Origin of the sequence: Brucella sp. NBRC 12950 (assembly GCF_030268145.1) — a bacterium.
GTDB lineage: Bacteria > Pseudomonadota > Alphaproteobacteria > Rhizobiales > Rhizobiaceae > Brucella.
The window spans coordinates 1-96,132 of the sequence record NZ_BSQC01000020.1 but is presented as its reverse complement, the minus strand read 5'-3'; the positions used below and the strand labels follow the sequence as shown (position 1 = coordinate 96,132).

Sequence of the window (96,132 nt, the reverse complement as noted above, 5' to 3'; positions counted from 1 at the left end):
CATCTCCAGGCAGCATCGCGGTTGCAAAGAAGATCGTAAACGCAACAATCAAAAGCGTAACGACCGCAACAACAAGGCGCTTGGCAACAAGGTTCAACAATGGTGACTTTATGGTCATGCGCGGCCCAATTCTCGGGTGAAACAGCCAGTTTGGGCAAAACAAATGTTCTGCCCAAACCACAAAAGCAGGATTACATGACCAAAGGTCAGGCTTCCAGCCAAGCGTGCTCGGCAAAGGTATACCCCATCATGCCGCCAAGCGGATTTGGCTCAAGACCATTCAGTTTCGGCGAAATCACGTCAACATTAGACATGAATACCGGAATGACCGTACCAGCCTCGTTGGATACCATGGCCTGCATTTCGCCATAGATCTCCTTGCGCTTTGCTTCGTCCAGCGAACCCCGTGCCTCAAGCAACATGGCGTCGAACTTGCTCGATTTATACTGGCTTTCATTCCAAGGGGCGTCAGTCTTATAGAGCAGCGAGAACAAGATATCAGGTGTCGGACGCGCATTAATGTTGCCGTAATGGACTGGATCCTTCAGCCAGTGGTTCGACCAATAACCATCAGACGGAACCCTATCAATGGTAATCTTCTGCCCGATAGTCGATGCAGCCTGCTGAAGAACCATCGCATAATCGAGCGACGAAGATGCTGCTTCCGCGGCAGTGATGCGAATTTCCTGATTGAGCATCCCGGCCTTTTCAAGCAGTGACTTTGCCCGCTCAGGATCAAATTCCCTCTGCTTGAGTTCTGCGTTGTGATATTTACTTGTCGTAGGAACCGGATGATCGTTTGCGATTTCCGCAAGACCACGAAGAACCGATTTCTGAATAACCTCACGATTGGTAAGATATTTTAGCGCCTCGGCAACACCAGCCTTATCACCCGGTGTGAGATCAAGACGAACATTGAGGTTCGTGTAAGTGCCAAGCTTTGAAATGAAAAGTTTTGCCGCTGGGTTATTTTCTAGAACGCGCAACGAGCGCGGATTGAGATTGGCACCAAGATGAATATCGCCCGATAAGACGGCGTTCATACGCGCGCTTTCATCGGAGATTGCAAAGAACTCAAAGGAGTCGAGGTGTGGGCCGCTGTTCTTCCAGTAGCTCTCGTTGCGAGCAGCGATCGAGCGGACACCCGGCTGGAACTCCTTGCAAACGAATGGTCCCGTACCATTGCCCTTGGAAAAATCCGTAGTTCCATTCGCGACGATCATGAAATGATGCATCGCGAGAATCGTTGGCAGATCGGCATTTGGATTTTCGAGCGTAATCTCAGCCGTCGTGTCATCGATTTTCTTGACACCGGTAATCTGCTTGGCAATCGCATTTACCTTCGAACCAACGGCTGGATCAAGATGACGGTTCAGCGAAAAAACGATGTCGTCTGCCGTTAGGGATTTGCCATCATGAAACGTCACACCTTTGCGTAGCTTGACGATCCAGACCTTCGCATCAGAGCTTTCGACGCTCTCAGCCAATTCCATTTCGGTCTCACCCTGACCATTCAGGAAGGTCAAACGGTTATAGAATGCGCAGCAACGCACATAGTCGGTAGCGTTGGAGGCTTTGGCAGGATCAAGTGTATCAGCGGTGGACGCACTAAAACCAGCCGCCTTGATGAAACCGCCCTTAACTGGGGTAGCAGCATATGCAGCTGTCGCGCGGCCAAGAACCGTCGCGCCGGCTGCGGCAGCCACGCCGCCCATAAGCATCATCTGCAACAATTCGCGTCGGGTTGCCCCACGGCGAATTGCATTTTCAATCATCCGATCGTCGGAAGAAGTCCAGTTGGTTATCTTCTCGCTCATGGCAGTTCCCCTTGTAAAATTACGTCAGGTGCGTCGGTTTATAGTCACCGATTTCACCGTGGTTTCAGAAATTCAGTCGTAAACAACACCTCGTTGCAATGTGAGCCGAGCCAGGCGTAGAGAAAGCGATTGAACCCAATGGGTGCAGGGTATTTAATTCGATATCCCAATTAATCCGATGGATTTGCCTTTAGTCCTCACCTTTGGCAGCTTTGATAGTGTGTTACGGAGAAGCACGTAAATTGCGCTGAATTGATGAAGAGCAGCAGCATAATATTGCGAATCTCATAGCTTTACGAAATTCCGAAGCGCAACAGGGCTGCTGCTCGTCAAATTCATCCTTTCATAGCGATACGGACATCCTCATCAGCCAACGTTTGATCGAGGGTCTTGCGCGTGCGCTCGATGATCGCGTCTATATCTTCATCAGTGCAACAAAGAGGTGGCGCATAGCCAAGAACACCATTTGCAAACGCCCGGATTACCAGACCATTATCCCAGGCGCGGTCGAAAATACGGCGCGCAGGATCAGCAGCGGCTGGAAGCGGCGTCTTGTTTTCCTTGTCAACGACCAGCTCAATCGCCGCCAACATACCGCGTCCACGTACATCACCAACCAATGGATGGTCAGCCAGCGACTGCAGTCCCGCCATAAGACGCTTTCCAGCCTTGCGGCCATTTTCGAGCAGCCCATTTTCATAAAGCCGCAGGCATTCTAGGCCAACTGCCGCACTAACGGGATGTGCAGAATAGGTATAGCCGTGGCCAACCGCCGACTTGCCTGCGCCATCGGCAATCGTGTTGTAGACATGGTCAGACATAAACACAGCACCCATCGGCACATAGCCCGATGTCAGACCTTTGGCAGTCGTGATGAAATCCGGTACAACATCATCCTCAGCACAAGCAAACAGAGGGCCCGTGCGTCCGAAGCCGGTGATCACTTCATCGGCGATGAACAGTACGTCATACTCCTTACAGAGCGCATGCATTGCCTTGAGCCAACCCGCCGGCGGAACAAGCACCCCGCCAGAACCCTGAATAGGTTCGACGTAGAATGCAGCGACACGTTCTGCCCCGAGTTCTTCAATCTTCCCGCGAAGCGCTGCAACCGACGCATCGATGATTAATTGCGGATCCGAGCCCACCGGATTGCGATAAGCATAATGTGATGGAATTTTATGCTGCCAGTCATAAGGCACACCAAAGCCCGCATGAAATGCCGGTAGTGCTGTCAAACCGGAACCTGCGGTCGAAGAGCCATGATAGCCATATTCGACCGAAATGAACTGATCCTTCTGTGGTGTACCTTTGGCATGATAATAATAGCGAATGAACCGGATTGTACTGTCAATCGCATCGGAGCCGCCCAGCGTGAAATAAACGTGATTAAGGTCGCCTGGGGCGCGGTCTGCGAGTTCGGCGGCGAGGCGGATGGCGGGCTCTGAACCCAAGCCGAAATACCCAGTCGCGTATGGGAGCTCCTGCAATTGCTTGGTAGCCGCCTCAACGATACTGTTCTGACCGTAGCCTACGTTTACACACCAAAGACCTGCAAACCCGTCAAGTAGTTTATGGCCGCTTGCGTCAGTTACAGTCGCGCCTTTGCCCGACTTTAACACTCGAACCCCCGCCGCTTCGTGACTGCGGAACGATGAAACCGGATGCACCAGATGGGCGCGATCAAGTTCGATCAGCGAATTGCTCAGCATTTTATTCTCCAGATCAACCTAAAGCCTGATTTACAAGCGCATATGTGCGATACTCGCTATCGCGTCGTTCTACTTTAAGATGCAGGTCGCGGCGCATTGTGATCCCGCCCCCAACATGGACGAGCCCACGTTCTGTGAGCCAGTTGCCCAAATTCGTTGTGACGTTTGAATCAACACGAATAAACTTGCCGGCATTCTGCGCGAGCAGAAAATCAATCAATGAGCGTGCATCATTATCGGTTTTTGCGACGACCGGACCAATGACTTGTCCCCGACCAAACTCACGAATACCCGCAAATGCCATAATCTGTTCGCCATTCCGAATAACAGCAAAAGACGCAGCCTCATTAAGAAGCTGCATAAGCGCGCCCCTATCATGGCCAGTGGCATGATGATCCAGCGAAACCAACTGGGGCAAATCGCAAGCACTCGCCCAATCCACATTTTGTGGAGCTTCAACCTCTGCAACCACGCCCTGATGCTGTATTATTTCACCATTTGCGACAAAACCAAGCTTTTCATAAAGAGGCAGACCATCCTGCGTTGCAACAAGCAGGCAGGTGCGGCCGGTAGCAGCATCAAGTGCCGCCTGCATTAATTTGCGACCAACGCCACGCCCGCGCATGGTTTCGTCAACAATTACCATGTTGATGGTTGCAATATCATCACCCAATGGCGTCGCCATAGCGGTACCAACAACAGCCCCGTCCTCAAGAGCAACGACGCCTTTACTTAACGCGAGCACCAATGCCCAATCATCTCGCCGATGAGGCCAACCTGCCTGTTTCGACAATACAATGGCGCCATCAAGATGATCCGGCGTCATCGTTTCAAATGTGATTTGCGAAGTGGTCATCCTGTCTCTATCCGGCAAGGTTCTTCTTGTCTTCAAATTAGATTGACGCGCACAGCAGTTCCTCCCGACCAACATACAAATGCGACGCGTTTACACTTTCCTGCCGCGCTTTAGCCGCATCTTATGCCGCGGGACACTCCTGACCGACCCCAAATAATCATATAACGGGTCGTGAAAGCGCGCCAAACATCACGGTTCGCGCAACTCTCTGCCAAAGCTCTGGCCAGATACGAAACAATCTGCTTCGCACGTATATGAATGCAGTGATTAGTCTATTCTGCGCTCATTATGATGTAAGGCAATGGCACAGCAGTGCCTGCAAGCCTCAGAAGGAACAATTCATGGCCCAGTTCAGACCAAAATACATCACCTTCGATTGCTACGGAACACTGACCAACTTTCAGATGGCAGAAGCTGCATGCGATCTTTATAGCGAACAGCTTAATGATGAGCAGATGCAACAGTTTATCAACAATTTTGCAGCCTATCGTCTGGATGAAATTCTCGGAGACTGGAAGCCATATAATGAAGTCGTTCACAACGCGATCGAACGCACCTGCAAGAAGAACAATGTAGCCTTCAGGCCCGAAGACGCGCGCACAGTATATGAACGCGTGCCAAGTTGGGGTCCCCATGCGGATGTGCCGGCGGGTCTCGCTAAGGTGGCCAAAGAAATTCCGCTTGTTATTCTCTCGAACGCTATGAACGAGCAAATTCACCACAATGTTGATAAGCTGGGCGCACCATTCCACGCTGTTTACACAGCTCAGCAGGCGCATGCTTATAAGCCTCGTTTCAAGGCATTCGAGTATATGCTCGATCAGCTCAACGCCAATCCGGAAGACATTCTGCACGTCTCATCGTCGTTCCGCTACGATCTGATGTCGGCGCATGATCTCGGGATCAAGAACAAAGTATGGGTTAATCGAGGTCACGAGCCTGCAAATCCCTATTACGGCTATACCGAAATCAAAGATATTTCCGGTCTGGCCGGTGTCGTTGGACTGTAGTTCGTCGTTTGACGTGCATCCCGAAAAACGTTCTACGACTTTCGGGATGCACCTTTTCAGGACCAATCAAGATGCAATTCAAGCCTTATTGGCACGATACAACGCCCCCTTTCACCGCTTCGATAAAGAACCAGCCGGAAGGGCATTATGATGTCGTCATCATCGGCGGTGGTTTTACGGGGCTCTCAGCAGCATTGCATCTTGCCAAAGCGGGCAGCAATGTTGCGGTTTTTGAAACGGGGCTTGTTGGATCAGGCGCATCAGGCCGCAACGGGGGGCATCTCAACAACGGTCTTGCCCACAGTTTCGTCGCAGCAAAACAGCACCTTGGTCCGGAAAGGGCTAAAGCGCTCTATAAAGCCTTCGACAGTTCTGTTGATACAATCGAACGTATAGTCACTGAAGAAAATATTGACTGTTCTTTCAGGCGCGCGGGCAAGCTAAAGTTAGCTTCAAAACCTTCACATTTCGAAGGGTTGAAGCGCAACTTTGAAGCAATCCATGCCGAAGTTGATCCCGACACGGCCTTACTGCGCCGTGATCAACTTTCAGGGGAAGTCGGATCAGATCATTTTCATGGTGCGATGCTTTCCAAGAAAAGCGCCATGATGCATATGGGTCGCTACGTGACTGGTTTGGCTGCAGCTGCAGCGCGGCACGGTGCCAGCATATTTGAGAATACAACAGTTCACGAACGAACAAAAATCGGCACCATCCATCAGATCGTTACCTCGCGCGGGAAAGTTACCGCCGACACTGTCATTTTGGCAACAGGTGCATATACGACAAACAGTTTCTCCTATTTTCGCAAGCGTATCATCCCGGTAGGCAGTTTCATCATTGCCACCCGACCACTGACACACAACGAGATCGCTGCCACAATGCCTGGCAATCGCACCTATGTGACGTCGATGAATATCGGAAATTATTTCCGCCTTGCCCCCGACGACCGCATGATTTTTGGCGGCCGCGCGCGTTTTTCAACCACATCGGATCAGCGATCCGATAACAAAAGCGGTTCCATTTTACGCGAAAGTCTCGTTAAGATTTTTCCCCATATGGCCAATGTCGAGATCGATTATTGTTGGGGTGGACTGGTCGACATGACACAGGATCGCTATCCCCGCGCAGGGTTCGCGGACGGCATCTGGTACGCAATGGGCTATTCGGGACACGGCGCTCAAATGTCAACGCAGATGGGAATCTATCTAGCAGATGCAATTCTGGGACGCGGGGACAAAAACCCATTTTCCGGCTTGGAATGGCCAACTATTCCGGGCTACTCCGGTAAACCATGGTTTTTGCCGCTTGTCGGATTTTATTACAAAATGCTCGATAAGTTCCAGTAAATTGAGATACAAAAAAGGGCGGCCCGACCGCCCTTTTGATTTTGCTCAAAGTCCACCGACATGCAGAGCTTTCACTTCCAGATATTCATCTATGCCCATTTTGGAGCCTTCGCGGCCAAGCCCCGACTGCTTGACACCGCCAAACGGTGCAACCTCCGTCGAGATGAGGCCGGTATTAAGGCCGATCATGCCGAATTCCAGTGCCTCCGCAACACGCCATGACCGCTTCAGATTCTCCGTAAAGAAATATGCAGCGAGACCATATGGTGTTGCATTGGCTATGTCGATCGCTTCCTCTTCGGTCTCAAATCGGAACAGCGGCGCAACAGGTCCGAACGTTTCTTCCGTTGCAAGCAACATGTCAGTTGTAGCGTCACCTAAAACAATGGGACGGGCATATTGGCGGCCTTCGGGCATGCTTTCGCTTTGTGCAAGGATCTTTGCACCGCGCCCAAGCGCATCGCTCACATGGCGTTCAATCTTTTCAATCGCCGCATGATTGATCATAGGACCAATTGCCACCCCTTCATCAGTTCCAACACCCACTTTCATCTTCGCAACACGGGCTGAAAGTTTAAGAGCAAATGCTTCGTAAATTCCAGACTGAACCAGAATACGGTTCGAGCAGACGCAGGTCTGGCCGCCGTTACGGAATTTTGACGCTATAGCACCTTCCACTGCCTGGTCGACGTCAGCATCGTCAAACACAATGAACGGCGCATTGCCCCCGAGCTCAAGGCTCAAGCGCTTGATGCTGTCAGCGGCACCTTTCATAAGTAGCGAACCAACACGCGTTGATCCGGTAAAGGAAATCTTGCGAACAGTTTCATTCGCCATCAGTTCATTACCGATTTCTGTGGGCATGCCAGTGACAATATTTATCACGCCAGCCGGTATGCCTGCTCTCTCGGCCAGAACGCCGAGCGCCAGTGCCGAAAACGGCGTAAACTCTGAAGGTTTAATGACAACCGTGCATCCTGCAGCCAAGGCCGGAGCAACCTTGCGAGTGATCATCGCGTTGGGGAAATTCCACGGCGTAATAATCGCGCATACACCGACCGCCTCCTTGAGAACCAGAATACGACGGTCTGGCGTTGGCGAAGGAATGCTGCCCCCGTCGATGCGGCGTGCTTCTTCAGCAAACCATTTCACGAATGAAGCGCCATAACGGATCTCGCCTAATGCCTCATTGAGGGGTTTGCCCTGTTCCAATGTCAGTAGAAGGGCAAGATCTTGCTCGTGCTCTACCATCAGTGCAAACCAGCGTTCCAACAGCGCGGCGCGTTCGGCGTTGGGCTTCTTTACCCATAAGTTGAAAGCGTTTGCGGCGGCATCGATTGCCGCGCGAGTCTCTTTTCCGCCCATGTCAGGGATTGTCCCCAAACTGCCAAGGCTTGCTGGGTTGGTAACATCGACTGTTGCACCAGACGTTGCATCCTGCCAGACACCACCAATTAGACCCTGTTGGCGAAAAAGCGCCTGATCGTTCAACCTGTACATGAATACCTCTTTATGTCAGGGCCGTAAGCACGACTTGCGTAATCGCGTCCGTCTTGTCTTTACCAGCAACAGTTCCAATACCCTGAGCCGTTGCAGCTTCAATTGCCGTCATCACATCTTTTGCAGCTTGATGCTCACCAAGGTGATCAAGCATCATCGCACCAGACCAGATCGCAGCGATCGGATTGGCTATTCCAAGATGAGCGATGTCAGGTGCAGAGCCATGAACCGGCTCAAACATCGAAGGTGCTGTGCGATCTGGATTAATGTTGGCTGATGCCGCATATCCAAGTCCACCCTGAATAGCAGCTCCAAGATCGGTTAGAATGTCACCAAAGAGGTTTGATGCCACAATCACATCAAGGCTATCGGGTGCCATAACCATGCGCGCGGCCATAGCGTCGATATGATAATGCGAAACTTCTACGTCAGGATAATCCTGGGCGACTTGTTTGGTCACCTCGTCCCAGAAAACCATAGAATATTTCTGAGCGTTGGACTTGGTTACCGATGCCAGTTTCTTGCGGCGCGAACGGGCCTGCTCAAAACCAAAACGGATAATGCGCTCGACACCCGTACGGGTGAAAATCGCAGTTTCAACGGCCACTTCATCTTTTGTACCTGAGTGAACCCTTCCGCCAGCACCAGAATACTCGCCTTCCGTATTTTCACGGATGCAAAGGATGTCAAACCCGTCGGAGCGCAGTGGGCCCGTGACCCCAGGGAGCAAACGATGTGGGCGAATATTGGCATATTGCACAAACGCCTTGCGGATCGGTAGCAAAAGCCCGTGCAGCGACACCGAATCCGGTACTTCTGCAGGCCAGCCAACAGCACCAAGATAAATTGCATCAAACTGACGCAACGTTTCGATCCCGTCTGCGGGCATCATTGACCCGGTTTCATGATAGTACTCGCAGGACCACGGGAAGTTCGTCCCTTCCAGCGCAAAGCCATTACTCTTTGCGGCTTGTTGCAAAACCTCCCAGGTTGCGCTGGTCACATTTTTCCCGATGCCATCCCCCGGGATCAGGGCAATTGAATAGGTTGTCATTTTTCGTTCCCCTAAGAGCGCAACTCTTAAAAACTGAAGTTTTCGGAGTAAATGCGCGTTGAGACAAATATTTATAGGTCAATAAGCACGCTTTTGAATTTGCGATTTGCAAGATACGCATCACGACCAAGATCTTTGCCGATACCCGAACTTTTATATCCGCCGGTCGGTAAAATATGATCACGGGATCGACCATAGCGGTTTACCCAGATAGTGCCGGCCTGCAATGCTTTCGTAACGCGAATGGCTCGAGATAGATCGCGCGTAAATAAGCCTGCCGCCAATCCGTAAGTCGGATGATCCGCAAGCGCTAACGCCTCGCTCTCTTCTTTGAACGTCTGAATAGTCAGCACAGGCCCAAAAATTTCTTCGGTAACCGCCGGAGAACTCTCACTAACACCGCGAAGGAGAGTAGGTTCGTAGAAATATCCTTCACGATCCATCCGTTTCCCACCGACAACGCTTTCTGCTCCAAGGCCAACAGCTTTTTGCACTATCTCGTCAATACGACAAATCTGCCGCTCCGAAATAATCGGTGAGTATTGCGTGTTCTCGTCCCAAGTCGGACCAGGTTTAATATTGGCCATACGACGGGCGATTGCTTCGCTCAATGCATCGGCAATTTCCTCCGCAACAATCAGCCGCGAACCAGCAACGCATGCTTGTCCGGCGTTACTGAGAATGCCACGTGTGATTGCCGCGGCGGTCAACTCCAAGTCAGCATCCGCAAAGACCACCTGTGGGCTTTTTCCGCCGAGCTCCAGTGTCATCGGTTTAATACCGGAACGAGCAATATTCTCCATAATTGCCGCGCCCGCAGCTGTTGATCCGGTGAAACTGACCTTAGAAATATCAGGATGACCGGTAATCGCATTACCCGTGGTTGGGCCATCACCGAGCACAATGTTAATTAGACCTGCAGGGATCCCCGCTTTTACAGCAAGCTCCGCCATATAGAGCGTAGAAAATGGGGTAATCTCCGACGGCTTCAGGACGACGGCGTTACCCGCAGCCAATGCAGGCCCGAGCTTCCATCCAGACATAGATATTGGAAAATTCCAAGGTGTTATAGCACCGATTACGCCGTAAGGTTCACTCAGCGTCATTCCGAAGGTCGACGCGCTGGTTGGCACGACATCACTGCCTTCCTTGTCTGCAAACTCGGCAAAAAAGCGAATTTGCTCGGCGGTGACGGCTATATCGCCTTCAATAAGCTGCGCGATAGGACGAGTTGAGGAAACAGCCTCAAGACGCGCCAACCTCACAGCTTCTTGTTCCATCAGATCGGCCCAGCGATGCATAGCAGTCAAGCGCTCGCGCGGGCGGGCATCGGCCCATCCGCTGGATCGAAGGGCTGCTTTGGCCGTCTGTACTGCACGATCAACGAGATCGACGTTTGCGATTGGGCAATCACCATAGTTTTCGCCATCAGAAGGCCTCCGCATTTCAAGACCGCCTACCGCGTCAACACGCTCGCCACCGATATAGTGATAAAATGGAAGTTCAAGGGTTTCCGGATTGAAACTCAAAGTCATGGCGCACCTCGTATTTTTGTTGAGACGACTATAGAGCTGCACCCGCCGCATTTTTGATCGGGGATAGCTCATCTGGCGGTTTTCAATCCCGCCAGACAGACTTCGCCCAGTCAATTATTGCGGGATGCCAATTCTACTCGTAAACACAAACGTAGATTTTGCGGACTGTTTCGATCGTACGCCACACACCCACAAAACCTGGCTTCATCACAAAACTATCGCCAGCGCGATAAGTCTTGGTTTCTCCGTCTTTTTCCTCGATTTCGACAAGCCCGGAGAGTATGTGGCAGAATTCAAGCATTGTGCCCTTAATCGAATGGGTTTCACCCGGCGTCGCTTCCCACACACCAGTCAAGACCTTGTCGCCCTTCGAGGCATCCTGTGCCCAGGTCTTGAAAGACGGAGTTCCCGAGATGAGGCGATCCGGTGTTGGAAGCGCTTCTTTGGGTGCAAAATCTGGGTTCGGATCGATTGTGATCAGAAGTGTCATAACATTCCCTTTGAGTTAATAGCCCAGTGTTCGATCGATAAGACCGATCGGTTCTTCTCCAGCGCAGTGGCGCAGGATATTCTCGATGACGGATTTCGCTGCCGTGTGCGGTTGAGTGACCGATGCAATATGTGGTGTGATGAGCACCTTGGGGTGGGACCAGAGTGGATGACCTTGGGGAAGTGGCTCAGGATCAGTTACATCCAGCATGGCTGCAAAAAGCTGCCCACTATCGAGCGCTTCAATCAGCGCTTGGTGATCAAGCTGCGGTCCGCGGCCACAATGCAGCAGACGAGCCCCCTTGGGCAGCGCAGAAAAAAGCCTCGAATTTAACATTCCACGGGTTTGTTCTGTTAACGGCAAGAGCGTGACGAGGATATCCGTCTGCTCCAAGAAGCTTGTAAATTGCGCCTCGGAGTGGAAACATGTAACGCCTTCGATAGCCTTCTGACTGCGGCTCCATCCTGAAAGCGGAAACTGAAATGGCTTCAGACGTTCGATTGCGGCTTCAGCCAACATGCCGAGACCAAGAAAGCCTACGCTGCGTTCAGATGCCTGAGGTGTCGCAATCGCTGCCCAATGCCCGGTATTTTGCTGCTGGCGGTAGGCTATAGCTTCTCGATGCAGAGTAAGAACGCCAAGTGTGACATATTCCTGCATCATTCGAATGATGCCATCTTCCACCATGCGAACAAGTTTTACGCCTTCCGGCACAGTTCCCGGCTTGAACTGATCGACACCTGCACCAATCGAGAATAAGACTTCGAGATTGCGATAACGCGCAATATCGTCAGGAGCGACCCAGCTAATCAGGTAACGTATTTTGTCAGGATCGATATCATCGCCTGACATATAGAATTCGAGGTCAGGAAGCGATTTCGAAAAAGCTTCGCGGAATACAGCACCTCGCGCGGGATCGGAATTGAAAAGAAAGGCCATTAGGTCCAGTCGTCCATTCAGTTTGATGCGGTAAGTCGGGTACCGAGTTTTTCGATCATCGTTTGACAGGCATGCAACTCTGCAATCTCGATATATTCGTTCGGACGATGTGCCCGTCCTATTTCACCAGGACCGCAGATAATCGCATCTATGCCTGCTTGCTGATAAAGCCCGGCTTCGGTTCCATAGCTCACCGCGCCCTTGCACTCCTGCCCTGTCAACTCCACGAGTAACCCCGCAAGGTCGCTCGTCTCTGGGAGAGAAAGGGCGGGATATGCACTCAACTCATGCCAGTGAACTTCAAAGCCCTGGGCACGCAGTGATAACAATTCCTCCCGAACCGGTTCAAGCAATGCTACGGGCGAGCAACCTGATATAGCCCTCACTTCAACATCCGCGATGCACCGATCCGGAATAATATTGACGGCCTGCCCACCTGAAACAATGCCAAACTGTAACGACGAGTAAGGCGGTTCAAAACTGCTATCGAAGGGTCCAGATTCAAGCGTTCGAGCATAGATCGTCGCTTGTGCTATAACATTTGCCATCGCGTGGACAGCATTTAACCCCAGATCAGGGCGCGACGAATGGCCAGACCGACCAATGACTTCAAGGCGCGCTGCAGCTTTTCCTTTGTGCGCGCGCACCGCGCGCATTCCGCTCGGTTCGCCAATTATGGCACCAAGCGGCTTTGCACAAAGACCGGGAAGCGCTTCGAGTAAATGCGGCACTCCACGACAGCCTGCCTCTTCGTCATAGGAGAAAGCGAGATGCACCGGACGTTGCAATTCGCTGGATGCAAGCTTGGGAAGTGCGGCAAGCGCTGCAGCCAGGAAACCTTTCATGTCGGTGGTACCTCGCCCGTAAAGCTTAGTACCGCTCTTATGAAGTTTGAAAGGATCACTAAGCCAATCAGCCTCTCCAGCCGGCACAACATCCATATGCCCAGAGAGAATATAGCCCGGGACATTTTCGCGCGGGCCAACAGTTATGAATAGATTTGCCCTGTCACCTTCTGGGCCAGGCAACACGTCGACCCTTCCCCCATGAGCTTTTGCATAATCGCTGATCCAATCGACGATAGCGCTATTGGGCGTCCCTACAATTGAGGGAAAAGCGATCAAAGCAGTGAGAATATCTTCGACGTTCATTGTAACCACGCAAAACTGATCGTTGGCCTTTCGACAAGAATAAAAAATCCGAAAAGTGTTCCGTGCCGAATAATGCGGAGGTTCAGCCAAAGATTGCGAATTGGTCTGCCCATCAAGCAAATCGTGCTGGCTCGAACGTGAGATGATGCGACAAAATACGTTGCTCGGTGAAGATTGTTTTCGCTGACAGCTCGACGAGAACCGAATATTTTGCTGATGGGCTTGGGTAGGAAACGGATATGCAGAATTCAGTGCGATTGAAATCGTTCGAACTTGTTGCGCAAGACATCACCACTGTTCAAATCGATCTGCTTCATGGACTTTCAATGGGCGTTCGCTGGCCGCATCGCCCAAAAGACTGGGAACTGTTGTTGAAAAGCGGACAAGGTTTGGTTGCGGTTGATGGAATTGGTCGCGTGTTCGGGAGTGCGATGTGGTTCCCGTACGGCGATGATTTTGCCACGATTGGTATGGTAATCACATCGCCACGCAACCAGGCACAGGGAAACGGCCGTTGGCTTATGGATCAAGTCCTCGAGCGCTGTGCGGGCCGCCATCTTAGCCTTAATGCGACCCCTGCCGCCCATAGCCTCTATATTTCTATGGGTTTCGCAGACGAAGCGACCGTTTATCAATGCCAAGGTGAAGTCGCATTGACACTCCCGCAACTGCCCCCTCTTGAAGGAGAAATTGTTAATCTTTCAATGGATGACTTTGATGAGATCAATCAACTGGATAGCAGTGCATTCGGTGTTGATCGCCGTGCTTTACTAAGGCTGATCGCCGATACTGCTGCGATAAGCGGTTTAATGCGCAATGGCCGACTGGTCGGCTTTTCGTTTTGCCGGGAATTTGGGCGCGGGAAAGTCATCGGCCCAATCGTTGCAAATGGAGATGAGGATGCAATTCATTTGACCGCGAGCCATCTTGAAGAACTAAAAGGGGAGTTTGCGCGTGTCGATACACGCGAGAAAGACGGCCCGTTCCCGCAATTTATCGCACAATGTCGGCTGAAAATCTTCGGAACAGTAACCACTATGTCGAAGGGGAAGCCCTTTCTGAGCAAAAAAGCAGGCGAGCCATGGATTTATGGTCTCTCTGCTCATGGTTGGGGATAAAGCCACATCAGCTACTGCTCGGACGCCAGTGCATCCTCGAGCCCTAAAGCTGGATACATCCCTACAATTGCATCAATATCGTCCATTAACTCAGCAATAAGCCAATCGCGAACCTCAGACACTATCGGACGCAATGGCCGGTCTCGTAAACGTACGAGATGGCACTTACGATGCGTGGACAAAAACCGATTATGCGCTGGGACCAAGGCTTGCGTACGCAGCCAGTGGGCCACGACATTTAGCCACCCGATCGCTACACCTTGTCCCAGCAATGCCGCCTGCACGACAATTGCGTAATCCGAGAACAGCATTTCATCGTGAGTGCCTCGACCTCGCGCAGGCAAGAAAAAGTCGGGCCAGTTTGGTTGCGCCTCACTAAGATTAATCAAGGTTGTTGCCGGTTGATCAAGTACCGAATCTTCATCCCTTTGTTCTCTTTGATAACTCGGACTGCAAATCGGCATTAAAATCTCCGGCATGACAAAGGTCGCTTCATGATTGTCATCGCTGCCGTTCACAAAACGCATTCCGAGATCAACATCGTTCACAGGTCCGGCCAGCGGCCCCATGATCAACTCAAATCTCAGATCAATCCCCGGAAACGCCGTCTTGAAAGATGCCATCCTCGGCATGACCCAATGCGTCGTGAAACCGGTCGATAAGGATAACGTAACTGTCTGTACGCCCTGCTTTCGGTCACTGATTTCTCGAAGAGCCTGTTCGATACCGGCGAATCCTCGTTGGATCGATTCATTTAGAATTTTCCCATACTCGGTCAGTGTGACCCCGTTCGTCGTGCGCACAAAGAGTTGCACATCCAAATGCTCTTCCAACCTCGCAATCATTCTGCTGATTGCTGCTGGTGTGACGTTGAGCTCTTGAGCCGCTTTGGAGAAGTTTCCATGCCGCGCGGCAGACTCCAACGTGAAAAGTCCGTTCATAGAGGGCAGAATGCGTCGCAGTGTAGTCATTACATTTTGTAACACCCCGTCAAGCTTTTTTCAATTGCACCAATCCCAGATATTTGTTCTCATCTCAAACCAAGAGAGGAAAATATCCTCCATCTTCGTCAGGGGAACAAAACATTTAGTACCGGTAAACGCTTCAGAGAATGCGCTTCCGCTCCTTGTTTCGCTTTTCCATTGCATGCAACAGAGCGCGACCACTTCAGCGTGGAGACGTCGGGATTTAGTCAGTGAAATCAGATGACTGAAACGAAGAATTCTATCAGTGTGGGAGTTTCAATCCGATCCGCTACGAAAACCTATGGTGCTTTTTGCGCACTGGATTCCGTCAGTTTGGATGTCGCACCAGGCGAGTTCATTTCTATTCTTGGGCCCTCCGGTTCAGGAAAAACAACGTTTTTGGGGATCCTGGGAGGTTTTGTGCAGCCCACATCAGGATCAATCTGGTTGGGCGACCGCGATATTACATTGGAGCCACCTCACAAGCGAGACATTGGCATCGTTTTTCAGAACTATGCATTGTTTCCGCATATGAATGTGTCCGATAATATCACATTTCCTTTGCGGGCGCGCCGTGTTCCGAAAGCCTATTGGCCCGAGAAGTTGCGCGAAGCTTTGGCCATGGTCGAACTGACAGGGCTCGAAAATCGTCAGATCCATGAACTATCCGGCGGACAAAGACAGCGCGTCGCCCTCGCCCGTGCAATGATTTTCGAACCTCGCCTCATTTTGATGGACGAACCCCTATCGGCGCTCGACAAGCAGCTCCGGGAAAACATGCAGATCGAACTCAAACAGCTCCATCGTAAACTCAAAGCGACAATCGTCTATGTCACTCATGATCAGCGTGAAGCGCTGACAATGAGCGATCGCGTTGCCATCATGAACAAAGGCAAGATTGTCCAAATCGATACACCGGAGATGTTGCACGATCGACCGGTTGACGCTTTCGTTGCAAGCTTTATTGGCGAAGCCACCCTTATGCCAGTATCGCGTGAGGGCGATCATTCGGTTCGCTTCGCGGGAACGGTGCTGCGATCAGCATACCCGATACCAACAGGCGATAAGCTGTTTCTTGCCCTCCACTCTGAAAAGCTGGTCGTGAGCGGATCGCCGACGCAACCGGAAGGTCTTAATCGCCTACACGGCAAAGTCGTCGAGGCACTTTATCAAGGCGAGAGTATTCGCGTTTTTATCCAACTTGCTTCAGGCGAGACTATCAGTTTCCGCCTTCCAACAAACCACGCTGGGCGGGCGCAACTTCGTGCGCCTGGCGAAGCTATCGAAATCGCACTTCATCCCGAAGACACGGTAATTGTGCCTGAAGTGAACTAATCACCATGCAAAGCACTATGAGGAAAAGAACATGAAGATCACTGACTTTAAAGTGATGACCTTTGACGTTGTGGGAACGTTGATTGATTTCGAAACCGGCGTGCTGAATGCAACGCGAAAAGTCGGCGGCGAAAAAGCAGCAAAACTAACCGACGACGAAATTTTCGGCCCTTATATTCGCGGCCGCGACAAGTTTTACGGTCGCTCCTCCTCTGCAATGAAGGATGTCTATCTTCATATGGCGTCTGAGCTAAATCTCGCTGACGATCAAGCGGCTGCAGAGCTGTTCCAATTTGCAATCCTCCAACACCCTGCGTTCGACGACTCTGTTGCTGCACTCAAGAGATTGCGCAAAAATTTCCGTCTAGTTGCCATGACCAACGCCGATCGCACCACATTCTCAGCCTATTCGGAGACTTTGGAGAATCCTTTCCACGATAGCGTAACCTGTGATGAAACTGGCTATGCCAAACCAAATCCCAATTTCTTTGCATTTAACAAAGGGCGTCAGTCGGCCTTCGGATTCAAACCTTCGGAAATCCTGCATGTCGCGCAGAGCCAGTATCACGACATCGGTATTGCAAAAGAACTTGGCTATACGACTTGCTGGATCGAACGCCGACAGGGACAAAAGGGCTTTGGTGGCACACCTACACCAAAAGATGTGACAAAGCCCGACTTCCATTTTTCGACGCTCAAGCAGCTTGCAGATGCCGTTGACACGGAAGTTTACGACGCTTCAGTTGCGAACGCAGCCTAACAGCGGAGTGTCACCTCATCATGGCGACCCAACCTCCCTTTGACGATATCAGATCACTCTGGCAGTCCACGGCCGCAGAACGTCCGCAGTTTTCAGCAGTCGCGGGCGCTGCTCAATATGATGTCGCAATCGTTGGCGGTGGATATACTGGCTTGTCGACGGCTCGCTACCTGGCGCGTCAGGGGCTTTCAACAATCATTTTGGAAGCAAGTCGCATCGGATGGGGTGCAAGCGGGCGCAATGGTGGCGTCGTTTCCGCAAAATTCCGGCTGGCTTATCGCGATATTGCCAGCCGGTTTGGAATTGATGTTGCACGTCGTATGCACGATGTCGCAATTGAAGCCGTCGAACATGTGGCAGAGCTTGCCCGCGATTATGACATAGAAGGCGCCAATTATAGGCCTACCGGCTCCTTACGTTGTGCGCATAACCAACTCTCATTCGACATGCTCAAAGCCGAGTGCGCCTGGCTAAATGATGCGTTAGGCGACAACGCTTGCTCGATACAGTCTGCAGACGAAGTCGCAAAGGAGACCGGATCGAAAGACTTTGTCGGTGCTATGCTCAACACGCATGGAGGCGTCATTCATCCTCTCAACTTCGCCTTTGGACTGGCGCGCGGCGTTGCAAATGAAGGTGTGACTATCTGTGAAAACACACCAGTCTTAGGCTTCAGGAACGAAACAGACGCGGTGATTGTTGAAACAGCAACAGCCACGCTACGCGTAAAAAAGGTGGTTATCGCAACCAATTCTTATTCCGATCTCACATCGGCAACGGCTCACGTTAAAAAATCAATTATTCCTTTTCGCTCCGCAATGATCGCGACAGAGCCCCTCACCAACACGGAAGCGGCGACTTTGCTTACAAACGGTCGCAGCTATACTGAAACACGACGTATGATGCGCTGGTTTAGAAAATCCGAAGAACGTCTCATTTACGGCGGACGCGGAGCATTTGGAAAATCCGATTCAGAATCTGCCTTCGCCGCTTTGCAAAAAGCCATGATCAAACAGTTTCCAGAGTTGGAAGCTGTCAAAGTAACTCATCGATGGTCTGGCTTGGTCGCAATGACTCTCGATAGCCTGCCCCATGTCGGACGGCTCGACAACAAAATCTTCTATGCGCTTGGTTACAATGGCACCGGTGTGGCGATGTCGTCCTATATTGGCAAACATGTCGCGCAATTGGTCGCGGGTCATAAGGTCGATCTGGGATTACTGACGGAGCTGCCACTTAAATCAATTCCATTTTATGGTCTGCGCGCGCCAGCAGTACGCTTAGTCGCAGGCTGGTATCAGTTCCTCGACGCCATTGGGCGATGAGGCAGTAAAACGCTGCGCGCCGGAGCAGTAATCCAACCGAGCCGGCAAATATAAAAAGGGCCTTGCGCCCATTAGAGGAGAACAAAAATGCGCATGACCGTTTCAGCATTCCTCCTGTGTTCAGCTGCCCTTTCTTTTGGGGCAGGCTACGCTTCGGCCGATCAGATCACTTTCGTTTCACAAGGCGGCGCTTATCAAGAAGCGCAGACCAAAGCCATCCTCGACCCCGTCGCAGAAAAGCTTGGCATAACGATCAATCAAGATAGCTCCCCCGATGCATGGCCGGTGATAAAAACGCAAACCGAAACCGGAAAACCAGTTTGGGACGTCATCGACACGCCGGCAAAAGATTGTATCCGCGGCGGAGAGCAGGGTATGATTGAGAAACTGGATTTTTCTCAACTTCCCAACGTCAAGGACATGCCGGTCGAGTACAAATCGCCTTATTCGGTGGCGTACGAGTTTTATTCGAGTGTACTCGCCTACAACAAAGAGAAATTTGGCGACACACCTCCGCAAACCTGGGTCGATTTCTGGGATGTCGAGAAGTTTCCCGGCACACGCGCTTTGCGTAACCATCCATTGGCAACGCTAGAAGCTGCATTGATCGCCGACGGCGTCCCTGTCGATAAACTTTATCCTCTTGACGTTGATCGTGCGTTCAAGAAACTCGAGAAAATTAAGCCCTTTGTCACAGTCTGGTGGACATCAGGCGCACAATCCGCTCAACTCCTTGCAGATGGCGAAGTGGATATGACAATGGCATGGAACGGTCGTGTTTCCGCTGTGGTCAAAGAAGGGTTGCCCATTGGTTACACATTCAATCAGGGCTTTTTGCAATATACATCGCTCTGTATCTTGAAGGGCGCTCCGAATTTGGAGACCAGTGTAAAGTTTATAAATGCGGCACTGGACCCTGAGATTCAAGCAAACTTCCCGGCCTATATTGATTACGGCCCAGCCAATCCTGCAGCTTATACGACCGGCAAAATTAGCTCTGAACGGGCAGCTGAAATGCCAAGTTCACCAGACAATGCAAAAAAGCAAGTTCTGATTTCAGATCAATGGTGGAGCTCGAAAGCCGGCGAAGAAGCTCAGAAGCGGTGGGCCGAATTTATCCAGAAATAATCAGACCATGCTCGCGCGTCCAGGCATCGCGCGAGCACTATTATTTTTTCTTGGCATTCATTGGATGTCGTAAATTTCGGCGGTGAAATCGATGCGCAACGCGACACTCAATCCAAGTGAAATCCATCGACGCAAAGAAACGCGGTTGATGGTCTTTCTTCTGGCACCAGCCCTTACGGTCGTTACTGTGTTGCTGATCCTACCGCTTCTCTGGCTTGCCTGGCAGTCGGTATGGCAAGACGGAGGATTTACTGTTGTCCACTATCAGCGCTTTCTGACTGATAACGTCTACTGGATGACATTTCTTCAAACCTTCAAGATCGCATTCATTGTCACAATCGTATCAGTCTTGCTCGGTTATCCGATAGCCTATCTTGCAGCGACCGTAAGCCAGAAATGGAGCATCATCATTCTGGCAATGGTTATTCTGCCATTCTGGACTAGCGTTCTAGTCCGCGCTTATGCGTGGTTGATCCTGTTGCAACGCACCGGATTGGTCAATTCCGCAATGAAGTCGCTCGGCCTCATCGATGCTCCGCTGCTCCTGGTGAATAATGAATTTGGCACGGTCGTTGCCACGATCCACATCCTGCTCCCATTCATGGTGCTACCGCTTTATGCGACAATGCAGAAAATTCCGCACGAACTCTCAATGGCTGGTTCAAGCCTTGGTGGAACACCCTACTATGTATTCACGCGTGTCTTCTTACCCTTGTCGTTACCAGGCATGATCGCCGGCATGGTGCTGGTCTTCGTGCTGACGCTTGGGTTCTATATCACGCCGGAATTACTCGGTGGTGGCCGAACTTACATGGTCTCAATGCTCGTTTCGCGAAATATCGAAGTTTATCACGAGTGGGGCGCAGCGTCCTCAATCAGCGTGGTGCTACTTATTTGCGTGTTTCTGATCTTCCGACTAGCCAGTCTTTTGATCCCCTTTGAACGCATTATGGGAACGAGGTAAGGCCATGTCAGTCCCGCGTATCATCCTCATCTCGGTCGTCTTGATGGTTCTGGTATGGCTCGTCCTACCTATCCTCATCATTGTTCCAATGTCTTTTTCTGGTACGAGATTTTTGGCGTTTCCACCACCAAGCTGGTCACTTCGATGGTATGAAAGCTATTTGACGAGCACCGCCTGGATGCAGGCCACGAAAGTGAGCTTAATCGTCGCCCTCGGCAGCGCCCTTTTATCCACAATCATCGGAACGGCTGCAGCATATGCCCTGAACCTTACGTCTTCAAAGCTTGTGCGGAGCGTCCAGGTGGTCTTATTGCTGCCCCTCGTCGTTCCCATCGTCATCACCGCCGTGGGCGTGTTCTTTGTCTATGCAAAGATCGGAATGCTCGCGACGCTATCGGGCCTCATTCTCGCCAATCTGATGCTTGGGCTGCCCTATGTTGTAACATCGGTGTTGGTAGGCTTGCGGAAATTCGACCCGACACAGGAGATGGTTGCCCGAAGCCTGGGGATGAACCGCTTCCGTGCATTCTTTGCAGTGACCCTCCCACAGATCAAAGCAAGCGTCATAACAGGCATGCTTTTCGCGTTCATCTCTGCCCTTGATGAAACCGTCGTATCGCTCTTCATTTCTGGTGGACAATACCAAACGCTTACCAAACGCATGTTCACAGCACTACGTGACGAGATCGACCCAACGATCGCATCGATCAGTTCGCTGCTCACTGCCGTTTCGTTCATCGTCGTGATGCTTGCAGCCCTGAGCGGCGGACGGCAACGCCGCAAGCAGGCCTCGATATGATGACGGATTATCTTATTCTTGGTGGAGGTTCGGCAGGCTGCGTTCTCGCTGCCCGCTTGTCTGAAAATCCGAAAAAACGTGTCGTGTTAATCGAACCAGGACGCGACATCACCCATGCCGATATGCCGGACGCCATTCGTAGCCGCTATCCAGGGCGGGCCTATCTCGACACCCGCAACATCTGGAGTGGCTTGCAGGCTCGTATGGGCACGTTCTTCCCACAAGGCGACCGTCGTGGCTTACGCCGCTACGAACAAGCGAAAATTCTCGGCGGCGGATCTGCGATCAATGCGCTGATGGCCAATCGTGGTGCACCTGAAGATTACAATGAGTGGCACGAACTAGGTGCGCAGGGTTGGAGCTGGGACGAGTGTGTTCCCTATTTTCGTAAGATAGAATCTGATCGCGACTTTTTTGATGAGAACCACGGTCAAGAAGGCCCAATTTCCATCCGACGCATTGACGATATGCATATTTCGCCATTCGTGAAACGTGTGATGCAAACGCTCGACAAAAAGGGTTGGCCAATCGGGGCCGATCAAAACGGCGAATGGCGGGATGGAACCTTTCGAGGAGCGGTTGCCGTCAGCGATCAGGGCGAACGATTGCCAACATCGATCGCATATCTCGACAGCAACGTCCGAAGACGCCCGAATTTGAAAATTATGACCGGCTTCACAGCGTCCCGGATATTGTTTGACAATAGAACCGCGACAGGCGCTGTTATCAAATCAAACGATGAGGAAAGCCCCGACTTCGTCATTACGGCAAGGCAAGTGATCATTGCCTCAGGAGCAATTCATTCGCCTGCATTGCTGATGCGCTCAGGTGTGGGGCCCAGCACTGATCTGATGGGGTTGGGCATCCCGATCGTTCATGCACTTGAAGGTGTTGGGCAAAACCTGATGGAGCATCCATCTATTGCGGTTGCAGCTTACTTGCACAGAGCTGGGCGAAATAAATATCCTGAAGAACATCACGAACAAGCAATCTGGCGATACTCTTCCGGATTGCCTGCCACACCCAAGGGTGACATGCATGCAGCGATACTTTCGCGTTCGGGCTGGCATTGTGTCGGCCACCGCATTGGAAGCTTGTTCTTCTGGGTGAATAAATCCTACTCACGAGGTAGCGTCAAACTTTCGTCCAAAGACGAGACCATTGAACCTGACGTCGATTTCCGGATGTTAAGCGATGAACGAGACCTTCTAAGATTGAAAGATGCAGTCAGAAAAGGGGCTGCTATCTTTGCCGACGAATACATGCGCGATTTTGCATGTAACGTCTTTCCATCGAGCTATACGCCGCGCGTCGCGCGTGTTGCCGTGCCAAGCCTGTGGAATGCGGTACAACGAGGAGCCCTTGCTGCACTCTTAGACATCGCTGGCCCCGCACGTGGAGCTGTCATACAGTCATTGGTCACACCAGGAATAAAAATTCTATCGTTGCTTCATGACGATAAGGCGCTCACAGACTTCGTACGCCGGCACGTAGGAGGGACATGGCATGCATCTGGTACGTGTCGGATGGGGGCCGTCACCGACGCCCACGCTGTCACAGATTCAACCGGCAAAGTTCATGGCGTCGAAGGACTTCGCGTTTGTGACGCCTCTCTCATGCCTTCTATACCTTGTGCGAACACGAATCTCCCGACAATCATGATTGCTGAGAGAATTTCTACTTTCATAAAGAATGAACGCACATGATCTGGGTTAAGCCATCTGCGCCTCGCAAATGTTTGGCCCACCAGATTGTCGGCAATATGAGATGTGAAAAATCAGCCTTAAACGCGCTGCCCGACCCAGGGCAGCGAATGTCGTTTTTGCTGCTAAGAGACGTTAATGACGGCTAATATATCGCGTGGAAACTATATCAGGGTCCGTTCTGTCTCCGACCCATAAATCAGTAATTCGCAATGCGATATAATCGACAGAGCGATTTGCAGTTCATCCCAACCTGCCTTTTTTGCCTCGATAACCAGGCGAGAGAAGGAAGGTTCGAGTGCGAACTCACATTCGGCACTATAACCATTCTCCTCGACAGCTTTCGTGGGAACATTGATCATCAATGCGCTCATTGCTCTTTGACTCCCAAAAAATGGAGAGACTGTGGACGCGATTATACGCGTAATTTATGTCCGCAGTCCCCCTATTGCGCTCTGAACTTAATTGAAGTGATACGAAGCCTTCAGGAAAACACTGTGAAAACTCACATTGTCCTTAAACACTTCGTTGTTCGACTTTTTGCCAAGGTCCGTGAATAGATATTCCGCACCAATGCTCACATTCTCAAAGGCCTTGTAGTCTAAGCCGGCACCGATACTATAACCGAACCGCACATTGCGTTTGGTTTCCACAGATGATCCGTCTATTGAGAATTCATTCTCGACGCCACCATATGCCAGGCCGCCTGTTCCGAAAACCAGAAGCCGATCAACAGCGTAACCAAATTTTGCCCGTATAGTCCCGATATAGTCGAGTGACTGGCGCATTTCCAAGCTATGGGCCTGATATCTCGCATCAACGAAACGATCCCACTTTAGGAAGTTGATATCAGCGACTGCTCCCAGCACAAGTTTGTTTTCGAATTGATGGTTATAGCCGATATGTACACCCCCGATGAAGGTGTCGCGGCGACCACCCGAACTATAGGTGATCACGTCTGCTTGCGTGCTTTCACCTGCAGCTGCCATGCTTCGCGCATTAAAACTGTCGGAACTAAGCGAGGGCGGCTGATCGGCGGAGAGCGTCTCAACTGTGTCCTGCGTCACGCTAACACCAGCACTGGTGTTTGGCGTTGAGCCTGTTGCCCAGGCTTCGCAGGGATCGGCAAAAGCAACTGCTTTAGTGTTTTTTGTTGAAGCCGTGGCCCAGGCAAAATCACCGAGGCTACAGGACGGGTTAACCGGTATTTCTGGTTCTATCGGGGTTGATGGATCAACCGGCGTGGGCGTCGAACGTACGGGCACATGAGGCGCAGACTGCCCGCGTGCCCAGCCAATTTGTCCGCCGATGTAAAGGCCCGTCCAAATTGGCGGCGCCTGATAGACAGGTGGAGCAGAAATTGGGTCAGGAACAACAGGATCAGCTGCAAACACTGGTACAGCGGAACTCAACAGCATTCCAATTGTCAGGGCTTTCTTCATGGTCTGTACTTTCTGAGAAGGAGACTGCGACCCTCACCTCGCCTGGCAGGACGGCCAGTCTGAAACATTGGTCGCAGTCTTTTTAGCGGTGCGAGGGGCTAACTCAGTTTCCACCGCCGTTAAGAGCACTATTGAGGGCTGCGCCATCAAAGCCGAGCGATATCGTTCCGGTATTCACAGCACCTGCTGCGACAGTAGAGATACCTGCAAGGTCGGTGCCATTGCTCAGGATATTGACCGAACCATTAATGTCCGCATTATTGAAGGCTTCATTGACGGCATAGACGCCCAGCGCGGGACCAGAGGTCGAGCTTGCGACCGTGTTGTTGATACCGAGACTGAGATTGCCCAGAGACGCGAATGTACCATCCGCAGCAAGCGCTTCTGCGGCAGTGCTTGAAGTTGAGGCGGATGCCTGAGATACTTCACCGTCGAGATACTTCAGATCCGTCAGCGATACTTCCATGGAAGTTGTGGTCGAAGTGTTTGCAGCAGACACCGCGGTCGCAATATGACCCGTATTGACTGCACCGGCTGCTACCGTCTTGATGACTTCTGTCGACTTGACAATGGCGCCACCAATTTTAACTGTTTCTTCAAGAGAAACATTTGCCTTCAAATGGGCATCCACATCGACACCGAGTTCAATGCCGCTTGCGAGCGGATTGGTAATATCAACCGAAACGGCTTCAAGATCCACCCCAGCTGACAGTCCGGTGTCGATCGAGCCGCTGATCTCACGGGTCGCCTCGAAGTTCGGAACTCCGATAATATTGACCGAGCCGTCGATTTCGCCGGTGTTAACCGCACGATTAATCCAGTTGCCGTTCTCGAACTGGCGCATCTGATCAATGACTGGCTGTCCGATTGTGTCAGAGAGTGTTTGAGCGTTGGATGCGGTGCCAACGCCCAAAAGTAGCATTGCAGTCGATGTCGATACTAGAAATTTCTTCATCTGTCGTCTCCCGATGGCAGCCCCCAGACCTGCCGGTTTCGTTCAATGTCATGTGCTGGGGTGCACACGGTTTTCCCGCCTCGCAGGAACAAGTGCTCAAGAACCAGAGGCTTCCGCGCCGCTGTCTCCGGGAACCCACCCACCTTTGGCAGCATCCCATTTCATCAGGCTCTTCTGCTGCAGATTGTTCGGAACGTCCTTCTCAGGCGTCGGCGGATTGGCGGTTGGGGTTACTGTTGGAACCGTTGGGGCAACTGGCAAATCGTTTGCCGATTGCGGCGCCTGCGCCTTTCTCTCCGCCAGTGCTGCAACAGCTTTGCCGGTGGAGGTACCTTCTATATCGCCATGCATTTTCTCAATGTATGCCCGACAGTCGGCATAGTTCTGCGCTGCCATGACCTGGGTGAGAAGTTCAAATGTGCCAAGATAAAGCATCTGACGCAGCGCAAAATGCAGCGCCTCGCGTTCACGACCACCTATCTGTGCGTTCACCAATGTATCGCCAAAGAAGCGTCCGGCAGTGGCGCCGTACTCACTGGCGTAAATCTGCTTATGGATCGGGACGTTCGCAACAATACGCCCGCTTGCCGCATCGGTGAGAGCCAGATCGATACCAACCAACATTCTGTTCTGGCGATACTTCGCACCAACGCCTGCCACTTCCGCCTCGACACCTCCTCCTGGAATAAAATCGAGGCTGTTGATACTGCCCGTGACATAATAGCTTGTCGGAATAATTCGCCGGTTGTCGCGGATCTTCCATTCCATTTCCGTCGTGGTCACGCGCGGGTCGCGACGATTTACAATCGTCGTTCCTGCTTTGAAAAGCGCTGATTGAACCATGTCACCAGCACCCTGCGTCACAAACTTGCCCACGCCACCATCTGTGAAGCTTTCCTTCCCAGTTTGATCCAGGATCGCGCCAACGGAAAAAATTACATTTTTGGAGATGCGTCCGTTCAAGCACGTCAAAGCTCTGTCAAACGGAGTAACAATGTCAGATATCGGTGGCCCGTCCAGCAACTTCGCATTCATTTTTGGTGGAGTGATGGCGGTCGCTGTACATGCTGAAAGTGACAGAGCAAAACCAATCGCCGTCATCGTGCGCGTGAATATCATAATATCACCCGCTCCTATCGACAGCCCGAAGTCGATGACATCGTGCCGGACTCGCCGATATTAACACTTCCATCCTGGCAACCATTGGACGTGGAATTGCTATCGATGTTTATGCTATTGTTGTTTCCTGTGAGATCGATATTGGTCGTCGTGTTGTTGACCGACCCGATCGCATTGGTATTCTGGCCAATATTGTTATTTGTCGTCGTATGATTTGTAATTGTCTGGTTGAGCGTCGTTTTCCCGAGCGACTCATAATAGCCCTGCTCTCTCTTTTCGATCATATCGGCCTGCAAAAGCCGCAGGTTTCGATCTGTCGAAGACGAAAAACTATAATTACCCGTCCAGTCTGTAGCCGGCGACATTGTATTTTGAGCAAACGATTCCGTTGCAGAAAACAAGGTGGCAGTTGCTCCAATCGCAACCGCAAATTTTAACGCAGTAATACACCGCACAGGAATAGCCCCTCCTGAATAGATGAAGTATCTATTTTGTGACTATTGCCTATCATCGCGGTATTGTTGATGAAATCCCACGATCAGGGGGTATGTTACGAATTAGAAATCTTCGAAGTGTTTTTCCGACCATAATTAACGGAGATATAACCATAAGACATTGCAGCATGAACTGCTTGTGTTCGCGTCGTCACTTCCAATTTTCGAAATATAGACTTCGCGTGGTCACCGACCGTATATTCTGACAGTCCAAGATTCTCTGCGACCTTGGCATTCGTGTGCCCGAGCGCAAATTGGGACAAGACCTCAACTTCACGTTTCGTAAGCTTGAGAGAAGGGGCGACCACGAGCTTCTTGGGTGCGTTTCTAGCTCTTTCAACGAGGTTGAGATTCCGCATAATTTTTGCTTCAAGCACTTCGAAATCAATCGGCTTCGTCAGATAGTCATCCGCACCGAGTTTCAATCCGTCAAGAATATGCGTGCGGTCACCAAGAGCTGAGAGAAATAGAAATGGCGTTGATGCAAGGTGTGCAAGCTGCTCACGCACCCGCTTCAGCAGCTCGAGCCCGCCAAATCCCGGCATCAGTATATCGCAAAGGATAAGATCGGGATGAATTGTTCTTAGTGAGTTGAGCGCCTCTTCACCGCTCGACGCAGATAACACGTTGAATCTGTATTTCTTGAGGGCGAAGATAAGTTCGGCACGAATGTCAGCTTCATCTTCGACGCAAAAAATCGTGTATTGATTATCCATTGCCTAATCCGCCCATTGGAAGCTTTAATTCAAAAGTGGTCTCTCTTTTCGATGTTCTGCAATGAATCGTGCCGCCGTGGAGGCGTGCAAGCGTGTGGGAAAGACTTAAACCCAAACCGCTTCCTTCTAAATGGGAAACATTGCTGGCGCGAAAGAAACGGTCGTAGATTTTTGGGAGATCCCACTCCGGAATTCCAATACCAAAATCTGTCACTGAACAGACAATCTGTTCTCCGCTGATCCGTACCCAAACATCCACGGGAGTTGATGCGGAAGAATACTTCTCCGCATTAGACAGCAGATTGACTACTATCTGCTCAAGAAGCGTCGCATCGCCTTCAATATACATGGGGCCTGAACCAAGTGTCACATTTAACAATCGGCTCGGGTAAATATCACTATGGTAAGAACAGGCATTCTGAACAATTTCGACGAAGTTCACGCGTGTTACCAATAGCTCCAGTCCGCCTTCCGTCATACGGTCATTGTTGATCGTACTTTCGATGATCAGCCCCAGTCTTTTTACGGCCGTTCGTATGCGTTGGGAGCGCTCGACTAGAACAGCGCGCGTGACGTCTTCAGGCCACTTCACAAACCGTTGCGCAATCATGTCAATAACCGCTATTGGCGTACGAAACTGATGCGAAACTGTTGTCAGAAAATTCTTGTAGATTGCAATTGTCTGGCGCTCGTTATCGAGTGCCACCCGAAGCGCCGTCGTTCGCACTGAAACCGTATCTTCAAGTTGCTCCTTATGGACCATCAACTCGGACTGCGTCTTATTAAGGTTTCTTATGTTCGCTACGAGAAGCCAGGATAACGCGCCTCCAGAGGCAAGAAGCCCGAGAATAGCGGTCATGACCAATGAAATTGTCTCGAGCTGCCTATCGATTTTCTTTCCTGATTGCCTGGGTAGTTCAATCACTGTTTTATTACTGAGACGATCGAGCTCATCGAATATCGGCGAAATAAGTCCATACAAAACGTTCGCATCAAGCGGCACGCGCTCAAACGCCTGCTGGGCCGTTGCGAGAATTCGGTCGATCTGTTCGAGATGCTTCTGACCATCAATCCCCACGTAAAATGAGTATTGTGGGTTGTCATTTAGGAGATGAACACGGCTAAAGAGGATGTCAAATTGCAGAGATAGTAGAGCTTCATCTGGTTTTCCCGGCGCCGTGAGAAGAACCTCTGTTAACTTGCGAGCAGCTCTGTCAGCCTGCGCAACGTTCCACAGCATGTTCTCACCTGTGGTCGATGAAAGCGTGCGGTGAACGGCATAGAGCTGCAGGAACGCGTAGACCAACATCACTGCGAAAATCGCGATGGCAAAAGTGGCAACGATAAAGCCCCTGTTGCGGATCATCGTGATTTCATTCTCAGCTCTTTGAGCTGCCATGCCCAGCGGTTATCGAACCGAGGATCTCTCAGTTCTTCAAACTGATCCCTGGGATACACCAGCCAGTGCGGCCCCTTGTCACGAACTGTAAGGGGTTGCCCATCCATCGATGTCGCCACAAGCACATCGTACTTTGCTACATCCTCAAACGGTATATCTATGACGTAATCATTAAGTGCCGATGCGATCACATGCGAGTAGTCCTTTGCTTTGGGCTCGATACCCGAAGCCTTCAGGAGATCGGCCAGGCGCACGCCCGCAAATTCATGCGAACCTGAAGTCCATGCGGTGTGCGTGGTGAGCGTATGTTGCGGGAGCTTCGCAAGGTCATGTGATGAATACGTAACTATCTTCCCGTCTGAACCGACGACACGCAATTCACCGATCTTGCTTGCTAATACTGTCGACTGAAACGCTAATAGGATTACGCAAGCAGCAAATGCGATAGAAATTATTCCAGTAGTAACTCGCTGATTTAACATCAATACCTGCCCCGTTCTTTAATTGGAGGCGGTAATTATTCACACAAAAGCAAAATCACCGAACCCATCCGGTAATTTCACAATATTTCCAAGCCGCCCCGACGCAGTTTACTCAAAATATCATTTCAAGCAACCCGCTCCCGCAACGGAATTTAAGCAATCGCTAACAGCATGCATATCCCTAATTTCAGGGATATTCCTACGAAAACTAGAATAAACCGCTCTGGGTGATCGGATTGGAAGCTCAGCGCAACACGGCGCGGATCGCAGTGGTCACGATTGTGGTGGCGCTTGAAGTTCTACTTTTTCACCCATGCGGTTCCAAGCGTCTAACCCAGCTATTTTATAGGCTTCGGCCAATGTAGGAAAATTGAAGGTATTTTCAACAAAATATTCGACCGTGCCTTTGAGATTGAGAACAGCCTGACCGATGTGGACGAGTTCAGTTGCGCCTTCGCCAACAATGTGGACACCAAGCAAACGACGCGTTTTTAACGAGAATATGAGTTTGAGCAGACCTGCTTCCAATCCCATAATATGACCGCGCGAAGTCTCGCGAAAACGCGCAACGCCGCATTCATAAGGAATGCCCCGCTCCTTCACCTCTTCTTCTGTCAGACCACATGTTGAAATCTCCGGCACAGCATAAATGCCGTATGGAAAGTATTTTTGTGGCTCCTTTGCAATTGCTCCTACTGCGACACGGGCTGCAATACGCCCCTGTTCCATGGAAGTTGAAGCTAGGCTTGGAAAGCCGATCACATCACCAGCTGCGAATATTCCGGGCACATCTGTCTCGAATGTTTCTGGATTCACCTTCAATCTGCCTCGGTCGTCAGCGTGAAGACCAGCGGCGGCAAGGTTTAGTGAGCCCGTCGCCCCCGTGCGACCGGCCGCAAACAGAACCATGTCGGCATTGATCGTGCGGCCCGTGTCAACGACAACTGAGGCCTTACCGGATGCAAGTCGCTCAACCTTATTCACCCTTTGGCCGAGCAGAAGCTTCATGTTACGGTCGCGTAGCTGATAGGTAAAATCGTCGACGATTTCTCGATCAATAAAATCTAGAATTGTACTTTTAGGATCGATTAGCGTAACCGCGGTATCCAGGGCGGAAAAAAATGTGGCGTATTCAATACCAATCACCCCAGCGCCTATAACGACGATAGAACGCGGAAGCTCTTTCACATCGAGTAATTCATCGCTGTCTAAAACCACCTCGGCATCGAATGGAATGTGATCTGGTCTGAACGGCTTCGTGCCAACGGCTAGAATAATCGATTTTGCTGAGACGACTGTCGTTTCACCATCTTCCTTAACCACCTCCATCGTATCGGATGTGATAAAGTGCGCGCGGCCGTATATGAGTGCGACACGGTTTCTGGCAAACTGGTGTTCCAGCACTTCAACTTCATGGTTTAACGTGATCAACAAACGACGGCGTAGGTCGTCGGCAAGGATTTCCTGCTTTACTCGATATGCCTGGCCATAAAATCCTCGTTCCCGCCATCCGGATAAATTCAACGCAGTCTCGCGAAGAGTCTTTGAGGGAATCGTGCCAGTATGCACTGAAACGCCGCCAACGCGCCTACCTTGCTCGATCACAAGCACACTTTTGTCGAGTTTAGCCGCCTGTATCGCGGCCCGCCGCCCTGCCGGCCCGCTACCAACCACAATCAGATCATACAGGTTCATTCAAAACTCCACTCAATGAATTCAGGCGCCGTCCGTCCACGGTGCAAACCGCTGCGCTAAAACTTTTAATGGGATAGTTTGAAGTTTCAATAACAGAATCTTAGAAACAATTGCCTCCACCTTCAAAGTCACCTAGCAAAAACAAGCACGTCAGTCTGTCATTACGCTTGATGCCAAACATAATGTAAGTCCATCTGGCATGGCCGATTTTTGGCAACAGTGGCGGAACGGAAAAGCGCCAAGCATTCAGCCAGTTGCATCGACGTCGAAAGAAAATGTCTTTGTCTCTCATCCAAACGTTTCCAGAGGTCGGCAACTACGCCGACTGACGATTGGAATGGCGACTTATGATGATTTTGACGGCGTCTACTTCACACTTCAGGCTTTAAGGATGTATCATCCAGAAACGGTTGACGAGGTAGAGTATCTCATCGTTGACAACAATCCCGATGGCGTGTGTGGCGAGCCCATTCGACAACTTGAAGCTAAGGCTCCGAATCTACGTTATATTCCAGTGCGTGAGCGAAGTGGTACAGCAGTCCGCGACTATATAATGAGCGAGGCCAGTAGCGATTATGTCTTAAGTCTCGACTGTCACGTCCTCCTTGTCCCTGGCGCTGTTTCACGCCTAATCAAATATTTCCAAATGCACCCGCACACAAACGACCTTCTTCAAGGGCCTTTGGTCTGGGATGAGTTGAACCGTGTCGCTACTCATATGGAACCCTCTTGGCGCGCGGGATTCTACGGCAATTGGGGTGAAGACGAGAGAGGCCTCGATCCTGATGGCGCCCCATTTGAAATCCCAATGCATGGACTGGGCCTCTACGCTTGTAGGCGCCAGGCGTGGCCTGGTTACAACAAGCAGTTCCGCGGGTTTGGTGGTGAAGAGGGTTATATTCATGAGAAATTCCGGCAGGCGGGTGGACAAACTCTCTGTCTCCCCTTCCTTCGATGGCTTCACCGTTTTCAGCGGCCCCTAGGCGTGCCATATAAAATCAGCTGGGAAGACCGTGTACGAAATTATCTCCACGGGCTGACTGAGTTAGGTTTGCCAGCCGAGGATGCGCTTGAGCATTTTCGTCAGCATTTGGGCCCAGCAGGCGATCATCTCATCGAAAAGGCGTGAAACGAGATCGCGCAGTTGAGCTTGGCATCTTAGGCGCTTAGACAAACGAACGATGAGCAGTTTGACGGCAGCATTCAATTCAATATTTGCGCGGACCATGCAGAACAATGCGATCTTGAGATGTCGTATCGGAAAATGGTTCGCCCGAAGGTATTGCGATGTGGAGGGTCAGTCCTATTGAAAGGCACTAAAATCGTGGCATACAAAGCCTTTGAAGATGGCCGCGCCACGGAACCTCAGCGGACGGAAACCCTCATATGTTACTGCTATTGAACGTAGTCCGCTACAATCCGATACCCGTCGAAGCTTCACATAACGAACCCGCAACACGGCAAGCGACCACAAAAGCTTCCAAAGCTCAACACTGGTTGATTTCGGCGCGATATTTTCGTTCGAAGTCAACTGTAGGAATACCTGGCCTGATAAGGATGCATATAGACGCCTGATCCCGGCAACGCTCTTGAGCGACGCGATCGCAACTAAACGGGGCACAAGTCGCATTCCGATCAGTTTGAGCTTAAGCTGCTTCGATCGCATCTCAGCACGGACAGGTTGAGCTTTCTTATTTATGACAAGCTTTACCGTCATCCTTTCGATAGCGATCAGACAAAGTCGAACGCGGTCCAAATTCCTCCCAGTGCTTCGCATTTATTTCCTCGGCCTCATTTAGAGTAAGGCGACGGACGGTTCCTGGCCAATGCGCCAGCACTCACGTTTAACCTGAATAAGGTCATTCAATGCCGAGTAAACGAAAGATTGCTTGCGGTTTAACGGCTTTGCACCGTTAAATCTCTGAACGGGAGAGTCAAATGCCTTTTACGAGCGAGCTCTACAAAGCTATCCTCACTTCAAATGAACGCGAGAACGTGCAACGAGCATATTATCGTTGCTGCGAGCTACTCGAATTCCAACCAGTTTCACACGAGCAAGAGACTCTTCTGGCCCAATTCGTGTTGCGGGCCTTTGAAGATTCCTTGCAAGATCCAGAACTCGCGGCACAACGCGCTTTCGAAATGGTTCGAAAGCTCCACTAAAGAAAACCCATTCGAACCCATTCTCCCATCGGACCATGCGAACGACTTTAAAATAAAATCAAGTGCAGCGTTTCGTCAATGTCTGCGGAGTCCTCATGCGTCTGACTGCTTGATGCACATTGACAGTACCAGATAGCCGCAGGTCGTCCGTGGCTTCAATAAAGGTGAACCTAGTTTCCAATTATACCTCAATTCGTTGTAGAGCGAATAATCATCCCCTTTGGATTAAAATCGCTAGTTCATTATAAGAATATCAAACCTGAACCACTGATCTTCCGCTCTTCAAATATTTTATAATGTATAGAGAGAAATATAATATTCGATTGGCAAACAATTAGATTCATGTTGTACTGCGTGCGAAGTTGTGGTCATATTAGCATATGATCTTTAAAGTTTTATAAAATAAGCTTTGAAACCGCCAGAAAGGGTAATGCATGGATTTGCTTAATCCCCTTGTTGATCCGGATAAAACGTTCATTTCTACGGGAAGTTTGCCCCCCTCTGACAGGGTTGAAAAACTTATTATCGAAGCACATGAGCGTTTCCGAACCGTGAAGTTGGGACAAAACTCTCAAGTTTATCCGGCTTTGGCGAGTGTTTCGGAAGATCTGTATGGGATTTGTGTTGTTAGCGTCAGCGGAGATACATTTTCTGTAGGTGATGCTGATCATGAATTCACTATTATGAGCGTTTCCAAGCCATTTATCTTTGCCCTTATCTGCGATCTCATTGGTGCGACGGGCGCTCGTGAACGTCTGGGCGTAAATGCGACCGGCTATGCCTTCAATTCTCTGGCTGGTATCGAGCGTAACCCCGACGGTCGTACAAATCCGATGGTCAATGCAGGGGCTATCGCAACGACCAGTCTTGTTCCAGGCAAAAATGGAGAAGAAAAATGGCGCTTTATTCACGAGGGCTTGTCCCGTTTCGCCGGGCGTGATCTTTCCATTAGTGAGGAAGTATATGCCTCAGCCAAGGAAACAAATTTTCGCAATCGCAGTATCGCTTGGATGCTTGAAAGCACCGGGCGCATCTTCAGCGACCCAACTGAGGCGGTCGAACTCTACACACGGCAATGTTCATTGAATGTCAGTGCAAGGGACCTTGCGGTCATGGGAGCAACGTTGGCACATGGTGGTGTTAACCCATTGACACGCGAGCAGGTCGTCAAGCCAGATGTCTGTCATTACGCACTTGCAGTCATGCTAACTGCGGGCCTTTATGAAACCTCCGGAGATTGGCTTTATGAGATCGGCCTGCCTGGCAAAAGTGGTATCGGCGGCGGGATAGCGACAGTTTCACCCGGCAAGGGTGGTCTCGGGACCTTCGCTCCACCCCTTGACGACGCAGGAAATAGTGTTCGGGGACAATTGGCCGCGCAATTCCTATCGCAGCGTCTCGGGCTCGATCTGCTTATGTCTTCCCCTAGCGGGGTTTAACACTTCCCAAAATGTCGAGAACTTCGATCGATCTATCACATTGCGAGAGGGAATTATCGGCGATGGCAGCTTCAACAGGTGGACTACACTCTGAGGATCGCAACTCGTGGCTTCCTATGGTCGCTATCGCATTTGGTCAGGCGATCATGTCCTTTAACGTCGCCTCATTGCCTGTCGCACTCGGGGGCATGGTCGAGAGTTTCGGTGTTGCGCCGACTGTCGTAGCTACAGGTATCGTAGCATATTCAATGATTGTCGCCGGTTTCGTTATGCTCGGCGCCAAGCTCGTCCAACGATTTGGAGCATTGCGGGTCTTTCGGTTGGCGGTCATTGTTTTTGGTGGTGCACAAATTCTTATGACTCTGAGCCCCAACGCGAGTGCGATGATAACGGCCCAGGCCCTTTGCGGCGCGGCTGGCGCAGTAATCGTACCTGCACTGGTCGCATTGATAGCACAGAATTACCAGGGAAGTCAGCAAGCGACCGCCCTCGGGGCATTGGGGTCTGCCCGCGCAGGTGCCGGAGTTCTCGCGTTTCTTATAGGCGGCGTGCTCGGGACTTATATTGGGTGGCGGCCCGTTTTCGGCATTCTGATTGCGGTATCCGCGCTCGTTTTTGTTTTGAGTTTTCGTTTGCGACCCGATCATGGGCGTCCAGAGGTAAAAATTGATGCCATCGGCGTCATCCTGGCCGCTGCTGCTATAATCTCTATCAGTTTCGGGTTTAATAATCTCAACGGCTGGGGACTAATGCTTGCGAGACCTTCTGCCCCATTCAACATTCTCGGCCTATCGCCAGCACCGGTTCTCATTTTAATTGGAATCGTTTTAGGGCAAGCATTCTTTCTTTGGACGCGTAGGCGCGAGGCTAGCAATAAGACCCCACTTCTGCCACTTCAGGTTCTTGATTCCCCACAAGAACGTGCTGCAGTCTTTGCAATGTTCGCGGTCGTGGCACTGGAGGCAGCGCTCAATTTCTCCGTACCGCTCTATATCCAAATCGTCCAAGGGCGCTCGCCTCTTGCAACCGCGGTTGCAATGCTACCATTCAATCTAACGGTCTTTTTCGCCGCAATGCTCATTGTTCGGTTTTACGACAAGCTATCGCCCAGACAAATTGGCCGCTGTGGTTTTGGTCTGTGTGCGGTAGCACTCATTTGGCTGGCTTTTGTGGTCCGGAATGACTGGAGCTCGATCCCGGTTCTGGCTGGCCTGATCCTTTTTGGCATCGGACAGGGTTCGTTGGTTACACTTCTTTTCAACGTGTTGGTAACCGCGTCTCCAAAAGAACTCGCCGGGGATGTTGGCTCATTGCGTGGAACGACCAATAATCTTGCCGCAGCCGTCGGAACTGCCGTCGCCGGTGCCTTGCTGGTCGGTTTGCTCAGTAGCGCAGTTATGCGACAACTTGCTCAAAACCCAACATTGCCAATTGAAATTCAGTCTGAAGTCAACTTGGACAGCATTACATTCGTGAGCAATGAGCAGCTAGAAAGCGTCATTGCGACGACCACCGCAACCCCCGAGCAAAAGCAGGAAGCATTACGTATCAACACCGAGTCGAGACTATTAGCGCTAAAAATCGGCTTCCTGATAATGGCAGGGCTTGCACTTGTATCCATCCTGCCGGCTGGAAGACTACCCAATTACAAACCCGGCGAAATTCCCGAACAGTAAAGGAAGATTACAAGCATAGAGCGCAAGTCGAGCTGCTGTTTTTACGGAATTGCGCTCATAACGTTAAAGACGACCGCTGCAGCTTGGATTACCAGATCGAGAGTTCCGCATCAAGGAGCGTAGCTGTACCTCCGTAACACTGGTCGTCGAGCCAACTTAGCGTTCTGCGATCGGCATAGCACTCGATCTTTCAGGGCTTAGCAGATGTGACGGACACAAAGCCGCCGGGACAGCTCCAGTCCATTCTTGATGGGAAATCGAATACTTCGGCAGCGCGCCTGCCAAATATGGATAGTAATTTGGTGCTTCCAAAGGCATGCCTCGGCTTCGCGCCAGATTGTTTGCATTTCTTGACAACGTCTCATCTCGTAGCAGGACCGCAGACTCCCGAAGCAATAAAAAAGGTCAGGCAATATGCCTGACCTTCTTGGTTTTGTGCCGAAAATAGCGCCAGAGCATTTCTGAACACCAAAGTGCGGATAGTCGTTTGGTTTATGCAGCCTGGAGATTACCGGCCGACATCTTGCCCGACTTGTTGTCACGCTCAAGGTCGTAAGCGATCTTCTGGCCTTCCACGAGCTCGCGCATCCCGGCGCGTTCGACGGCAGAGATGTGAACAAACGCATCCGCACCGCCATTGTCAGGCTGAATAAAGCCGAAGCCCTTAGTAGAATTGAACCATTTTACTGTGCCGGTGGTCATAATGAACCCTTTCAAAGCATAGAATGAGGGACTGCATAGCAAACGCAATGCAGGTGAAAACCGAATAATTTTGAAAGAGAAGTTCGCTTAGAGCGCGGTGCCAATCGCGCGATAGACAAAGCTCGGCAAGCAAAAGATCGATATATTTTATTTAAACGACTCCTGGTCGGAAGTCAACGATTGGTTTCTGTTTTTATAGTATGCCATTTTTAGTTGCATAAATAGAACAAGACCTGGGTTTGACCATTACAACCACGGTTCAGGAATTACCTCAATTTTTCAGTTCGACTTAAGTTCGCTCAGAAGGCGATGCCCGCATTGGCATCTCGCACAAATTAATTGCGCTTACGATGATGCATCGAACAGGCCGAAGCATGTTTAGATCGAAATATTCTCTTGTCTTCCGGGCCGCCGAGGATCGCCTCAACGACGAAAGCCGAGAGTTATTCAAAAGCTATCATCAACACCCAACCTGATCGAACATAGGTGGGTTTAAGGGGCTGAGACAGGGCGGCTCAACAAGGCTCGCCAAGGTTGAAAAGGCCCGAGTATCCATATAACGCTGATCATAAGCTTCATATTGGCAACCAGGGGATGAGTGACCGTCAAATTTTACTGATAGATGCGCTCAAGCAGCGATCTCATGGATGAAAACAACACGCCCCGGTGTCGGCCGAGAGTCAAACGCCCCCATCGGCCACCGGATAATAATGGAAGGATCTAAAACGCACGAAGGCAGATCCTCGTAATGCATCGATGATAAAGCTATGTCCTGCATGCGGGGCCAGTTTAACGATCAAGAAAAACGCTCAGTTCTTGGCGAGCTCTTGTTTTGTCAATCTTGATTTCGTGTAGCAGGCAGTTTCATCGCGAACCTGATTCAGCGAGGCGACATGAAATGACTTCGAACGGCAAATTGCCTTCTATTGGCACAGATCAGTCAAGCTCGTTTCGCAGATTTTATTTGGCATCTCCCCGCATAATCAGACCTATTACTGCGTTTTTGGACTATCCGCATTGCGAACTGGACTGTATGTGTCTCTTGTCGATGACTTTTTGACCTGCTGTGAAGTCTATGGCTTAGTTCCCTTTTTGCTTGAACCGGCTACAGTTCATGCTGCTTCTTAACGGCGGACTTTATTTCCTTCGTGTTAAATCTGAACCGCTTCAGCGAATGTGCAAGGCCATGCTTGTGCTGACGCAACGCGTGTTTTCCCCGACTTCTCGTCTCCTCGCGGCCGCTACGCTGCAAAACACGCTCAACCAAACCTTGGCGCATCCGCTTTATCAGCTGTTCGACCGATCTCTTACGAAGGGAATAGTCCCTTCGGTTAAGGAGTAAGACAATGTCTGCAATCGGTTACGTCACCTACAAAGAAAACGGCACCTACGAAGGTTACTTGCGCACTCTAACCATCGACGCTCCCATCAAGCTGGTGCCCATCACAAAGACCAGCGAGAAGTCGCCTGACTATCGTATCCTGTCAAACCGTGCCGAAGTAGGTGCTGCCTGGATCCGAACAGTCAAATCAACAGGTAACACCTATATCGCGCTGATGATCGATACACCTGAGCTCGCCCGCCGCATCCACGCCAATCTTGGACCGACTACAGGCCAGGATGATCCCAATACCTTCACCATCATCTGGAACCGCCCAGGAACCATACGGTAAACACTTAAGCCCGCCGAAAGGCGGGCTTAAGTCCCGGATGAATGGGCCTTCGTCATATCGAAAGCACGTGCTGAGCATAGCGATACTCGGAGTGAGGTTTCTCGAAATCGACCGGCATAGCTCGTCCATAATGTGGCCCCGCGACTAGTTGATATCAAGAATGGGTCCCCTTTACGGAGCTGCTCAAAGACAGGGATCTGAGCCTTTCGCGCAGCGGGCGATCAGTATCCTGACGTTTCTTTCGCGTTGGAGCGACAAATACGCGCTCATCGCGCTGAACCGTACTCCAATTCGTTCGGACAGTCGGCATAATTGCTCAAGCAGAGAACTGACCATAGGGTTATGTCCAACGATCTTCAGACATGTCGAACTGCTGACCAGGGATGTTTACCGAAGGGCTGGACACGCGAGCAGAAACTGCCGGGAAAATTGTGGCGTCTGAGTTTGGAAGTGGAGTTAATCCCCATCCCGATGAGTACGTAAATCTCGAATTTGACAGGCGAAAAGTTACCGCGGACCGCCATAGAAGTTGAGTGGATATGGTGCCTGATACAGTCCTCGCGGGACTTGGGTCAGGCGGTAGGTAAGCCGTTACCATATTGGTAACGGCTTAACCCGCCATTCCGAGATACGGTGCAGTCTTCACTAAGTATCATCCCGCGTAGAAAAGCCGGACCAGCTGGACAGTGACACTCCGGGTATTTCCTTGCTAAGGAAGCGAAAGATAGGTGTGTGCCTTTCTTCCACTCCCGACAATATTTAGCATCTATACGCATTCTTAAAAACTCCCGTTTATTGCCCCTGATTGCTAGGGAGGGCGTGCTCGCGAGAGCGAGGTAGTTTCTAGAAATCACAATGTGAGAACTTGATACGTCCTTGCCCTACCGGAAAAACAGGCACTTTTTGTTCGGAGATTTAGAGGGCAACTCAGCGGTGAGACTGGCGCAACGGGCAGCCCGCTCCTGTAAAGTCGATTTTAAGCTACGGCCAAACTATTAGAAATTATAGCCTTCGGAAATGTCTTTCTGCAGCGCCTCGTTTGCAGCCAGAATATCACGCGCGAGAATTGCGTCATAAACTTGCTTGTGGTTCAACGCTGAACTGTGGAAGAGATCCTCATTCGGCACGGAACGACGGACCGAGGGACCAAGATGCATCCAAAGTGTCTCAAGAAATTGACAAATGAAAGAGATGCGGCTCATCTCGGCAATATGCATGTGGAAATGATGGTTGGCCACCAGGAATAGATCGAGATTATTTGCTTCGGCTGACCGGAAGATGTCGTCCACATATCCTTTCAAGGTTTCAATTTCGTCATCCGTACCATTTCTTATTGCACTCTCAAGTGCCGTACTTTCGAGGACAAGACGCAGTGTACGAATATCTGCTAATTCTTTACTCGTGAACAACGGCACCATCATCGTTCGAGTTGGCGTGGACACCACGCTACCAATACTTTCCAGCCGCTGTAACGCGTCGCGAACAGGCATCAGACTGGTGCCGAGGCTCTTCGCCAATCCCCGCAAGGGAAGTTTCTGCCCTGGCGTGAAACGTCCCATCATTAGATTGCGCTTTAGCATTTCATAGATTTGCTCGTGGAGCATATCTCGTGTCACTTGTGAAAGCTCTGGCTCATCTGACCCCACGAATGACTGTTCTTCACTTTTCAACGCCGTGCTCCTTTTTGTCATTAGTAATAACACTGAACGGTTTGTCTTGACACCAAAAACATGACGATGCATGCTCGAGTTGTTATAACACTAGACAGTCTTGGGAATTTCTTCCAAATGTCGCAGAGGGAGTCATGTCCAACCGCAGAGTAATGACTCGTTTCCGGCCTCCAGCGAGGTGCTCAGAACTCAAACCCAGGCCTCATATGCAATCATCGACGTCAGCACGAGTGACCCTTCTTTGCCTTCAACCTCAAGCGGCTTAAGCAGAAGATCAACACGTCGCGTGATCGCGAGCTACTATCGACTGCGGCGGGCCACAAGACGCTTATCTCCGCCTATCTAACAGTCAATTGTTGTATTGGAGACACAACTGCTCCAGCGGCAATTACGGCGGTTTCTTTAGGTCTCAGCTGTAAATCATTAAAATCAAATGGAGGACACAAACTATGAGCGGCAAGCTCTCCAACTCTCTAGCCCATACAGACATTTCGACGATACTGCATCCTTACACGGATGCCCGCGCTCACGAACGCGATGGTCCTGTGATTATAGATCGCGGAAAGGGCATCTACGTCTACGACAGCAATGGAAAAGAGTATATTGAAGGACTTGCTGGCCTCTGGTCAGTCGCAGTGGGCTTTGATGAGCCGCGTCTGGTCAAAACAGCTGCTGACCAAATGGCTAAGCTTCCTTATTATCATACTTTCACCCACAAATCGCATGAGCCTTCGATTCGCTTGGCGGAGAAGATTGTCGAGATGGCGCCTCCGCCTCTTAGCCGGGTTTTCTTTACAAGTTCAGGCTCTGAAGCAAATGACACCATGATCAAGATGGTCTGGTACATGAACAATGCGCTGGGCCGCCCACAAAAGAAGAAGTTTCTCGCTCGAAATCGCGCTTATCATGGCATCACAATTGCTTCTGGAAGTTTGACGGGTTTACCGAACAATCATCGGGATTTTGATCTGCCTGCAATCCCCGTTCGACACCTTACCTGCCCTCATTTTTACCGCTATGGGCTTCCGGATGAGACGGAAGCGGAATTCACCGCTCGTCTTATTGCAGAGGCTGAAGAAGTTATTTTGGAGGAGGGTCCAGATACAATTGCTGCATTCATCGGCGAACCTCTTATGGCCGCCGGAGGCGTCATGGCACCGCCTGATGGTTATTGGAAAGGGATTGAGGCGCTTTGTCGTAAGTATGATATCCTCCTTGTATCAGATGAAGTGATATGTGGATTTGGGCGGCTAGGTACGACATTTGGTTGCCAAAAATACGGTTTTACGCCCGATATAATGATCGTCTCAAAACAGCTAACCTCTTCCTATATGCCGCTCGCAGCGGTGGTATTCACAGAAACCGTTTACAATGCGATCGCAGACAATACCAAGAAAATCGGTACCTTCGGACACGGCTTCACGGCATCTGGACACCCGGTTGCAACGGCAGTGGGGTTGGAAAACCTCAAGATTATTGAGGAGCGCGATTTAGTTGGAAACGCCGCACGAATGGGAGAGCTCTTCCAAGCTCGTCTCGCAGAACTCGCTGAACACCCCCTTGTTGGGGAAGTTCGTGGTACAGGCCTCATCGCTGGGCTCGAACTTGTTGCGGACAAAGAGACACGCCGTCCGTTTTCGCAATTCGGCAAAGCGGGCGCGCGGACTTTCTCCGTGGGCCACGAACATGGGCTTATTGTTCGTGCCATCGGCGATGTCGTAGCACTTTGTCCGCCTCTCATCATCAACGAAGTGCAAATAATCGAGACCGTAAAACGCTTACACAAAGCTCTCGATGATACCGCAACGTGGTGCACCGCCGAGCGGATTAATTAGGCAAATCAAGGCAGCCATATTGGCTGCCTTTCCAACATAGCGCTCGCAAGCGGAATAGTCGCACGCCGGAAACTATAATGTGCCGCGCCTGAGCTTTATCGAGCAAACTAGCCTTCGATCGACGCCAGACATTTAACATCACTTACCGCCATTTCAGGGCTTGACTATTTTCGATTTAGAATCTGTTATAACACTAAACAAAGAATAAGATAAAATGGGAATTCTTGACTATGACGGTGCATACGATCTCGATTAATCCCCTATCCAAGCGCCTCAGCGACAGATCCTTGTTGCGTACCAAGGCCTATATCGACGGCGATTGGGTGGACGCTGTCAGCGGCGATGTTGTGGCCGTCAATGACCCCGCTACAAACCTGCAAATTGGCACAGTACCAAATATGGGAAGTGTTGAAACACAGCGCGCCATCGAAGCGGCCGAACGGGCTCAGGTTGGCTGGGCGGCGCTTGCCGCGAAAGATCGTGCCAGTGTATTGCGCCGTTGGTTCGAGCTGATAATCGAAAATCTCTCAGATCTCGCAATGATCATGACCGCTGAGCAGGGCAAGCCTCTCTCGGAAAGTCAGGCCGAAATCCGATATGCCGCGTCTTTCGTCGAATGGTTTTCAGAAGAAGCAAAAAGAACATATGGCGACGTCATTCCGTCCCCTAGGGCCCAGTCTCGAATTATGGTTCTTAAGCAACCGATAGGAGTGGTCGCGGCCATCACACCTTGGAACTTCCCTGCAGCTATGATTACCCGCAAATGTGCACCTGCTTTAGCAGCCGGCTGTTCCGTCGTGGTGAAACCTTCTGAGTTCACGCCCTATTCGGCTCTCGCACTCACTGAACTTGCTGAGCGTGCCGGCGTTCCAAAGGGAATCCTTAATATCGTCACCGGCGATGCGACAGCAATCGGCGCAGAAATGACGTCGAGCCCGATCGTGAGGAAAATCAGCTTCACCGGATCCACAAGGGTGGGTAAACTCCTTATCGAACAATCAGCACAGACCGTAAAGAAAGTTGCCATGGAACTTGGTGGCAACGCGCCTTTGATTGTCTTTCAAGACGCTGATCTCGATATCGCAGTACAAGGTGTCATCAATGCAAAGTTTCGTAACACGGGGCAAACATGCATCTGTCCTAACCGCATATACGTGCACGACCATGTGCATGACGCCTTCGTTGAACGTCTCTCCGTAGCCGTAGGTGCACTCAAGGTTGGGGATGGATTTGCCGAGAGTGTCCAGCAAGGCCCGCTCATAAATGAGGCAGCCTTGGCAAAAGTCGAACGGCACGTTGCGGACGCACTCGACAAAGGGGCGCGGATCGTCGTTGGCGGCAAGCGCCACAAGCTCGGACAGACTTTCTTCGAACCAACCGTCCTCACAAAAGTCGACTCCACCATGCTTTTCGAAAGCGAGGAGACATTCGGACCAGTTGCGCCCGTGCAGCGTTTTTTTGACGAGGAAGGCGTCATTAAAGCCGCTAACTCCACTTCATCCGGCCTTGCTGCCTATATCTTCACTCGTGATCTCGATCGCATGTGGCGGGTTGCTGAAAAGATTGAATCCGGTATCGTCGGGGTTAATGAAGGTCTTGTTTCCAACGAGGTCGCACCGTTTGGGGGCGTGAAAGAATCCGGGATTGGTCGTGAAGGCTCCAAGTATGGAATCGAAGAATTCCTGGAGCTCAAATACATTTGCATCACCCAGTCTGGCAGTTGACGAAATATTCAAAGAAACGGACCGTGGTCAACAATGACTGCGGGCGTGAATAAACTAAATATAAATAGGGGAAAATTATGAAGCTTATCAACTCGTTGAAAATGGGATTACTGTTGTGCGCCACCGCTCTCATCGGCATGGGGTCGGCGGAAGCTGGAGCATCTCTTGACGCGATCAAAGCCCGAGGAAATCTTGTCTGTGGCGTAGGTCAAGCTGTTCCAGGTTTCTCTGCACCTGGTGCGAACGGTGAACTCGCGGGCATAGATATCGATTTTTGCAAATCGATGGCTGCTGCAATCCTTGGTGACCCATCAAAGGTTACCTATCGACAAACCTCCTACTCAGAGCGTTTCGTGCTTTTGTCATCCGGTGAGATTGATGTGCTCGCTCATGATACGACAACCACACTCAATCGCGAAGGGGCCCAGAGCGCACGTTTTGCTTCGCCCAACTATTTCGACGGCTACACCTTCATGGTACCGAAGTCTCTCGGAATCGATAGCCCGGATAAACTCGCCGATGCTACTGTTTGCATTCTGCAAGGCTCTACGTTCGAAGTTAACACTGAGAACTTCTTCAAATCTCGCGGGCTGAATTATACACCACTCGTCCTGAGCGCCTGGGAACAGCTCGATGCCGCCTTCTTCGGAGGCCGTTGTGATGCTTTCGGCGGAAACTATGGCAATCTGGCAGGCTCACGTGCAGGCAATGGTAATGTCGACGACTATATCATTTTTCCCAATTTCATCACGCTAGAACCCTATGCACCGGCCGTCAAGAAAGGCGACGAGGAACTTTTTCTGCTAGCGCGCTGGGTCATGTTTGCGCTGATAGAGGCTGAACGTCTCGGCATTACTCAGGATAATGTTGCCGATCTCGTCAAGAGTTCGACCGATCCAGAAGTAAAGCAGCTCCTTGGTGTGACACCTGGAAACGGGAAGGATCTCGGCGTTGATGAGGGTTGGGTTGTGAAAATCGTATCAGCCGTCGGCAACTACGGTGAGAGCTTTGAAAGAAACCTCGGAAAGGCATCACCGCTGAAACTCGAACGAGGCTTGAACGATCTTTGGACCAAAGGCGGCCTGATGTACGCCGCACCGTTGCGCTAATGCGGAATGAGCGCCTTCAAAACGCGCTGTTTGTTGCGGCAGCCATAGCAGTTTTCGCTTGGCTGTCGCACAATCTAGCCTCAAACCTCGCCGCCCGAGGCGTTAACATCGACTATGCCTTTCTCTGGAGTGCTACATCCTTCCCTATTGGTGAATCGCTCATCTCATTTAGTTCAGGGGACAGCTACTTCCGGGCCCTGCTTGTAGGTCTGCTCAATACAATCAAGCTCGCCGTTGCTGCAATCATCCTTTCTACGGTGCTTGGCGTCATTATTGGTCTTGCTGGCCGCTCGAGCCATCCGCAACTCAAAGCCCTCGCAAAGACCTATATCGAGGTAACCCGTAACACGCCGCTGCTTCTCATCCTCGTTGTCTGTGCCACCGCTGTGCGCATACTGCCACCACCGCGCCAGGCATGGGCCTTTGGGGAAATGGTCTATTTGTCGAGCCGCGGTCTTTATATTCCAACGATCGTACTCGCAGATACGGGCCAGATCCTTATCGCCTGTATAATGCTCAGCATTGTCAGTGGCATCCTCTTTTGGCGGCATATGGTACGCAGACGTAACCTGTCCGGGCGTTTTCCACGAACCGCAACAAGTGGCCTCTTTGTTTCCTTTGCTCTGTTCGTTGGTGCAATTGTGTATGCGATCGGATGGGGTGATATAGAGACGCCTAAACTGATGGGTTTTAATTTTCGTGGAGGAATGGGGGTCACACCAGAGTATTTGGCGATGCTCGCTGGGCTATCATTCTACACTTCAGGCTTTATCGCTGAGATTGTTCGAGGAAGTCTTGCGGCTTTGCCGAAAGGACAAGCCGAAGCTTCCAATTCGCTTGGCCTCACACCGCTACTCACTCTCTATCTGGTTCTGGCTCCTCAAGCATTGCGACTTATGTTGCCGCCTCTCGCCAATCAGTATCTCAACGCGATCAAAAATACGACGTTGGCTGTTCTCATTGGATATCCGGACTTAGTTTCGGTGGGCAATACAGCGCTAAACCAAACAGGACGCGCGATCGAAACTGTCTCGATCTATTTGTTGATCTATCTGTCGCTTAGCCTTCTGACCTCAGCGGTCATCCGATGGCTGGAGAAACGAGCGCAATTGGTGAAATCATGAGTGAACTCATAAAAACGCTTCCTCGTCCTTCAGATGCAAGCGTCACACGCTGGTTACGACCTTACATCCATCCCTGGCCACATGCGATCCTCACAATCATCATCACCGGAACCCTGATCTATCTTTTCGCTAGCTTTTTTCGTTGGGCTGTGACTGATGCGGTCTTTGAAAGAGCAACGGCCGATGAATGTAGAGCAGCGGCCGGCGCGTGTTGGGCTTTTCTGCGCGAACGTTACCACATAATATTGTTCGGGAGCTATCCTGTTGATCAATATTGGCGACCAACCCTCGCCGTCGTTCTGGTTGTTGGAATTCTCATTGTGAGTGGATTTCGCCGCTTCTGGAGGCCTGCATTGGCGTTGGCGTGGATAGCGGTTATGGTGATCAGCCTGATCCTGATGGGGGGCGGAGTTTTCGGTTTACCTTCAGTGTCAACCAGCCGTTGGGGTGGACTCCCCCTCACAGTCGGCCTATCAGCATTCGGTATCGTTCTCGCTTTGCCATTGTCTGTTCTTATTGTTTTGGGGCGCCGCTCAAAAGCCGCAATTATCCGGCGTTTCTGCGGTCTTTACGTTGAAATTGTTCGCGGCTTGCCCCTTATCGCGGTGCTTTTCATAGCCTCTACGATGCTCCCATTCCTGTTACCCGGCGGGAACCTCATCGATAATATTCTTCGTGCCCAGGTAGCCCTTATTCTGTTCCAGGCTGCCTATCTTGCGGAAGCCATACGCGGCGGGCTCGAAGCAGTTCCACGCGGACAATCAGAAGCTGGTCTTAGCTTGGGGCTATCGGGAGGGTTGATCTCTAGACTGATCGTTCTCCCCCAAGCCTTTCGTATCGCTCTGCCGGCCATCATCAATACGTTCATTGAATCAATCAAGGATACAACTCTTATCAGCATTATTGGTCTGATTGACGTTCTTGGTGGCGCGCGCGGCGCAATCGCTGATGGCGCATGGTTGGGATTTTATCGGGAAGCCTATCTCGTAGTTGGTGGGGCATTCTTTGTTTTTTGCTTCATACTATCTATCCACTCCCGGCGTCTTGAACGCGAATTTGCCCTCGAGACACGTTAAAGGAGCGAACGCTAGTTCCAATTTCACGCCAATTCGGTGTTTCGGTCTGTGCGTTCACAAGAACTCACCCGCGCCGCTCAAAAGGATAGCCTTAAAGAAGTCCAAAGCCAGCATCGATAAAACGGCGTTGGAACTCCACAGGGTTCATGGGGGAAAATGTGTCAACCCGTCTTAGTACTGATGAAGCTCAAGCACTTTCACTCCGCCACTTTGGCATTCGTGGCACCGTTTCCAACCTTGGTGGCGAGAGGACACAAAATATTCGCATTTGGACCGATGAGGGAAAGAGCTTCACCCTCAAAGTTTCAGACCCTGACGAGGCCGTCGAGTGCGTGGAGCTTGAAAATGCAGCACTTAAACACATCGAGGCAGTGGCGCCACAAGTATGCGCGCCGCGTGTTGTTCCTACGTTAAATGGCGAAGACACCGTCTTACTTGAGAGAGATGACAACCGCTATCTCCGGCTCCTAACCTATATTGAAGGAACCCCCTTCTCTCTCAGCAAAGATCCACCAAAAGTGCTCGCACAAGCAATCGGCAAAGGCTTAGCTCAGCTTGACGCCGCACTCCTAAGCTTCCATCATCCGTTTTCTATTAATCGCGACCTGTTGTGGGACATTAAGAAAATTGAGCGGACGAAGTCGTTCATTCCGCTAGTCAACCGAGATCGCCGATCTTTAGTGGAGGAAATGTTCCAGCGTTTCGAGGAAAATGTCGAGCAGCATTGGGCCCATCTTCCCTCGCAGTCCGTTCATAGTGACATGAACGGCCAAAACATCCTGATTGATGGTGAGAATCTGGCTGGCTTTATTGATTTTGGAGACCTTGTCTACGGGCCACGTCTGGTTGATCTCGCCGGTGCTACTTTACTTCAAGTTTGCGGCAACAGTTCTGATTTGGAGAAAGCTTCCGAAGTCGTGCGCGCTTATGATCAGGTTTCACAATTAGATGAGATTGAAATAAAAATCCTGCCCGACGTCATGATCGCCCGGTGCCTAATCAATCTCTGCGTGACTGAATTTCTTGCAGAACTCGACCCCGGCAACCGTCAGTACATTATGAAAAACAATGATGCATCGTGGAAGCGGTTAACGCAGCTTGCCTTCCTGAAACAACATCCACTTTTGAATATCCTCTAGAAATGAAAGTCATGCCATGAGTGTACCGGTAATGATCAACGCATTTGACCCCGAGAATGCAGGAAACCTTGAGGAAGATACGCGTATACTCGTAGAGCGCCGTCAACGGTACCTTGGCCAAAATTACCGGATGTTTTATGAGGAACCCGTGCATTTTGATCGCGCCAGTGGTGTTCGTCTTTTCGACAAGCAAGGCAATGCCTATCTCGACGCTTACAATAACGTTCCTTCCGTCGGTCATTGTCACCCCCGTGTCGTTCAAGCAATTGCTGAGCAAGCAGCGCGGCTTAATGTTCATACCCGTTACGTTGAAGGCGTCATCGTAGACTATGCCGAGCAATTGCTCAGCCATTTCCCCGACGAAACCAATCGTCTGATCCTAACCTGCACTGGCAGCGAAGCAAACGACCTCGCCCTGCGTATTGCGCGAAACTATACCGGTGGCACCGGCTTTATCGTCACTGCTAACGCTTATCATGGCATCAGCCACGCGATTGCGGGGCTTTCACCCTCCTTAGGTCTCAACGTACCGCTCGCAGTTGACACCCGCGTCATTGCCGCTCCCGATCCGTATCGCGCAGGCTCATTGGACGCGGTGGCAATATTCTTTGAACAAGAAGTTCGCACAGCCATCGCCGATATGAAACGCCACGGGATCCGTCCCGCAGCTTTGCTCGTCGACACAATCTTCTCCAGTGACGGCGTTTTTGCAGAGCCAACAGGCTTCATTGCAGGTGCGGTCGAAGCAATCCGCGAGGCAGGTGGTCTATTCATCGCCGATGAAGTTCAAGCCGGTTTCGGCCGCATGGGCTCGCATATGTGGGGGTTTGCGCGTCACGAGATCGTGCCGGACATCATTACAATGGGCAAGCCAATGGGCAACGGCTACCCAATTGCTGGAGTAGTTGCGCGAGAGCCACTTCTCGAGCGCTTTGCCCGTGAGGCACGGTATTTCAATACATTCGGTGGGAATCCAGTCGCCTGCGCTGCTGCGAAGACCGTCCTCGATATCATTAAAGACGAAGATTTGATGGCAAACGCCTCAAAGGTCGGGGCCCACCTTAAGACAGGGTTCCAGGCCTTATCAAAGGATCACAGTCCTGTCGGCAATGTGCGGGGTCAAGGTCTGTTCCTCGGCGTCGACATTGTCGACGCTCTTGGGCGTCCCTCTGCCAGCGCCGCAACCGATATCGTCAATGCACTACGCAGGCGCCGAGTGCTTATCAGTGCGTCAGGCCCACTGGGCAACGTCTTAAAAATCAGGCCGCCTCTTCCGTTCTCAGTATCTGATGCCGATGAATTACTCGGAATATTCCAGGAAATTCTAGAGACTAACAAATCCACATAGTTGAAATTCAAACGCAATTTCTCGCTAACACCCCGGAAAATGTAGTACTGGCGGCGAAGAACAGTCTTTCAAGGAATGGCCCTTTTATGAACATTGAAAAATCAGTACGTCCAGAAAAGCCTTACTCTGGCTTCTCGGCAATGCACGTCTCCCCGACCGACGTGGCGATCAAGATTACGAATATGCACAAGTGGTATGGCGAGTTTCATGTCCTTAAAGATATCGACCTCACGGTGATGCGCGGCGAGCGAATTGTTATCTGCGGGCCGTCCGGCTCAGGGAAATCCACCATGATCCGGTGCATAAATCGATTGGAGGCGCATCAAAAGGGTACAATCGTCGTAGACGGTATCCAGTTGAACGATCAGCTCAAGAATGTTGACGAAGTTCGCCGTGAAGTCGGTATGGTATTTCAGCACTTTAATCTTTTCCCACACCTCACAATCCTTGAAAACTGTACGCTTGCTCCGATCTGGGTCCGCAAAACCCCGAAAAAACAAGCAGAAGCCCTCGCCATGCATTATCTTGAGCGTGTGAAAATTCCCGAACAGGCAAATAAATACCCTGGGCAACTCTCGGGTGGGCAGCAGCAACGCGTTGCTATAGCCCGCTCGCTCTGCATGAAACCCAAGGTCATGTTGTTTGACGAGCCGACTTCCGCGCTGGATCCCGAGATGGTGAAGGAAGTTCTGGACACGATGGTCTCACTCGCCGAAGACGGAATGACAATGCTTTGTGTAACCCACGAAATGGGCTTTGCACGTCAAGTTGCAAACCGGGTAATTTTCATGGACCAAGGTGAGATAATTGAGGAAAATTCACCTCATGCGTTTTTTGACAATCCTCAAAACCCGCGGACCAAGCTCTTTTTAAGCCAAATTCTGCATTAGATCGGAACCAGAGAGATAAGCGAACAATCTGGCTTATAATTTAGATCTGGCGATCTCTTGCCGATTTTATCGGCTCGACATAGCTAATATCTGCGGCTCTGATCGCCAAGGTTTAACCCTCAACATGATCTTTCTTTAGCATGGCATGGTACCCTTTCCCGGCATGCAGTGTTTAAGCAGAAATCAACTTTAACCCGAGCAAGCTGCTGGATTTCAAAGGGGCTGTTCAAGCGTCCTTCAGGCCTCTTTCAAGTCGCTTTTGTGTTGGCTTTTTTCAGCCGGGACACAAAGGCAGGCTGGTATGATAAGCACCGCGATAAGCATCATTGCCACGAAAATTGCGTGCAAGGCATGATGAAGCGCCTGCCGAAGACCCTCTTGATCAAGCAGGGTTCCACTATCATTAATCAGCTCCCTCATCTGTTCAGAGGTAATCACGTCGCCAGAATTGGCGTGTGCAAGTCCATAGGCAAGCACTGCACCAAGGATCGCTGCACCCAGTGTACTGCCCAGATTACGTGAGAACACGTTCGACGCCGTTGCGCTGCCGCGTTCCGACCAATTAACGCTGTCCTGTGTCAGTATCAGCGCTCCAATATTGAGTAGTCCCATCCCAAAACCCATAATAAGGGAACCTGCACCGGCCAGCGCCGGGGAACTCGACGGCGTCAGCATGACAAGAAGAAACGTACCGACTGGAATACAAATGCTTCCGGCGATCATAATGGGGCGCAAACCGAACCGCACAAACTGCCGTGACGCAATCGTCGCACCACAGGGCCAGCCCAACAACAGCATAGTCAGGGCAAAACCCGCGACTATAGGCGTTCGATTGAGAACCGTCTGCACATACATCGGCAAAAATGTCGTTAAGCCCATAATAGACATACTGGCCAAAAAGACCGACAAGTTGGAAAATACGATCGGACGTTTTAGCCACAGAGATGGTGTGACCATAGGTTCTGGCGCGCGGCGCTCCTGCCAGATAAATGCCATCAGGAAAACGCCAAATAAAATGAACGCTATAACTCCGTTGGACGAGACAGCGGTTTCGCTCAAAGTGAGTGCAATCATTAAGGAGGAAATGGAGATCGCAAAAAGTGCCGCCCCTGCGAGATCCACAGAGACAGGCTTGGTGATCTTCTCCTCGTGCAAGAATAACAGAAATCCCGTTGCTGCGAGAATGCCGACCGGAACATTTATCCAAAATACCCATGCCCAGCTGAAATTATGGATGATCAGACTGCCAAGCAATGGACCAACCACGGCAGACAGAGCCCAGACACTTGCAAGGTATCCCTGAACCTTACTGCGCTGTGCTCCAGGGAAAAGATCTGCCACCACCGTCATGGCAGCAGGCTGGATCGCTCCTGCCCCGATGCCTTGCAATAATCGAAAAATGATCATCGACGTCATCGACCAGGCAAAACCTGCTAATACAGAAGCGACAAGGAACAGCGCAATTCCATATATAATGATCGGCTTGCGGCCGTAGATATCGGCAAGCTTTCCGAACACGACTGTTGTCGCCGTCTGAGTCAAGAGAAACGACGAGAAAACCCAGGAATAAAGGTGGATTTGTCCCAACTCAGCTGCAATCTGCGGCATTACGGTGGACACGATAGTTGCCTCCACAGCGATCATGGCCATGCTTGCCATGATCGCGGCAACAACAAAACCACGCTTAGTGTACTTCGCTTCCATAAATGGCTTTCAGATTAATCCTGGATTTTTCTCATGTCCGATCCGGCTCGGACTCGATATCGGTCTCCTTCTACCACTACCGCAATAGCTTGCCCGCCGCCAATATACATTCAGAGAGTAGAATTTGTTCAAATCAACTGGTTGGCCTTGTTGTTTATGCAAAATTCACAAGCACCTGCTGGTGCAGCGTCTCGTTTGCAGATGCAACGCACTGATTGCCTGATTTGATTGTGAGCGGCGCACCATGCCAGTCCGTAATCCTACCGCCGGCGCCAGTGATAATGGGAACAAGCGCACAGTAATCGAACGGTGACAGTCCTACGTCAATGCATATATCAAGGCTCCCGTCAGCGACACGCCCATAAGCTATGCAACTCCCTCCGAAGACACACCAGCGTGTTTGTCCCTGTAACGCATCAAGCCGTCGCTTACTTTCAGCGTCGAAGGCATCGGGATTGCCCGTAGACATGAATGCTCCAGACAAATCCCTGGTTTGAGCACACATAATCGGTTTGTTGTTCAATGTTGTTAATTCGCCCGACGCTCCGCACCAGCGATCCCCAGTGGTTGGATTGTCGATTACCCCAATTACTGGCTCGCCGCGATGCGCGAGTGATATCAAGGTTCCAAAAACTGGCAGGCCTGCGACAAAGGCCTTCGTTCCATCGATTGGGTCCAAAACCCAGACAAACTCCCGGTCCAGTCCTTCGGAGCCGAATTCCTCGCCGAGTATGCCATGATCTGGATAGCGGTCGCAAATATGTTCGCGTAATCTTAGTTCGACAGCCCGGTCTGTGGCGGTTACCGGGCTATCGTCCAATTTGACGATCGGTCGCCGATCAATCGGATCTGCGTTCTGGATCGTATTACGCGCTATATCAGCCAAGCTCAGGGCAAAGCTCGTATATTCACTTAAAAAGTGTTGAGGCACGGCGCGGTTCTTTCAGCTAGGATGGATCTATTAAGATTTTTGCCGGCAAGCACAAGGCGAAAATATCGGTTGCCAATTTAGATTTTGACAACCGAAAAATCCGGCAGGCTTATATCGTTACCAGGATCACGACATGCGCATTGCCGTTTGCCGCGCCATTTCTTCAATCAGATTTGATTTGAGATTTTCGAGCTGACAAATTCGAAGTTGCTCGCAGGAGTTTCTTGCTGCGTCGATGGTCGCATGGTGAGCAGCTTCAGGCAATTCATCTAACTCGAGTGCTCGCTGCATGACATCGGGGAATTTTGCTGGATGTGCGGTCGATAGACATACAACCTTGACGTCAGGTGGTAGTTTGTCTCTTACCGATTCTACAGCAGCGATGGCAACCGCCGTATGCGGGTCGACAAGATAGTGCTGATCAGCATTATAGATATCCCGGATCGTACTTAGCGTTTCTTCATCGCCAACGGATGCAGACAGGAATTTTTCCTGAATACGAATTGCTGTTTCCGCATCAAATACGACTTTACGATTTTTGGAGAAATCGTTCATCCACTGCTTGATGCGTTTTGTATCGCGATTGGTCTGGAAATAAAGAAAACGCCAAAAATTATACGGTGCTACGATATCGATGGCGGACGATGGTGTCTGCACGAGATCGTGACGTGGAAAAATGCCGGTCGAAATCGCTGCATGAAGTGCACCGTTCGCATTATTAGCGCATATGAATTTTGCAACCGGCAAACCCATGCGGCTGGCAAGAAATCCGGCGAAAAGATTACCAAATGCTCCCGATGGAACTGCGAATATGATGGGATCACCAACATGCTCTACGGTTCTGAAATAGGCATAGAAATAGTGCACTGTTTGGAACATGACGCGGCACCAGTTGATGGAATTGACGCTCGATAAATGGAGACTGCGTTTCAACTCCTCATCGCCAAATAGTGCAGCCACGACAAGATCCAGATCATCGCCACCATCAGGACAGTTTTCCACGGCAACCGGATGCACGTTATCGGCGCGCAATGTTGTCATTTGTCGTTCCTGCTCGCGCGAAATCATCCCGCGTGGATAAAGTGGCCAACAGTCAATATTGAGTTTTCCGGCTGCAGCCCAAGCGGCCGCGGGTCCAGTATCACCGGTCGTTGCGAGCACAATGTTTAATCTTTTCTGGCGCCGCTCCAGCAGATAATCAACCGTCTCCATCAAAAGGCCCATCGCCATGTCTTTGAACGACTGCGTGGGACCATGAAAAAGTTCGAGAACGCTGACACCGGGCTTATCGCTGATTGGTACAAGCTTCACAATGTCTGAATCTTGAAAGTCCCGGTAGCTGTTATTAATCAGGCGTCTCAAATCCTCTGCCGGTATGATTGCTCGGTCAATGTAGAGCGATGCCAGCTCAAAAGCGAGCTCCTGAAAACTCAACTTCGACAAATCCTTAAGCGCCTCTTCGCTTAGCATCGGGATTGTGTCAGGAACAAACAGACCACCATCTGCTGCGAAGCCTTGAAGAACAGCATCGTCGAAGCCGACAGGATCGATACCACCTGTTGTACTAATGAATTGCACCATCATTTTCCTCCTTTATTTCAGCGTCAGCGACGTTCCGTATGATCAAAGCGGGCTTGCCATGAGTTGGGAGCAAACCGCCTTAGCTATTTGGATGTCCTGAACTGCGACCCCGGTCAGATCTGCGATTGTAACATCGTTTTCATTCTTGCGTGCTTTCACGCCATCTCGGATCACATTACCCAGTTCCAGGATTTTGTGCTCGGCCAGATAGCCGTCACGCATCGCATGGAATATCTCGCCGCGCGTCCTGCATTGTTCGATACTGTCTGCAACCACAATATCGGCGCGGCTCAGCACGCGGCTCTCAAGTTCCTGCTTCTCAGGGGTATCCGATCCGACTGCAGTGATGTGCATTCCTGGCCGGATTTGCTCGGCAGTAACCAGGGCTTGGGTGGAAGGCGTCGTCATCACGATCAAATTGCAAGCATCGGTCACGTCGCGGCTCTGCCGTGTAGGAGTAACCTCATAGCCAAGTGCGGTCATGTCTTCGCAGTAGCGGCTGAGGCTATCATCAGAACGCCCCCAAACGACAATTTTGCGACAGTCTGTTTCGCTAGCAAGATGAGTAATCTGCAAGCGGGCCATGGTACCAGTACCATAGACACCGATTGCATGAATTTTTTTTGGCGCAAGATAGCGTGCAGCAATACGCCCTGCTATTGCCGTGCGGATATTCGTAAGATGGCCCTCATCGAGGAGAACCGACTGAAGAAAGCCAGTCTTTTGGGAAAAAACCAGCATGAGGCCCGACCCGGACGCGAGGCCAAGGGATGGATTGTCATAAAACCCGGAAGCAATCTTTATGACAAATATATCGTCATCGCGAATATAGCCATATTTGATGTGGGTATCGCCTGGAGGATGGTCAAACAATAATTCGCCCACGGGTGGAACGACGACCTTGCCATCCGAATAAGCAACGAACCCCGCCTCAATGAGCGGCGTCAGATCCGATTTCTCGACCACAGAGCGGATCGCTTCGATTTGATAAACGCTAGTCATGGATTGCCTCGCATGATTTTGGACACAGGTTTTCTCTCGCCCTATCTGTGAGATAGCTGCGGTGCTTGAGTCAGATTCTATGTGACGATCTGCTTTTGTTTCCAGAGAGGTCTGGGCAGAGGTCGCGTCAATGCCTCAAAATCTGGCGCAAAAACAGCGCCGTACGTTCATTTTTTGGGTTACCAAAGAAAGCTTGCGGATCGGCCTCCTCGATCAATTCACCACGATCCATAAACAAGACCCGGTCAGCAACAGATTTGGCGAAGCCCATTTCGTGGGTTACGCAAATCATTGTCATTCCACGTTGCGCAAGATCGACCATGACGTCCAACACCTCCGATATCATCTCAGGATCAAGAGCAGAGGTTGGCTCATCGAACAGCATAATCTGCGGCTTCATGCAAAGCGCACGTGCAATCGCTACCCGCTGCTGTTGGCCGCCCGACAGCTGGATCGGGTACTTATGCGCCTGTTCTGGGATCTTGACACGCTCCAGATAATGCATGGCAATTTCGGTAGCCTGTTTCAGGGGCGTTTTACGGACAAGTCGCTGGGCAATAGTGAGATTGCGCAGAATGGTCATGTGCGGAAATAGATTGAAACTTTGGAAAACCATACCCACTTCACGACGAACAGCATTGATATCCTTTGTCTTCTCTGTAAGCTTGTGTCCGTCAATGAAGATGTCGCCGCTTGAATGCTCTTCCATTCGATTGATGCAGCGGATCAAAGTTGATTTCCCTGATCCGGATGGACCGCACAAGACTATCTTCTCGCCTCGCTGCACTTTGAGACTAACCTGCTTGAGTGCTTGGAACTTCCCAAAAGTCTTGTTGACATTGACAAGTTCAATCATGGTGTCTTTGACTTCATTCATAAAGGTCACCTTCAAGATACTGTTTCGCTTCAGCGCACCATGTGGCGGCCAAGATAATCCTCAAGGCGTTTGATCCCGGTCTGCAAAATCCAGGTAAGGATAATGTAGACGATGGCCAACGACAAAAATACTTGGTAAGGAGCGAATGTTTCAGCGACAATCGTACGCGCGATACCGGTCATATCGACCAGAGTAATTGTGCTCGCAAGCGCGGTCGATTTCATCAAGCTGATGATTTCATTACCATATGCTGGCAGACACACACGAAACGCAAGCGGAGCTGTGATGTAGATAAAGCGGTGCGCAGCACTCATCCCAAGAGCTGCTCCAGCCTCGTTCAACCCGCGCTCGACTGCCAGGACCCCACCGCGGAAAACCTCAGACACATATGCTCCGACGTTAAGCGATAGTGCCACAATGGCACAGCCGAACGGATCTCTTAGTATTGGCCAGAATATGCTGTCTCGCACCCAATCCAATTGGGGAAGACCATAATAGATGATGAATATCTGAACCAAGATAGGGGTGCCGCGAAAAATATAGATGTATACTTGCGCGGGCCAGGACAGCCACCATTTGCCGCTCAGTCGCATCAATAGCAGGATAACAGCAATCAGAGTTCCACTGACGAGCGAGATGACCATCAACTGGAACGTCATTGTAAATCCACCAAGCATGCGTGGCAACGCATCAAGGACTATACTCATATTCATGACGCCCTCCGCTGCATATGCCTGTTGGCTAAGTGCTCAAGCAGATTAACCGAGAGTGTTATGACGCTGGAAAAGAACAGGTATATCAATCCCACGACAATATACATTGTGAATGGCTTCCCGGTCACACCTGCAGCCTGTTTGGCAACAAAAAGGGTCTCGTTGAGCCCTATGATCGAAATCAGCGCCGTATCCTTGATAAGCGACAGCATATGGTTGCCGAACGCTGGTAGAGCCGTTCGCCACATCTCCGGCAGACGAATGTAAACAAATGTCTGCAGAGAATTCATTCCCAAAGCGCGTGCTGCTTCCACACTACCTGGCTTAACGCTCTTAAATGCGCCGCGGAACGTTTCGGTAGCATATGCGCCCACAACCAGAGCAATGGCTATCGAGCCCGCCCAGAACGGCGGAAGGTCCACAAATTTCACCGAAGGATTGAACAACCGGGCAATGGTCGTCAATGTGACAGCCGAACCAAAATACAATAACAGGATAACAAGTATTTCAGGTGTGCCACGAAAGAAGACCGTATAGATATTGCCTATCTCATTCAGCAAGCGACTCGAGGATAGCTTGGCTGCAGCGCCAAGCAATCCAAAAATTACCGTGAGAACCAATGAGCAGACAAAGACTTTCGCAACGATGACAGAAGCGAAAAGATAATTATCCCACCAACCATTAAGGGCTTCCAATTTGCTTCTCCGTCTTTCAAGAAGACACCATTGACGGATTATTTGTTAGCCCATGCATCATCATGGATGGGAAACGGGAATATCTTTAGCGCATAGTCCTTGAGTTTACCGTCGCGGATGAGTTGGCGGATGGCGTCGTCAATCTTTCCACGCAGTTCGTCCTCACCTTTGCGCAGGCCTACACCAACCCCGGGGCCAAAATATTTTGGCTCATTGATTTCCGGCCCAACCAACTCAAACTTGCCCTTCCCTTCTCCCTGCAGGAACGAGAGATAAGCCTTCATCGGATTGGTCATGATCATGTCGACCCGGCCATTCTTCAGATCGAGATACATTGGTTCGACACCATCATACATAACCAGATCGGCGTCAGGCAGCTTTGCTTTGAACCAATCGAAATATGTTGAAGCCCGTTCAACACCTATGCGTACACCTTTAAATTTTTCAGGGATGGGCTGGCCACTCGCGTCAAACATGTCCGCGCCCGTTCCTGCCGCCGCCACCAAATGCCCTACCGACTTACGATAGGGAATAGAAAAATCGATCTGTTGTTTCCGCTTGTCAGTAATCGACATGGAAGCGACGATCAGATCAAACTTGTTGGCCAGCAGCGCCGGGATGAGCCCATCGAAGCCCTGACACACATAGTCAAGTTCGTAGCCGGTGATCTCTGCAATTCCCTTGGCGACATCAACGTCGTAGCCTTCAAGGTTGCCTTCTGCCGTGCGGTAATTGAATGGCGGATAAGTACATTCTAGCCCCACACGCAAAGTCTCAGCATGAGAGAGAGACGCGCTGATAAGTATGGTTGTGACGGCACCTAAAAAGGCTGACTTCCACATTTTCATGCTATTTGTTCCCTTGTTTTTTGGCTTCAACGCGCAATCGGCGGTACGTTCGTATCGCTGGGAAAGCGCGTCCAGGCGCTGTGATTAGTTTTAGACTATTATATCTATTTTAGACTGTCTAGTCCATTTGTCTCACACATTGCGACTATACAATCAGACTGAACTGAGGGTATAGTTTGGAAAATGAATAGAATTTTGATCAAGGAAAACAGCCCTTTGAGCCATAACATCAGCCCGAACCTGTTGCCCTACGTCCCAATTTGCGACGCAATAGCGACTTTGTTTGCGCCTTTTGCCGAGGTCGTTTTGCACGATCTCCCGAGCGCATCAGTTGTCCATATCGCTGGAAATTTTTCAAAAAGAGAGCTTGGCGATCCGTCAAATCTTGACGAGATCAACTTTACGCCTGAGGATAGATTGATTGGTCCTTACGCGAAAACCAATTGGGACGGACGAAGGATAAAGTCGATCAGCTCCGTCTTGAGGACTTCCAAGGGGAAAGAAATTGGAGTGTTGTGCATAAATGCAGATATGTCTGTATTTGAAAGCATGGTGCTAACATTGCAGAATTTCGTTTCCGTACCCTCCGCATCTGGAGAAATGGAAAGCCTTTTTCGTGACGATTGGTTCGAGCGCATCAACAACTACATTCAGCACTGGACGGCGACACGCGGTCTCAATATTTCAGATCTGTCGCGCAGTCAGAAAAAAGAGCTCGTGCAGGCGCTCGCCGATAGCGGTGCTTTTAGCGGCAAGAATGCGGCAGGCTATATATGTCGTTTGTTGGGAATGGGTCGGGCGACGGTTTACAATTATCTGAACGGTAACAGCGGACCCGATGACGAGACAACTTGATTAAAGCTGATTCTGGGCGCGTGCCCACTCTCGATAGTCTGTGTGTGAAATGGTCGTCCACCAGCGCGATAACGTCCGCTCGCCTTCCACTTTGTGAATATACAGAGCATGCATGATCGAATGTCCGGGAGAGCGCTGAAATACATGAAAAACAACACAACCGCTTTGAGCGAGTTCGATTGCTACGCCAATGTCCCGCGTTTTTTCAATGCGCTAGCAAATTGGTTTCGCAATTTTGGCAGACCAGTAATTGGGACCAATCACACCCGGTATGGCACAGGCAGAGCGCTAGTATTGTTCCCTTTCAACTCCTCTACCGCATGTGACACATCCTTTGGATAAAGGTGAAGTTGATCATCTCCGATACCGTTGTAAGCATTCCGAGCCAAATACAGGATGACCGCTGAGCACTTTGATAGTTTGGATACAAACCAGTCTGCCGCATCATCTTTGGAGGCGAAATCACCCATTACTAGCGTTCTCCACAGCCGTGCCAGTGTCAAAAGCACGTTGCGCTCGTCTTCATCAACGGATGCGATCAGTTCCGGCAACCGCTCCCCTATTGCGCGACAGATCATAGCGGGTGAGATTTCAATGGCTTGATAACAGGCATGAGCGCTTGATATTTTTGCTAGGGCTGCCGTTCCAAAAGCTTAAGTTTAGTGGTCAAGACAGTCCTGCCGGGACATGAGCTGAGCTGGAGACTTCCGCCAACCCGCGCGATGCGTGTGGCCATGCTACGCATTCCGATACTGATACCGGCTTGCCGAACGGCTTCTACATTGAAGCCAAGGCCATTGTCTTCGATCTCCAGCACTAATTCATCCAGTAGTGGCTGCATCAGCGTAACCCCGACAGAATCTGCGCGACTGTGCTTGACGATATTCGTTAATGCCTCTTCGACAATGCGTGTCATTGCAAGACATTGCAGTGCACTTGGCGTATACCGCCAATTATCGGGGAACACCCACTTTGACTGTATATTCAGCTCATCAAAAAGCGTTGTGAAACGGTGACGCGACGGAGCTATCCAGTCGATTGGAGTCGCTGGAACCTTGATACTTGGACTGGAATTGCTATCGATCGTCTGCCGCAAGTCGTCACGGATCAATTTGAGCATTGAAATCACTTGCGGCCGGTTCACATCGCCCGATCCTTTTTCGATCGTCGCCATCATATGCACAAGTGAGCCGCCGATTCCGTCGTGCAGGTCGTGTGCAATTTCAATTCGATCACGCAACCTCGCATTGCTTAACTCAAGCGTATATTGGCGTTCAAGTGTTGTCGCAAGTTCGGCACGTGCATCCTCCACCGACCGACCCAACTCGACATTGAATTGCTCAATACGGCGTACGTTGTGGGCATGCCGCAATCCCAAAATCCCAGATAGGCTCAGTGTTATTGCGATGTTGGCATAGGGAAGAACAGGAAATTTCCCTGGGATGAGCGCAAAAATAAACAGAAAATCGTGAAGCGTTGTCAGGAAAAGAACCAGAAGGCAGAAGGCAAGCAAAAGATGCTCTCTCTGCTTAGTCCTCAAGGCATAAATAGGAAATTCAATACAATTGTGCAGAAAGAACGCTGTTGCTACCAATAGGCTTAAGATTTGAATATAGCCGATATAAATCTGTGGAGTTACTACTAATAGGCCTGCAAATAACGCGGTAGAAGCCCAAATTGTGAGTTCATATCGCTTGCGAACTCGCTGGCTAAAACGCAACGTAAAAATACAGAAAGCCGACACCGATAACATCAGGGCAATTGCATTCACTTTTGCAGCAACCATGGAGTCTTGCCACGGCCAAGGCGTCGTCAATAATGCGTTTGATATAAATACGACCCAAAAAAGGGTTGAAAGGGCATACCATCCATAGGCAGTCTGATCTCGGCGAACGATCCAGATACAGAAAAACAATATTCCAATAACCCCGGAAACGATTAAGTTTGCGACGTACAACGTCCGGTTACGCCACCATAAGTTTTCAAATTCTTGGTTGAGTTTCCCCGCATTTCCGATTTGAACTGCGCCCAGACCAATCGTTTGATGTTTGATCCCAACAACCCTGATCCAGACGGTATTGACCCCATCATTTAGCCACACGTCTGGAAGCATCCAGTACCGAGGCATATTCCAGCTGCGCGAAATTGGTTCGACAAGATGTTCATCACGCCAAAGAAAATGGTCGTTGACGTATACTTCACCGGCCATAACAATTGAACGCAAAAGCAAAGCTATTGACTGTCGACTACCTGGCGGGCAGTCCTGTATCCAATCCAAACGATACCAGACATCGTCCGCCGCCGCGTCGGTGTGCCAGTTCCAATCATGAGGAAGCGTCACAGCTGCCCAGTCGCCCGATAAAAGTGGTCGTTTGCCATCCTCAGCGGATTTTGCCGTGCGAATATCAGTTATGTGAACATTGCATTGTGGCTGACCAGCAAACGTCTGCGTTGCTGTAAAGACAGTCATGGCAAAAAGAAAAAATGCTCCGAACCAATTCACAGCAGCAAGCCATGTTGGCGTGCGGTGTGAATGGCTCGTGTACGCGAAGAAACAGCAAGCTTTCGATATATCCGCTTTATATGACACTCAACAGTGTGGCGGGACAAGAAAAGCTTATCGGCAATATCGCGGTTGCCAAGGCCTTCCGCTACGAGCTGGAGAATTTGGCTTTCTCGGCTCGTCAGAGTTTGCAAATGCTCCGGATTTGATTTGACCTCATGGGTTTCAGCCGGCAACTCTTCAATAATGCGCTTTGCTACAAAGGGATCAATAGGCGCCCCGCCGCGCAACACACTTCGTAGAGCGATCGCAACTTCGAGATCGTCACGCTCTTTCAACACATATCCCACCGCGCCAGCCCTTAAGGCCGAGAGAATGACATCCTGCGTGCACCAAGCAGAGATCACCAATATTGATAATGCCGGATCCTTCAAATGTAGCTCCTTGATCAAATCAATTCCGCTACCATCCGGCAGGCCTATATCAACCAGGGCAAGGGCGATCGGTCGCTCCGCAATACAACCTCGCGCCTCAGCGAGAGTGGTCGCAAAAATGATTGTTTCGAGCTTGTATCCAAACTGGAGTAAAATGTCTTCCAGCCGACGTCGGACGGCGATATCGTCTTCAACGAGGAGTATAGGTGCGGGCAAAACTATACCGGCTGCAAGCGCACTAAATGGCATTCCAAATTTCCTTGTCCCGCCCAAATCAAGAAATGTGCCAATTCCAGCGGCGTGAATGAGTCGCTTGCAATGGTACAATCTTGGTTTTGTTCTGTCGCGAAATTTCCGTGACAGCTCAATTGTTTGACTACTTTTGAAGGCATGAAAATCAGCAATCGCCATTTACAGCACTTCAGGGATGTCATTCTGGAATGAAAAAGAGGGCCCTTTCAATTCTAAGAACTCTCCCCGCAATTCCACTGCATTTCTTCGTCAGTTACACTGAACGTTTCGTCTAATTTCGATTTCCTCGAACCATTTAATTCAACGATAGAGAATCCGCCTCCCTGTGGTATATGAGAATACGTTTCCAAAGCCTTCATAAGAAATCCAAGGTCAAACATTCCGTTAGCTGAATACTCCGAAGAATGAATGGTTTTTGACATGCAACAGCAGATTTCAGTCATAACAATCGGGATTAATGATTTACCGCGCTCGAGGCGATTTTACGTTGAAGGATTTGGCTGGAAACCGGTCTTCGAGAATGATGAAATTATCTTTTACCAGATGAACGGGTTTGTGCTCGGGACCTTCGAAAAGTCGGTGCTTGAAAAAGATATGAACCGCTTTGGGCTCTGTTCTCCCGGCGCATTTTCATTGGCTCATAACGTACCAAGCCAAGCAGACGTAGAAATCTTGATTGAACAACTCGTCAAGGCGGGTGGATGTCTGATCAAACCTGCAGACACCCCGCCTCATGGCGGCTTTCGAGGCTACGTAGTTGATCCTGACGATCACGCTTGGGAGATTGCCTGGAATCCGAGTTGGCTCATTGACGAGAATGGACACGTCACATTCGCAGTATGACAGAGTGCAGGATGGTTAAGATAGCGCGTTGACCGCTTCAGCAGACGCGAAGGGCAAAGCGTTCATGCATGCAAGGAATATACCATTCAATTTCTAGCGAATGCTTCCCTAGTCCCTTAACACAAGCCCAACCTCTCTGTCTCACCGTTCGTGAATGTTGTCTTACAGACGACCAAATTATAAAAGCCACACTGCATCACTAGGCCGAGCCAAGTGCCTTTACCAGCGCTTGGCTAAGATTGCGCCCGACACTTCCGGCGTTCTCAATTCGGCACGAAAATCTCAACGCGCCGATTAAGCTGGCGACCAACCGGATTGTCCTTGCCGTCGATTTCGTTCAATGCAACGGGTTGACTTTCACCTAAGCCATTAGCTTCCATCTCACTGCTGACATTTCGATCTTTCAGCGCTGATTTGACTGTCGATGCACGGCGTTTCGATAGATCTAAGTTATATTCCTCCGTGCCTTTAGCATCTGTGTGGCCTCGAATCTCCAGGCGCTTAGGAGCGACGGTACTTAAAGCCCTTGCCAGCGCATCAACGGTTTCAGCCGCGTCAGTGCGCAAGTCTGCTTTGTCAAAGTTGAAAAGAATGCGGTCTTCCAGCGTGATCAGATAACCGCATGCTGCCGAGGGGAGACGGAACTTTGTTAGCAACGGGAATTTGCCCGCCAGCGGCAGTGGGGACAACGGCGCCATCTCGACTTCCTTTCCGTCGATTGTGCCGCCGCCATTCCCGTCATTGATAACAACATGTTCGCCTTTCCACGATCCTTTGCCATTACCCTCGTTGACGACCTGGCCAAGAGGACCGTTCCAGACCCCACTGCCATCTGGCTCAATTGCCACCTGGCCCATTTGGTCGGAGTTCCAAGTTCCACCGCCTTGACCGTCAAGGGTTATTTGTTCGCGCGCACTATTATAGCTCCCCGAGCCGTCAGCTTCGATCGTGATCTGCTCTCCCCCCTCACCTTTTCGGTTGATAGCACCCGACCCATCCTCTTTCACAATAAATTGTACACCATTAACATCAGCGACCCCCGCGCCCCCGTGCTCAATGACATAGGTACCTTGGTCAGCAAACTCGGCAGTGATACCGGTATCGTCCCTAAGCACCATACCGTTTCGCGACACTAATGCACCATGATCGTCGCATCGCGCAGGCGCAACACGAATGCCCGGAATATTAGACAGTTTATCACCAAGGGCATTTTGAAACGTTTGTTGCGCGGGCTCTACACCAATAAAGTCGGGTACGACTATCGCCGGGATCGCGGGAATATCTTTCGCGGTCTGCGCATGCCCCTCCTGCGCCATAAAAAAAGTCGCAGTTGTGAGCAATATTGCGTGGTATCGCGACGCGATGAGAAGGCGGGTTACGATCATTCGATGTCCTTGCAAGTCTTACATCCGAAAAGCCTCGTGCCAAACGTACGAGATTCTGACGCAGAGATAGAAAACGGATTTCAGGGCTATAGTCAAAGCCTGACTGAACCTAAACTTCTTGCTGCTTTGCATCCCCCGCCAAAGTTCACATACACCGGGCCACCCGATTAATCAGACAGCATTCTTTCCCAACGGCTCCTGAACGCACAAGCCTCCACGCTGCTGAGTGCCCTTAAAAAGCAAAATCCCGAGCAGTCGATGAGGCAACTCGGGATCCTGTCTGTTATCTATTCAGCCTTAAGAGAAAATAAGTTACGAGCGTATCGCTCGCATGCAAAAGCAGGCTTCGAAGATATGAGCTGTAACCGTTCACTGAGGTCAATTTGACTATTGTTCCAGCGGTTTTACGCAAAAGCTCTTCTTCGAAACCGGATTTCTCCAGCAACTGGTTTCATCTTCACGACGAATGCCATCGGTTATTAGCTCGTTCAAGAGCCATTTCCCCTCCTTCTGATAGACCACCGTTCGGTCACCATCCGGCCAGACATGTACTTCTAATCGTATCTGATGACGCTGCTCCTTCGCCTGGCCTGCAGCTTGATAGAAAGGAAACTCGCGACAAACCTTGTCAGACAAGACAGTTCCCTTGTCATTGAGAACTCGACATTGAACGCGATTATGCAAATATCGCCCCTTGCTCCAATCATCGAGCAATTTGCGATTTAACTGGCAAGCCTGTTCAATACTGTCCATGCACCCCATGTCATATGCACGCGATGCTTCAGAACCAATGCCAATTGGGCTTTCCGTGTCTTCATACATATTGCCGGGTAGGACCAATTTAGGAGATCCCGTGTCGTTGAGATGACTGAGCGCATCCAGAAGGATATTTCCATACTTAATGCAGGATTCACCATCAGTGGTTTTTACATATGGATGGAAACAGCCATTCTGATACGCAATCACGGCTTCCTGTTGGTTGATATCAACACCTAGCCCAGACTCGTAAATATTTCCGGCAAGTTTACATGCGTATGGCGATAGTCCAAGGTCTTCAGCACTACATGAAAACTCGGCCCAACGTAGCGCATCGGTATATTGAATTTTCTGTGCCAGTGCGAATTTGGCGGCATTATAGCAGATGCTGACGTCCGTTAGGCGCCCGACAGCGTGCTTGATCTGGTACTCGCAAGTCTTGGTATAAACGTCAGCCGCGTTTGCAATATCACCGCCTGAGGCCAGAGTATCTGCCAAAGAGAGGCATGTGCTCGCGGGACTGTCATCAAAGCGACAACCGGTGCGCAGGACAGGCAGAAGCGCTTCTTTTTTGTCTTCAGGGCTATTGTGGGATTTCTCGGCAATTAGAGAAGCTAAAGAACCGCAGCCATTTATATTTTCATCCTTACAAGCTTCAGAGAGCATCGCTTCAATATCTGGCGACTGAAGGTCTCCAGCCATCGACTTATATGTCGAGACAGCGGAACTGCAGGCTTGCGGCCCCTCGGAGGTGCTGCCGGTCATGCATTTCGCAACAAAAGCGTCGTAAATCGCGCGTTGGGCAGGCTTCGCTCCATTGAGCTCGGGGTCGAGTGACGCCGCCAATCCATCACAGACGCTGTCCTTATCGGTTTGCTGAGCGCATAATTCGATGGCCCGTTCCGCAGCCTTGCTTCGAATTTCAGCGGACCAGTAGGCGCTTAGCTTGGTTTGAGCGGCACAGGCAGAAGGATCGCCAGCGGAACAACCCCGATCGAGAAAACCTTTTGCTTTTGCAATTCGTTCATCACCAGAGACTGAAGACTTTGTGTATTGAAGAAAATCCCGGTACTTCAAATAAGCGGGCTTGCATTGCGGGACGTTGGGTTTACGTGGTCCCGGAGTACAGTACTCCTCAACCAGAGAACCAAGTGCATAGTTTTCGTCGGCAGACGCTGAGGCATATTCATTGCGGGCCTGAACAACTTGTGAGAATGCATCCTGAAGTTCTTCACATGCCCACGCAATACTCGTTCTGCATGCGGTCAGTTTTGCAGCAAAATTCGATGCTGCTTGAATAAGTGTCGGATTCTTATACGGCGCGGTACCACGCGCTAACAATATGCAACTAACCGCCCGACGGGCATCGCAGCCCGGTTTTGACAGTTCAAGAACTACGAGATCATCTGGATTATGCGTTCCACCATCAACGGCGCGAAATTGTGCGTTTTCCAGAGTGTTTTCAGCGCGATTAATCGCTAGCTGACAACCAAGCACACTTCCGCCCATGCAGCCCATAAGTGCGTAATGTGTAACAGATGCGGGTAAAGTACCCTTCGGATCATCTATATTGTAGATCGCTTCAGCGTAGCGACTACAGGCTTCCGACGCACCAAGGTCACAAGCCTGCTTGAAAATAGCTGTGTCGGCCGCTTGCTCTGCCTGTTGCCATAGATTGCGTGCGGCGGCCAGACGTTGAGCATCGGAAGCAAAGCCTCCGGTTTCTGCCATTGAAAAGGCGTTCTCCGTTTTTAACATCGCCTCAACAAAATCAGCACCGCTTGAGCATTGACTAGTCTTCGGAAGTCCCTCTGCCTGACGCATAATCGATTGACTTGCCCGAGTGTTGAGCAAGCCAAGGGAAAGTGCGAATTTCCCGTTGGTCATTCTGTATGCAGCCATGGATGCGCGATATTCCTCTAATGCTCTCGCTTCATTATTCAAGGCATTAAGAGTGGTCGTTTCAACGGCAACAAGATGGCAAGTGTTCGGAGGAGCAAGGAAGCTTTGCCCGTTTGCTGCTCTCTTTTCGAAATCACAGAAATTAAAAACCTGATCGACCGGCAAAAAACCTGTGGCACGTTGCAGGCCAACCCCAGTGGCGTAATCTACTGCGAAATAGGGCTTATTATCCGGCCCAAAAGTGACGTCTTGCAGTTGGACCTCATCTCCTGGACGAAGGGAACGCTCACTTGATTTACCTGGATGAGCACTTATTGGAACAGACGCACAAACATGTCTAATCCCAATGGGCTGATGCGGCGGCAGGACGTCTGAATGAACATTTGAGCTTGCCGCTAAAAAGGAAAGTAGTAACGCTGACAGAAATTTCAAAGCGTTAATAAAGGGCCACCCGCCCAGTGTTCTGCAGAGCATCATATTCTACAATAACTCCTCACTGCAGCCTGTCCGATACCGAGAATCCATCACGGTTCACTCTCTCTGCGCGCAATTAATCCCGACATACCATTATAGGATCCGAACGCAATGCCAACTGATTTCTGTGTCGGCATGGCCATCTGCGGTTTGGCATTATGAGAGATAATCAATTGACCGCCAGTCAGCATTCACATGCGCGGCGGCAGGTGTTTTGTTACCGGACTAAAAGGTTTTGCTCCATGGTAATTGCAACAGAGCTTATCCCGCATTCGCGGACTTTTGGCGATGAAGACGTTTGATGAAAACGCTCATCTCCCGTGCAGCCTGGATGTCGCCCCGCCGTTGAGCAACCTCCGCACCCTTCAGCCAAGCCGTCTCGGCTTCATCGAAGCGACCAAGCGCGCGTAGCGCTAATCCAAGCGATTTCCACGCTGCCGAGTAGCTGGGATCATGCTGTATGGCTTTATCGAGATGTAACAACGCACCACTAACGTCACCGTCCTTTATTAGCGCATTACCGAGCGCGAAACGGAGCAATGCGTTATCCCGGCCGTCGGCCAATTGGATTTCAAGCCTCTCCCGCAGACTTTTTGGCTCAGCGTTCATTGCGGATCTCTCGAGTTTTTCGTCTGGATCGCCATGTGTTAGATCCAGCCTAATTCGTTAGCTTCGGCCACCTTCAGCGTCGGATCGTAGCGCCGGCACTCAATGAGAAAATCCACGGTTCTAAAATGGCCAAAGCTTCGAAATTACCGTGAAAGCACGACGAGATCACAGCTCTCAGGGTCCCAAATTGCCGACCACCTGAGACCCATGGCGCGGAAGAAGCGATCACCCGTCGTTTGCCGACGTTCATCCTGCGAGCAATCACATCTACAACGACTTCTAATGAGAAACGTCCCATATAACACTTTCCCCGATAAACGGATTTTTGTTTAAAACCGCCGGTGTTCAAGTCTCAATATCGCACACGTTCAAACGGGCTCCGGGCGCTCCGCGTGCAATCTTTGAATGCAGCGAGATTGCCCTTCCCGGGCGGAATTCAGTCGCGGTATCGCAGATGGATGGGGCATTCAAAGTTGCATCATCATCACAGCCACCAGCGCACTCGCAAGAAGACCGATATGCGTCAGCTGCAATACATCCTGCCTGATCCAGTATGCGAACCACATGCCGCCCAACAAAAAAATGAAGCACAGTCCTATCAAGCCTACCAAGCCGAGCGTAGCCAAGATTCTTGCCGATTCAGGCTCCAAAACGACAAAAAAGGCCGTACTGGTCCAGAGCAGAATTGCAATGCACAGTTGGATCGCGGTAATCAGAGCAACGGCAAGTCGCGACCAAACCGGATTTGTGACGCGACGACGTTTGAGAGGCGTTGCAACTATGGGATGCTCATCTAGAAAGCTCATGCTTATCGTCGCGCCAATGACAAATGCTGATCCTTTGAAATCTCGAACATTGTTGACTGTTGCGATCGTAGCCCAAAGAGCAAACCCAGATACCACCACTGCCTGCGCGATGATAAGTGCCGTCGTTGCCATGCCACAAACCTTTTTCCAAGCTTTTACTTGCTAAATAGACGGGCCGCGAAGAATTGGCAATCAATTTTTTAAGCGAGCTCAACGTCCCGCCGATCATTGAGGACGGTAACAAGGTATCTCACCCACGTTTTCTCACACCGAACGCAACATAAGTTTGGGCTTACATCATATCCGTACGGCTTGAATATTGCTCGGGCAGCACCCAGGAAAGTGACGCTCGATTCCCTCAGGGTTGATCAGGTAAGAACTGCGTGGTTGAACCGGAAGACAAATTGCTTGCCTGAAAATTTGGTTCGAGACGAAGCACGATCTCCTGGCTTCCTTCCTCCGCTTCATTGGGAATATGACCTAAGGGGAACTGCGGCCGGACGCAAAGGCACCGCGTCATCTCCCCGTATTTTAAGAGGCACTTCGATAAATGCGAACACATAAACCCCACCCTTTGATAGCTCATCAACTCAATGATTGGAGCTCATTGTTAGGTGAGTGTGTGCTAGGGAATCCCATCGTTGAGAAATCGAGCTGCTGGCTTCAAAGCAATAAATAATCAGCTTTTTGCGGATCGAATCCTACAATACGCTTCCCTTCATTGAAGGCTGTTAGAAGCTCTTGACGTAGTAACAACCTTTCTCTCATGGCGGCCGCCGGCTCATGGGCGAGCAGATGATCAATGTCAGCCGGAATTCTCACACGTCGAGCATCAGCTGGAAAATGAACCGTCTTTTCATGAATTCGCGCTTCTACATGCGGATCGTCCAACTGCCAGTCGACGACGATTCTGTCGGACGGCAAACCGGAATTGATACCTACCATCGGACCGTAATAATTGACGTGATAAGTAGACGAAGTGCCGCCAAGCCTAGTAATGTTCAGCTTGGCATTGACTGCCCGGATCGGATCATAGGTCCAGCGAACATGAGTGATGCCTCGTGAAAGGCACCATTTGCGCTGGAACCATTTCATTCGAGCTCCGAGCTTTAAACCTCTGGCTTCCGGTAGAACAGCCAGGCGGTGGGAATGCTGGATACCCGCTGTCAAACTTGGAAAACCAAAGAGGAAACCCACCATCTTTTGACCAGAGAATGCTCCCGCGACAAGACCGCCTTCATGCTGAATGGCAAGCAGCAGATCGGAAGCGTCGACAGGGTCGTCTTCACCCCAAACCAGCCTTTGCACTTCCTCGGAAACCTTCATCTCTGCAATCGAGACGAGCTCACGGATTAACACGTCGCTCATGCGCGAAAATCCTCACGATGGCTGGTAACGGTATCAAGAAATTCGTGATCCAGTGTCACTCCTATACCCGAACCGTTTTTGGGGACGGCCATGAAGCCATTTTCTGCCTCCAGCGGCTCGTTGACGATATCTCGCGGGAAGTAGCGGCTTGCAGAGGAGGTGTCTCCTGGTTTGCTAAAATTTTGCAGGGTCGACAGATGAATATTATGCGCACGACCAATACCTGCCTCAAGCATTCCGCCGCACCAGACAGGCACATCGAAAGCTGCACAGACATCGTGAATTGCGCGGGAAGCGCTGTGGCCACCGACACGACCTACTTTGATGTTGATGACACGGCATGCGCCCGCTACAAGTGCCTTGCGGACATCTGTTGAAGAACGAATACTCTCATCCAGGCAGATAGCAGTCACCAACTTTTCCTGAACTTTCACATGGTCGGTAATATCGTCGAACGCCAGCGGCTGTTCAATGTAATCAAGTCCGAAAGTATCCATCGCCTTAAGGAGCGGCAGATCGGAAAGCCGATAAGCCGTGTTGGCGTCGACAGTCAGGTTCGCCTCAGGAAAATTCTCTCGTACTGCCTTTACCAAGGCAAGATCGTGCCCACGTTTGATCTTCAACTTAACGCGTTTGTAACCGTCATCGAGTGAAACTGCGACCCGCTCGATGGTCTTTGGAATATCCGCAATACCGATGCTAACGCCTACCTCGACAGAATCCCGCACGCCACCCAACGCGACACTCAAGGGCAGGTTGAGTGCTTTGGCCCACAGATCCCACAAGGCCATCTCTACCATGGCTTTGCTCATTCTGTGTCCGCGCCATGGATCGAGCACATTTGAAAGATCCGCCGGACCAGCAAAGTGTTTCCCGACAATCTGAGGCATAAGGACATCGCGCAAGAATGACACGGAGCCGGCGATAGTTTCTTCTAGGTAATCCGGAAATGGATCCATCACACCTTCAGCGTAGCCGTTGAGGCCGCCGGCTCGTAACGTGAGGATTGGAATGACCTTTTCGGTCATTGTTCCGGTTGAAATCACGAAAGGCACAAGCAACGGCAGCCGTATGATCCGTATTTCGGCTGCTTCGATTGTTAGTCCGGTAAAAATTGGCGATGTCGTCATCGGATCCTCCATCAATGATCCAAAGACCGATCTGGAGCGGAGTTTAGCGATGGCAAAACGTCATCCTAACTGTTCCGCTCAACCGGAATATCCTGATCATTGTCCAAAATGGGATGCTGCCTCAGCAACACTTGTGCGGCTGGTCAGGCAATGTATCCAACGGAAAAAGAGGACGCCTTAACCTGGAATAAGCTCGTCTTGATAAATCAGGCGAACTCAAACCACCTGCATCAGTTACAATGATCCGCGTTGCAATCGGACCGAAAGCGCCTTTGAAATGCTGCATTGATTTAACCGCCAGAACAGACTTGTCCTTTGGCTCGATGCCAACGATACGAAAAATGTTCTGATCAAGCATCTGCATACGCTCCGACACGATCATGATATCGATCCCGTCCACACGCAGGCACACCGCCTTCCCTGTCGTTCCGGGTAAACCAGTAAACATCGGCCCCTCAAACACGAAGCTACCATCGCGGATGGACATAACGCGGCCGGTCACAGTCAAGGGACCACCGCCAATAGATGGGTCCGATTTGCCGCCAATCGTTACGGTTACAGTCTCTCCTATCGCACTGTTTGCGATCTCAGCCACCGCCTCAGGATCGAGAAGAGCGCCAGCAGCAGCATTCGTCACACCGGCCTCGAGCATGGCCGCAATGAGTGCGGTGCAATCGCTGTAAGCGCCCGATCCTGGGTTATCGGAAAAATCAGCAACGACAACAGTCCCCTCAATGCCCCGGGCCTCGTCAAGTTGTCGGATACATTCATTTAGTGGCACTGGCTGAGACCACTGATCTTTATAGGACCAGATCTCGTCGCATACCCTGCTGGCAACCTCAAAAGCGGCTTTCTGTTCGACGACCTTTTGGTCGAAAGTCACGATAACGCTCGGCCCAGCCGCCCAAACATCGGCATCAGTGAAACCAGCATTGATCGCTACATTCAGGATGCCTAGTTGCTGCATTTCTCGATCAGCACTTTCGAGCAGACGACACATTGGCCCATTATCTGTGGTGCGCCCATCGTCACAACCCAGAAGCATTGGGGGACGCGAAATGGCGAGGACAGGCTCGATTTCGCCCCTCATCGTTCGGTCCAACAGCGCACAGGCTTCGGCCCCAACATCTTTCATATCAATATGAGGATAAGTCCGGAATGAAACCGCGATCTGTACAAGATCAGCCAACTCATCGAAAATGTTCGCGTGAAGGTCAAGGGTGATAGCGATAGGAACATTGTGCCCTACTAAAGACCGGATTTCCCGTAGGAACTGACTGTCGCCGTCCTGATCTGTCTCCGTTACCATTGCACCGTGCAGAGCAACAAATATGCCGTCTAATGGCCCCGCTTCTTTTAATCGACGCAGACATTCCTCGGTAATTTCGAACCGAGCAGTTTCAAGAACCGGCCCATTTGGCTCCGCATGGGCTGCGACGATGTAAACGGGCGCCCACCCCTTCTCTTCCGCAACCGCTATCGCGCCACCGACCTCAGAACCGGTGCCTCGGAAATTAGATGGGATTTCATCGCCCTTAAAATAATGCGATGCACGGAAATCGCTGATGCTCGTGCGATTTTGCGTGAATGTATTACTTTCATTGATGAGTTCGATGATCGCAACACGATAGGACACGGATCGCTCTTTCTTCTCTAGTGAATACCAATCGCATTCCGTCGTAACGAAATAGCGGCCGGCCAAAATATTAGCAGTGAGTCGCGCGCACCTGAGCCAATGTGGTGTTTTGAATCAGGTGCACGGGGAAGCAACGGACTACTTCCCGAATATCTCACTCGCGAATTTCGGCTTCTCCCGAATGTCGAAATCAAAGTACTTGGCACTGATCTTGTCGTAACTTCCGTCCGCGATAATCTCTGTAAGCGCCTTGTTGACGCGTGTGCGCAGTTCGTCATCATCTTTGCGGAAAGCCATTCCGGCACCCACAGTACCGTCCAGAAGGAATTCGTCACCGACAAATTCGCAGCAATCGGCCCCTTTCTTAATCCAGTCGCTCAGCGCAAATTTGGATTCAAGCAACAGGTCGATACGGCCGTTTTCAATGTCCAAGAAAGCCTCTTCCAAAGTCGGATAGAGCTTCACCTCATTATCAGGAAAAAAACGCTGCAACGCATCAACTGCAACGGAGCCGGTTTGCGTACCAATAACTTTACCCTTCGCACCTTCCGGTGTGACGTCCTTCAGGCCAAGTTCCTTCAAAGCAACGAACCGCATGGTGTTGTAGTAATAGGGATTAGAGAAGCTGACCTGCTGCATACGTGATTCAGTAATCGCCATCGATGAGGCCATAACGTCAAACTTCTTTGACTGAAGCGCTGGAATAATCCCGCTCCATTCGTTGGCGCTCCATACGCAATTGGCTTTTAGTTTTTCACAAATCGCATTGCCAACATCAATGTCAAAGCCTTTCAACTGCCCGCTTGGATCCAGATAATTAAAGGGTGCATAAGCCCCCTCCGCTCCCATCCGTATTTCCTCAGCACCAGCTGAAAGGGTACCGCACACTGCAAATAGAGCGGCTATAGTCCCCATTTTTAGAAGCTTCCGCAACTGTCGTCCTCCTTTGGAACCCCTGTTTTCTCCTTCAGCATCGGCGTGCGTTGCCACTCAAATCAGGCGAGGTCGAGCAGCGAAGGAATTCTTGTTGATTGACGATTAGGCTTGTGCCGAATGTCAATCAATGCAAAAGAACTATTTAGCGCCATTAGAAAAATTCATAGGGCAATGACTTCAAGAGCGAGACGAAGAAAGCTACCAAGTTTGAGAGCTCTACGGGCTTTCGAAGCAGTTTCGCATTGTCAGAGCTTTACCGCCGCTGCAGAAGAGCTTGCAGTAAGCCAAGGCGCTGTAAGCCATCAAATAAAGCTTTTGGAACAAACTTTGGGTTGTCAGTTGCTTGTTCGGGGACCTAAAGGCGTGACTGTAACGCCAGAAGGCGCCTTGCTGCTCGAAGTTTGCGCCCGTGCATTCGACGAAATCGGCGCTGTTACGACGTTGATCGGGCAGGACAAGAACATCCAAATCCTTCGGGTACGTGCTGGCCCCTTCTTTTCAATGGAAGTCATAGCCAGCAGGATTGCTGGCTTCCTGAAGCAAAATCCAGGCATCCAGCTCCATCTAAACAATCTCGATATAGATTCCATCGCTCACGATAGAGAAGATGCTCAGATCAAATACTGCCTACATCCGCCGGCTGGTATGTACAACATTGAAATTCTTAAAGAAAGGCTCGTACCTGTCTGCAGCCCTTCGTTACTGGATAGTAGGAAGAACCCACATGACCTACTCTTGGACCCTGAGATTCCTCGGCTGCACTATAGAGACGTAAGCGACTGGAAAAAGTGGTTAGCTCACAACGGGTATGATGACCTACCCGCGAATTCGAACCTGTTTTTTGACGATCAACATACATTATTGGCGGCTGCTCGCTCCGGGCAAGGCATAGGTTTTTCTCATCGGCCACTCGTGGAAAGCGACGTGCAGCGTGGAAGCCTTTGCATTGTCTCCGAGCGGTATTTTGAGCCTAAGGAATCCTACAAATTTATATGTAGCCACGATGACATCGTCTCTAATACGGCCCTACAACTCTTTCGTGACTGGCTCATTAAGGAAGTTTCGACCATTGGCTAGGCGCGAAATAGCTGATTTTTCGTTGCACTCATCGACGTTCTTCATAAAAAGCGACACCGATCTCGCTGCGCGATATTCGAAGCTGGGCTCGCGTGATGAAATGAAGATACGTTTCGCTATTCTTATTGAGAAATGGCGCTGGATTGCTAATATCTGATCAATTCCCATCACAGGCCAATATTGGGAAATAAGACGGGCCAGTCCAAAGTGAACAATACGAAGCCAGAATAACTAGCCGTAAGGAGCAACAAAGAACTTACGGCTTTGCTATGAGCCGTAAGTTCAGCGTCGTGGTCGGATTGCTCCCACCGTTATGAACGCCGTTTCCAGGCGTCATTTGATACCAGCGCGCATGAAGCTCTGCACGAACTGACGCTGGAACAAGAGAAATCCGACGAGCAAAGGTGCCGACGTCATCAATGCGGCGGCTGAAATGATACTCCACTGTACGCCTTGATCCGGCGAGGAAAAAACCTGCAGCCCAACCGTTAGCGGGCGGGTAGAAACTGAGTTGGTAATAACCAGCGGCCAGAGGAGATTATTCCAATGATAACTAACTGAAACCAAGCCGTAGGCGACATAGATTGGCTTGGCCAATGGCACATAGACTTTGAGAAGGGTGGTGAGTGCACCCGCGCCTTCGACACGCGCCGCATCATCAAGTTCTTTGGGAACAGTGAGGAAGGTCTGACGCAGCAAAAAGATGCCGAATGCGGACGCCATGTAGGGAAGCCCCATGGCCACGACTGTGTCCACTAGTCCTAACTTAGCGATGGTCCGGTAATTCTCGACAAGCAGCACTTCAGGCATGATCATCAGTTGTACCAATACCAGCATGAAGACAATTGTTTTGCCGCGAAAATTGTAACGAGCAAAAGCATAGGCCGCAAGCGTGCATATAATGAACTGGCTGATCAGGATTGTTGTAATCAGCATAAATGTATTCAGGAAGTAGCGTCCGAAGGGAGCGGCATTCCAAGCCTGCGTGAAATTATCGAACGTCAATGGGGCAAGAAGATCAAAACGTGCTTCGTATTGCGCGGGGTGAAATGCCATCCAAACAGCATAAAGTAACGGCATAATCCAGAGCAAGCCCAACAGATAGCAGCCCAAGGTTTCAAGTGCCCGCCAGAAAGAAACCTCGCGCGGTTGATGAGGTAATGTCATTGCACTCATTTGTAATGCACCTTGCGATCAAGAACTCCGAACTGGACGAATGCGATAACAGCCAGCGCCAGCAGCAGCACAACAGTTAACGCGGATGCGTAGGCAGTATCCCAGAAACGGAATGCAACATTATAGACGTAGTAGAGCAACAAAGTGCTGGCATTGTCAGGCCCGCCACGGGTCATGACAATGACATGGTCGATCAGACGGAACGCGTTGATCACCGCATTGATGAGCACAAACAAGGTGGTTGGCATCAGCAACGGGAAGGTGACGCGGCGGAAGAAATACCAGCGACCCGTGCCTTCAAGCGCCGCTGCTTCGGACAGGCTCGGGCTGATCTGCTGCAATGCAGCCAGATAAAATATCATAAAGAACCCAGCCTCTTTCCAGATGGCGAGCAACATAAGACTACCAAGCACGGTGTCAGGATTTCCCAGCCAGTTTGTTTCGTGGAAGCCGAACAAGCCCAGGAACTGATCGATCAAACCATAGCCCGGTGTGTAAAAGAACAGCCAGATATTAGCGACCGCAATCATCGGCAGCACGGTTGGCATGAAGAATGACATCCGCATCAACGATCGACCGCGTATCGACGAATTCACGATGATCGCCATCAGCATTGCGAGCGCAATGGATGCCGGCACGGTACCAAGCGCGTATATTGCATTGTTCTTAAGAGCTGCCCAGAAAACTGGATCGTTGATCATAGTCGTATAATGATCAACCCCGACAAAGCGCGGGGGGCGCTTACCGCGCGGCGTTTGGTAAAAGCTGTTGATGAATGTCATCACCGCAGGAATATGCGTAAACACTGCCAGCAAAACAGTAGCCGGTAGCAGCAGAAGCCATGGGGTTATCGGGTTTTTCGCCTGATTCACGCGATTTCTCCAGTCTTCTTGCGTCTATGGAAACAGGCTCTGTCAGCACACAACGCATTGTCATTCTTGATTAAATAGAAGCTTCGCAAGCGATTGGCATACGAAGCTCTCATTCCGACAGAGTTACTGGTAGGGCTTGAGGATCCGCTCGGCCTCGGCCTGCGCATCATCGAGCGCTTGCGAGACGCTCTTATTACCCGTTAGCGAAGCCTCGATCGCATCGTCAATGACGCGAGCGACCCGCTGATTTTCATAAGTCGAAAGTTCTGGGACCATGTAAGGAATCTGGTCGTGGGGGACCTTTGCGCTGGGGAACTCTTCTACATATTTCCTCATGGCGTCTGTTTCCCATGCATCATCACGGGCCGCTATATAACCTGTCTTGATGCTCCACTCCGCAGCCTGGTCAGCGGACGACAGCCATTTCACAAACTGGAACGCGGCTTGCTGCTTTGCTTTATCATCTACATTGAAAATGTACGCATTGCCGCCACTGGTTGGTGCACCAAAGGATTTGTTCTTTGGCAGTACCTGCACACCGAACGGAAATGGCGCATTGTTTTTCACATTGGTAAGATTGCCACTGGTGGTGGTGATCATAGCAGCGCGGCCTTCGAAGAAATCCTTCGGGTTGGTCGCCCATTCGATCACGCCTGTCTTCATCACCTTATGTTTTTGAGCGAGATCTACCCAATATTGCATGGCCTCGACAACTTCTGGCGCATTGAAGTAGACCGTCTTCCCATCCGGCTCCGCAAGCTTACCGCCATTTTGGGCGACATATCCTTGTAATAGCCAATACGACGTCAACGATGACGGTACCTGCATTCCCCATCGCGCCGTGCTTCCATCAGCGGAACGTTTTGTGAGCTTCGTTGCGAAATCAACAACTTCTTTCCAGTCCTGTGGACCTTTTTCCGGATCTAGCCCAACTTCCTTAAAAGCTTCCTTGTTCCAGAAAAACACGGTCGTTCCGCGCTGGAAAGGCACGCCCCATGTTTTGTCGTCACTCTTGCTGTTGACCATAAAAACTGGCGTGAACCCCGTGAGCCAAGCCTTGTCATCCTCAGTGGTCGCAAGATCATCATACGGAACGATGGCATCTTCATCAATTAAAGTGAACATGTCCGTAGAGAGCATAACTGCAACTTCAGGGGCCTGACCGGATTTGAATGCCGTCAGAGATTTGCTCAATGTCTCCGGATAAGTACCGGAGTAAATTGGCTTCACCTTGATGTCAGGGTGCTGTCCTTCAAACCGGGTGATCAAATCCTCCACGATTTTCGTCACCGGACCACCGATGGCGACCGGATAATAAAAACTGATCTCGACAGGTTCAGCCTGAGCGCTCCCCCACCCACCAGCAACCGACAGCATCGCACATGTAGCGAAGACCGTTAGCGATCGTTTTACCCGCAAATTCATAATTCTCTCCTCCCAAGGGATGATCGTTCCCCGATCATTTTCTGATTAAATGGCTAATGCTGTCCGCTCGACACGATGGCCTTCGGATTCATCAAACACATGCACTGCGGACGGCGCCCATGTCAGAGCGACGCTGTCGCCCCGATTTAAGCGACGGATACCTTCAATACGCACCTGTAAAGACTGATCCCCCACCCGGCACTCGAGAATGCTGTCTGCTCCATGATACTCGATCGCTTCAATAGAAGCTTTCACGCCCCCATTCTCCGCCACACGAATTTCTTCTGGGCGCAATCCAACTACAACGCCCTTCGCCGGCTCACTCAAAATCGCAGGCCCTTTTGGATCCCCGCTGATTGCAGCCTTACCGTCATAATCTGCAACGCGGATGATGTTCATTGGTGGCGTCCCGATAAAGCGGGCAACAAACGTGGTCGCAGGCTGTAAATAGAGCTCCGAAGGCTTAGCCTTCTGCTCGATCTTGCCGCCTTTCATCAGAATGACTTGATCAGCAAGGCTCATCGCCTCAATCTGATCATGGGTTACGTAGACCATCGTCATGCCGAGTTGCTGCTGCAAGTTTCGAATTTCTTTGCGCATATCGTGACGCAGCTGTGCATCAAGATTGGAAAGGGGTTCATCCATCAGACAAACAGAGGCTTCGGCGACAATCGCGCGGCCCAACGCAACACGCTGTTGCTGTCCACCTGAAAGCTGCGACGGCCGTCGGTGAAGAAGATGTGATAAACCCAGTATATCCGCAGCGCGCTTCAGTCGCTGGTCACGCTCGCCAGCAGATACTCTACGGACCCGAAGACCAAAAATAATGTTCTCTGCAACGGTGAGATGCGGAAACAATGCATAGGACTGAAATACCATAGCCAGACCACGCTTTGCCGGCGCAGCGTTGGTGACGTCTTTACCGCCGATGATAATTTGGCCTGATGTTACCGTGTCCAGCCCTGCGATCAGTCGCAACGAGGTGGACTTTCCGCAACCCGACGGCCCCAGCAAGACAGTTAGCGTGCCGGGCTCCACGGTGAAGTTGGCATCATTAACCGCATGGAATGTCGCCCACTTCTTGTTGAGATTAACGATCTCAATTCCCGACATTCGAGTTCCTCCCGATGCAATGCATAAACCTGCCTTTGATACCGGATCGATATAGGCAGCTCTCGACTGGCGACACTTTGGCACAAACCTAAGAAACCAATCTCCTCCAGCAAAAAAATTATTGAACTTTTTAGTCTCCGTCAATACTTTTGTACGAATTTTGTTTTATAAGGCCAAGAGTCATTCATTCAGGAAGCGAACATGTCCAAATTCAGCATATTACAGATTTCAGACACGCATCTATCACCGCGGACCGAGCATTTCCGTGAAAACAACCGTTTGCTTGCAGAGCCGCTTGCAGAATCAGACCATGACTTCATCATCCATACTGGTGACGTCACTTTGGACGGCATTCGGTACGTCGAGGACTATGCGCTATGCAGGGATTTCTTCAAAGAATCCGGCAAAACCATCCATTTTCTCGCAGGCAATCACGACGTCGGCGACAATCCAAAGCTTTCAAAACCCGAGAGTGAAAATGGCAGCGCAATCAATCAGGCGCGCTATGCGCGGTTTGCAGATTTTTTCGGTGCCGACCGCTGGACGATCGATCAAGGCAATTGGCGGATCATTGGCATAAGTTCAATGCTGATCGGCTCCGGCCTGCCACAGGAAACAGAACAGTATGCATGGCTCGATGAGCAGATCGCAACATCGGGTGACCGTTACCTCGCCGTATTCTCGCATCAGCCGATCTATATCGACAACACAGACATCGCTGAACTTACTTATTGGACTGTCGATCCTAAGGGCTGGGGTCGGCTCGCAGACCTAATAAATCATCCGAAGCTGCGCCTGATCGCGAGCGGCCATCTGCATCAGCAGCGTTCATCAAAGCGCGGCAATGTTCATCTTGAATGGTGCTCATCCATTGCGTTTACAACAACAGACGAACTTGTCCCAGAAATGGGCGGGACACGCGAAGTCGGCTATATGGAACATCATTTTTTTGATGATGGGCGCGTTGAAAGTAAGGTGCTGAAGCACGAAGGCTTTGCCAACGACCACCTCGAAGAGATGATTAGGGAGGTATATCCGCTTATTGGTGGATAAGCGCGCAAATCCAGAAGGTTAAATGTAAAAAAGAAATGCCCTCTAGTCTCTGCTAGGGGGCATTTTTCTAGGTTCGATATCAGCGGGGCTTGTGCGCAGTTACTGACTCCGGCACTTTCGAGTGACCAAACCAATTCGGATTGGTTACGCTGGCCTTGCCGGCATCAATCAGCGCATTTTCATCCAGACCGTTCGATGTGTAATCACGATCGGCCAGTGGCTGTATCCTGACCGAGTTTTCCGTTTCCTCAAACAGATTTACATATTTCAGGTTTTTGTCGCGGCCAATTTCAGCCATTGCCAATGGAGCCGGCAGCTTACGAGGCAGATTTACGTTCAGCCAGTGACCATCATGCGACCATTCGTTTCTGGTTTCCCAAAAATTACGGATATGGCTGGCAAGCCATGCCAATGCATCCGCATCGAACGCCTCGCAATCGCGTGGTGCCGAGAAGGCAACCGAGGCTATTCCGTTCAGTGCGCCCTCACGTGCCACCGCCATTGTTCCTGAGTATGATACATCTTCGGCGACATTCCGGCCCGCATTGATACCTGACAATATAAGGTCTGGCATTTGCTGGTCACGGAACACCCAGTGAATAGCGGCAATCACGCAATCTACCGGGGTGCCCGTACAGGAGTAACGCCTGCTTGCAAGCTTGTTGACCGAAAACCCATGCGTCAGCGACACGCAGTGTGCGTTTGCGCTACGATTTCCATCCGGCGCAATGATCCAAACATCATCACTTAACAGACGGGCGGCACTCTCAAGTATCGCAATACCGGAAGCATCGATGCCATCGTCGTTTGAAATCAGTATTCGCATTTTCCACCTCTTGAAAACGCATCTCCTACGGAGAGGCCGACAATTTATGCCGAGACATATGATTTATGTGTACATTCTTTGCAAGAACAATATTTTTGTTCATTTCTAGTTTCAAACAATTCTTGACGTGAAGGTAATTATTGCATCATTATTGCCTATAGATGAGTGGATAAGCCTTCCGGAATGGAAGACGAAAAAGGTAGGATAATGGCCCGCAGCACTAAGGCGAAAACTAAGTTTCAGGCAGATCAGGACGAGCTGAAACTTCGGGCCGCGTGGCTCTATTATATTGAAGGGCTAACGCAAGAGCAGGTCGCACAGCACCTTGATATCAGCAGGATCAAGGCTTTCAGGCTCTTGGCCGCTACCCGTGATGAGGGCATTGTCCAGATTTCTCTGAACTCTCACGCCGAACCACTCATCCGCCTCCAACGTGCACTGGAGAAGCACCTTGGGCTTTTTGAAGCCATCGTGGTGCCATCGTCCGATCAGGCTGAGGCAAGCATCTCTGCCGTGATCGGTCATGCCACTGGGCGTTATCTTTCTGACCGCCTGCAGGACGGATTGACAATTGGCGTCGGCTGGGGCGCGACGCTGCAAGCTTGCATGAGTCATCTAAAATGGCGTGAAATAAGCGACCTGACAGTTATTTCGCTACTTGGTGGGCTGACACATTCCATGGCGGACAACCCCTCTGCAGTTGCTTGGCGCTTGGCTGAGTTTTATAAGACCGAGCTCTTTCAGATTACTGCGCCAGTTTTTGTTCCCAAGGTAACGCTGGCCAATGAGCTGTGGGAGATCGAAGATTTGAAAGCACTCAAAGGTAAGGTCTCAGATATTGACCTCGCAGTTTTGAGCGTTGCTGACGTCAGCAAACAGGCATCGATCTTCCGACGCGGCTTGTTGACGTCGCAAGATGCTGACAGCTTGCAGCATGCAGGCGCTGTCGGCGATGTTTTGTGCCAATTTGTCAATGAGGATGGCGATATCGTTGACCATCCTATCAACAAACGCGCCATGGCGATCAACCCAACGCAACTACGCAAAGTGCCAAAAGTAATCATCTCGGCTGGCGGCGTTCGTAAGGCCCAGATCATTCGGGCCAGCATCTTAACGACGAAGGCCAAGGTGCTCATCACTGACGAGGCCACAGCACAAGAACTACTAGCGCTGAAGGGGCTTACCTAATCGATAAGTCTTCTGTTGTAGCCGGTAAGAATTTCAACGAACACTGTCGGCATTTGTAGCTGCCCTACGATGCGTAGCACGGTCTCCTTTGCTCAACCCATCAATTGTTGAGCAAAGTTTCAAACATCAGCTTCCCAATTGCCGGGAAAGCCTCGGGGAACTCTTCGCATATTTCCTTGCCTTGCGTCATCAAACAAACAATTACAGGTGCGCTTCCAGGAATTGCGACACGGATCAGATCATGTTTGTAATAGGAGGCGTTCGGATCACCGGTCCAGGTGTTCTTCCCAGCTTTGCTCCATATCTGTGCCTCTGCAGGGATTCCGCCGCCAAGAAACTCCTCAACCTGAAAATGTGGCTGTTTTGCTTCAGCACTGCTGCGGTCGCGCAGCAGAATCTGCTGAGCCCTTTTTTCGGAAGATGCGGAGAGCGGAGCTTCGCTTGAAAAAAGCGCGCTGAACAGTCGTGCCGCCGCGAGCGGCGTCAGCGCGTTCAGGTTTTCTCCGCCACGTCCTGCGTATTGTGCCTCACGCCCATAACGCACATCGTCCATCAATTTCTGTGAGATATTGCACGCTTCAAATTCGGGCCAATCCAGTTGTGAGAAAAAGTGGTTAAGTTGCTCGCGCTTTCCACGCCACTCGTCAAATTGACCGCCTTCAAGCAACGTATCGCCGGTCGTACCGGTAATAATATCGATAACATAATTGGTTGCAGTATTGGATGACCACAAGATCATATCGCGCATGGCGCGCGACAGTTCTGCATGATCTGCGACAGTTCCGCGATCAATGGCGTTGAGCACATGGACAAGATGGAAAGCCTTCACGAGGCTGCACGGATAGCAACGCCAGTCACCACGATATGAAAAGCCATCAGGCCTTTCATTGGCTCCTTTTTGACGCAATGCGACAAACCCAAAATTCTCCGCCCGCAATCCGCGGTCAGTGAACGTGTGTGTCAGGCGGCTGGCAATGGTTTCACACCGACGGGACCAGTCAGAATTATCTTCAAAGAACACTGGATATTCTTCCTATCATAACATTCAAGATTTAGATGCGCTCAGCTTTCCAGCAGCGAACCGACCCGCCACTCGAAAGAAGATGCATAGTTTGATTTTGCTCGCATTTTTTCTCGGAAATCGGACACCGGGTCGCAAAACGACACCCCTGCTGTACAGCGAAGGGGTCAGGGATCTCACCACTGATTGGCTCACCCGTTGGCTGCGGTCGACGCACGTCCGGCACCGCAGCAATCAATGCCTTTGTATATGGATGACGGGGTGATGCAAACAAAGCGGCACTATCTTGCAATTCAACAATTTCGCCCAGATACATGACTGCAACACGGTCACACAAATAGCGCACCACATTCATGTCATGGGAAATGAAAATTATGGTCAGGCCCTTCTCTTTGTTGAGCCGTTTCATAAGATTTATGATCTGCGCCTGAACCGAGGCGTCAAGGGCCGAAACTGGCTCATCGGCAAACAGAACCTGCGGATTGGCACATAATGCCCGTGCCACAGAGACACGCTGTCTTTGGCCACCCGACAGGGCATGCGGAAACTTCAGCGCCGTCTCAACCACCAGATTGACCTCCCCAAGAACATCAAGCGCCCGCTGCCTTCGCGCTCTTGCTGGAATATCGCGGTTATAATGTGAAATCACTTCTTCGAGTTGCGCGCCGATAGTCATGCGGGGATTTAGCGAAGAATACGGATCCTGAAAAACCATTTGGATCCTGCCATCGTGGTCTGGCCCCTCAAGCCGCTTGCCATGAAACAGCACCTCACCTGCGCTGCCTGGCTGAAGTCCGACTCCTAACCGCGCCAGAGTGCTCTTGCCGCATCCCGATTCCCCGACAATGCCCAGTATTTCGCCCTGCTCGATAGCAAGATCCACACCTCGCACAGCGTGCAAACTGACTGGCGGCCGGTTCGTAATGATATCCCGGAGACTGCGTTTGACTGGAAACTTTTTTTCAATATTTCGAAAATCAAGCACTGACATTGGCAACCTCGTTCAAAACGCAAGCGTCAAGATGGCTCGGCGTTGAGTTGCCACGTAACTCCAACGCCGGCGGTTGACCGACAGAACACCGGGGTTGAGCCTGGAAACACCTGGGTGCAAACCGGCAACCATCAGGTGGATTGACGAGGCTTGGTGGGGTTCCCTGGATTGGGATGAGCTCTTGCTCACGGGCGGCCTGCCCCGGAAGTGCTGCAAGCAATGCCTTGGTATAGGGATGTGACGGATTGTCGAGGACATCGCGAACTTTGCCCGTTTCCACGATACGCCCTGCATACATCACAGCCATACGATCACATATCTGCGAGACGACACCGAGGTCGTGGGTGACCAGGATGATTGAAGCACCAAGGCTGTCACGGCGCTCTTTTAAGAGCCGCAGTATCTGGTCCTGCACCGTAACATCAAGAGCAGTTGTCGGTTCATCCGCTATGATCAAGCGCGGCCGCAGCGCCAGCGCCATGGCAATAACCACACGCTGGCGCAAGCCTCCGGAAAGCTCATGGGGATAGGCGTCAAGTCGGCGTTCGGGCGACGTTACGTGAACATCCCGCAACAACTGCAGCGCAGCCTCTCGGGCCTCCTTTTTACTGACATTTCTATGACGGCGTATAACTTCGCTGATCTGCTTACCGACGCGCATTGTAGGATTAAGAGCAGTTAGCGGATCCTGAAAAATGAAGGCAACATCGCGTCCGCGGATTTTTGACATCTCGCCTTCATTTCTGACAACCAGATCGCCAGCACCCTCAAGCAATATCTGACCACCACTGACCCGAGCTGTAGCTCCACCAAAAAGACGCAGTATCGAGCGGCAGGTGGCTGATTTTCCACAGCCGGATTCTCCCACTATTCCGAAGATTTCGCCGGGATTGACATCGAAGCTGACGCCATCGACAGCACGCACGACACCCGATGGGCTATTAAACTCGGTCATGAGATCACGGACAGAAAGAAGGCTCATGACTTACCCCTTCGGCTTCAATGTTGTGGCCAATCCTTCGCCCAGCAGCGAGAACGCAATGCCAATCCAGACGATCGCCAAACCTGGGAAAATGGTCATCCAAGGTGCCTCGCGCATATAGTCGATACTTTCGACGATCAGCAGCCCCCACTCCGGAGCGGGAGGCTGCACACCCAACCCGAAAAAGGACATTGCTGCCACGGCCTGAACCGTGAGAACAACATCTGACATAGAATAGACGATCGCCGGCGTAACAACATTCGGCATGATATGGCGCAGCATCACGCGCAATTTTCCAAACCGCAGAACCCGGGTGGCGTCGACATATTCGAGCCGCGAGACGAGAAGAGTTTCACCGCGCACAATGCGTGCGTAACCGATCCAGTTAACGATGAAAAATGCGATGTAGAGATTTGTTTCGCTGGGTCCGAGCACCCCGACTATCGCGAGAATAAGGACGTAAAACGGAAATGCCCAAACAATATCTGTGACCCGCATCAAAACTGCATCAACAATGCCACCGAAATAGCCAGCAGCCAGTCCGATCATAATCCCCATGATCATGGGTCCAAAGACACAGATGAGCGCTAGTCGCAGATCGTATACAGCCCCTGCCAGAACGCGCGTGAAAATATCGCGCCCGAAATTATCAGTACCGAACCAGTGGAGCGCAGACGGTGGTTGCATTGCCCCCGCAAAATCGAGTGCGAAGGGATCGTAGGGTGACAATATCGGCGTCACGATTGTAGCTGCCAGTGTGATGAGCAGCATAAGGATGCCAATCGCCCCAGACCAGGTACGCAGAAGTTTGCGGAGCATAGACATGATCTACTCCATTCTGACGCGCGGGTCGGCCAGCGCGTAACAGATGTCGGTAATCAGATTGACAATCACAACCATGATGGCGAAAAAGACTGTCAGCCCCCGGATCACTGGCAAATCGCGAGAAACGATAGCGTCGATCAACAGGCTTCCGAGACCTGGTACAGAAAAGATTTTCTCGACTACGACAGTACCCCCGACGATCCAGCTTACCCGAACCCCAATAATGGATATCGTAGAAATAAGGCTGTTGGGCAAAACATGCCGGAGAAAAAGTTCCGAACGCCGAAGACCTTTTGCGCGCGCGGTGTCGATATAGTCTGCTTTCATCGTATCAATCAGGGCTGCGCGCAAGCTCTGCTGTATAAGAGCAGCGGTTGAAAGGCCTACAACCAAAGAAGGCAGAAATAGCCTATTCAAATTGGTCCAGAAGCCGGTTCCGACACCGCCCGTAGCAAACCAGCCCATGCCGAGTGCCAACCAGATAATCAGCATATAGCAAAGCCAGAACGGCGGCATAGCTATGAGCACAACAAAGACCTGACGAATGACGTTGTCGATGAAGCGGCCGCGGTAAATGGCGGCAGTGATGGCAAATGGTAGAGCGATCAGAAGCGCGATAATGGTTGAGTAAGCCACAATCGCGAGTGTGAAAGGCAATCGTTCCATTACCAGCGTAATAATTGGTTGCTTGTGAAAGATCGAAACGCCGAAGCTGCCCGTCAAGCAATCACGCAGGAAATAGATATACTGCATCCATATCGGCTTATCGAGCCCCCAGAGTTCTCGCATTGCCTGCAACTCCTCGGCGCTAGCGCGCGTTCCCATTGCACGTGAAGCCGGGTCACCTGGCACGATCTGCAAAAGCAGGAAGCTGATCAGTGTAATCCCTAACAGAACCGGGATCAGCATCAGCAGACGTTTTAAGATGGAAAAGATCATGGTGTTCGCTAACGTTTGACTTTGGCGTCGATCCGCATTCGAAAGTGACTTTCGTGATGCGGATGGCACAACTCGTTAGAAGTGTCAGACCTTGCCGAATTGCCGGCGGCTAGGCTACGAAGTGCCGTTCATTTTTTGCGCGTCAGGATTATTGCTCCCTGCTGTCTTAACGCGGACAGCAGGGGCGAAACGCGAGGAATATTGATCCCTCATTTTTCCAGTTTCACATCCTCAAGACGGAAATTTGAGGTAGGCAATACTTCAAAGCCTTTTACATTGTTGCGGGCCGCCCAAGCGGTTGCAGGATGGTAGAGGAAAATATATGGCGCTCCGTCATGCAGAATACTGATCATTTCTTTAAACATTGCGCCGCGTTTTTCACCATCGACGGTCTTACGTTCTTCCGTGTAAAGTTCATTGAGCCGATCGTTCTTCCACTGGGTGTGGTAAGCGTTGGCGCGTTCCGGGTTAACGGCTACAAACCCAATGATTTGATCGGGATCAATCGTGTCGGATGTCGTGTAAGACACCGACATGTCGTAATTGCCTGCTTTGGTTGTTTCCCATTGCGTGCCGCCCTCAAGCATCTGAACTTTAAGCTTCACACCAATTTGTTGCAGCATTGCTTGAAGCGCAATGGCCGCGTTTCGGCTGGTTGCAGCGCCTGAATCAACAACAAGCTGTGCTTCAAAACCACTTGCATAACCTGCATCCGTCAAAAGCGCTTTGGCTTTGGCAAGGTCATAGGGATAAGGAGCAAGGTTCGGATCGGCATAGGCCATGACAGGCATGGCCGATGCAGCGGGTTTGCCAGCCCCATAAAGCACACCCTGTACCAGTGCGTTCTTGTCGATCGCATAGTTGAGGGCCTGACGCACACGTTCATCATCAAAAGGTTTGCGTGTCGTGTTGAGCTGTACGAAGTCGGCGCGATAAGGGATAGTCTGGCCAACACTGATACCCTCCTTATTGCCAAGCTCCTTTAATTGATTAACCGGTGGATCCAGCGCCACATCAACTTCGCCTGCCTCAAGTTTGATGGCGCGCGCTGAAGGTTCCGTGACGACGTCAAGACGTGCCTCCTCAACAAAAGGTTTGCCCTGCTGCCAGTAATGTGGATTTTTAGCCAGTTCCACTTTCGAGCCCCGTACCCAGGATTTCAGCATGAAAGGACCTGAGCCAACCGGCGTATCGAAGAAAGTTGCTCCTTTGGCTTCTACCTGTGCCTTTGGCAAAATAGCAGCCGCAAATAGCCCTAGATTGTTGAAGGCCGGTGTGAAGGGTTCGGCGAGCTTCATCGTGATTTCACGGGGGCCGACAATTTCAAAACCAGTAATCGGGCGATAAAATCGGCCCCAACCGGATTCTTTCGAGGCCGCGCGCTCAATAGAAAATTTGACGTCTTCAGCAGTTACTGGAGTGCCGTCAGAAAACTTTGCTTCTCGCAACTTAAAGTTCAGCGTCAACCCATCTGGTGAAACAGTCCAGCTTTCCGCAAGGCCTGGTTCGAGCTTCTCGCCTGTTTTATCCGGACGAACGAGCGTGTCAAAAATAAGCAGCTGGGTCCAGATCGAACCATTATCGCTGGTTGCAATCGGATCGAGTGTAATGGGATCAAAACCGATTGCGACACGCAGTGGATCAGCTTGTGCCGTGAAGGCGGAAAGCGAAAAAACAGACGCAAGGAAAAAGCCCTTTAGGCCGATCTTGAAAAGCATGAGAGTGCTCCTACACCATTTGCTTGCACTAAAGCGGCGTCCCCTTATTTTTATAGCCGCCGCTTCGTTACTGCAGAAATTAGACAACAACCACATGTAAGGATAATAATAAATCAGCTACCTCTTATTAATAGGCTGATAATGGATTTACGCGAGCTGGAACTGTTTGGAACGCTTATGCGTGTCGGGACGACGATAGAAACCGCCCGTTTACTAGGAATATCTCAGCCCAGTGTCAGCGGACAATTGAAACGCCTGGAGAGCAGACTAGGCTTCTCTCTGTTTCATCGGACCGGTAATCGGCTTGAGCCTACGCGCGAGGCAAATGAGCTTTTTGCGCTCTCCATGCCGATTTTTTCGACGCATACCCTCGTGCGCTCTGAACTATCGACATTACGCCATCGCGCGTCACGGCCAGTCGCAGTTTCGGCAACACCAGCGCTCGTCGAGAGTTTTATTGGGCCCGTTCTGTTGAAAGCTGGTTATCATAACTGGAAACAGCGCCTGCTTTTAAGGGTTCACACACCTGAGGAGGACTTACGCAAAGAGGAAGCTGACATCGGTTTACAAATGGCTTTACCACCAAAGGCCGAGTTTCATTCCTATATCGTGGGGCAGACACAGTTGGTGGCGGTTCTGCAGTCTGACCATCCGCTGACTACGTCAAAATCGCTTAGCTGCTCCATTCTCGCGAAAAATCCACTTGTTTGTTATAATGCCGATTGGTCACCCATGGGGGGCACTATTCGCAATGCTTTTGCCGCTCAAGGGTTAAATTATGACCCAGTTTGTGTCGTGCCTTTCTGTGGGACAGTATGCAGCCTAGTGCGCGCATGTGGCGGAGTTGGTATAGTGGATGCCATGACCGCGAAAGACTACGCGATGCAGGGTCTGGTTTCAGTGCCAATTTCCGATCTGCCGCCGGTCTCAATAATCGCCTTTCATCGACGAAACGAGCCATTACGAGCATCTGTCCAAGATTTCCTGACAGCACTGCGCCACCGGCCGTAATGTCCTCCAATCAGCCAGCACGACCGCACATCATCACCAATTATCAGCGTTGATGGCAATCATGAGTACGGACGCCAAGACAAGCGAATTATCGCGTATCTTCATGCTTCAAATAAACGGAAGTCCGTTGAAAAATGTATTCAGAACGTCTTTATAGGGGAGATCGTGTAATTAAGTACGAGTTTCTTATCATACCAGAATTTTCAACCACGGGTCTCGGCAAGTCGCGAAATGGTGAAAAAGAATTATCAAAGACAAGATCCAGCCCTCTTGCGTCGCCTGCTGAGGTCTAAGGACAGAATGGATGCTGCATCGCATGAGTCATGGTCCGTTCGACGATTAGCACAGGTAAGCGGTGTCTCAGAGGCTCACTTCGCCCGCGCGTTCAAGACGGCGTTTGGGGTGCCACCGCATCGCTATCTTCTTTCCCGCCGGATCGAGCGCGCGAAGGCAATGCTGCGAGATACCGAAGAGCCGGTAACCGAAATAGCGTTTCAGACTGGCTGGGCAAGCCTAGGCACATTCGGTCGCGTTTTCCACGACATCACAGGTGAAAACCCCTCCGAACACCGCAGCAGCGAAAGAGCGGGCACGCCCCCACTCAATCGTGTGCCACACTGCTTCGTCAGTGCGGCTCAACGTCCCGACCTCACAATAGCAGTTTCGGAGAAGCGGCGACAGGATAAGGCTGCTAAACGCGGTCTATGACAAACAGGAGAGCAGTCATGGACAGAGCAATTACAAATCAAGCAATAGCGGTGGCGGGCATTTATGTACGCGACCAGGAAGAGGCGCTCGATTTTTATGTCGGGAAACTAGGATTTACAATTCACACTGATGCAAAAAACGGGGACTATCGTTGGTTGACAGTCCAGCTTCCAGACCAGCCCGGCTTCCAACTCGGGTTGTTCCGGCCGCAACCGCCCACAGTAGACGGCGCAACTTCAGATCTGCTTGACGAGATCGTCGCTAAGGGTGCAATGCCGCCGCTGGTGATGGTCGTTGATGATTGCCGCGCCGCGCATGAAATTTTGGCGGCAAAAGGCGTCGAATTCACCCAGGAGCCCATTAGCCGCTTCGGCGGCGTCGACGCAAGCTTTCGCGACCCATCTGGTAATGGCTGGAAATTGTTGGAAGCGCGGTGATGACCATCGAATTCACCGTTGACGATGGTGATACTCCCCAGGTGTCAGCCCAGTTACGCGGCGAAACATCGCAATGAACGCACTGACATTACTATAACCGAGATCCAAAGCGACAGTGGTGACCCCAAGGCCATCGGCGAGCATCGTGACCGCCTTTAGCGTGCGTGCTCGCTGTCGCCAGGCGACAATACCCAAGCCGGTTTCAGCTTGAAAGCGCCGCGCCAACGTACGTGGTGAAATCCCTCCCCACCTCGCCAAATCTTCGACTGATCGCGTGTCTGCGAGATCGGCCAATATCGCGTCAGTTATCCGTCGAAGACGCGGGTCGGTTGGATTGGAGAGCCCTAAGGGCTCCTCGACTAGATCGCCAATTTCGTCAATTACAATTCTCCCTAACCGCTTCTGTTTTTCCGTCCGAGGCTTTTCATTCCAAAACGCCACTCGGTGAACAAGTTCCTTCAACAGGGTTGTGACACGCAGTGTTTGAGGTATTGAACGCAATTTTTCACAATCAGGTTCGCTGACATATACACTCCATCCTCTGAAGGGCCCATGAGAGCACACCGCATGCGAGATGTTAGGTGGGATCCAGATTGCATGTGAGGTAGGCACGACCCACCAACCGAGCGGCGTGCTGATTGACAACATGCCCGCAAGACTGCCGATGAGTTGCCCTTGCGAATGTGAGTGCAATAATGTGGTGCGCGGCTGCTCCTCCTGCCATTCTATCGCACGGATATTATCTCGCTGCGTGACGCTTGCGACATCGGCAAGAGTGAGATGAGGTTCCGACATGGCAATTCCACGGTATATTTTGGTAAAAGCAAGGTAGTTTCGACTTCCTTGATGAGCAAGAATGGATTTCATGGAACAAAAATTCAATAATTTTGAAATTCTCGCTCACAACGCCTCTGCTTGGGATCATCAGGCTCGACAAGGCAGCCCCTGGTCTCAACCGGTAAGCCAACATGTCATCGCGGCTGCAAAGCAAGGCGTCTGGCAAATATACCTCACTCCGCAGCCATTGCCTTCCGATTGGCTTGGTGACGTGAAAGGCAAGAAAGTGCTCTGCCTGGCATCCGCCGGTGGTCAGCAGGCACCGGTGCTCGCTGCAGCGGGTGCAGAAGTAACCGTTTTTGACCTGTCGGAGGAGCAGTTAAACAAGGATGCGATGGTTGCTCGCCGCGATGATCTGTCGATTGCGATCGTGCATGGCGACATGTGTGACCTCTCGTCCCTCCCCACCGGTGCTTTCGACTACATCCTTCATCCGATATCGAACCAGTATGTGCAGGATATCAAACCAGTCTGGCATCAATGCCGCCGTGTATTGCGCACGGGGGGCGCGCTGATGAGCAGTTTCTTTAATCCTGCGATTTTTATCGCCGACCGCACTCACTCCACCGATGACAATGATCTCATTCGTCTACGCTTTCCAACACCCTATTCCGACCTCACTGATTTAGGCCCGCGTGAGCTGAATGAGAAAATAAGACGGAAAGAGCCATTTATTTTCGGGCACGACTTACAGTCTCAGATCGGTGCGCAACTCGCCGCCGGCTTCATGATGACGCACTTTTTCGAGGAACGGCATCCCGATCCGAGATTTAAGATCGAGCGATACCTTCCCAGCTTCATAGCGACACGAAGTATTAGTGTCCGATGAACGACTATATTGCCATAATGGGCAACTCTTCAGACAGGCGTCGTACAGCGGAGTAAGGACGTGCTGACAAAGTTGATGTGCCCGACCACCGCCATCACGTCCCATTCGCGACAAGAACCAGGCTCAGGGACGGACGCCACGCATCTCTTATTTCGCTGGCGATAGCATTGTTAAGCTATCGGGGTCTGATTTGCAGGCGTTTCTCTTTTTCAGATTAGCGCTGTACCGGGATAATGAATCTACATACCATCTTTTTCGCCAATGAACGACCACAACCACTTGAACAATTGGCCGAAGTCATTCGCCATTCTCCCAAAATCTGCGATCATCATCGTTATTTGGTGATACGCGTATACACCTGAAAATGCGAGGATTAGCAGAACGATATAGGGCCATATAGAAGGCGACCTACGATGTGGAAGCGGCTTATCGCCTCGATCTGGTGGATTCTTTCCCAAAGAAACCTCCTACGACACTACTGGAATACTCTTCCACTCGCGATTCCACCAAAAAGCTTGCCCCACTATATCGCGGAGGATGCAGCATTCAACAACCTTTTGGACAGACCAAAACGCAACAGCGCTGATACTGTAGCGAAGAAAGCTAAATAGAATGCCCACCCCTGACTTCTACTAATTAGGAGGTACCAGCGGTGCCGATTGCAAATAGGAAACGCCGCGGACCGCCATCCCTAACATTCGCTCTCCGCTTTGAAGGATCACGAACGGATAAACTCGCTTTCCCATCGCCATACGTTCGTCTGACGATGAAACGTCTAAAACTGCTTTCTTCGCAGACCGACACGCCCTTTAAGCCACTCCGGCTTTTCCACGGTCTTCGAATATTCCATGTCCGCCAATACAAACTCAAGCGCTTCTTGCGGCAGATCGACAGCCCGTGGAACTTCGTTCGCTCTACTCACATGCATCAAAAGCTGCTCGCAGAGCGCTAATGTTTCTCCATTCGCGTTGAACAGCCGCATAAACACATGCATACGTTTGTAGTCAGCATCCAGGATAGACACTTCAACGTTCAACGCTTCGTTGATATGGCATTCTTTCAAATAACCGATACGACTGTCTAAGGTATAGAGCGTGGCATCCGTTGCCTCACGATATGCTGTATCAATGCCAATTCGCTCCATATAAGCTGTGGCGGCGTGCGAAAACACGATGCCATAGGCGTAATCCGCCATATGGCCGTTATAGTCAATCCATTCGCTTGCCACGCGGGTGCCGTAGATGAGCATTCCCATTGTCATTGCTTTCTACCTCGCTCGAACCGAGCATAGAACTCGCCCACGATGCCTCTACGGAAGAGCAGAACGCAGGCCATGAAGATGACACCAGTGACGATTGTCACGGGGAAGTCCGAGGTTGCGAGATAGTTCTGAAGAGCGACTACGAAGGCTGCGCCGACGATAGGGCCGATCAGTGTACCGATGCCGCCAAGCAGCGTCATCAGGATCACTTCGCCCGACATCT

Annotated in this window: 83 protein-coding genes and 1 pseudogene; 31 read left to right on the top strand and 53 right to left on the bottom strand. The window is 50.9% G+C overall.

Going from position 1 to position 96,132, the window contains the following annotated elements:
- Positions 1 to 206: 206 nt before the first annotated feature.
- The 3 genes from QSJ70_RS25055 to QSJ70_RS25045 all read right to left on the bottom strand — a co-directional run bounded on the left by QSJ70_RS25055 (position 207) and on the right by QSJ70_RS25045 (position 4,385).
- The gene (locus QSJ70_RS25055; protein ID WP_285540618.1) at positions 207 to 1,817 is read right to left on the bottom strand and encodes an ABC transporter substrate-binding protein; all 1,611 of its coding nucleotides are present in this window, start codon (positions 1,815 to 1,817) and stop codon (positions 207 to 209) included.
- Positions 1,818 to 2,152: 335 nt separating this feature from the next.
- The gene (locus QSJ70_RS25050; protein WP_215781540.1) at positions 2,153 to 3,529 is read right to left on the bottom strand and encodes an aspartate aminotransferase family protein; all 1,377 of its coding nucleotides are present in this window, start codon (positions 3,527 to 3,529) and stop codon (positions 2,153 to 2,155) included.
- A gap of 13 nt (positions 3,530 to 3,542) precedes the next feature.
- Positions 3,543 to 4,385 carry a GNAT family N-acetyltransferase gene (locus tag QSJ70_RS25045; RefSeq protein ID WP_285540616.1) on the bottom strand — a complete coding sequence of 281 codons (843 nt, stop codon included), beginning with the start codon at positions 4,383 to 4,385 and terminating at the stop codon, positions 3,543 to 3,545.
- Positions 4,386 to 4,726: 341 nt separating this feature from the next.
- On the opposite strand from QSJ70_RS25045, the gene QSJ70_RS25040 reads away from it, so the two are divergent.
- Together QSJ70_RS25040 and QSJ70_RS25035 are read left to right on the top strand one after the other, a co-directional pair.
- Positions 4,727 to 5,395: a haloacid dehalogenase type II gene (locus tag QSJ70_RS25040; RefSeq protein ID WP_285540614.1), complete on the top strand. Its 669-nt coding sequence runs from the start codon at positions 4,727 to 4,729 to the stop codon at positions 5,393 to 5,395.
- Between the two features lie 71 nt (positions 5,396 to 5,466).
- The gene (locus QSJ70_RS25035; RefSeq protein ID WP_285540612.1) at positions 5,467 to 6,744 is read left to right on the top strand and encodes an NAD(P)/FAD-dependent oxidoreductase; all 1,278 of its coding nucleotides are present in this window, start codon (positions 5,467 to 5,469) and stop codon (positions 6,742 to 6,744) included.
- A gap of 45 nt (positions 6,745 to 6,789) precedes the next feature.
- Here the strand turns inward: QSJ70_RS25035 and QSJ70_RS25030 are convergent, their stop codons facing one another.
- From QSJ70_RS25030 to argE, 6 genes are all read right to left on the bottom strand, one after another.
- Positions 6,790 to 8,244 (bottom strand): NAD-dependent succinate-semialdehyde dehydrogenase, encoded by a 1,455-nt coding sequence (locus tag QSJ70_RS25030; protein ID WP_215781534.1) that lies wholly within the window; start codon positions 8,242 to 8,244, stop codon positions 6,790 to 6,792.
- A 10-nt stretch (positions 8,245 to 8,254) separates the two neighbouring features.
- The gene (locus tag QSJ70_RS25025; protein ID WP_285540609.1) at positions 8,255 to 9,298 is read right to left on the bottom strand and encodes a tartrate dehydrogenase; all 1,044 of its coding nucleotides are present in this window, start codon (positions 9,296 to 9,298) and stop codon (positions 8,255 to 8,257) included.
- A gap of 71 nt (positions 9,299 to 9,369) precedes the next feature.
- Positions 9,370 to 10,833 (bottom strand): aldehyde dehydrogenase family protein, encoded by a 1,464-nt coding sequence (locus QSJ70_RS25020; RefSeq protein ID WP_285540607.1) that lies wholly within the window; start codon positions 10,831 to 10,833, stop codon positions 9,370 to 9,372.
- A gap of 133 nt (positions 10,834 to 10,966) precedes the next feature.
- Positions 10,967 to 11,323 carry a cupin domain-containing protein gene (locus QSJ70_RS25015; protein ID WP_285540606.1) on the bottom strand — a complete coding sequence of 119 codons (357 nt, stop codon included), beginning with the start codon at positions 11,321 to 11,323 and terminating at the stop codon, positions 10,967 to 10,969.
- Positions 11,324 to 11,338: 15 nt separating this feature from the next.
- Positions 11,339 to 12,262 (bottom strand): 2-hydroxyacid dehydrogenase, encoded by a 924-nt coding sequence (locus QSJ70_RS25010; RefSeq protein ID WP_285540604.1) that lies wholly within the window; start codon positions 12,260 to 12,262, stop codon positions 11,339 to 11,341.
- Positions 12,263 to 12,279: 17 nt separating this feature from the next.
- Positions 12,280 to 13,413, bottom strand: a complete 1,134-nt coding sequence (argE, locus tag QSJ70_RS25005) for an acetylornithine deacetylase (RefSeq protein ID WP_285540602.1) — start codon at positions 13,411 to 13,413, stop codon at positions 12,280 to 12,282.
- Positions 13,414 to 13,652: 239 nt separating this feature from the next.
- Here argE and QSJ70_RS25000 point away from each other — a divergent pair, with 239 nt between their 5' ends.
- A complete protein-coding gene (locus QSJ70_RS25000) occupies positions 13,653 to 14,531 on the top strand; it encodes a GNAT family N-acetyltransferase (protein ID WP_285540600.1) in 879 nt (292 codons plus the stop codon).
- Between the two features lie 11 nt (positions 14,532 to 14,542).
- On the opposite strand, the gene QSJ70_RS24995 is transcribed toward QSJ70_RS25000, so the two are convergent.
- A complete protein-coding gene (locus QSJ70_RS24995; protein ID WP_285540597.1) occupies positions 14,543 to 15,502 on the bottom strand; it encodes a LysR family transcriptional regulator in 960 nt (319 codons plus the stop codon).
- Positions 15,503 to 15,736: 234 nt separating this feature from the next.
- Here QSJ70_RS24995 and QSJ70_RS24990 point away from each other — a divergent pair, with 234 nt between their 5' ends.
- From QSJ70_RS24990 to QSJ70_RS24960, 7 genes are all read left to right on the top strand, one after another.
- On the top strand, positions 15,737 to 16,831 hold the full coding sequence (locus tag QSJ70_RS24990) for an ABC transporter ATP-binding protein (protein WP_285540594.1): 1,095 nt from the start codon (positions 15,737 to 15,739) through the stop codon (positions 16,829 to 16,831).
- 31 nt (positions 16,832 to 16,862) lie between these two features.
- Positions 16,863 to 17,591: an HAD-IA family hydrolase gene (locus QSJ70_RS24985; RefSeq protein ID WP_285540592.1), complete on the top strand. Its 729-nt coding sequence runs from the start codon at positions 16,863 to 16,865 to the stop codon at positions 17,589 to 17,591.
- 20 nt (positions 17,592 to 17,611) lie between these two features.
- Positions 17,612 to 18,916 carry an NAD(P)/FAD-dependent oxidoreductase gene (locus tag QSJ70_RS24980; protein ID WP_285540591.1) on the top strand — a complete coding sequence of 435 codons (1,305 nt, stop codon included), beginning with the start codon at positions 17,612 to 17,614 and terminating at the stop codon, positions 18,914 to 18,916.
- 93 nt (positions 18,917 to 19,009) lie between these two features.
- Entirely contained in the window at positions 19,010 to 20,044 is a 1,035-nt protein-coding gene (locus QSJ70_RS24975; protein WP_285540628.1) for an ABC transporter substrate-binding protein, read from the top strand.
- A gap of 91 nt (positions 20,045 to 20,135) precedes the next feature.
- Positions 20,136 to 21,008, top strand: coding sequence for an ABC transporter permease (locus QSJ70_RS24970; RefSeq protein WP_285540588.1), 873 nt, complete (start codon positions 20,136 to 20,138; stop codon positions 21,006 to 21,008).
- 4 nt (positions 21,009 to 21,012) lie between these two features.
- A complete protein-coding gene (locus QSJ70_RS24965; protein ID WP_285540586.1) occupies positions 21,013 to 21,807 on the top strand; it encodes an ABC transporter permease in 795 nt (264 codons plus the stop codon).
- Positions 21,804 to 23,513, top strand: a complete 1,710-nt coding sequence (locus QSJ70_RS24960; RefSeq protein ID WP_285540584.1) for a GMC family oxidoreductase — start codon at positions 21,804 to 21,806, stop codon at positions 23,511 to 23,513. Before QSJ70_RS24965 ends, QSJ70_RS24960 begins: the two co-directional genes overlap by 4 nt.
- A 458-nt stretch (positions 23,514 to 23,971) precedes the next feature.
- On the opposite strand, the gene QSJ70_RS24955 is transcribed toward QSJ70_RS24960, so the two are convergent.
- The 8 genes from QSJ70_RS24955 to sthA all read right to left on the bottom strand — a co-directional run bounded on the left by QSJ70_RS24955 (position 23,972) and on the right by sthA (position 31,812).
- The gene (locus QSJ70_RS24955; protein WP_285540582.1) at positions 23,972 to 24,952 is read right to left on the bottom strand and encodes an outer membrane protein; all 981 of its coding nucleotides are present in this window, start codon (positions 24,950 to 24,952) and stop codon (positions 23,972 to 23,974) included.
- Positions 24,953 to 25,055: 103 nt separating this feature from the next.
- Positions 25,056 to 25,907, bottom strand: coding sequence for a hypothetical protein (locus QSJ70_RS24950; protein WP_215781508.1), 852 nt, complete (start codon positions 25,905 to 25,907; stop codon positions 25,056 to 25,058).
- Positions 25,908 to 26,003: 96 nt separating this feature from the next.
- Entirely contained in the window at positions 26,004 to 27,026 is a 1,023-nt protein-coding gene (locus QSJ70_RS24945) for a CsgG/HfaB family protein (RefSeq protein WP_285540579.1), read from the bottom strand.
- Positions 27,027 to 27,040: 14 nt separating this feature from the next.
- On the bottom strand, positions 27,041 to 27,310 hold the full coding sequence (locus QSJ70_RS24940) for a hypothetical protein (RefSeq protein ID WP_215781505.1): 270 nt from the start codon (positions 27,308 to 27,310) through the stop codon (positions 27,041 to 27,043).
- Between the two features lie 266 nt (positions 27,311 to 27,576).
- Positions 27,577 to 28,236 carry a response regulator transcription factor gene (locus QSJ70_RS24935; RefSeq protein ID WP_285540577.1) on the bottom strand — a complete coding sequence of 220 codons (660 nt, stop codon included), beginning with the start codon at positions 28,234 to 28,236 and terminating at the stop codon, positions 27,577 to 27,579.
- A complete protein-coding gene (locus tag QSJ70_RS24930) occupies positions 28,229 to 29,602 on the bottom strand; it encodes a sensor histidine kinase (protein ID WP_285540574.1) in 1,374 nt (457 codons plus the stop codon). Before QSJ70_RS24930 ends, QSJ70_RS24935 begins: the two co-directional genes overlap by 8 nt.
- Positions 29,599 to 30,117: a putative pterin-binding protein gene (locus tag QSJ70_RS24925; protein WP_285540572.1), complete on the bottom strand. Its 519-nt coding sequence runs from the start codon at positions 30,115 to 30,117 to the stop codon at positions 29,599 to 29,601. The genes QSJ70_RS24930 and QSJ70_RS24925 overlap by 4 nt, the downstream gene beginning before the upstream one ends.
- A gap of 273 nt (positions 30,118 to 30,390) precedes the next feature.
- Positions 30,391 to 31,812: a Si-specific NAD(P)(+) transhydrogenase gene (gene sthA, locus QSJ70_RS24920; protein WP_285540570.1), complete on the bottom strand. Its 1,422-nt coding sequence runs from the start codon at positions 31,810 to 31,812 to the stop codon at positions 30,391 to 30,393.
- A 199-nt stretch (positions 31,813 to 32,011) separates the two neighbouring features.
- Here sthA and QSJ70_RS24915 point away from each other — a divergent pair, with 199 nt between their 5' ends.
- The 3 genes from QSJ70_RS24915 to QSJ70_RS24905 all read left to right on the top strand — a co-directional run bounded on the left by QSJ70_RS24915 (position 32,012) and on the right by QSJ70_RS24905 (position 37,090).
- Positions 32,012 to 32,941 carry a glycosyltransferase gene (locus tag QSJ70_RS24915; protein WP_285540568.1) on the top strand — a complete coding sequence of 310 codons (930 nt, stop codon included), beginning with the start codon at positions 32,012 to 32,014 and terminating at the stop codon, positions 32,939 to 32,941.
- A gap of 1,468 nt (positions 32,942 to 34,409) precedes the next feature.
- Entirely contained in the window at positions 34,410 to 35,414 is a 1,005-nt protein-coding gene (gene glsA / locus QSJ70_RS24910; RefSeq protein WP_285540566.1) for a glutaminase A, read from the top strand.
- A 62-nt stretch (positions 35,415 to 35,476) separates the two neighbouring features.
- Complete coding sequence (locus QSJ70_RS24905; protein ID WP_285540564.1) at positions 35,477 to 37,090, top strand: MFS transporter; 1,614 nt, start codon at positions 35,477 to 35,479, stop codon at positions 37,088 to 37,090.
- 492 nt (positions 37,091 to 37,582) lie between these two features.
- On the opposite strand, the gene QSJ70_RS24900 is transcribed toward QSJ70_RS24905, so the two are convergent.
- Positions 37,583 to 37,792, bottom strand: a complete 210-nt coding sequence (locus QSJ70_RS24900; RefSeq protein ID WP_285540562.1) for a cold-shock protein — start codon at positions 37,790 to 37,792, stop codon at positions 37,583 to 37,585.
- A gap of 1,346 nt (positions 37,793 to 39,138) precedes the next feature.
- Between QSJ70_RS24900 and QSJ70_RS24895 the strand changes: the two genes are divergently transcribed.
- Positions 39,139 to 39,465 (top strand): DUF736 domain-containing protein, encoded by a 327-nt coding sequence (locus QSJ70_RS24895; protein WP_285540560.1) that lies wholly within the window; start codon positions 39,139 to 39,141, stop codon positions 39,463 to 39,465.
- Positions 39,466 to 40,460: 995 nt separating this feature from the next.
- On the opposite strand, the gene QSJ70_RS24890 is transcribed toward QSJ70_RS24895, so the two are convergent.
- Positions 40,461 to 41,135 carry a GntR family transcriptional regulator gene (locus QSJ70_RS24890; protein ID WP_285540558.1) on the bottom strand — a complete coding sequence of 225 codons (675 nt, stop codon included), beginning with the start codon at positions 41,133 to 41,135 and terminating at the stop codon, positions 40,461 to 40,463.
- Positions 41,136 to 41,584: 449 nt separating this feature from the next.
- Here QSJ70_RS24890 and QSJ70_RS24885 point away from each other — a divergent pair, with 449 nt between their 5' ends.
- From QSJ70_RS24885 to QSJ70_RS24850, 8 genes are all read left to right on the top strand, one after another.
- Positions 41,585 to 42,970, top strand: coding sequence for an aspartate aminotransferase family protein (locus tag QSJ70_RS24885; protein WP_285540556.1), 1,386 nt, complete (start codon positions 41,585 to 41,587; stop codon positions 42,968 to 42,970).
- 230 nt (positions 42,971 to 43,200) lie between these two features.
- On the top strand, positions 43,201 to 44,694 hold the full coding sequence (locus tag QSJ70_RS24880; RefSeq protein WP_285540554.1) for an NAD-dependent succinate-semialdehyde dehydrogenase: 1,494 nt from the start codon (positions 43,201 to 43,203) through the stop codon (positions 44,692 to 44,694).
- A 77-nt stretch (positions 44,695 to 44,771) separates the two neighbouring features.
- The gene (locus QSJ70_RS24875) at positions 44,772 to 45,803 is read left to right on the top strand and encodes an amino acid ABC transporter substrate-binding protein (RefSeq protein WP_285540552.1); all 1,032 of its coding nucleotides are present in this window, start codon (positions 44,772 to 44,774) and stop codon (positions 45,801 to 45,803) included.
- Entirely contained in the window at positions 45,803 to 46,927 is a 1,125-nt protein-coding gene (locus QSJ70_RS24870; protein WP_285540549.1) for an amino acid ABC transporter permease, read from the top strand. The genes QSJ70_RS24875 and QSJ70_RS24870 overlap by 1 nt, the downstream gene beginning before the upstream one ends.
- Positions 46,924 to 48,003, top strand: a complete 1,080-nt coding sequence (locus QSJ70_RS24865) for an amino acid ABC transporter permease (protein ID WP_285540547.1) — start codon at positions 46,924 to 46,926, stop codon at positions 48,001 to 48,003. Before QSJ70_RS24870 ends, QSJ70_RS24865 begins: the two co-directional genes overlap by 4 nt.
- Before the next feature lie 158 nt (positions 48,004 to 48,161).
- Positions 48,162 to 49,142 (top strand): phosphotransferase, encoded by a 981-nt coding sequence (locus tag QSJ70_RS24860; RefSeq protein WP_285540545.1) that lies wholly within the window; start codon positions 48,162 to 48,164, stop codon positions 49,140 to 49,142.
- Between the two features lie 16 nt (positions 49,143 to 49,158).
- Positions 49,159 to 50,490, top strand: a complete 1,332-nt coding sequence (locus QSJ70_RS24855; protein ID WP_285540543.1) for an aspartate aminotransferase family protein — start codon at positions 49,159 to 49,161, stop codon at positions 50,488 to 50,490.
- A gap of 86 nt (positions 50,491 to 50,576) precedes the next feature.
- Positions 50,577 to 51,380, top strand: a complete 804-nt coding sequence (locus tag QSJ70_RS24850; protein ID WP_445558185.1) for an amino acid ABC transporter ATP-binding protein — start codon at positions 50,577 to 50,579, stop codon at positions 51,378 to 51,380.
- Between the two features lie 237 nt (positions 51,381 to 51,617).
- Here the strand turns inward: QSJ70_RS24850 and QSJ70_RS24845 are convergent, their stop codons facing one another.
- From QSJ70_RS24845 to QSJ70_RS24810, 8 genes are all read right to left on the bottom strand, one after another.
- Complete coding sequence (locus tag QSJ70_RS24845) at positions 51,618 to 53,084, bottom strand: MDR family MFS transporter (protein ID WP_285540541.1); 1,467 nt, start codon at positions 53,082 to 53,084, stop codon at positions 51,618 to 51,620.
- Between the two features lie 154 nt (positions 53,085 to 53,238).
- Positions 53,239 to 54,015: an inositol monophosphatase family protein gene (locus QSJ70_RS24840; RefSeq protein ID WP_285540539.1), complete on the bottom strand. Its 777-nt coding sequence runs from the start codon at positions 54,013 to 54,015 to the stop codon at positions 53,239 to 53,241.
- 126 nt (positions 54,016 to 54,141) lie between these two features.
- On the bottom strand, positions 54,142 to 55,596 hold the full coding sequence (gene thrC, locus QSJ70_RS24835) for a threonine synthase (RefSeq protein ID WP_285540537.1): 1,455 nt from the start codon (positions 55,594 to 55,596) through the stop codon (positions 54,142 to 54,144).
- Between the two features lie 42 nt (positions 55,597 to 55,638).
- Positions 55,639 to 56,598 (bottom strand): ornithine cyclodeaminase family protein, encoded by a 960-nt coding sequence (locus tag QSJ70_RS24830; protein WP_215781444.1) that lies wholly within the window; start codon positions 56,596 to 56,598, stop codon positions 55,639 to 55,641.
- 127 nt (positions 56,599 to 56,725) lie between these two features.
- Entirely contained in the window at positions 56,726 to 57,475 is a 750-nt protein-coding gene (locus QSJ70_RS24825; protein ID WP_285540534.1) for an amino acid ABC transporter ATP-binding protein, read from the bottom strand.
- A 29-nt stretch (positions 57,476 to 57,504) separates the two neighbouring features.
- Positions 57,505 to 58,188, bottom strand: coding sequence for an ABC transporter permease (locus tag QSJ70_RS24820; protein WP_285540532.1), 684 nt, complete (start codon positions 58,186 to 58,188; stop codon positions 57,505 to 57,507).
- Complete coding sequence (locus QSJ70_RS24815) at positions 58,185 to 58,883, bottom strand: ABC transporter permease (protein ID WP_285540530.1); 699 nt, start codon at positions 58,881 to 58,883, stop codon at positions 58,185 to 58,187. The genes QSJ70_RS24820 and QSJ70_RS24815 overlap by 4 nt, the downstream gene beginning before the upstream one ends.
- A 38-nt stretch (positions 58,884 to 58,921) precedes the next feature.
- Complete coding sequence (locus tag QSJ70_RS24810) at positions 58,922 to 59,761, bottom strand: ABC transporter substrate-binding protein (protein ID WP_285540528.1); 840 nt, start codon at positions 59,759 to 59,761, stop codon at positions 58,922 to 58,924.
- Positions 59,762 to 59,926: 165 nt separating this feature from the next.
- On the opposite strand from QSJ70_RS24810, the gene QSJ70_RS24805 reads away from it, so the two are divergent.
- Positions 59,927 to 60,586 carry a helix-turn-helix transcriptional regulator gene (locus tag QSJ70_RS24805; RefSeq protein WP_285540526.1) on the top strand — a complete coding sequence of 220 codons (660 nt, stop codon included), beginning with the start codon at positions 59,927 to 59,929 and terminating at the stop codon, positions 60,584 to 60,586.
- A gap of 260 nt (positions 60,587 to 60,846) precedes the next feature.
- Here QSJ70_RS24805 and QSJ70_RS24800 read toward each other — a convergent pair whose 3' ends face one another.
- The 3 genes from QSJ70_RS24800 to QSJ70_RS24790 are packed head-to-tail and all read right to left on the bottom strand — an operon-like array spanning position 60,847 to position 63,934.
- Positions 60,847 to 61,176 carry an aminoglycoside adenylyltransferase domain-containing protein gene (locus QSJ70_RS24800; RefSeq protein WP_285540624.1) on the bottom strand — a complete coding sequence of 110 codons (330 nt, stop codon included), beginning with the start codon at positions 61,174 to 61,176 and terminating at the stop codon, positions 60,847 to 60,849.
- Positions 61,177 to 61,217: 41 nt separating this feature from the next.
- The gene (locus tag QSJ70_RS24795) at positions 61,218 to 63,089 is read right to left on the bottom strand and encodes a sensor histidine kinase (RefSeq protein WP_285540524.1); all 1,872 of its coding nucleotides are present in this window, start codon (positions 63,087 to 63,089) and stop codon (positions 61,218 to 61,220) included.
- Positions 63,086 to 63,934, bottom strand: a complete 849-nt coding sequence (locus tag QSJ70_RS24790) for a LuxR C-terminal-related transcriptional regulator (RefSeq protein ID WP_285540522.1) — start codon at positions 63,932 to 63,934, stop codon at positions 63,086 to 63,088. Before QSJ70_RS24790 ends, QSJ70_RS24795 begins: the two co-directional genes overlap by 4 nt.
- Before the next feature lie 261 nt (positions 63,935 to 64,195).
- Between QSJ70_RS24790 and QSJ70_RS24785 the strand changes: the two genes are divergently transcribed.
- Positions 64,196 to 64,618: a VOC family protein gene (locus QSJ70_RS24785; RefSeq protein WP_285540622.1), complete on the top strand. Its 423-nt coding sequence runs from the start codon at positions 64,196 to 64,198 to the stop codon at positions 64,616 to 64,618.
- Positions 64,619 to 64,881: 263 nt separating this feature from the next.
- On the opposite strand, the gene QSJ70_RS24780 is transcribed toward QSJ70_RS24785, so the two are convergent.
- The 8 genes from QSJ70_RS24780 to QSJ70_RS24745 form a co-directional block, all read right to left on the bottom strand.
- A complete protein-coding gene (locus QSJ70_RS24780; protein WP_285540521.1) occupies positions 64,882 to 66,003 on the bottom strand; it encodes an OmpA family protein in 1,122 nt (373 codons plus the stop codon).
- A gap of 387 nt (positions 66,004 to 66,390) precedes the next feature.
- Complete coding sequence (locus QSJ70_RS24775) at positions 66,391 to 69,138, bottom strand: hypothetical protein (protein ID WP_285540519.1); 2,748 nt, start codon at positions 69,136 to 69,138, stop codon at positions 66,391 to 66,393.
- A 258-nt stretch (positions 69,139 to 69,396) separates the two neighbouring features.
- Positions 69,397 to 69,744, bottom strand: a complete 348-nt coding sequence (locus QSJ70_RS24770; RefSeq protein WP_285540517.1) for a tetratricopeptide repeat protein — start codon at positions 69,742 to 69,744, stop codon at positions 69,397 to 69,399.
- A gap of 467 nt (positions 69,745 to 70,211) precedes the next feature.
- The gene (locus QSJ70_RS24765; protein WP_285540515.1) at positions 70,212 to 70,682 is read right to left on the bottom strand and encodes a DUF2165 family protein; all 471 of its coding nucleotides are present in this window, start codon (positions 70,680 to 70,682) and stop codon (positions 70,212 to 70,214) included.
- A 531-nt stretch (positions 70,683 to 71,213) separates the two neighbouring features.
- Positions 71,214 to 71,918: a GNAT family N-acetyltransferase gene (locus tag QSJ70_RS24760; protein WP_285540513.1), complete on the bottom strand. Its 705-nt coding sequence runs from the start codon at positions 71,916 to 71,918 to the stop codon at positions 71,214 to 71,216.
- Positions 71,915 to 73,048 (bottom strand): o-succinylbenzoate synthase, encoded by a 1,134-nt coding sequence (menC, locus tag QSJ70_RS24755; protein WP_285540511.1) that lies wholly within the window; start codon positions 73,046 to 73,048, stop codon positions 71,915 to 71,917. Before menC ends, QSJ70_RS24760 begins: the two co-directional genes overlap by 4 nt.
- A gap of 121 nt (positions 73,049 to 73,169) precedes the next feature.
- Complete coding sequence (locus tag QSJ70_RS24750; protein WP_285540509.1) at positions 73,170 to 74,684, bottom strand: M81 family metallopeptidase; 1,515 nt, start codon at positions 74,682 to 74,684, stop codon at positions 73,170 to 73,172.
- Positions 74,685 to 74,822: 138 nt separating this feature from the next.
- Positions 74,823 to 75,674, bottom strand: a complete 852-nt coding sequence (locus QSJ70_RS24745; protein WP_252349286.1) for an ABC transporter substrate-binding protein — start codon at positions 75,672 to 75,674, stop codon at positions 74,823 to 74,825.
- A 63-nt stretch (positions 75,675 to 75,737) separates the two neighbouring features.
- Here QSJ70_RS24745 and QSJ70_RS24740 point away from each other — a divergent pair, with 63 nt between their 5' ends.
- Positions 75,738 to 76,697, top strand: a complete 960-nt coding sequence (locus QSJ70_RS24740) for a LysR family transcriptional regulator (protein WP_252349285.1) — start codon at positions 75,738 to 75,740, stop codon at positions 76,695 to 76,697.
- Between the two features lie 333 nt (positions 76,698 to 77,030).
- On the opposite strand, the gene QSJ70_RS24735 is transcribed toward QSJ70_RS24740, so the two are convergent.
- The 4 genes from QSJ70_RS24735 to QSJ70_RS24720 form a co-directional block, all read right to left on the bottom strand.
- Positions 77,031 to 77,873 (bottom strand): carbohydrate ABC transporter permease, encoded by an 843-nt coding sequence (locus tag QSJ70_RS24735; RefSeq protein ID WP_285540506.1) that lies wholly within the window; start codon positions 77,871 to 77,873, stop codon positions 77,031 to 77,033.
- On the bottom strand, positions 77,870 to 78,745 hold the full coding sequence (locus QSJ70_RS24730; protein ID WP_285540504.1) for a carbohydrate ABC transporter permease: 876 nt from the start codon (positions 78,743 to 78,745) through the stop codon (positions 77,870 to 77,872). Before QSJ70_RS24730 ends, QSJ70_RS24735 begins: the two co-directional genes overlap by 4 nt.
- Before the next feature lie 123 nt (positions 78,746 to 78,868).
- Complete coding sequence (locus QSJ70_RS24725) at positions 78,869 to 80,170, bottom strand: ABC transporter substrate-binding protein (RefSeq protein ID WP_285540501.1); 1,302 nt, start codon at positions 80,168 to 80,170, stop codon at positions 78,869 to 78,871.
- Positions 80,171 to 80,215: 45 nt separating this feature from the next.
- Entirely contained in the window at positions 80,216 to 81,283 is a 1,068-nt protein-coding gene (locus QSJ70_RS24720; RefSeq protein ID WP_285540499.1) for an ABC transporter ATP-binding protein, read from the bottom strand.
- Between the two features lie 201 nt (positions 81,284 to 81,484).
- Here QSJ70_RS24720 and QSJ70_RS24715 point away from each other — a divergent pair, with 201 nt between their 5' ends.
- Positions 81,485 to 82,336, top strand: a complete 852-nt coding sequence (locus QSJ70_RS24715) for a metallophosphoesterase family protein (protein WP_215781411.1) — start codon at positions 81,485 to 81,487, stop codon at positions 82,334 to 82,336.
- Positions 82,337 to 82,415: 79 nt separating this feature from the next.
- Here QSJ70_RS24715 and QSJ70_RS24710 read toward each other — a convergent pair whose 3' ends face one another.
- A complete protein-coding gene (locus QSJ70_RS24710) occupies positions 82,416 to 83,162 on the bottom strand; it encodes a 5'/3'-nucleotidase SurE (RefSeq protein WP_285540496.1) in 747 nt (248 codons plus the stop codon).
- Positions 83,163 to 83,369: 207 nt separating this feature from the next.
- On the opposite strand from QSJ70_RS24710, the gene QSJ70_RS24705 reads away from it, so the two are divergent.
- Positions 83,370 to 84,350, top strand: a complete 981-nt coding sequence (locus QSJ70_RS24705) for a sugar-binding transcriptional regulator (RefSeq protein ID WP_285540494.1) — start codon at positions 83,370 to 83,372, stop codon at positions 84,348 to 84,350.
- 100 nt (positions 84,351 to 84,450) lie between these two features.
- On the opposite strand, the gene QSJ70_RS24700 is transcribed toward QSJ70_RS24705, so the two are convergent.
- The 6 genes from QSJ70_RS24700 to QSJ70_RS24675 all read right to left on the bottom strand — a co-directional run bounded on the left by QSJ70_RS24700 (position 84,451) and on the right by QSJ70_RS24675 (position 90,826).
- On the bottom strand, positions 84,451 to 85,371 hold the full coding sequence (locus tag QSJ70_RS24700) for a serine hydrolase (RefSeq protein ID WP_285540492.1): 921 nt from the start codon (positions 85,369 to 85,371) through the stop codon (positions 84,451 to 84,453).
- Positions 85,372 to 85,402: 31 nt separating this feature from the next.
- Positions 85,403 to 86,362: an ABC transporter ATP-binding protein gene (locus QSJ70_RS24695; RefSeq protein WP_285540490.1), complete on the bottom strand. Its 960-nt coding sequence runs from the start codon at positions 86,360 to 86,362 to the stop codon at positions 85,403 to 85,405.
- Positions 86,349 to 87,344, bottom strand: a complete 996-nt coding sequence (locus tag QSJ70_RS24690) for an ABC transporter ATP-binding protein (protein WP_285540489.1) — start codon at positions 87,342 to 87,344, stop codon at positions 86,349 to 86,351. Before QSJ70_RS24690 ends, QSJ70_RS24695 begins: the two co-directional genes overlap by 14 nt.
- Positions 87,345 to 87,347: 3 nt before the next feature.
- Positions 87,348 to 88,169, bottom strand: a complete 822-nt coding sequence (locus QSJ70_RS24685) for an ABC transporter permease (RefSeq protein WP_285540487.1) — start codon at positions 88,167 to 88,169, stop codon at positions 87,348 to 87,350.
- Between the two features lie 3 nt (positions 88,170 to 88,172).
- Complete coding sequence (locus QSJ70_RS24680) at positions 88,173 to 89,108, bottom strand: ABC transporter permease (RefSeq protein WP_215781400.1); 936 nt, start codon at positions 89,106 to 89,108, stop codon at positions 88,173 to 88,175.
- A 209-nt stretch (positions 89,109 to 89,317) separates the two neighbouring features.
- On the bottom strand, positions 89,318 to 90,826 hold the full coding sequence (locus QSJ70_RS24675; RefSeq protein WP_285540483.1) for an ABC transporter substrate-binding protein: 1,509 nt from the start codon (positions 90,824 to 90,826) through the stop codon (positions 89,318 to 89,320).
- A gap of 141 nt (positions 90,827 to 90,967) precedes the next feature.
- Here QSJ70_RS24675 and QSJ70_RS24670 point away from each other — a divergent pair, with 141 nt between their 5' ends.
- The 3 genes from QSJ70_RS24670 (at position 90,968) to QSJ70_RS24660 (ending at position 92,982) form a co-directional block, all read left to right on the top strand.
- Positions 90,968 to 91,837, top strand: a complete 870-nt coding sequence (locus QSJ70_RS24670) for a LysR family transcriptional regulator (RefSeq protein ID WP_285540481.1) — start codon at positions 90,968 to 90,970, stop codon at positions 91,835 to 91,837.
- 300 nt (positions 91,838 to 92,137) lie between these two features.
- Complete coding sequence (locus QSJ70_RS24665) at positions 92,138 to 92,545, top strand: helix-turn-helix transcriptional regulator (protein WP_252349282.1); 408 nt, start codon at positions 92,138 to 92,140, stop codon at positions 92,543 to 92,545.
- 17 nt (positions 92,546 to 92,562) lie between these two features.
- Positions 92,563 to 92,982: a VOC family protein gene (locus QSJ70_RS24660; protein WP_285540478.1), complete on the top strand. Its 420-nt coding sequence runs from the start codon at positions 92,563 to 92,565 to the stop codon at positions 92,980 to 92,982.
- A gap of 12 nt (positions 92,983 to 92,994) precedes the next feature.
- On the opposite strand, the gene QSJ70_RS24655 is transcribed toward QSJ70_RS24660, so the two are convergent.
- Positions 92,995 to 93,849, bottom strand: a complete 855-nt coding sequence (locus QSJ70_RS24655; protein WP_285540476.1) for an AraC family transcriptional regulator — start codon at positions 93,847 to 93,849, stop codon at positions 92,995 to 92,997.
- Between QSJ70_RS24655 and QSJ70_RS24650 the strand changes: the two genes are divergently transcribed.
- On the top strand, positions 93,839 to 94,648 hold the full coding sequence (locus QSJ70_RS24650; protein WP_285540474.1) for a class I SAM-dependent methyltransferase: 810 nt from the start codon (positions 93,839 to 93,841) through the stop codon (positions 94,646 to 94,648). The genes QSJ70_RS24655 and QSJ70_RS24650 overlap by 11 nt on opposite strands.
- A gap of 775 nt (positions 94,649 to 95,423) precedes the next feature.
- Here the strand turns inward: QSJ70_RS24650 and QSJ70_RS24645 are convergent.
- Together QSJ70_RS24645 and QSJ70_RS24640 are read right to left on the bottom strand one after the other, a co-directional pair.
- Positions 95,424 to 95,903: a thioesterase family protein gene (locus QSJ70_RS24645; protein ID WP_285540472.1), complete on the bottom strand. Its 480-nt coding sequence runs from the start codon at positions 95,901 to 95,903 to the stop codon at positions 95,424 to 95,426.
- A gap of 2 nt (positions 95,904 to 95,905) precedes the next feature.
- Positions 95,906 to 96,132 (bottom strand): annotated as a pseudogene (locus tag QSJ70_RS24640) (branched-chain amino acid ABC transporter permease); the annotation flags it as partial.

Coding starts and splice junctions, on each gene's coding strand:
- QSJ70_RS25000 (WP_285540600.1), top strand. CDS start 13,653: ATGCAGAATTCAGTGCGATTGAAATCGTTCGAACTTGTTGCGCAAGAC.
- QSJ70_RS24945 (WP_285540579.1), bottom strand. CDS start 27,026: ATGATATTCACGCGCACGATGACGGCGATTGGTTTTGCTCTGTCACTT.
- QSJ70_RS24725 (WP_285540501.1), bottom strand. CDS start 80,170: ATGAATTTGCGGGTAAAACGATCGCTAACGGTCTTCGCTACATGTGCG.
- QSJ70_RS24960 (WP_285540584.1), top strand. CDS start 21,804: ATGATGACGGATTATCTTATTCTTGGTGGAGGTTCGGCAGGCTGCGTT.
- QSJ70_RS24970 (WP_285540588.1), top strand. CDS start 20,136: ATGCGCAACGCGACACTCAATCCAAGTGAAATCCATCGACGCAAAGAA.
- QSJ70_RS25010 (WP_285540604.1), bottom strand. CDS start 12,262: ATGGCCTTTCTTTTCAATTCCGATCCCGCGCGAGGTGCTGTATTCCGC.
- QSJ70_RS24780 (WP_285540521.1), bottom strand. CDS start 66,003: ATGATCGTAACCCGCCTTCTCATCGCGTCGCGATACCACGCAATATTG.
- QSJ70_RS24885 (WP_285540556.1), top strand. CDS start 41,585: ATGAGCGGCAAGCTCTCCAACTCTCTAGCCCATACAGACATTTCGACG.
- argE (WP_285540602.1), bottom strand. CDS start 13,413: ATGAACGTCGAAGATATTCTCACTGCTTTGATCGCTTTTCCCTCAATT.
- QSJ70_RS24855 (WP_285540543.1), top strand. CDS start 49,159: ATGAGTGTACCGGTAATGATCAACGCATTTGACCCCGAGAATGCAGGA.
- QSJ70_RS24765 (WP_285540515.1), bottom strand. CDS start 70,682: ATGGCAACGACGGCACTTATCATCGCGCAGGCAGTGGTGGTATCTGGG.
- QSJ70_RS25030 (WP_215781534.1), bottom strand. CDS start 8,244: ATGTACAGGTTGAACGATCAGGCGCTTTTTCGCCAACAGGGTCTAATT.
- QSJ70_RS24845 (WP_285540541.1), bottom strand. CDS start 53,084: ATGGAAGCGAAGTACACTAAGCGTGGTTTTGTTGTTGCCGCGATCATG.
- QSJ70_RS24930 (WP_285540574.1), bottom strand. CDS start 29,602: ATGATCCGCAACAGGGGCTTTATCGTTGCCACTTTTGCCATCGCGATT.
- QSJ70_RS24695 (WP_285540490.1), bottom strand. CDS start 86,362: ATGTCAGTGCTTGATTTTCGAAATATTGAAAAAAAGTTTCCAGTCAAA.
- QSJ70_RS24690 (WP_285540489.1), bottom strand. CDS start 87,344: ATGAGCCTTCTTTCTGTCCGTGATCTCATGACCGAGTTTAATAGCCCA.
- QSJ70_RS24980 (WP_285540591.1), top strand. CDS start 17,612: ATGGCGACCCAACCTCCCTTTGACGATATCAGATCACTCTGGCAGTCC.
- QSJ70_RS24940 (WP_215781505.1), bottom strand. CDS start 27,310: ATGATCGAAAAGAGAGAGCAGGGCTATTATGAGTCGCTCGGGAAAACG.
- QSJ70_RS24790 (WP_285540522.1), bottom strand. CDS start 63,934: ATGGCGATTGCTGATTTTCATGCCTTCAAAAGTAGTCAAACAATTGAG.
- QSJ70_RS24775 (WP_285540519.1), bottom strand. CDS start 69,138: ATGATGCTCTGCAGAACACTGGGCGGGTGGCCCTTTATTAACGCTTTG.
- QSJ70_RS24710 (WP_285540496.1), bottom strand. CDS start 83,162: ATGCGAATACTGATTTCAAACGACGATGGCATCGATGCTTCCGGTATT.
- QSJ70_RS24990 (WP_285540594.1), top strand. CDS start 15,737: ATGACTGAAACGAAGAATTCTATCAGTGTGGGAGTTTCAATCCGATCC.
- QSJ70_RS24740 (WP_252349285.1), top strand. CDS start 75,738: ATGTCAATCAATGCAAAAGAACTATTTAGCGCCATTAGAAAAATTCAT.
- sthA (WP_285540570.1), bottom strand. CDS start 31,812: ATGAACCTGTATGATCTGATTGTGGTTGGTAGCGGGCCGGCAGGGCGG.
- QSJ70_RS24825 (WP_285540534.1), bottom strand. CDS start 57,475: ATGAATGAAGTCAAAGACACCATGATTGAACTTGTCAATGTCAACAAG.
- QSJ70_RS24925 (WP_285540572.1), bottom strand. CDS start 30,117: ATGTTAAATCAGCGAGTTACTACTGGAATAATTTCTATCGCATTTGCT.
- QSJ70_RS24935 (WP_285540577.1), bottom strand. CDS start 28,236: ATGGATAATCAATACACGATTTTTTGCGTCGAAGATGAAGCTGACATT.
- QSJ70_RS24670 (WP_285540481.1), top strand. CDS start 90,968: ATGGATTTACGCGAGCTGGAACTGTTTGGAACGCTTATGCGTGTCGGG.
- QSJ70_RS25045 (WP_285540616.1), bottom strand. CDS start 4,385: ATGACCACTTCGCAAATCACATTTGAAACGATGACGCCGGATCATCTT.
- QSJ70_RS24965 (WP_285540586.1), top strand. CDS start 21,013: ATGTCAGTCCCGCGTATCATCCTCATCTCGGTCGTCTTGATGGTTCTG.
- QSJ70_RS24915 (WP_285540568.1), top strand. CDS start 32,012: ATGGCCGATTTTTGGCAACAGTGGCGGAACGGAAAAGCGCCAAGCATT.
- QSJ70_RS25040 (WP_285540614.1), top strand. CDS start 4,727: ATGGCCCAGTTCAGACCAAAATACATCACCTTCGATTGCTACGGAACA.
- QSJ70_RS25035 (WP_285540612.1), top strand. CDS start 5,467: ATGCAATTCAAGCCTTATTGGCACGATACAACGCCCCCTTTCACCGCT.
- QSJ70_RS24645 (WP_285540472.1), bottom strand. CDS start 95,903: ATGGGAATGCTCATCTACGGCACCCGCGTGGCAAGCGAATGGATTGAC.
- QSJ70_RS25025 (WP_285540609.1), bottom strand. CDS start 9,298: ATGACAACCTATTCAATTGCCCTGATCCCGGGGGATGGCATCGGGAAA.
- QSJ70_RS24830 (WP_215781444.1), bottom strand. CDS start 56,598: ATGACTAGCGTTTATCAAATCGAAGCGATCCGCTCTGTGGTCGAGAAA.
- QSJ70_RS24715 (WP_215781411.1), top strand. CDS start 81,485: ATGTCCAAATTCAGCATATTACAGATTTCAGACACGCATCTATCACCG.
- QSJ70_RS24720 (WP_285540499.1), bottom strand. CDS start 81,283: ATGTCGGGAATTGAGATCGTTAATCTCAACAAGAAGTGGGCGACATTC.
- QSJ70_RS25050 (WP_215781540.1), bottom strand. CDS start 3,529: ATGCTGAGCAATTCGCTGATCGAACTTGATCGCGCCCATCTGGTGCAT.
- QSJ70_RS24985 (WP_285540592.1), top strand. CDS start 16,863: ATGAAGATCACTGACTTTAAAGTGATGACCTTTGACGTTGTGGGAACG.
- QSJ70_RS24820 (WP_285540532.1), bottom strand. CDS start 58,188: ATGAATATGAGTATAGTCCTTGATGCGTTGCCACGCATGCTTGGTGGA.
- QSJ70_RS24785 (WP_285540622.1), top strand. CDS start 64,196: ATGCAACAGCAGATTTCAGTCATAACAATCGGGATTAATGATTTACCG.
- QSJ70_RS24895 (WP_285540560.1), top strand. CDS start 39,139: ATGTCTGCAATCGGTTACGTCACCTACAAAGAAAACGGCACCTACGAA.
- QSJ70_RS25020 (WP_285540607.1), bottom strand. CDS start 10,833: ATGACTTTGAGTTTCAATCCGGAAACCCTTGAACTTCCATTTTATCAC.
- QSJ70_RS24955 (WP_285540582.1), bottom strand. CDS start 24,952: ATGAAGAAAGCCCTGACAATTGGAATGCTGTTGAGTTCCGCTGTACCA.
- QSJ70_RS24665 (WP_252349282.1), top strand. CDS start 92,138: ATGGATGCTGCATCGCATGAGTCATGGTCCGTTCGACGATTAGCACAG.
- glsA (WP_285540566.1), top strand. CDS start 34,410: ATGGATTTGCTTAATCCCCTTGTTGATCCGGATAAAACGTTCATTTCT.
- QSJ70_RS24950 (WP_215781508.1), bottom strand. CDS start 25,907: ATGAAGAAATTTCTAGTATCGACATCGACTGCAATGCTACTTTTGGGC.
- menC (WP_285540511.1), bottom strand. CDS start 73,048: ATGACGACATCGCCAATTTTTACCGGACTAACAATCGAAGCAGCCGAA.
- QSJ70_RS24685 (WP_285540487.1), bottom strand. CDS start 88,169: ATGTCTATGCTCCGCAAACTTCTGCGTACCTGGTCTGGGGCGATTGGC.
- QSJ70_RS25055 (WP_285540618.1), bottom strand. CDS start 1,817: ATGAGCGAGAAGATAACCAACTGGACTTCTTCCGACGATCGGATGATT.
- QSJ70_RS24900 (WP_285540562.1), bottom strand. CDS start 37,792: ATGACCACCGGCACAGTAAAATGGTTCAATTCTACTAAGGGCTTCGGC.
- thrC (WP_285540537.1), bottom strand. CDS start 55,596: ATGGTGCAATTCATTAGTACAACAGGTGGTATCGATCCTGTCGGCTTC.
- QSJ70_RS24905 (WP_285540564.1), top strand. CDS start 35,477: ATGGCAGCTTCAACAGGTGGACTACACTCTGAGGATCGCAACTCGTGG.
- QSJ70_RS24770 (WP_285540517.1), bottom strand. CDS start 69,744: ATGAACGCTGAGCCAAAAAGTCTGCGGGAGAGGCTTGAAATCCAATTG.
- QSJ70_RS24880 (WP_285540554.1), top strand. CDS start 43,201: ATGACGGTGCATACGATCTCGATTAATCCCCTATCCAAGCGCCTCAGC.
- QSJ70_RS24865 (WP_285540547.1), top strand. CDS start 46,924: ATGAGTGAACTCATAAAAACGCTTCCTCGTCCTTCAGATGCAAGCGTC.
- QSJ70_RS24975 (WP_285540628.1), top strand. CDS start 19,010: ATGACCGTTTCAGCATTCCTCCTGTGTTCAGCTGCCCTTTCTTTTGGG.
- QSJ70_RS24650 (WP_285540474.1), top strand. CDS start 93,839: ATGGATTTCATGGAACAAAAATTCAATAATTTTGAAATTCTCGCTCAC.
- QSJ70_RS24660 (WP_285540478.1), top strand. CDS start 92,563: ATGGACAGAGCAATTACAAATCAAGCAATAGCGGTGGCGGGCATTTAT.
- QSJ70_RS24680 (WP_215781400.1), bottom strand. CDS start 89,108: ATGATCTTTTCCATCTTAAAACGTCTGCTGATGCTGATCCCGGTTCTG.
- QSJ70_RS25015 (WP_285540606.1), bottom strand. CDS start 11,323: ATGACACTTCTGATCACAATCGATCCGAACCCAGATTTTGCACCCAAA.
- QSJ70_RS24875 (WP_285540552.1), top strand. CDS start 44,772: ATGAAGCTTATCAACTCGTTGAAAATGGGATTACTGTTGTGCGCCACC.
- QSJ70_RS24655 (WP_285540476.1), bottom strand. CDS start 93,849: ATGAAATCCATTCTTGCTCATCAAGGAAGTCGAAACTACCTTGCTTTT.
- QSJ70_RS24870 (WP_285540549.1), top strand. CDS start 45,803: ATGCGGAATGAGCGCCTTCAAAACGCGCTGTTTGTTGCGGCAGCCATA.
- QSJ70_RS24995 (WP_285540597.1), bottom strand. CDS start 15,502: ATGACTACACTGCGACGCATTCTGCCCTCTATGAACGGACTTTTCACG.
- QSJ70_RS24760 (WP_285540513.1), bottom strand. CDS start 71,918: ATGAGCGACGTGTTAATCCGTGAGCTCGTCTCGATTGCAGAGATGAAG.
- QSJ70_RS24735 (WP_285540506.1), bottom strand. CDS start 77,873: ATGAGTGCAATGACATTACCTCATCAACCGCGCGAGGTTTCTTTCTGG.
- QSJ70_RS24675 (WP_285540483.1), bottom strand. CDS start 90,826: ATGCTTTTCAAGATCGGCCTAAAGGGCTTTTTCCTTGCGTCTGTTTTT.
- QSJ70_RS24850 (WP_445558185.1), top strand. CDS start 50,577: ATGAACATTGAAAAATCAGTACGTCCAGAAAAGCCTTACTCTGGCTTC.
- QSJ70_RS24705 (WP_285540494.1), top strand. CDS start 83,370: ATGGCCCGCAGCACTAAGGCGAAAACTAAGTTTCAGGCAGATCAGGAC.